The 115343-nt window shown below is 63.2% G+C and carries 96 protein-coding genes, 1 tRNA gene, 2 rRNA genes and 1 pseudogene (2 of these 100 only partly in view); 42 read left to right on the top strand and 58 right to left on the bottom strand.

Translation table 11 applies throughout. The annotated features are described in order from the left end of the window. Positions 1–2374 carry the 3' portion of a TonB-dependent siderophore receptor gene (locus LOY34_RS03690; RefSeq protein ID WP_195885658.1) on the top strand. Its footprint begins 41 nt before the window's first position, so 2374 of the gene's 2415 nt are visible here — the last part of the coding sequence; its start codon lies beyond the left edge, outside the window; the stop codon is at positions 2372–2374. A gap of 93 nt (positions 2375–2467) precedes the next feature. Continuing rightward, positions 2468–2544 (top strand) — tRNA-Met (locus LOY34_RS03685). 66 nt (positions 2545–2610) lie between these two features. On the opposite strand, the gene LOY34_RS03680 is transcribed toward LOY34_RS03685, so the two are convergent. Then, positions 2611–3225, bottom strand: coding sequence for a LysE family translocator (locus LOY34_RS03680; RefSeq protein WP_045195958.1), 615 nt, complete (start codon positions 3223–3225; stop codon positions 2611–2613). A gap of 123 nt (positions 3226–3348) precedes the next feature. Here LOY34_RS03680 and LOY34_RS03675 point away from each other — a divergent pair, with 123 nt between their 5' ends. Beyond that, positions 3349–4227, top strand: coding sequence for a LysR substrate-binding domain-containing protein (locus tag LOY34_RS03675; RefSeq protein ID WP_195885657.1), 879 nt, complete (start codon positions 3349–3351; stop codon positions 4225–4227). On the opposite strand, the gene LOY34_RS03670 is transcribed toward LOY34_RS03675, so the two are convergent. After that, positions 4215–4832 (bottom strand): D-Ala-D-Ala carboxypeptidase family metallohydrolase, encoded by a 618-nt coding sequence (locus tag LOY34_RS03670; RefSeq protein ID WP_045195956.1) that lies wholly within the window; start codon positions 4830–4832, stop codon positions 4215–4217. The genes LOY34_RS03675 and LOY34_RS03670 overlap by 13 nt on opposite strands. Before the next feature lie 88 nt (positions 4833–4920). On the opposite strand from LOY34_RS03670, the gene LOY34_RS03665 reads away from it, so the two are divergent. Beyond that, positions 4921–6060 carry a hypothetical protein gene (locus tag LOY34_RS03665; protein ID WP_258664290.1) on the top strand — a complete coding sequence of 380 codons (1140 nt, stop codon included), beginning with the start codon at positions 4921–4923 and terminating at the stop codon, positions 6058–6060. An 88-nt stretch (positions 6061–6148) separates the two neighbouring features. On the opposite strand, the gene can is transcribed toward LOY34_RS03665, so the two are convergent. Beyond that, positions 6149–6787 carry a carbonate dehydratase gene (can, locus tag LOY34_RS03660; RefSeq protein WP_038614773.1) on the bottom strand — a complete coding sequence of 213 codons (639 nt, stop codon included), beginning with the start codon at positions 6785–6787 and terminating at the stop codon, positions 6149–6151. A 120-nt stretch (positions 6788–6907) separates the two neighbouring features. Here can and LOY34_RS03655 point away from each other — a divergent pair, with 120 nt between their 5' ends. After that, complete coding sequence (locus LOY34_RS03655; RefSeq protein WP_045195953.1) at positions 6908–7231, top strand: hypothetical protein; 324 nt, start codon at positions 6908–6910, stop codon at positions 7229–7231. A 4-nt stretch (positions 7232–7235) separates the two neighbouring features. Here LOY34_RS03655 and rimI read toward each other — a convergent pair whose 3' ends face one another. After that, positions 7236–7688 (bottom strand): ribosomal protein S18-alanine N-acetyltransferase, encoded by a 453-nt coding sequence (gene rimI, locus LOY34_RS03650; protein WP_045195951.1) that lies wholly within the window; start codon positions 7686–7688, stop codon positions 7236–7238. Further along, positions 7681–8475 (bottom strand): hypothetical protein, encoded by a 795-nt coding sequence (locus tag LOY34_RS03645; RefSeq protein ID WP_045195949.1) that lies wholly within the window; start codon positions 8473–8475, stop codon positions 7681–7683. The genes rimI and LOY34_RS03645 overlap by 8 nt, the downstream gene beginning before the upstream one ends. A gap of 180 nt (positions 8476–8655) precedes the next feature. Between LOY34_RS03645 and mksB the strand changes: the two genes are divergently transcribed. Genes mksB through mksF form a run of 3 tightly spaced genes read left to right on the top strand, consistent with a single transcriptional unit; the run spans position 8656 to position 13452 of the window. Beyond that, entirely contained in the window at positions 8656–9933 is a 1278-nt protein-coding gene (gene mksB, locus LOY34_RS03640; RefSeq protein WP_045195947.1) for an Mks condensin complex protein MksB, read from the top strand. Next, positions 9923–10624, top strand: a complete 702-nt coding sequence (gene mksE / locus LOY34_RS03635; RefSeq protein WP_010225708.1) for an Mks condensin complex protein MksE — start codon at positions 9923–9925, stop codon at positions 10622–10624. Before mksB ends, mksE begins: the two co-directional genes overlap by 11 nt. Next, on the top strand, positions 10621–13452 hold the full coding sequence (gene mksF, locus LOY34_RS03630; RefSeq protein ID WP_123564490.1) for an Mks condensin complex protein MksF: 2832 nt from the start codon (positions 10621–10623) through the stop codon (positions 13450–13452). Before mksE ends, mksF begins: the two co-directional genes overlap by 4 nt. Positions 13453–13559: 107 nt before the next feature. Here mksF and LOY34_RS03625 read toward each other — a convergent pair whose 3' ends face one another. From LOY34_RS03625 to rplU, 5 genes are all read right to left on the bottom strand, one after another. Continuing rightward, positions 13560–14003, bottom strand: coding sequence for a CreA family protein (locus LOY34_RS03625; RefSeq protein ID WP_045196576.1), 444 nt, complete (start codon positions 14001–14003; stop codon positions 13560–13562). Between the two features lie 22 nt (positions 14004–14025). Further along, on the bottom strand, positions 14026–15144 hold the full coding sequence (gene proB / locus LOY34_RS03620; RefSeq protein ID WP_045195944.1) for a glutamate 5-kinase: 1119 nt from the start codon (positions 15142–15144) through the stop codon (positions 14026–14028). Positions 15145–15219: 75 nt separating this feature from the next. Next, positions 15220–16443, bottom strand: a complete 1224-nt coding sequence (gene cgtA / locus LOY34_RS03615) for an Obg family GTPase CgtA (protein ID WP_093387895.1) — start codon at positions 16441–16443, stop codon at positions 15220–15222. 192 nt (positions 16444–16635) lie between these two features. Then, a complete protein-coding gene (rpmA, locus tag LOY34_RS03610) occupies positions 16636–16893 on the bottom strand; it encodes a 50S ribosomal protein L27 (protein WP_010225698.1) in 258 nt (85 codons plus the stop codon). Between the two features lie 32 nt (positions 16894–16925). Then, on the bottom strand, positions 16926–17237 hold the full coding sequence (rplU, locus tag LOY34_RS03605; protein ID WP_010225695.1) for a 50S ribosomal protein L21: 312 nt from the start codon (positions 17235–17237) through the stop codon (positions 16926–16928). 252 nt (positions 17238–17489) lie between these two features. Here rplU and LOY34_RS03600 point away from each other — a divergent pair, with 252 nt between their 5' ends. The 3 genes from LOY34_RS03600 to LOY34_RS03590 all read left to right on the top strand — a co-directional run bounded on the left by LOY34_RS03600 (position 17490) and on the right by LOY34_RS03590 (position 19275). Further along, a complete protein-coding gene (locus LOY34_RS03600) occupies positions 17490–18458 on the top strand; it encodes a polyprenyl synthetase family protein (RefSeq protein WP_038997216.1) in 969 nt (322 codons plus the stop codon). A gap of 101 nt (positions 18459–18559) precedes the next feature. After that, the gene (locus LOY34_RS03595; RefSeq protein ID WP_045195941.1) at positions 18560–18901 is read left to right on the top strand and encodes a zinc ribbon domain-containing protein YjdM; all 342 of its coding nucleotides are present in this window, start codon (positions 18560–18562) and stop codon (positions 18899–18901) included. A gap of 125 nt (positions 18902–19026) precedes the next feature. After that, positions 19027–19275, top strand: a complete 249-nt coding sequence (locus LOY34_RS03590; protein WP_038997219.1) for a hypothetical protein — start codon at positions 19027–19029, stop codon at positions 19273–19275. Positions 19276–19379: 104 nt separating this feature from the next. Here LOY34_RS03590 and LOY34_RS03585 read toward each other — a convergent pair whose 3' ends face one another. From LOY34_RS03585 to LOY34_RS03565, 5 genes are all read right to left on the bottom strand, one after another. Beyond that, positions 19380–19997: an FKBP-type peptidyl-prolyl cis-trans isomerase gene (locus tag LOY34_RS03585; protein ID WP_045195939.1), complete on the bottom strand. Its 618-nt coding sequence runs from the start codon at positions 19995–19997 to the stop codon at positions 19380–19382. Between the two features lie 86 nt (positions 19998–20083). Then, on the bottom strand, positions 20084–20389 hold the full coding sequence (locus tag LOY34_RS03580; protein ID WP_045195937.1) for a DUF6482 family protein: 306 nt from the start codon (positions 20387–20389) through the stop codon (positions 20084–20086). A 133-nt stretch (positions 20390–20522) separates the two neighbouring features. After that, the gene (locus LOY34_RS03575) at positions 20523–21011 is read right to left on the bottom strand and encodes a TIGR00645 family protein (RefSeq protein ID WP_010226381.1); all 489 of its coding nucleotides are present in this window, start codon (positions 21009–21011) and stop codon (positions 20523–20525) included. 100 nt (positions 21012–21111) lie between these two features. Continuing rightward, positions 21112–21453: a hypothetical protein gene (locus LOY34_RS03570; RefSeq protein WP_010226382.1), complete on the bottom strand. Its 342-nt coding sequence runs from the start codon at positions 21451–21453 to the stop codon at positions 21112–21114. Positions 21454–21625: 172 nt separating this feature from the next. Beyond that, the gene (locus tag LOY34_RS03565; protein WP_045195935.1) at positions 21626–24064 is read right to left on the bottom strand and encodes a Lon protease family protein; all 2439 of its coding nucleotides are present in this window, start codon (positions 24062–24064) and stop codon (positions 21626–21628) included. Between the two features lie 277 nt (positions 24065–24341). On the opposite strand from LOY34_RS03565, the gene LOY34_RS03560 reads away from it, so the two are divergent. The 3 genes from LOY34_RS03560 (at position 24342) to LOY34_RS03550 (ending at position 27206) form a co-directional block, all read left to right on the top strand. Beyond that, positions 24342–24830, top strand: coding sequence for a DUF3015 domain-containing protein (locus tag LOY34_RS03560; protein ID WP_093387889.1), 489 nt, complete (start codon positions 24342–24344; stop codon positions 24828–24830). Positions 24831–24907: 77 nt separating this feature from the next. Then, positions 24908–26761: a DUF4105 domain-containing protein gene (locus tag LOY34_RS03555; protein WP_195885655.1), complete on the top strand. Its 1854-nt coding sequence runs from the start codon at positions 24908–24910 to the stop codon at positions 26759–26761. An 88-nt stretch (positions 26762–26849) separates the two neighbouring features. Continuing rightward, positions 26850–27206 (top strand): lipoprotein, encoded by a 357-nt coding sequence (locus LOY34_RS03550; protein ID WP_045195929.1) that lies wholly within the window; start codon positions 26850–26852, stop codon positions 27204–27206. A gap of 39 nt (positions 27207–27245) precedes the next feature. Here the strand turns inward: LOY34_RS03550 and gdhA are convergent, their stop codons facing one another. Together gdhA and ettA are read right to left on the bottom strand one after the other, a co-directional pair. Then, positions 27246–28583: an NADP-specific glutamate dehydrogenase gene (gdhA, locus tag LOY34_RS03545; protein WP_045196574.1), complete on the bottom strand. Its 1338-nt coding sequence runs from the start codon at positions 28581–28583 to the stop codon at positions 27246–27248. 232 nt (positions 28584–28815) lie between these two features. Next, positions 28816–30480, bottom strand: coding sequence for an energy-dependent translational throttle protein EttA (gene ettA / locus LOY34_RS03540; RefSeq protein ID WP_045195926.1), 1665 nt, complete (start codon positions 30478–30480; stop codon positions 28816–28818). A gap of 267 nt (positions 30481–30747) precedes the next feature. Here ettA and LOY34_RS03535 point away from each other — a divergent pair, with 267 nt between their 5' ends. Next, complete coding sequence (locus tag LOY34_RS03535) at positions 30748–34578, top strand: EAL domain-containing protein (RefSeq protein WP_195885654.1); 3831 nt, start codon at positions 30748–30750, stop codon at positions 34576–34578. A gap of 196 nt (positions 34579–34774) precedes the next feature. Next, positions 34775–36028, top strand: a complete 1254-nt coding sequence (gene glyA, locus LOY34_RS03530) for a serine hydroxymethyltransferase (protein WP_093387878.1) — start codon at positions 34775–34777, stop codon at positions 36026–36028. A gap of 119 nt (positions 36029–36147) precedes the next feature. Here glyA and yjiA read toward each other — a convergent pair whose 3' ends face one another. From yjiA to LOY34_RS03515, 3 genes are all read right to left on the bottom strand, one after another. Next, the gene (gene yjiA / locus LOY34_RS03525; protein WP_195885653.1) at positions 36148–37104 is read right to left on the bottom strand and encodes a GTPase; all 957 of its coding nucleotides are present in this window, start codon (positions 37102–37104) and stop codon (positions 36148–36150) included. Positions 37105–37194: 90 nt separating this feature from the next. Then, complete coding sequence (locus LOY34_RS03520; protein ID WP_010226397.1) at positions 37195–37392, bottom strand: YbdD/YjiX family protein; 198 nt, start codon at positions 37390–37392, stop codon at positions 37195–37197. An 18-nt stretch (positions 37393–37410) separates the two neighbouring features. Beyond that, complete coding sequence (locus LOY34_RS03515; RefSeq protein ID WP_045195915.1) at positions 37411–39477, bottom strand: carbon starvation CstA family protein; 2067 nt, start codon at positions 39475–39477, stop codon at positions 37411–37413. A 182-nt stretch (positions 39478–39659) separates the two neighbouring features. On the opposite strand from LOY34_RS03515, the gene LOY34_RS03510 reads away from it, so the two are divergent. Together LOY34_RS03510 and LOY34_RS03505 are read left to right on the top strand one after the other, a co-directional pair. Continuing rightward, a complete protein-coding gene (locus LOY34_RS03510; RefSeq protein ID WP_093387872.1) occupies positions 39660–40025 on the top strand; it encodes a PilZ domain-containing protein in 366 nt (121 codons plus the stop codon). A 263-nt stretch (positions 40026–40288) separates the two neighbouring features. Beyond that, the gene (locus tag LOY34_RS03505; RefSeq protein ID WP_195885652.1) at positions 40289–41809 is read left to right on the top strand and encodes a nucleobase:cation symporter-2 family protein; all 1521 of its coding nucleotides are present in this window, start codon (positions 40289–40291) and stop codon (positions 41807–41809) included. Between the two features lie 283 nt (positions 41810–42092). Here LOY34_RS03505 and LOY34_RS03500 read toward each other — a convergent pair whose 3' ends face one another. The 9 genes from LOY34_RS03500 to radA all read right to left on the bottom strand — a co-directional run bounded on the left by LOY34_RS03500 (position 42093) and on the right by radA (position 53864). Beyond that, positions 42093–43439 (bottom strand): TolC family outer membrane protein, encoded by a 1347-nt coding sequence (locus LOY34_RS03500; protein ID WP_195885651.1) that lies wholly within the window; start codon positions 43437–43439, stop codon positions 42093–42095. Between the two features lie 5 nt (positions 43440–43444). Beyond that, positions 43445–44779, bottom strand: a complete 1335-nt coding sequence (locus LOY34_RS03495; protein ID WP_195885650.1) for an HlyD family type I secretion periplasmic adaptor subunit — start codon at positions 44777–44779, stop codon at positions 43445–43447. Between the two features lie 2 nt (positions 44780–44781). Continuing rightward, positions 44782–46557: a type I secretion system permease/ATPase gene (locus tag LOY34_RS03490; RefSeq protein ID WP_258664287.1), complete on the bottom strand. Its 1776-nt coding sequence runs from the start codon at positions 46555–46557 to the stop codon at positions 44782–44784. A gap of 160 nt (positions 46558–46717) precedes the next feature. Further along, positions 46718–47335: a heme acquisition protein HasA gene (locus tag LOY34_RS03485; protein WP_195885648.1), complete on the bottom strand. Its 618-nt coding sequence runs from the start codon at positions 47333–47335 to the stop codon at positions 46718–46720. A gap of 82 nt (positions 47336–47417) precedes the next feature. Continuing rightward, positions 47418–50108 carry a TonB-dependent receptor gene (locus tag LOY34_RS03480; RefSeq protein WP_195885950.1) on the bottom strand — a complete coding sequence of 897 codons (2691 nt, stop codon included), beginning with the start codon at positions 50106–50108 and terminating at the stop codon, positions 47418–47420. Positions 50109–50286: 178 nt separating this feature from the next. Further along, complete coding sequence (locus tag LOY34_RS03475) at positions 50287–50685, bottom strand: hypothetical protein (protein ID WP_258664286.1); 399 nt, start codon at positions 50683–50685, stop codon at positions 50287–50289. Positions 50686–50820: 135 nt separating this feature from the next. Continuing rightward, on the bottom strand, positions 50821–51819 hold the full coding sequence (locus LOY34_RS03470) for a FecR domain-containing protein (RefSeq protein ID WP_230090922.1): 999 nt from the start codon (positions 51817–51819) through the stop codon (positions 50821–50823). A 68-nt stretch (positions 51820–51887) separates the two neighbouring features. Then, positions 51888–52391, bottom strand: coding sequence for an RNA polymerase sigma factor (locus LOY34_RS03465; RefSeq protein WP_045195901.1), 504 nt, complete (start codon positions 52389–52391; stop codon positions 51888–51890). A 105-nt stretch (positions 52392–52496) separates the two neighbouring features. Then, on the bottom strand, positions 52497–53864 hold the full coding sequence (radA, locus tag LOY34_RS03460) for a DNA repair protein RadA (RefSeq protein WP_258664284.1): 1368 nt from the start codon (positions 53862–53864) through the stop codon (positions 52497–52499). A 175-nt stretch (positions 53865–54039) separates the two neighbouring features. On the opposite strand from radA, the gene mscL reads away from it, so the two are divergent. Then, on the top strand, positions 54040–54453 hold the full coding sequence (gene mscL / locus LOY34_RS03455; RefSeq protein WP_093387855.1) for a large-conductance mechanosensitive channel protein MscL: 414 nt from the start codon (positions 54040–54042) through the stop codon (positions 54451–54453). A 48-nt stretch (positions 54454–54501) separates the two neighbouring features. Here mscL and LOY34_RS03450 read toward each other — a convergent pair whose 3' ends face one another. Continuing rightward, entirely contained in the window at positions 54502–55278 is a 777-nt protein-coding gene (locus LOY34_RS03450; protein WP_195885645.1) for a ferredoxin--NADP reductase, read from the bottom strand. 344 nt (positions 55279–55622) lie between these two features. On the opposite strand from LOY34_RS03450, the gene LOY34_RS03445 reads away from it, so the two are divergent. Together LOY34_RS03445 and LOY34_RS03440 are read left to right on the top strand one after the other, a co-directional pair. Beyond that, positions 55623–56327 (top strand): autoinducer binding domain-containing protein, encoded by a 705-nt coding sequence (locus LOY34_RS03445; RefSeq protein ID WP_195885644.1) that lies wholly within the window; start codon positions 55623–55625, stop codon positions 56325–56327. Between the two features lie 94 nt (positions 56328–56421). Beyond that, positions 56422–57546, top strand: coding sequence for a methyltransferase (locus LOY34_RS03440; RefSeq protein WP_195885643.1), 1125 nt, complete (start codon positions 56422–56424; stop codon positions 57544–57546). 120 nt (positions 57547–57666) lie between these two features. Here the strand turns inward: LOY34_RS03440 and LOY34_RS03435 are convergent, their stop codons facing one another. From LOY34_RS03435 to LOY34_RS03425, 3 genes are read right to left on the bottom strand one after another with little or no spacing between them, the layout of a single operon-like run. Next, positions 57667–57822, bottom strand: a complete 156-nt coding sequence (locus LOY34_RS03435; protein ID WP_045195893.1) for a DUF2474 domain-containing protein — start codon at positions 57820–57822, stop codon at positions 57667–57669. A gap of 12 nt (positions 57823–57834) precedes the next feature. Continuing rightward, a complete protein-coding gene (cydB, locus tag LOY34_RS03430; RefSeq protein WP_045195891.1) occupies positions 57835–58842 on the bottom strand; it encodes a cytochrome d ubiquinol oxidase subunit II in 1008 nt (335 codons plus the stop codon). Between the two features lie 3 nt (positions 58843–58845). Next, complete coding sequence (locus LOY34_RS03425) at positions 58846–60285, bottom strand: cytochrome ubiquinol oxidase subunit I (protein WP_045195889.1); 1440 nt, start codon at positions 60283–60285, stop codon at positions 58846–58848. A gap of 361 nt (positions 60286–60646) precedes the next feature. On the opposite strand from LOY34_RS03425, the gene LOY34_RS03420 reads away from it, so the two are divergent. After that, positions 60647–61864, top strand: coding sequence for an MFS transporter (locus LOY34_RS03420; protein ID WP_045195887.1), 1218 nt, complete (start codon positions 60647–60649; stop codon positions 61862–61864). A gap of 32 nt (positions 61865–61896) precedes the next feature. On the opposite strand, the gene LOY34_RS03415 is transcribed toward LOY34_RS03420, so the two are convergent. Then, complete coding sequence (locus LOY34_RS03415) at positions 61897–62445, bottom strand: DJ-1 family glyoxalase III (protein WP_195885642.1); 549 nt, start codon at positions 62443–62445, stop codon at positions 61897–61899. 39 nt (positions 62446–62484) lie between these two features. After that, on the bottom strand, positions 62485–62964 hold the full coding sequence (locus tag LOY34_RS03410; RefSeq protein ID WP_195885641.1) for an N-acetyltransferase: 480 nt from the start codon (positions 62962–62964) through the stop codon (positions 62485–62487). Between the two features lie 208 nt (positions 62965–63172). On the opposite strand from LOY34_RS03410, the gene LOY34_RS03405 reads away from it, so the two are divergent. Beyond that, complete coding sequence (locus LOY34_RS03405) at positions 63173–64468, top strand: NCS2 family permease (protein ID WP_045195880.1); 1296 nt, start codon at positions 63173–63175, stop codon at positions 64466–64468. Beyond that, positions 64465–65550, top strand: a complete 1086-nt coding sequence (gene trmA / locus LOY34_RS03400; RefSeq protein ID WP_195885640.1) for a tRNA (uridine(54)-C5)-methyltransferase TrmA — start codon at positions 64465–64467, stop codon at positions 65548–65550. Before LOY34_RS03405 ends, trmA begins: the two co-directional genes overlap by 4 nt. 41 nt (positions 65551–65591) lie before the next feature. Here trmA and LOY34_RS03395 read toward each other — a convergent pair whose 3' ends face one another. Further along, on the bottom strand, positions 65592–66764 hold the full coding sequence (locus tag LOY34_RS03395; RefSeq protein WP_195885639.1) for an alkaline phosphatase family protein: 1173 nt from the start codon (positions 66762–66764) through the stop codon (positions 65592–65594). Positions 66765–66935: 171 nt separating this feature from the next. Between LOY34_RS03395 and LOY34_RS03390 the strand changes: the two genes are divergently transcribed. Then, positions 66936–67796 (top strand): shikimate dehydrogenase, encoded by an 861-nt coding sequence (locus LOY34_RS03390; RefSeq protein ID WP_408980554.1) that lies wholly within the window; start codon positions 66936–66938, stop codon positions 67794–67796. A 59-nt stretch (positions 67797–67855) separates the two neighbouring features. Here the strand turns inward: LOY34_RS03390 and LOY34_RS03385 are convergent, their stop codons facing one another. Both LOY34_RS03385 and quiC read right to left on the bottom strand, forming a co-directional pair. After that, positions 67856–68524, bottom strand: a complete 669-nt coding sequence (locus LOY34_RS03385) for a TetR/AcrR family transcriptional regulator (protein WP_195885638.1) — start codon at positions 68522–68524, stop codon at positions 67856–67858. Positions 68525–68601: 77 nt separating this feature from the next. After that, positions 68602–70512, bottom strand: a complete 1911-nt coding sequence (quiC, locus tag LOY34_RS03380) for a 3-dehydroshikimate dehydratase QuiC (RefSeq protein ID WP_195885637.1) — start codon at positions 70510–70512, stop codon at positions 68602–68604. A gap of 209 nt (positions 70513–70721) precedes the next feature. Here quiC and LOY34_RS03375 point away from each other — a divergent pair, with 209 nt between their 5' ends. Beyond that, on the top strand, positions 70722–72062 hold the full coding sequence (locus LOY34_RS03375; protein WP_045195868.1) for an MFS transporter: 1341 nt from the start codon (positions 70722–70724) through the stop codon (positions 72060–72062). Here LOY34_RS03375 and LOY34_RS03370 read toward each other — a convergent pair. The 3 genes from LOY34_RS03370 to LOY34_RS03360 form a co-directional block, all read right to left on the bottom strand. Then, a complete protein-coding gene (locus LOY34_RS03370) occupies positions 72059–72937 on the bottom strand; it encodes a DMT family transporter (protein WP_045195866.1) in 879 nt (292 codons plus the stop codon). The genes LOY34_RS03375 and LOY34_RS03370 overlap by 4 nt on opposite strands. A gap of 18 nt (positions 72938–72955) precedes the next feature. Next, positions 72956–73762, bottom strand: a complete 807-nt coding sequence (locus LOY34_RS03365) for a sugar phosphate isomerase/epimerase (protein WP_195885636.1) — start codon at positions 73760–73762, stop codon at positions 72956–72958. 111 nt (positions 73763–73873) lie between these two features. Beyond that, positions 73874–74650: an IclR family transcriptional regulator gene (locus tag LOY34_RS03360; RefSeq protein WP_045195862.1), complete on the bottom strand. Its 777-nt coding sequence runs from the start codon at positions 74648–74650 to the stop codon at positions 73874–73876. A gap of 172 nt (positions 74651–74822) precedes the next feature. Between LOY34_RS03360 and LOY34_RS03355 the strand changes: the two genes are divergently transcribed. Next, positions 74823–76535, top strand: coding sequence for an FAD-dependent oxidoreductase (locus LOY34_RS03355; RefSeq protein ID WP_258664280.1), 1713 nt, complete (start codon positions 74823–74825; stop codon positions 76533–76535). A 107-nt stretch (positions 76536–76642) separates the two neighbouring features. Further along, positions 76643–79393: a beta-eliminating lyase-related protein gene (locus LOY34_RS03350; protein WP_230090921.1), complete on the top strand. Its 2751-nt coding sequence runs from the start codon at positions 76643–76645 to the stop codon at positions 79391–79393. Between the two features lie 55 nt (positions 79394–79448). Here the strand turns inward: LOY34_RS03350 and pcaG are convergent, their stop codons facing one another. Further along, positions 79449–80054, bottom strand: coding sequence for a protocatechuate 3,4-dioxygenase subunit alpha (gene pcaG, locus LOY34_RS03345; protein WP_045195858.1), 606 nt, complete (start codon positions 80052–80054; stop codon positions 79449–79451). Positions 80055–80065: 11 nt separating this feature from the next. Next, entirely contained in the window at positions 80066–80785 is a 720-nt protein-coding gene (gene pcaH, locus LOY34_RS03340) for a protocatechuate 3,4-dioxygenase subunit beta (protein ID WP_045195856.1), read from the bottom strand. A 200-nt stretch (positions 80786–80985) separates the two neighbouring features. Here pcaH and LOY34_RS03335 point away from each other — a divergent pair, with 200 nt between their 5' ends. The 3 genes and pseudogenes from LOY34_RS03335 (at position 80986) to LOY34_RS27425 (ending at position 83988) form a co-directional block, all read left to right on the top strand. Next, complete coding sequence (locus LOY34_RS03335; RefSeq protein ID WP_045195853.1) at positions 80986–81870, top strand: neutral zinc metallopeptidase; 885 nt, start codon at positions 80986–80988, stop codon at positions 81868–81870. A gap of 198 nt (positions 81871–82068) precedes the next feature. Beyond that, positions 82069–83133: pseudogene (locus tag LOY34_RS27430) on the top strand (methyl-accepting chemotaxis protein); the annotation flags it as partial. Further along, complete coding sequence (locus tag LOY34_RS27425) at positions 83125–83988, top strand: methyl-accepting chemotaxis protein (protein ID WP_371128692.1); 864 nt, start codon at positions 83125–83127, stop codon at positions 83986–83988. The pseudogene LOY34_RS27430 and the gene LOY34_RS27425, both read left to right, overlap by 9 nt. Before the next feature lie 69 nt (positions 83989–84057). Here LOY34_RS27425 and ggt read toward each other — a convergent pair whose 3' ends face one another. The 3 genes from ggt to LOY34_RS03315 form a co-directional block, all read right to left on the bottom strand. Further along, positions 84058–85725 carry a gamma-glutamyltransferase gene (gene ggt / locus LOY34_RS03325; protein ID WP_045195849.1) on the bottom strand — a complete coding sequence of 556 codons (1668 nt, stop codon included), beginning with the start codon at positions 85723–85725 and terminating at the stop codon, positions 84058–84060. A 117-nt stretch (positions 85726–85842) separates the two neighbouring features. After that, a complete protein-coding gene (locus LOY34_RS03320) occupies positions 85843–86739 on the bottom strand; it encodes a LysR family transcriptional regulator (RefSeq protein WP_045195847.1) in 897 nt (298 codons plus the stop codon). Positions 86740–86806: 67 nt separating this feature from the next. Continuing rightward, positions 86807–87397 (bottom strand): NAD(P)H-dependent oxidoreductase, encoded by a 591-nt coding sequence (locus LOY34_RS03315; RefSeq protein WP_045195845.1) that lies wholly within the window; start codon positions 87395–87397, stop codon positions 86807–86809. Between the two features lie 191 nt (positions 87398–87588). Here LOY34_RS03315 and LOY34_RS03310 point away from each other — a divergent pair, with 191 nt between their 5' ends. Continuing rightward, positions 87589–87903, top strand: coding sequence for a putative quinol monooxygenase (locus tag LOY34_RS03310; RefSeq protein WP_093387814.1), 315 nt, complete (start codon positions 87589–87591; stop codon positions 87901–87903). Here the strand turns inward: LOY34_RS03310 and LOY34_RS03305 are convergent. Continuing rightward, a complete protein-coding gene (locus LOY34_RS03305) occupies positions 87893–88657 on the bottom strand; it encodes a sulfite exporter TauE/SafE family protein (RefSeq protein WP_195885632.1) in 765 nt (254 codons plus the stop codon). The genes LOY34_RS03310 and LOY34_RS03305 overlap by 11 nt on opposite strands. A gap of 77 nt (positions 88658–88734) precedes the next feature. Here LOY34_RS03305 and LOY34_RS03300 point away from each other — a divergent pair, with 77 nt between their 5' ends. The 7 genes from LOY34_RS03300 to LOY34_RS03270 are packed head-to-tail and all read left to right on the top strand — an operon-like array spanning position 88735 to position 95448. After that, positions 88735–89667: a LysR substrate-binding domain-containing protein gene (locus LOY34_RS03300; protein ID WP_195885631.1), complete on the top strand. Its 933-nt coding sequence runs from the start codon at positions 88735–88737 to the stop codon at positions 89665–89667. 47 nt (positions 89668–89714) lie between these two features. Beyond that, the gene (locus LOY34_RS03295) at positions 89715–90320 is read left to right on the top strand and encodes a CDP-alcohol phosphatidyltransferase family protein (RefSeq protein ID WP_045195837.1); all 606 of its coding nucleotides are present in this window, start codon (positions 89715–89717) and stop codon (positions 90318–90320) included. Between the two features lie 30 nt (positions 90321–90350). Continuing rightward, positions 90351–92105, top strand: a complete 1755-nt coding sequence (locus LOY34_RS03290) for a bifunctional alpha/beta hydrolase/class I SAM-dependent methyltransferase (protein WP_045195835.1) — start codon at positions 90351–90353, stop codon at positions 92103–92105. Continuing rightward, complete coding sequence (locus LOY34_RS03285; protein ID WP_195885630.1) at positions 92105–93424, top strand: phosphatase PAP2/dual specificity phosphatase family protein; 1320 nt, start codon at positions 92105–92107, stop codon at positions 93422–93424. The genes LOY34_RS03290 and LOY34_RS03285 overlap by 1 nt, the downstream gene beginning before the upstream one ends. Further along, positions 93421–93879: a hypothetical protein gene (locus LOY34_RS03280; RefSeq protein WP_123564536.1), complete on the top strand. Its 459-nt coding sequence runs from the start codon at positions 93421–93423 to the stop codon at positions 93877–93879. The genes LOY34_RS03285 and LOY34_RS03280 overlap by 4 nt, the downstream gene beginning before the upstream one ends. Before the next feature lie 11 nt (positions 93880–93890). Continuing rightward, positions 93891–94514: a 1-acyl-sn-glycerol-3-phosphate acyltransferase gene (locus LOY34_RS03275; RefSeq protein WP_045195830.1), complete on the top strand. Its 624-nt coding sequence runs from the start codon at positions 93891–93893 to the stop codon at positions 94512–94514. A 1-nt stretch (position 94515) separates the two neighbouring features. Continuing rightward, complete coding sequence (locus LOY34_RS03270; RefSeq protein WP_045195828.1) at positions 94516–95448, top strand: phosphatidate cytidylyltransferase; 933 nt, start codon at positions 94516–94518, stop codon at positions 95446–95448. Positions 95449–95451: 3 nt separating this feature from the next. Here the strand turns inward: LOY34_RS03270 and LOY34_RS03265 are convergent, their stop codons facing one another. After that, a complete protein-coding gene (locus LOY34_RS03265; RefSeq protein WP_195885629.1) occupies positions 95452–96210 on the bottom strand; it encodes a TSUP family transporter in 759 nt (252 codons plus the stop codon). Positions 96211–96312: 102 nt separating this feature from the next. On the opposite strand from LOY34_RS03265, the gene LOY34_RS03260 reads away from it, so the two are divergent. Continuing rightward, the gene (locus LOY34_RS03260; RefSeq protein WP_195885628.1) at positions 96313–97221 is read left to right on the top strand and encodes a LysR family transcriptional regulator; all 909 of its coding nucleotides are present in this window, start codon (positions 96313–96315) and stop codon (positions 97219–97221) included. Between the two features lie 105 nt (positions 97222–97326). Next, positions 97327–97671: a cupin domain-containing protein gene (locus LOY34_RS03255; RefSeq protein WP_045195824.1), complete on the top strand. Its 345-nt coding sequence runs from the start codon at positions 97327–97329 to the stop codon at positions 97669–97671. 101 nt (positions 97672–97772) lie between these two features. On the opposite strand, the gene mmsB is transcribed toward LOY34_RS03255, so the two are convergent. Continuing rightward, positions 97773–98660 carry a 3-hydroxyisobutyrate dehydrogenase gene (mmsB, locus tag LOY34_RS03250; protein WP_258664275.1) on the bottom strand — a complete coding sequence of 296 codons (888 nt, stop codon included), beginning with the start codon at positions 98658–98660 and terminating at the stop codon, positions 97773–97775. A gap of 10 nt (positions 98661–98670) precedes the next feature. Then, entirely contained in the window at positions 98671–100197 is a 1527-nt protein-coding gene (locus LOY34_RS03245; RefSeq protein ID WP_258664273.1) for a CoA-acylating methylmalonate-semialdehyde dehydrogenase, read from the bottom strand. A 136-nt stretch (positions 100198–100333) separates the two neighbouring features. Here LOY34_RS03245 and LOY34_RS03240 point away from each other — a divergent pair, with 136 nt between their 5' ends. After that, a complete protein-coding gene (locus tag LOY34_RS03240) occupies positions 100334–101281 on the top strand; it encodes a LysR family transcriptional regulator (RefSeq protein WP_045195818.1) in 948 nt (315 codons plus the stop codon). Here LOY34_RS03240 and LOY34_RS03235 read toward each other — a convergent pair whose 3' ends face one another. The 8 genes from LOY34_RS03235 to LOY34_RS03200 form a co-directional block, all read right to left on the bottom strand. Then, positions 101282–101773: an OmpA family protein gene (locus LOY34_RS03235; protein ID WP_371128691.1), complete on the bottom strand. Its 492-nt coding sequence runs from the start codon at positions 101771–101773 to the stop codon at positions 101282–101284. A gap of 12 nt (positions 101774–101785) precedes the next feature. After that, the gene (locus LOY34_RS03230; protein ID WP_045195816.1) at positions 101786–103057 is read right to left on the bottom strand and encodes a diguanylate cyclase domain-containing protein; all 1272 of its coding nucleotides are present in this window, start codon (positions 103055–103057) and stop codon (positions 101786–101788) included. Continuing rightward, positions 103054–103629, bottom strand: coding sequence for a YfiR family protein (locus tag LOY34_RS03225; RefSeq protein WP_045195814.1), 576 nt, complete (start codon positions 103627–103629; stop codon positions 103054–103056). Before LOY34_RS03225 ends, LOY34_RS03230 begins: the two co-directional genes overlap by 4 nt. 113 nt (positions 103630–103742) lie before the next feature. Continuing rightward, on the bottom strand, positions 103743–105824 hold the full coding sequence (gene recD / locus LOY34_RS03220; protein WP_195885626.1) for an exodeoxyribonuclease V subunit alpha: 2082 nt from the start codon (positions 105822–105824) through the stop codon (positions 103743–103745). After that, entirely contained in the window at positions 105821–109510 is a 3690-nt protein-coding gene (gene recB, locus LOY34_RS03215; RefSeq protein ID WP_258664272.1) for an exodeoxyribonuclease V subunit beta, read from the bottom strand. Before recB ends, recD begins: the two co-directional genes overlap by 4 nt. Continuing rightward, positions 109507–112986: an exodeoxyribonuclease V subunit gamma gene (recC, locus tag LOY34_RS03210; RefSeq protein ID WP_195885624.1), complete on the bottom strand. Its 3480-nt coding sequence runs from the start codon at positions 112984–112986 to the stop codon at positions 109507–109509. The genes recB and recC overlap by 4 nt, the downstream gene beginning before the upstream one ends. A gap of 127 nt (positions 112987–113113) precedes the next feature. After that, a 5S ribosomal RNA gene (rrf, locus tag LOY34_RS03205) occupies positions 113114–113229 on the bottom strand. 134 nt (positions 113230–113363) lie between these two features. Then, positions 113364–115343, bottom strand: a 23S ribosomal RNA gene (locus LOY34_RS03200) (it continues 911 nt past the right edge of the window).

The following is a 115343-nucleotide window of genomic DNA, read 5'->3' as shown; positions in this document are numbered from 1 at the left end:
GGCCCGCGCCATCCTTGCCGCCAGCCTGTTTTCCACAACCCTGGGCCTGCCGCTGCAGGCCGCCGAGTCTGCCCAGACCCAGGCCCAGGCGCTGGACTTCAACATTCCCGCGCAAGCCTTGGCCGATGCCCTGGACCAGTTCAGCGCCCAAAGCGGGCTGCAGGTGATCTACGACGCCAACCAGCTGGCCGGGCGCTCGTCGCCGGGGGTCAAGGGCCGCATGAGCCCGACCCAGGCACTGCAGGCCCTGACTGCCGGCAGCAGCGCACGCCTGAGCCAACCCAACGCCAGCAGCTTTGTCATCGATTTACCGATGGAACTGGGCAGCGCCCTGCAACTGGATGCCATGAGCATTTCCGGCAAGGCACCGGGCTCGACCACTGAAGGCACCGGGCTTTACACCACCTACTCGTCCAGCAGCTCGACGCGCTTGAACCTGACACCCCAGGAAACCCCGCAGTCGCTGACCGTCATGACTCGCCAGCGCCTGGATGACCAGCGCCTGACCAATCTCAGCGATGCCCTCGAAGCGACCCCCGGGGTGATCGTCGTGCGCGACGGCCTGGGCGCTGAGACCGACAGCTACTACTCGCGCGGCTTCGTCATCCAGAACTACGAGATCGACGGCGTGCCGACCGTCACGCGGATGGACAACTACACCCAGAGCATGGCGATGTACGACCGCATCGAGATCGTCCGCGGCGCCAGCGGCCTGATCAGCGGCATGGGCAACCCGTCGGCGACCATCAACCTGATCCGCAAGCGTCCGACTGTTGAAGGCCAGGCCAGCGTCACCGGCTCGGCCGGCACCTGGGACCGCTATGGCACCGGCTTCGATGTTTCCGGGCCGCTGACCGAAAGCGGCAATGTGCGCGGCCGCCTGGTCGCCGACTACAAGACTGAAGGCGCCTGGGTCGACCGTTACAAGCTGGAGAGCCAGCTGCTGTATGGCATCACCGAGTTCGACCTGAGCGAAGATACCCTGCTGACCATGGGCTTCAGCTACCAGCGCACCGACGTCGACTCGCCGCTGCGCACCGGCCTGCCAACCCGCTTCAGCACGGGTGAGCGCAGCAATCTCAAGCGCTCGATCAACATGGCTCCGGACTGGTCGTACAACGACCACGAACAGACCAGCTATTTCGCCTCGGTGGAGCAGCAACTGGGCAACGGCTGGAGCGGCAAGATCGAGTACAGCCATTCCGAAAACAAGTTCGACGAAGTGTTCGGCTTTCTCATGGGCGAGCTGCAGCCCGACGGCAGCGGCCTGAGCCAGTTGCCGGTGCGCTTTTCCGGCACCCCGCGCCAGGACAACCTGGACCTGTACCTGACCGGCCCGTTCAGCCTGTTCGGCCGCGAACACGAACTGATCGGCGGCGTCACCCTGTCCAAGTACAACGAAAACGTACCGAGCTGGGGCGGCTGGCGCTACGACTACAACGCAACCCCGGGTGCGTCGGTGGAGAACATCTTCGACTGGGACGGCAAGCAGCCCAAGCCGGACTGGAGCATCAGTGGCAAATCGTCAATGGAAGAAACCCAGTACGCCGCCTACCTCACCTCGCGCCTGCACCTGACCGACGATCTCAACCTGATTCTCGGCAGCCGGGTCATCGACTGGAAGCGTGACACCGAGGACCGCCCGTACGGCGGTGAGAAGACCGAGGTCAACCGTAAAGAGACCGGTGTGTTCATCCCTTATGCCGGGGTGGTCTACGACCTTGATGAAACCTGGGCGCTGTACGCCAGCTACACCAAAATATTCAACCCGCAGGCCTCCTGGGTCACCGACGAGAACAACAAGCCGCTCGACCCGATGCAAGGCGTCGGCTACGAGCTGGGCGTCAAGGGCAGTCATTTTGATGGCAGGCTGAACTCCAGCCTGGCGCTGTTCAAGCTCGAACAGGACAACCTGGCGATCTGGGTGCACGACAACGTCTACGACGCCAAGCAGGACACCACCTCCAAAGGCCTGGAAATGGAGCTCAATGGCGAGCTGGCCGAAGGCTGGCAGGCGTCGGCGGGCTACACCTACACCCTGACCACCGACAACCAGGATGAGCGCATTGCCACCGTGTATCCGCGCCACAGCCTCAAGACCTTCACCAGCTACCGCCTGCCGGGCATGCTCGACAAAGTCACCGTGGGTGGCGGGGTCAACTGGCAAAGCAAGGTCGGCACCGACCTGCACAGCTTCGACCAGGGCAGCTACGCGCTGGTCAACCTGATGGCGCGCTACAACATCAGCGAAAACCTCAGCGCCACGGTCAACCTCAACAACGTCTTCGACCGCGAGTACTACTCGATGGCGTCGTCGTACGGCAACTACGGGGCGCCGCGTAACCTGATGACCACGTTCAAATACGACTTCTGAGCCGGTTTACGGCTAAGCGGTTGATCGCGCGTTAATTTTTTTGAAAAAGAGTGTTGACACAAATCCGTTTCAGGCGAATAATGCGCGCCACTTGGCTACATAGCTCAGTTGGTTAGAGCATAGCATTCATAATGCTGGGGTCCGGGGTTCAAGTCCCTGTGTAGCCACCAAGTACTAAAAAGGGCTTACCGCAAGGTAAGCCCTTTTTTCTTGCCTGCGATTTTTACCCTGCCCGCTTAGCGTACATTGGCGAACACTACCGCCAGCCCCAGGCCGATCAAGGCCACACCAATCACCCGGTCAACCAGACGCTGGCGCTCGAGCATGGCCCGGCGCAACACCACGCTTGAGAAAAACACCGCTACCAGGCTGAACCACAACCAGTGGGCGAGCGACATGAACGCGCCATAGCCGAAGTTGACCGCCAGCGAACTGCCCGGCTGCACCACCTGGGTATAGGCACTGACCACAAAGAGCATGGTCTTGGGGTTCAGGGCGTTGGTCAGAAAGCCCGAACGAAATGCCGCCAGCACGCCGAGCTGACTGGCGCTGGTGCCATCCAGGGAAATCCGCGTAGTGTTGGTCAGCGACTTGTAGCCCAGATAAATCAGGTACCCCGCCCCCAGCACCTTCATCGCCAAAAACAGCGCCGGGCTCTGGCTGATGATCACCGCGATGCCCAGCACCGTGTACAGCACATGCACCTGCACCCCCAGGGCGATGCCCATTGCCGCCGCCAGGCCGGCGCGGCGGCCAAAGGCGTAGCTGCTGCGGGTCACCATGGCAAAGTCGGCGCCCGGGCTGATCACCGCCAGCACGGTAAACAGGGCAACGGCTATGAGTTCATTCACGTAAAGCTCCTCGATCTGCTAGGACAATGCACAGATAGCTCTGCACGCCGCCATTATCGAAAGCTTCGGGTAAGGCCAAAAGCGATTTATAGTGAGGCAAATCCGCTAGTTTTTCTCACAGATATGAAACTGCCTGCGCTGTCCGCCTTTCGCTATTTCGACGTTGCCGCGCAAACCCAGAGCTTTGTGCGCGCCGCCGAGCTGCTCAATGTCACCCACGGTGCGGTGAGCCGACAGGTGCGCCTGCTGGAAGAAACGCTGGGCGTGCAACTGTTCGAGCGGCGCAACCGGGCGATCTTTCTCACCGCCGCCGGCCGCGCCCTGCACGGCACCACGCTGTCGGTGTTCGAGCAACTGGAAGGCGCGGTGTACCGCCTGCAGCAACAGGCGCGGGAGAACGTGCTGGTGCTGTCGTGCGAGCCAACCATCGCCATGCGCTGGCTGATCCCACGGCTGCCGGCCTTTCATGCCGCCCACCCGGACATTCACCTGCACCTGGTGGCGGCTGGCGGGCCGATCGACTTTGCCCGCAGCGGCGTCGACCTGGCCCTGCGCCGCGATGACTTTCGCTGGGACGCCAATCTGTACGCACTGAAGATCTGCGACGAATGGGTTGGCCCGGTGTGCAGTGCCACCCATAACTTTCCCGAACACGGCCTGGCCGGCCAACGCCTGCTGCACAGCGCTTCGCGCCCCAACGCCTGGGCTACCTGGTTGCGTCACAGCGGTGAGTCGGCCAAGGGCAGTAGCCGCGCCGATTACGAGCACTTCTACCTGTGCATTCAGGCGGCGGCAGCCGGGCTGGGCGTGGCCATGGCCTCGCGCCTGATGGTCCAGGATGAAATCGACAGCGGCCAGTTGCAGGCGCCGCGCGGCTTTATCCAGGACCAGTCGGCCTACTACCTGCTCAGCCCCCAGACGCTGCTCGACGACGACAAAAGCCGCTGCTTCGCCGAGTGGGTGATCGGCCAGTCACAGGCCTGCCTCACTCACCTTGACTGAGCCTTGCTGGCGGTAGCCGGCGCACAGAAGGAGGAGCCGGCACTGAAGTCGCCACCCCAGGTGCGGTAGCCCGCCGTGTCGATGTGAATGCGCCCCGACGGGTAACGCCCCAGGCCCATGTTCCAGTCCTTGCCATGGGCCTGCCAGAAGCTGCACAGCGGGTTCGGGTCGGCCCAGGCCGGTAGCAGCAGGTCGACCGCAAAGGCGCGGGTATGGGCGCTGGCCACGGCGCCACCGGCGCAGCGGTTGAGCACCGGGTCGCGGTAGGCCGAAACCACTTCATAGCGCTTGAGCACGCCCTGCTCGCCCAGGGTCTTGAGCAACAGCAGGGTCGAGCGCACCGCCGGCCACTGCGCCGCGGGCGCAAGCGCAAACGGCTCGGCCTTGCACAAACGCCAGTCACTGGCCGAGCGCAGCAATTGGTGGATAGGCACCACGCCATACAGGCGCGCATCCACCAGCATTTCACGAAAGGGCCGGGTCTGATGATCGCCCGCCCACTGAGCAAACAGGTACAGGTCACGCTCGTCAGCCTGCGCCTGCCGGGCAGCGAGCGCTGTCAGTAAAAGTCCTGCACCGATACCAGCCTTGCACCACGTTTTCATCAGCCTGCTCCCCCTTCCCAACCCCCGGGAAATTCCTCCAGTATGGCAACCCTCCCGACTGCGGGGAGGAACTGACAAGGAGTTAAGCATGCACACGACTGCTCCACTGACCTTCGCCCTGGCCGCCATGACCCTGAGCGGCGCCGCCCTGGCAGATGCCCGCATAGACCTGGGCAGCCAGGAACGGGTGACCCGGCTGTTTGCCTACCCCAACAACTGCAACGTCATCTGCTTTCGCAACTGGACCCTTGAGCAAACCGTGGAGCACTACCTGACCCAGAGCGTGCAACGCGACGGTTACGCCGCGGCGAGGGTAAAGGTCAAGCGCGACAACAACTCACTGCATGCCGACATCCAGGGCGTACCGAGCGACTACAGCAAGCCCCTGCAAGCGCTGCTCGACACCGGCGAGCTGGCCTACCAGGGCGCCACCCGGCTCAACCGCGAAGGCAAGTGGGCCTACAACTGGAACCTGTTCCTGCCCCTGGGCATGGCCCTGGAAAAGCGCCGCAGCATCGAGCTGCTGCATTTTCCACCGGACTACTCGCTGACCCAGGCCCAGGACTACCTGCGTTCCAACACCACCGACCGCTGGGCCACGCTGCTGACCTTCAACGGCATTCCTGCCGAGCAGACCCCGGCCTACCAGACCATCGTCGACATCGCCCCGATCGCCGCGCCAGCCAGCGCCGGCAAAGACCTGGAGGGCGTGTATGGCTACTTCAAGGATTATCAGCTGCAGATGGTCAAAGAGATGACCCGAACCGGCAACGGCGCCGCCTTGCCGATGGTTGCCTTCGGCTCGCCGGTGCGCAGCTGGATCGAGCAGCAGTACGGGCCCAGGCTCTATGTACTGGGCCTGGCCAGCATCAGCCCGACGCCTGGGCAAAAGGTGCCGGTGCTGGGCGCCAATCACCCGAGCGCAATCTGGTATGCGGCAGATAAAACCAACTATGGCGGCGACCAGGACAAGGCCGATCAGGCCGGCCTGAAGATGATGGGCCAGGATTTGAGCGCGGCCTGCTGGCAGGCGGGCATGGGCCGCAACCCGGCGGCGGATGCCAAGGCAACGCTGGGGGCCTGTACCCAGAAGTGGCAGGTGACGGCGAAGAAGCAGACCTGCGAGCTGTATTTTCGCAGCATTCGCAACATGACCCCGGAGCAGGCTGGGGCCAAGTGCAATACCGGGGCGGTGACGCGGACGTTGCGAGAGCTCAACAAGTCTTGAAATTGCATCACCTTCATCGCTGGCAAGCCAGCTCCCACAGGGACCGGTTCATACAGATCCCGTGGGAGCTGGCTTGCCAGCGATAGGCTCAGTCCTGCGGACGCAAGCGGTACTGCGGCGGCAACTGGTCGAGGCCGCTGATGGTCGCGTTCAGGCTCTTCCAGCGGCCATCCTTGATGCCATAGATGCAACCATGCACCGACAGGCTCTGGCCACGGTGCCAGGCATTCTGGACGATGGTGGTATGGCCGACATTGGCCACCTGCTGGATCACGTTCAGCTCGCACAGGCGGTCCACCCGCTCTTCCTCGGTCGCAAGCTTGGCCAGCTCCACGCGGTTCTCGTAGTACAGGTCGCGAATCGAACGCAGCCAGCCGTCGATCAGGCCCAATTGGCGATCCTGCATCGAGGCCCGTACCCCGCCGCAACCGTAGTGGCCGGTGACCAGGATATGCTTGACCTTGAGCACGTCCACCGCGTACTGGATCACCGACAGGCAGTTGAGGTCGGTGTGCAGCACCACGTTGGCGACATTGCGATGAACGAACAGATCGCCCGGCAACATGCCGACGATCTCGTTGGCCGGAACCCGGGCGTCCGAGCAGCCGATCCAGAGGAATTCCGGAGTCTGCTGACGCGCGAGCTTGGCGAAGAAATCCGGATCTTCCTGCTTGATCGCATCGGCCCAGCGCGCGTTGTTATCAATCAGTTCTTGTAGATCGTGCATGTTCAAGCCTCATGGTTGGTGCGCATCTTGTGACAGGCGCCGGCCCGTTCAGGTCACGCCTTTGAATCTTCGGCCAACCGTCAGGTCCACCGCATACGCCCACCCGCAGGAGGATCGACCATGAGCCAGGAACACCGCCCGCTGCACGCCCCGCAACCCGCCCCGATCGACACCGACGAAGACCGCATGGGCTCGGTTGAAGAACTGCACTTTGACAAGGATACCCCCAATGTCGATGCCGGTTTCGACCCAACCGACGACGACCTCGAGCCAGAAACCCTGATCCCTGAAGACGGCGCCCGCTCGCCCGGCGAAGCCGGTGCGGATCACCCGGCAGACTGGGATTTGAGCGTAGTCGACGAAGATGACATCGGCGGCGGCAACGGCCTGGATGAAGCGGAACTGGCCCGGCGCGATCCGCTGGACGGCAAGCGCGAACCCTGAGCCGTTACTCGAACAGGGTGCAGGCCATGACCAGGGCGTCTTCGCGACCGCCGGCAACCGGGTAGTAGTCACGCCGGCGGCCGATTTCATTGAAGCCGTAGCGCTCGTACAGGCGGTAGGCCGACTGGTTGCTGGCGCGCACTTCGAGGAAGCACTCGCGACCGTTGCTCTGGTAGGCGCGCCTCATCAGCTCTTCCAGCAGGCGCAGGCCCAGGCCCCTGCCCTGGCTTTCCGGCTTGACGGTAATGTTGAGCAGGTGCGCCTCGTCGATGATCACGTTGATCACGCCGTGGCCGACCTGTTGCTCGCCTTCGAACATCAGCCAGATTTCATAGGACTTGAGCCCGTCGAGGAAAATCCCGCGGGTCCAGGGGTGGCTGAAGGCGGCGTATTCGATCTTCAGTACGGCATCCAGATCCGCCTCGGTCATCCGGCGAAAGCTGATTGTGTCACTCATTGCTTGGTTTCCAGCGCGCCATCAGCCGGCGCATGGCTTGCCAGACGTGCGCCTTGCGCTGCGGCTCGTCCATCAACAGTTCGAGCCCCGGCAAGGCCCAGGCAGCGCCCAGGCCTTCAACCGGCAACTCGCGGTAATAAGCTTCGGCGTCGGCCTCACCGGCAAAGCGCACGGCAGGCAGGCCAATCAGCCACAGGCAGACGCACGGCGCCTCTTCAAGCCGGGCCTGGATAAAGCCCTGGACGAAATCGGTCGCGGCCTGCGGGCCCTGGTCAAGGTTGCCGCGCACCAGCAACGGCCAGCGCACCGGCTCGCCGATGATCTGCGGGCTGTCCGGCAGGCCGGCGGCGCGCAGCATGTCCTTGAGCAGCAGGTAAGACGGGTCGCGGCTCTGGAACGGCTCGCCGGTGGCAAGCTCGACCAGCAGCAGGCAGTTGCCGGCACGCAGCAGTTGCAGGGCAAAGCGTGGCGGTGGTACCGGCGCAGGCCTGGCAACCACGGGCTTTTCGGCTTCGTCCACCGCCTTGGCCGTCACTTTCGGCGTGCTGCCTGGGCGCGGGATCTCGATCTTCGGGCGCTCGCCAGAACGCACCAGCGGCGCGCTCGGCGCAACGCTGGCGGGGGCAGGTGCCTGCTCCTGCGGCTCGAACGCCGGTTCCTCGAGTGCCGCCACCGGCAACAACAGCTGCGGGCGCGACGGCGCGGCGAACGGCAGTTCGGCACGCGGCAGCCAGTGCACCACTTGCATGGCGTTGAGATAAGCGCGGCGGCGGGACTCGATTAACAAGAAGGATCGGCCATCTGTGGATAAGTCAGGGCCGATATTCTAACGTTGTTCGCCGCTCGGCGCCGCTGTTGATCGGCAGAAAACCGCCCGACAGCAGCTTGAAGCGATCAAGGGGGTGAATCGACAGGCGTCTGATGCAGTACAATCGGCGCTTTTATTTGGCAACGAGTCGACCCGCCAATGATCGAACCCAAGCGCGTCCTGCGCGCCCTAGCCGAACACTGGGCCCTGCTCGAGCCGTTGTGCGAGCGCTTCGACGGGGGCACCCTGAGCCTGGCCGAACTGCGCCAGCAACTGGCCACCCAGCAGCTGGAGAGCACGCCCCAGGACATCACCAGCCTGCTCGACGTGTGGATCCGCCTGGATATCCTGGTGCCGGTGGCAAAAAGCCCGAACCGTTTCGAGCTCAACGCCCAGATCCACGACTTCCTCGCTTACCTGCGCCGCGAGCACCGCCTGGGCCTGTGCCTGGAGATCGAAGCCTACCTGCGCCACCTCGAGCGCCTGGCCGGGCACATCCAGGACGCCTTCGAGATTCGCGACGGCAATGACCTGGCGCGCCAGCTGCGCCTGCTCGACATGCGCGTGCGCGACGTACTGAAGAAGCTCGACAACGACGAACAGGCGCTGGTCGCCGTGGCCGAACGCGCCAAGACCAGCGACCGGCAAATCCCCCTGCGCCAGCGTTACGCCGAAGTCCTGGCGACCTGGGACGAATATGTCGAACCGATGATCCAGCTGGTCAACGCCGATGGCGCCTTCGAGCAAGGCGTGCGCAAGGTCGAGACCGTGCTGCTGCGCTTGCTCGGCGAGCAGGCCCGTCTGGGCCATCTGGTCGACGATGACATGCTCCTGCGCACCCACGCGCGCATCCTCGAGATGCAGACCAGCGCCCAGCTGACCCTGCGCCACGCTCGTGAACTGCTGCTGCCGCTGCGTGAAGAAGCGCGCCGGCACAACGCCGTGACCCGCGGCGCCGCCCTGGCCCTGTCGGTAATCCGCCGCAAGGGCCTGGACGCCGTGCCGCAGGCGGCCATGCCGCTGTTCACCCGCCCGCAGAGCACCTTCCTCGGCAGCGCCAGCCAGGTCGAAGCCTACGTCTATGCCCTGGCCCGCTTCGAGCCCAAGCCTGCGCAGTTTCCCAAGGCCCACAAGAGCCACAAGGGCGATGCCCCGCGTGCGCCGCGTACGGTCAAGGAAATGCTCGAGCGCTGCGAAGACGCCCTGCCGCTGCCGGACCTGATGGTCTGGCTGCTCGACCAGGAGCCCGAAGGCGCCACCGACGAGCTGCTGTACTGGTTCTCGCGCCTGTCGCGGGAAAAACGCTTTACCCGCGCGCGCCTCGAGCGCCGCGAATACACCACCCGCGAACACCTGGTCAGCCTGCGTTCCTTCGCTCTGACATCGAGCCGCGAACCATCGCCTGAGCCAACTGCGAGCCCTGCCCATGCATCTTGATCTTTCCGAACTGTCCCAGCTCGCACCGATCTTCCGCGAGCTGTTCAAGGGCTTCCACATCAGCCGCCGCGACCCGGAGCTGTACGCCCAACTGTCGAACTTCCAGGACCAGTACCGCGGCCTGTTCAAGGCCCTGGGCTTTGAACTGGTGTGCGACACCCGCGGCTTCTACTACTTCGTCCCGGACCTGGCCGCCGCCCAGGTCAACAAGACTGCCCAGCGCCTGTCGCTGTTCACCTTCATCCTGGTCGAGCACCTGGCTGACCAGGGCCGCGACCCGATGTCGGTGCTCGACGGCGGCAGCCTGGGCCGCGACGAGCTGCCTTCGCTGCTGGAAAAATACCGCGACCTGTTCATCCAGGCCGAAGTACAGACCCCCGACGAGCTGGAAGAGAAGATCATGCGCCGCATGACCCAGCTCGGCTTTGCCCACGAAGAGAACGGCATCTACCGCTTCCTGCCGCCGATGCACCGTTTCCTCGACGTCTGCCTGTCGGTGCAGCAGGACCGCGACCTGGCTGCCAGCCTGCACAGCGCCCTGCCGCTGCCAACGCCGGTGCTGGTCGAGGAAGAGAGCCCGGAAGAACTCAACCGTACCGACGACCCGCTGGACCTCAGCCCGTTCGAAGAAAGCGAAGAAGACGCCCTGGCCCGAGCCATAGCGCAAGAGCAACAGGAGATTGACGCATGAGCCAGGAACGCTACGGCATTCGCCGCTTCGCACTGCTCAACACCGCCGGCTACAGCCTCGGTCTGTTCCCCCTGGAACACCCGCTGTCGGTCTACGGTGCCAACAACCTGGGCAAGAGTGCCTCGATCAACGCCTTGCAGTTCCCGATCCTGGCACGCATGTCGGACATGAGCTTCGGCAAGTACAGCCTTGAGCAGTCGCGCCGCTTCTACTTTGCCACCGACACCAGCTACATCCTCTGCGAAGTCAACCTGCCCCACGGCCCACACGTGATCGGCGTGGTCGGCCGCGGCCCGGGTGGCGGTTTCGGTCACCAGTTCTTCGCCTATGCCGGCGAACTGGACCTGGCCCACTACCAGAAGAACGACACCTGCCTGCGCCAGAAAGAGCTGTTCAGCAACCTTGAGCGCAACGGCCTCAAAGCCTACGAGCTCAAGCCTGACGAGCTGCGCCGCCTGCTGGTCGGCGGCCACACCTCGATACCGCTGGACCTGACCCTGATCCCGCTGCGCTCCACCAGCGAGCAGAGCCTGAAGACCTTCCGCGCGCTGTTCATCAACCTGCTGCACATGCGCGAGATCACCGCGGCCAAGCTCAAGCAGCTGTTCCTCGACGCCTTCGAGCACAGCCTGCGTTCGGGCAGCGTCGACTACATCGCCGCCTGCGAAGAAGCCTTCCGCGACGTACGGCGCATGGAGCAGGACTACAACTCGCTGGTCGCCGCCGGCCCGCTGGTCGAGGCCCTGGCCAATGGCGTAGCCCAGCGCGACATCCTGCGCGGCAAGCTGCATCGCCTGTCGCCACTGCTCGACTCGCTGCTCGGTACCTGGCAGGACTACGCCAGCGCGCGCAAAGAAGAGCTGGTGATCCAGGCCGAGCACTACAAGAACGAACAGGACAGCCTGCAGAACGACCAGCGTGGCGGCACCCAGGAACTGATGCGCCTGGAGCGCGAGATCACTGGCGTGCAGCGCTGGCTCGGCGAGTTGTCGGTGCTCAAGCATCGCTTCGCCCTGGTCGATGACGTCAAGGTCCTGGAACAGCAACTGCTGGCCGCCAAGGACGCCCACGACGAACTGGCCGGTGCCCTGGCGCAGTCGCGCCAGTTCAGCGCCGAAGACCTCGAAGAGCGTCTGCGCGAGCTGGAAAAACGCCTGAAGTCAGTCAAACAGCAGCTCGACCACGCCGACAACAACAGCTACGCGCGCCTGCGTGAAGAGTTCTCGCAGCAGGACGTCGAGCGCCTGATGCGCCTGTTCAATGGTGCGCTGTTCAGCCTGCCGCTGGGCGAGCGCGGCATCGAGCTGGACGACAGCGATGTCTGGGTCAAATCCCTGGAAGCGGTACTCGACGGCTTCAAGGGCGAGCGCTTCGAGGCCCCGGGTCTGTCCATCGACCTCTCGCACATCGAGCCGCCTGCCCTGCAGGCCCTGGCCGACCGCGCTGCCCTGCGCGACCAGAAGGAACGCCTGGAAAAAGAGCTCAAGCAGCTCAAGACCCAGCAGGCGGTAGCCGCCGACCGCGCCGCGAGCAAGACCCAGACCGAAGCCCTGTACCAACAGGTGCTGGATGCACAAAAGGCCCTGGAAGACTTCCGCCGCAGCGAGACACTGTCCGCCGAGGAAGGCGACAAGCTCGAGCAACTGGCGCAGATGGAAGCGGCCCAGGACGAGCTCAAGCGCTCCAGCGACGCCTTCACCGAACGCGTCCAGCAGCTGTCGGCCAAGCTGCAACTGGTCGGCCGGCAGATCGCCGACATGGAAGCCAAGCAGCGCACGCTCGACGACGCCCTGCGCCGCCGCCAACTGCTGCCGGCCGACCTGCCGTTCGGCACGCCGTTCATGGAACCGGTCGACGACAGCATGGACAACCTGCTGCCACTGCTCAACGACTACCAGGACAGCTGGCAGGGCCTGCTGCGAGTCGATGGCCAGATCGAGGCGCTGTATGCCCAGGTACGCCTCAAGGGCGTGGCCAAGTTCGACAGCGAAGACGACATGGAGCGCCGCCTGCAATTGCTGATCAACGCCTACTCGCACCGTACCGAAGAGGCCCTGACCCTGGGCAAGGCGCGCCGCGCTGCAGTCACCGACATCGCCCGGACCCTGCGCAACATCCGCAGCGACTACGACAGCCTCGAGCACCAGCTGGCGCTGTTCAACCGCGAGATCAACAAGCGCCAGGTCTCCAACCTGCAGAGCTTCCGCATCGTTTTGGCACCCAACAAGGAAGCGCTCAAGCACATCGACCAGATCATCCACAGCGCCGGCCAGTACGAGGAAGGCGAGACCCTGTCGGTGTTCGACCTCAGCGCCAGCGCCGAGCAGGACAACAAGAACGAAGAGGCCAAGGAATACCTGGCGCGCCTGGTCGCGGCCAACCACAACCAGCTGGGCCTCAAGGACCTGTTCGAACTGGCCTTCGAGATCACCAAGGTCGGTGGCCAGCCGGTGATCCACACCGACATCGACGGTGCGGCGTCCAACGGCACCACCATGACCATCAAGGCGCTGACCAACATGTACTTGTTGCTGCACCTGATGGACCGCGACCTGGCCGGTCGCGTGCGCCTGCCGTACTACCTGGACGAAGCCGCCGACATCGACGAACGCAACCAGGCAGCGCTGCTGGAAACCAGCTTGCAGCTGGGCTTCGTACCGATTCTGGCGAGCGTCAAGCCGCAGGTTTCGGCGCATGTCGCCATCGACCTGGAAGGCGGCAGCGGGCCGAACGGCATCTATATCGACGAGGCAGACTGGAAGTACATCAGCCGTCGGGATGTGGAGAAGGCAGTGGTGCGGGTAGAAGAGGAAGAAGCTTCGGCTTGAGGCCTCTCCAGGGGCCTTTCAGGCCCCATCGCCGGCAGGCCGGCTCCCACAGGGATCAGGTTGGTCCTTGTGGGAGCTGGCTTGCCAGCGATGCATTCAACTCGGTTTTACTGAGCCCAAGGCAGGATCGGAATCGCCGTCACCGCATTCTGCGGGCTGCCTTCGATGATCCGGTCGGAGTACACCAGGTAGACCAGGGTATTGCGCTTCTTGTCGAGGAAACGCACCACCTGCATGGTCTTGAACACCAGCGAGGTGCGCTCCTTGAACACCTCGTCACCGTCCTTGAGCTGCTCCTTGAAGCGAATCGGCCCGACCTGACGGCAGGCGATCGACGCTTCGGCGCGGTCTTCAGCCAGGCCCAGGCCACCTTTCAGTCCGCCAGTCTTGGCCCGTGACAGATAGCAGGTCACGCCCTCGACCTTGGGGTCATCAAACGCCTCGACAACGATGCGGTCATTCGGCCCGACGATCTTGAACACCGTCGATACCTGGCCAATCTCCTCGGCCGATGCCATTACCGGCAACGCCAGCAGCGCCGCTGCAATCATCCCTTTGAACACAGGTAGTTCCTCAGACCAGAATCAGGTTGTCGCGGTGCACCAGCTCCGGCTCGGCGATGTAGCCCAGCAGGCCCTCGATCGCGTCAGACGGCTGGCCAATGATTTTCTGTGCTTCCAGGGCGCTGTAGTTGGCCAGGCCGCGGGCGACCTCAAGGCCATCCGGGCCGACGCAAACCACCATCTCGCCACGGCGGAAGCTGCCCTGCACGGTCTTCACACCGACCGGCAGCAGGCTCTTGTTGTCCTTGCGCAAAGCCTTCGCCGCGCCCTCGTCGAGCACCAGGGTGCCGCGAGTCTGCAGGTGCCCGGCCAGCCACTGCTTGCGCGCGGCGAGCATGCCGCGCTCAGGCGACAGCAAGGTGCCCAGGCGCTCGCCCGCCTTGAGGCGGTCGAGCACGCGCTCAAGGCGCCCACCGACGATGATCGTGTGGGCACCGGAACGCGCCGCCAGGCGCGCGGCACGCAGCTTGGTCTGCATGCCGCCACGGCCCAGGGCGCCGCCGGTGCCGCCGGCCACGGCGTCGAGGCTCGGATCGTCGGCACGGGCTTCGTAAATCAGCTGCGCATCAGGGTTGTTGCGCGGGTCGGCGTCGAACATGCCGTCGCGGTCGGTGAGGATCACCAGCAGGTCGGCTTCGACCAGGTTGGCCACCAGCGCCGCCAGGGTGTCGTTGTCGCCGAAGCGGATCTCGTCGGTGACCACGGTGTCGTTTTCGTTGATCACCGGCACCACGCCCAGCTCCACCAGGGTGCGCAGGGTGCTGCGGGCATTGAGGTAACGCTTGCGGTCCGACAGGTCGTCGTGGGTCAGGAGGATCTGCGCGGTATGCCGGCCATGCTCGGCAAAGCTCGACTCCCAGGCCTGCACCAGGCCCATCTGGCCGATCGAGGCCGCCGCCTGCAGCTCGTTCATCGCACTCGGTCGCTTGGCCCAGCCCAATCGGCTCATCCCGGCGGCAACCGCCCCGGACGACACCAGCACCAACTCGACACCTGCCTCATGCAACGCCACCATCTGCTCGACCCAGACACCCATGGCCGCGCGATCCAGGCCCTTGCCATCTGCTGTCAGCAGGGCACTGCCGATTTTCACGACCCAGCGCTGCGCACCCGTCACCTTGCTCCGCATCTTCTTCCAACCTATTCAGATCTTTAGATACCAAAACGCCGCTCCTGAGAGCGGCGTTTAGTGTACTGCAACGAATCAGTCGCGCACGTAAATGATTTCCGGGCCGTCTTCGTCGTCCTCGTCCCAATCATCGTCATCGTCGTCGCCAATGTCGTGCACGCTCTTGACCCCGCTGCGGCGCAGGGCGCGAGCGTCGTCCAGGGCCTGCAACTGGGCACGGGCTTCGTCTTCGATGCGCTGGTCGAGCTCGGTCAGCTCTTCGGCGTAGGCCGGGTCGTTGGCCAGACGGTCGGCGCGGTCTTCGAGGTAGCGCATGATGTCGCGGCTGAGCTGCTCGGTGCCCTGCTTGGAGATGGCCGAGATCACATAGACCGGGCCTTCCCACTGCAGGCGCTCGACCACTTCCTTGACCCGCTCGTCACGCTCGTCGTCCATCAGCATGTCGGTCTTGTTCAGCACCAGCCAGCGATCACGCTCGGCCAGCGACGGGCTGAAGCGGGTCAGCTCGTTGACGATGACTTCGGCGGCGTCGGCGCTGCTGCTTTCATCCAGCGGCGCGAGGTCGACGAGGTGCAGCAGCAGGCGGGTACGCGCCAGGTGCTTGAGGAAGCGGATACCCAGGCCGGCACCGTCGGAGGCGCCTTCGATCAGGCCGGGAATGTCGGCGATGACAAAGCTCTTCCAGCGGTCGACGCTGACCACGCCCAGGTTCGGCACCAGGGTGGTGAACGGGTAGTCGGCGACTTTCGGCTTGGCGGCCGATACCGAGCGGATGAAGGTACTCTTGCCGGCGTTCGGCAGACCCAGCAGGCCGACGTCGGCCAGTACTTTCATTTCCAGTTTCAGGTCACGCTGCTCACCCGGTTTGCCCGGAGTGGTCTGGCGTGGCGCACGGTTGGTACTGGATTTGAAACGGGTGTTGCCCAGGCCGTGCCAGCCGCCCTGGACCACCATCAGCTTCTGGCCTGGCTTGACCAGGTCGCCGATGACTTCCTGGGTGGCCGAGTCGATCACCGTGGTGCCGACCGGCACGCGCAGGATCAGGTCGTCGCCCTTCTTGCCGGTGCAGTCGGTGCTGCCGCCGTTGGAGCCGCGCTGGGCTTCGAAGTGACGGGTGTAACGGTAGTCGACCAGGGTGTTGAGGTTATCGTCGGCAACCATGTATACCGAGCCGCCGTCGCCACCGTCACCGCCGTTGGGACCACCGTTCTCGATGAATTTTTCGCGGCGGAAGCTCATGCAACCGTTACCGCCGTCACCGGCTTTGACCCGGATCGATACTTCGTCAACAAACTTCATAAAAACCGCCTCTCGTCAGCTGGACGAGCTGAGTGACACAAAGACATAAGGCTCTTGCAAAAGTGAGCGCGGCGGCCCCGTCACGACAGTAACAACCCACGCCGGCAGCCCATACAAACAGCTTTGCAAGAGACTCACCCCACAAACGAAAAAGCCCCGTCGCGAGACAGGGCTTTTCCAGCGTTCGCGCGATTACTCGGCGACAACGCTCACGTAACGACGACCGAAGGCGCCTTTAACTTCGAACTTGATCTTACCCGCGATCTTGGCGAACAGGGTGTGATCTTTACCCATGCCAACGCCGTAGCCAGCGTGGAATTGGGTGCCGCGCTGACGCACGATGATGTTGCCAGGGATGATAGCCTGGCCGCCATACATCTTCACGCCAAGGCGTTTGGCTTCTGAGTCGCGACCGTTACGGGTACTACCACCAGCTTTTTTGTGTGCCATGGTTCAAATTCTCCAGAAATGGATTCAGGCGATTAAGCCGAAATACCGGTGATCTTGATTTCGGTGAACCACTGGCGGTGGCCCATACGCTTCATGTGGTGCTTACGGCGGCGGAACTTGATGATGCGCACTTTGTCGTGACGACCTTGGGAGATCACTTCAGCAACAACCTTGGCACCAGCAACGACTGGAGCGCCGATGTTCACGTCGTCGCCATTGGCAACCAACAGAACGCGGTCGAAAGTCACGGATTCGCCAGTGGCGATTTCCAGTTTTTCGATTTTCAGGTATTCACCTTCGGCGACTTTGTACTGCTTGCCACCGGTAACAATTACTGCGTACATGGGTATTTCTCCGATAATCCTGCTCACCCAGCTCTTTATAGGAAGAGTATTGGCTGGCATGGCTGCATAGGGCTGGAACGGCCCAGTGCAATTGCGTAAGGCAGGTGCTGCCCAGGAAGTTCAGGGTGCGCGATTGTACGCAAGCCCCGCTTTGCTTGCAAGTCCCACCCCCGGCCCGCGGGCAGCGCGCCTTGACACGCCGGGACCCGCGACCTAGCATGCCGCGCAACCTTTATGGAGCACCTGTGGCCGATGCAACCCCAAGCTTTCTACCGTGCGGTAGCGGACGACTTCAGCGCCGTTGACGAGATTATCAAGAAACAGCTGACTTCGCGTGTACCGCTGGTATCGAAAATCGGCGACTACATTACCTCGGCCGGCGGCAAGCGCCTGCGCCCGCTGCTGGTGCTGCTGTGCGGCAAGGCCCTGGGCCGCGAAGGCGACGACCTGCGCCTGCTGGCCGCCACCATCGAGTTCCTGCACACCGCCACCCTGCTGCATGACGACGTCGTCGACATGTCCGGCATGCGCCGTGGCCGCTCCACCGCCAACGCCCTGTGGGGCAACGCGCCGAGCGTGCTGGTCGGTGACTTCCTGTACTCGCGCTCGTTCGAGATGATGGTTGAACTGGGCTCGATGCCGGTCATGCAGATCCTCTCCAAGGCCACCCGGGTCATTGCCGAAGGCGAAGTCCTGCAGTTGTCCAAAGTGCGCGACGCCAGCACCACGGAAGAAGTCTACATGGACGTCATCCGCGGCAAGACCGCGATGCTGTTCGAGGCCTCGACCCACAGCGCCGCAGCCCTGGCCCAGGCCACCGAGGAGCAGAGCGAAGCCCTGCGTACCTTCGGCGACCACCTGGGCGTGGCCTTCCAGCTGGTCGACGACCTGCTCGACTACAAGGGCGATGCGCAAACCCTGGGCAAGAACGTCGGTGACGACCTGGCCGAAGGCAAGCCGACCCTGCCGCTGATCTACACCATGCGCGAAGGCACCGCCGAACAGGCTGCGCTGGTCCGCCAGGCCATCCAGAAAGGCGGCATCGAAGACCTCGAGAGCATCCGCGCGGCCGTTGAAGCCTCGGGCTCGCTGGACTACACCGCCAAGCTGGCCCGCGACTACGTGGCCCGCGCCATCGCCTGCCTGGACGTGCTGCCGGCCAGCGAATACCGCGATGCACTGGTCGAACTCAGCGAATTCGCCGTCGCCCGCACGCACTGATCGCCCTGCCCCGGCCCATCGCTCGATGGGCCCGATTAGCCTCTGACGGACAAAACCCTATACAATGTAGGTTTTGTACCTGTACGTCTTGAGGAACCTTAGTGAGCACTTTGCCACCCTGCCCCAAATGCAACTCCGAATACACCTACGAAGACGGCGCCCAGCTGATCTGCCCCGAGTGCGCCCACGAGTGGTCGGCTGCCGGTGAAGCCGAAGCGGCCAGCGACGAAGCGGTGAAAAAGGATGCAGTAGGCAACGTCCTGCAGGACGGCGACACCATCACCGTGATCAAGGACCTCAAGGTCAAGGGCACCTCGCTGGTGGTCAAGGTCGGCACCAAGGTCAAGAACATCCGCCTGTGCGATGGCGACCACGACATCGACTGCAAGATCGACGGCATCGGCCCGATGAAGCTGAAATCGGAATTCGTCCGCAAGGTCTGATTCTTCCGGGTTTCGGGGTCGCGCTGCGGCCTCGACAACCCACCGGCGGGAAAAAACCGCCAATAGGCACTTGCTATTTTGATAATAAGAATTATTCTCATTGAACGCTTTCAAGGAGAATAGCCATGACTTATCTGATAGACGCCTGGCTTGACCGCCCCCATCCTTACCTGCGCATCCTGCACCGGGAAACCGGCGAGGTGTGTGCCGTGCTTGAAGAAGAAGCACTGGACGAACTGCGCGACCAGGGCGACCTGGACCTCAATGGTTTGAATTCAAGTGAGCCGAGTGTGCTCAAGGAGCTGGTGAGGAACCTGTTCCTGTTTTGCTATGCCCGGGCGTTGCGCCCTGGCGGTGGAACCGATTGGAACTGAAACCGCATCGCCGGCAAGGCCGGCTCCCACAATGGACCGATGTGAAGCGAATCCTGTGGGAGCTGGCTTGCCAGCGATGAGGGCCGAAAGGCCCTCTGACGTTCTTAAAGAACGTCCAGCAGCTCGACGTCGAACACCAGCACGCTGTGCGGCGGGATGCTGCCAACGCCCTGAGCGCCGTAAGCCAGCTCGCTCGGCACGTACAGGCGCCATTTGCTGCCGGCGTTCATCAGTTGCAGGGCTTCGGTCCAGCCGGCGATCACGCCGCTGACCGGGAATTCTGCTGGCTGGCCGCGCTCGTAGGAGCTGTCGAACACGGTGCCGTCGATCAGGGTGCCGTGGTAGTGGGTACGCACGCTGTCGTCGCGGCTTGGCTTGGCGCCTTCGCCAGCAGTCAGTACTTCGAACTGCAGGCCCGAAGCCAGGGTGGTGATGCCGTCACGCTTGGCGTTTTCAGCCAGGAAAGCCTTGCCTTCGCCAGCGGCAGCTTCGGCCTTGGCCGCAGCTTCGGCTTGCATGATTTCGCGGATAACCTTGAAGCTGGCCGACAGGTCGGCTTCGCTGACGCGGCTGTCCTGGCCGTTGAAGGCGTCGGTCAGGCCGGCCAGGATGGCGTCCAGGTTCACACCTGGTGGCGGGTTGTCACGCAGTTGGCCACCCAGCTGACGGCCGATGCCGTAGCTGACGCGAGTTTCGTCGGTAGACAGGTTGAGTTCGGACATTTGCTTGCTCCGCTGCAGGGCGCACGACAGCCGCGCCCTTTATGAAAAGGGCGAGCAGCCTAGCACACTGCGCTTGCGCAGATCAGCTACCAGGCCGAACGTCGTGGCATCGGGATTTTCAGGTCGCCATCACCGGCGTCGGCGCCACCGCACATCTCGTCATCCATCGACCAGTGCACCAGGTGCAGCGGCACAGCGGGCAAACCGTCGAGCAGGCGCTGCGCGTCGACCACCGAATGCACTTGCACACGCTTGCCGTGCTTATCAACCAGCGGATGGGCATGGCCTCTTACCCGGGCCTCGATAACGAACTCACCGCCTTCGAGGGCAATCAGGTTGAACTCATCGACATGACCGGCCCTGGCCTCGGTGTTCAGTTGTTGAAGGTTCATTGCGATACCTCGTTACTGGAACTTCGAGTGACCGTTCATTTTTTGTACAGGGGCAGGCAAAGCACAAGGCAAAAACGCAACCGCCCGTCCGTTTTGCAACGGACGGGCGGTATTTGACTGGCACAACGCCTGATCAGTGCTTGGTGACCTTGTCCAGGTAACCCATGGCAAAGGCCGAGACCACGAAGGTCATGTGAATGATCACGTACCACATCAGGTACTGGGGTTCGATGTTGCGCGCGTCCATGAACACCCGCAGCAGGTGGATCGAGGAAATCGCCACGATCGAGGCTGCGACTTTCATCTTCAGCGAAGACGAGTCCATCTTGCCCAGCCAGCTGAGTTTTTCCTTGTCTTCGTCGATATCCAGCTGCGAGACGAAGTTCTCGTAACCGGAAATCATCACCATCACCAGCAGGCCGCCGACCAGGGCCATGTCGATCAGCGACAGCAGCACCAGGATCAGGTCGGCTTCAGCCAGGGCGAAGACGTTGGGCAGGACGTGGAAGATCTCCTGGAAGAACTTCAGTGCCAGCGCCAACAGGCCCAACGACAGACCAAAGTAGATGGGCGCGAGCAGCCAGCGCGAGGCATACATCGCATTTTCGATAATACGTTCCATTGAAAACTCGTCAGGTTGGCAAAAAAGCGAGCGCGAGTATAACAGCCACCCATGACAGAAAAAGCCCGTGGCACGCTGCCACAGGCGCGGCGCAGGCGTCTCAGGTTTCCGGATGGAACTGGAAGTCGCCGACGTGATGCACGCGTTCGCCGTTGATCCGGCGCAGTTGCGCTTGCAGGTGCACGCACCAGATCTGCGGATCGTCAGCCAGTTGGTAACCGTGCAGGGTCAGGCTGTCGACAATGGCGTTGAGCACCGATTCGGCCACGAATGGCCCGTGAAACGGCCCCTGGGCCTTGATCGCAGAGGGCTGCTCGCCAGCCATGCCGGCGGCAAACAGCAGGGTCCACATGCCGTTGTCACCGGCCAATGGGCGGATGCTGCACTCAATGCGGGTCACCAGGCCCAGGCATTGACGGGTGAGGCTGAGGCTGCGCGGCATGGCGGAGGTCCTCGGTAAACCCTTGTTCAGCCTTCAGGTGAAGGCTGTCTCTTCCTGTACCTACCACTGTCCCTGAACTGAAGAATAGAAGAATTCCGCCCATGCGTGGAAAAACCGGCGCCGAATGGTCATGTTCCATTTAGCGCCGTTTTTTTGACTCGTACCACTCAGGTCAGGACGGTTTGACCTGGGCCAGGGCCTGCTCGGCGTGCTCCTTTTCTGCCTCCTTGAGGTCCTCTTCGCTGATCATCTCGGCAATCACCCGCAAGCGCTCGACGACCCGGGCGTTGACGCTGCCTTCCGGGAACTGGCCTTCTTCGTCCGGCTCACCGGCAGGTTCACCGACCAAAAGGCTCAGGGCCTCGTCGGCCTGGCTTACGGCGTAGACGTGGAACATGCCGGCGCGTACCGCCTGCAGCACCCGCTCGTCGAGCATCAGCGTGGCAACGTTGGCACGCGGGATGATCGCGCCCTGCTCGCCAGTCAGGCCACGGGCTTCACAAAGGCGGAAGAAGCCCTCGATCTTCTCGTTGACCCCACCGACCGCCTGCACTTCACCGAACTGGTTGATCGAGCCGGTGATGGCGAAGCACTGCTTGAGCGGGGTTTTCGACAAGGCCGAGATCAGCGTGCAGGCCTCGCCCAGCGAGGCGCTGTCGCCGTCGACATAACCGTAGGACTGCTCCAGGGCGATACTCGCGGAGATCGCCAGGGGGAATTCCTGGGCATAGCGGCTGCCCAGGTAACCGGTGAGGATCATCACCCCCTTGGAGTGGATCGGCTGGCCGAGGTTGACCTCGCGCTCGATGTCGACGATACCGCTGCCGCCGGGGTAGACCGTGGCGGAGATCCGCGCCGGCACCCCGAAGGCTGAATCGCCGACTTCCAGTACGGTCAGGCCGTTGCACTTGCCCACCGCGGCGCCGTCGGTATCGATGAGGATGATGCCGGCCAGCATGTCGTCGAGAATCCGCGCCGACACACGGCCGGTGCGCGTGGCCTTGGCCTTGAGCGCACGTTCGATGTGCCCGGCGTCGGTCATTTCGTCATTGGCCAGGTGGCGGATGAAATCCGCCTCGCTGACCAGCTGGAACAAATCACCAATACGCGCCGACAAACGCCCCTGGTGCTCGGCCAGGCGCGCGCTGTAGGTCGCCAGGCGCGCCACCGCGTCGGCGCTCAGCGGCGCCATGCCCTCCTCGCTGGTGCGGGTCTTGAGCAACTGGGCGAACTGCTCCAGGCTCTCGTCGACCATGGGGATGTCTTCGTCGAAGTCGACCAGCACCCGGAACATCTCCTGGAAGTCCGGATCGTGATCCTGCAGGGCGTAGTACAGCTGGCGCGCACCGATGATCACCACCTTGATGTTCAGCGGGATCATCTGCGGGTTGAGGGTCACGGTGGCCAGGCGGCCGAACTCGCCCAACGGCGATTCCATCTTCAGCTTGCGCGACTGCAGGGCGCGCTTGAGCGCGTCCCAGACAAACGGCTCGCTGAGCATTTTTTCGGCTTCCAGAATCAGGAAGCCGCCGTTGGCCCGGTGCAGGGCCCCCGGGCGCAGTTGCCGATAGGTGGTGTACAACGCGCCCTGGTCGGTGCTGTATTCGATACGGCCGAACAGGTTGTCGTAGGTCGGGTGCGGCTCGAACACCACCGGCGCCCCGCCGCTGGCGTGATGGCCGACCACCAGGCTCGGTGCGTACTGCTCTTCGAGCAGCTTGCGCGCCTGGGCGTCGGTCTTGCTGTCATCAACCAGTTGCTCGACCACGGTGCGCAGCAGGTAGACCTGCATGGCTTGCAGGTAGGCACAGACGGCGGCGTTCTCGGCGTACTTTTCAGACAGCGGCGCCAGCAATGGCTGCAAGGCCAGGGTGATGGTTTCTTCGTTGAGTTGACGCAGCTGGTTGCTCGATTCGCGCTTCCATTGCGGCAGGCTCGCCAGTTCTTCGTTGAGGCGTTCCTCCAGCGCGGCGATATCGTCGTGGAAACGCTCGCGCTCGGCTTCCGGCAGTTGCGCAAATTCCGCTTCGTCCAGCGCCTTGCCGTCGGCCATCGGGGTGAAGGCAACGTTGCTGCTGTCGCGGTACAGGGCCACGTCCTTTTCCAGCGAGGCGCGCTCGATCACATCCAGGGCACGGTCGTATCGCTGGTTGAAGGCGCGGTCGATGGCGCTTTTCTTCTGCTGGTAGGACGGGTGCTCGAACACTGCCGGAAAGGTTGCCAGCAGGTTGTCGATCAGGCCACCGATGTCGCTGATGAACGCCCCGGCGCTGCCCGGTGGCAACTCCAGCGCGCGCGGCTCGCGTGGCTCGTCGTAGTTGTTGACATAGACCCAGTCCGACGGCGTTTGCAGGCGCTTGCCTTCGGCCTTGAGGTAGCGTTTGACGAACGAGAAACGGCCAGTGCCGGGCTCGCCCATGACGAAGACGTTATACCCGGGACGCGGCATGGCGACGCCGAACTGCAAGGCTTCGACTGCACGCTCCTGGCCAAGCACACCGCGAAAAGGCTCCAGATCATTGGTGGTGGAAAAAGCGAACTGTTCAGCGGAAAACGGCCGGGTCAGGGCTTCGGGCGCAAGACGCAGGCTCGCAGCGACAGGATCGGGCATCGGGCTTCCTTACTTCGGCGGGGCGGATGTCAGCATTCTGGCGCCGTGCGCGTGCACGTTGCAAGGCTCATCGCTGCTAATTGTCGCAGGGGCGAAAAGCCGATCTACGTCAATATTTTCAGGCAATCTTTCGCAATAAATCACGGAACCCTTAGATCGTGCCTAAACTCCAAACTGCGCGGCTGGGTAAATAACCGACCCGCCCTGGCAACTGGTCCTACAGATATGCCAGACAACCCTGACCTTTGGTATGTAATTCTAGAAAGAGAACAATGCTATGAAACGGATTCTTCTGGGTACTCTGTTCACCGCGGTCTCCCTCAATGCCATGGCCCAGGCCCCTGGCGGACCGGATTGCGGCTGGGGCAACATGCTGTTCGAGGGCCAACGCGGCACACCGGCCCACTTCCTTGCATCCACCACCAACGGCACCTCCGGCAACGCCACTTTCGGCATGACCTCGGGCACCAACGGCTGCTCGACCAACGCTGCGCTGACCTATGGCGGTAAATCATGGTTCGCCATGAACGGCATGATGAACGAACTCTCCGAAGACATGGCCAAGGGTCAAGGTGAAGCACTGACCACCTATGCCGTGGTGCTCGGTGTCGCACCGGAAGATCGCGCGCACTTCGCCGCGGTTACCCATCAACACTTCCAGGACATCTTCAAGACCGCCGATGTCACGGCTGAAGATGTACACAGCAACACCCTCGCGGTACTGAAAAGCGATCCACGCCTGGCCAAGTACGTCACCCAGGCTTAAGCTCGGCCCACCCGCCCCTTCACCGGGGCGGGTTGTTGTCCACCTCTATCGGCATCATTCAGACTTAGTTGCCCGACATGCTCAAACGCCTTGCCTACCTGGCGCTCTGTGCCTGCGCCCCGCTGCATGCTGCCCCTTCATTCGATGAAGCACGCCTTAAGCAACTGGCGGCCGACCGCTACTGGATCGCCCTCGGCCATTACGAGACGGCCAAGCTGGGCGGCTGGCGCAGCTATGTCGATGACGAACGCTTCTTTCTTGCCCAGGACGGTGCCCATCACCCCGACCAGGAGCTGCGCGCCACCGTCAAGGCGCTGTACGCACCGACGAGCCTGGGCGACAAACATGCCCAGTGCGTGTTCCCGGCACGTACCCGCTGGCTGCGCGAGCAGTTGCAACTGGACGACCTGCCGCGCCCGGACTGCAAGGACTACACCCAGTGGTTCAAGGACGTCTCGCCGCACAGTGCGGTGATGATCTTCCCGGCCGCCTACCTCAACAGCCCCTCGTCGATGTTCGGCCATACCCTGCTACGCATCGACCAGGCCGACGTGCAGAGCAACGAAACCGCCCTGCTCAGCTACGCGATCAACTTCGGCGCCTATATCGAAGGCAGCGACAACAGCATCCTCTATGCCTGGAAGGGCCTGATGGGCGGCTACCCGGGCCTGTTCGCCCTGGTGCCCTACCAAGAGAAACTCTCCGAGTACCGTAGCCTGGAAAACCGCGACCTGTGGGAATACCGGCTGAACCTGACCCCGGAAGAAACCGGGCGCATGGTCGAGCACGTCTGGGAACTCAAGCAGATCCAGTTCGACTACTTCTTCTTCGACGAAAACTGCTCCTACCGCCTGCTCGAGCTGCTGCAGGTGGCGCGCCCGAGCCTGGACCTGACTTCGCAGTTCCCGCTGACCGCGATCCCCACCGACACGGTCAAGGCGGTCAAGCAGGCCGGCCTGGTCGAGCGTATCGACTACCGGCCGTCGCGCGAGCGCGAACTGCTGGAGCGCGCCAAGCCGCTGGAGGCCGAGGAACAGCAACAGGTGCTGGCCGTCAGTGCCGACACCGCGCAACTGCAAAGCCCCGCGTTCACCGCCCTGCCCCGCGAGCGCCAGGCCCTGGTGCAGGACGCCGCCTACCGCCTGGAGCGTTACCGCGCCAACGGCCAGGAGCGCGACCCGGCGCGGACCAAGCGCAGCTTCGAGCTGCTACGGGCAATCAACCGCAACCCGCCGCCGGAGCTTGAGATCGAGCGCCCCGGCTTGCCTGAGGACGGCCACCAGTCACGTACCTGGCAATTGGGCCTGGGCAGCCGCGATGATCGCGCCTACGCCGAATATGGCCTGCGCATGGCCTATCACGACCTCAACGACAACGCCTACGGCTTCCCCCTTGGCGCACAGATCGAGATCCTCCAGCTCAAGCTGCGCCAGTACGAAGGCAACGACTGGCAGGTGCAGCGCCTGGACCTGGCGACCATCCGCTCGCTGACCCCGCGCAACGCCCTGCTGCAACCCTGGTCCTGGCAGGTCGCCGGGGGGCTTGAGCGAGTGCTGGGCAAGCACGGCGACGAGGTGCTGGTCAGCCACGTCAACGGCGGCGCCGGCGCTACCTGGCAGTTGGCCGATGACGTACTGGGCTTTGCCCTGGGCACGGTGCGCGTCGAGCACAACAATGACTTCGCCGGCTTCATTGCGCCGGCTGCAGGCTTCAATACCGGGATGCTGTGGCGCAACCCGCTGGGCAACCTGAGCGTCGAGGCCAAGGCCGACTACTTCACCAATGGCGAGGTGCGCCGTAGCCTGAGTCTGAATCAGCAGTGGGAGCTGTCCCGCGATCTGGGTGTACGTTTGAGTGCCAGCCGCGACTTCAGCAAGCTTGCGTCAGCGCAGAACGAGGTGATGCTGGAGCTCAAGTGGTATCACTATTAGCAAGGCCCCAATACCTTGATCACATCCTTTTGACACGCCGCCGACAATTGCCCGCCTAGACTTTCCCTGGCAAGCGGAGAGTCTGAACATGCGGCGGTACTGGCTGGTAATGGTGGTAATGGGTGTGCTCACAGGTTGCCAGACAACCCATGAGCAATTGATCAATCAAGGTTACCCACCGGCCTATGCCGATGGCTTCCAGGACGGTTGCAGCAGCGGTCGCCAGGCCGCCGGGGTGATGGCCGGGGACTTTCGCAAAGACGTGCCGCGCTACCTGCACAACCGCCAGTACGAGTCCGGCTGGGACGACGGCTTTCGCCAGTGCCACGCCATGCAGGAGAACCAGGACCTGCAGGAGTATCGCGCCCGTCACTGGGATGAGCGCGATGAGCAGTGGCAGGAAGAAAAGGATCGCGACGCCGCGCGCGCCTATCGACACAAATAGGCCGCAAGCACCCGAAGTCGTCGCCGTCGAACCCGAGGCTTAAACCACGCCCTGGGCCAGCATGGCATCGGCAACCTTGACGAAGCCGGCGATGTTGGCGCCTTTGACGTAGTTGATGCGGCCGTTCTCTTCGCCGTAGTGCACGCAGGCATGGTGGATCGACTGCATGATGTTGTGCAGCTTGCTGTCCACTTCACCGGCGGTCCACAGCAGGCGCATGGCGTTCTGCGACATCTCCAGGCCACTGACGGCCACGCCGCCGGCGTTGGAGGCCTTGCCCGGGGCGAAGAGAATGCCGGCCTCGATGAAGATATCCACAGCCTCGAGGGTGGTCGGCATGTTGGCGCCTTCAGCCACGCAGAGGCAGCCGTTGCGCAGCAGGGTGCGGGCGTCTTCGGCGTCCAGTTCGTTCTGCGTCGCGCATGGCAGGGCAATGTCGCAGGCCAGGTTCCAGGGGCGCTGGCCCTTGCGGAACTCCAGGCCGAAACGTTCGGCCAGCTCGCTGATACGGCCGCGCTTGACGTTTTTCAGCTCCATCAGCGCATCCCACTGCTCGTCGCTCATGCCGGCTTCGCAGTACAGGGTGCCTTCGGAGTCGGACAGCGAGATCACCTTGCCGCCCAGGTCCATGACCTTGCGCGCCGCATACTGGGCAACGTTGCCGGAGCCGGAGATGGCCACCCGGCGACCGTCGATGCGCAGGTCCTGGCGCTTGAGCATTTCTTCGGCGAAGTACACGCAGCCGTAGCCGGTGGCTTCCGGGCGGATCAGGCTGCCGCCGTAAGTCATGCCCTTGCCGGTCAGCACCGAGGTGAACTGGTTGGCCAGGCGCTTGTACTGGCCGAACAGGAAGCCGATCTCGCGGGCGCCAACGCCGATATCGCCGGCCGGCACATCGAGGTCGGCACCGATGTGGCGGTACAGCTCGCTCATGAATGCCTGGCAGAAGCGCATGACTTCGGCATCGCTCTTGCCCTTCGGATCGAAGTCCGAGCCGCCCTTGCCGCCGCCCATGGGCAGCGAGGTCAGGGAGTTCTTGAATACCTGTTCGAAGGCCAGGAATTTGAGCACGCCAAGGTTCACCGAGCGGTGGAAGCGCAGGCCGCCCTTGTACGGGCCGATGGCACTGCTCATCTGGATGCGGTAGCCGCGGTTGACCTGGACCTTGCCCTGGTCATCGACCCACGACACACGAAACAGGATCGCCCGCTCAGGCTCGACCATACGCTCGAGGATACCGGCCTGCAGGTAGTGGGGATTGGCTTCGAGGAACGGCCAGAGGCTGCGCAGCACCTCTTCGACCGCCTGATGGAATTCAGGCTGGGCCGGGTCGCGTTGCTTGAGGCGCGCGAGGAAATCTTCGACAGATTCGATCATGTAGACATTCACCAGATGGAGTTGGACTTATGTTTTTTCCTCGACTTTACCAAGAAGCCACGGCACCGCAACAGGGCGCAATGTCGTTTTTATGAAATTAAATGGTGCATTTGTATAAGTGTATACATGTTAAGCCGTATCGCGAGGCAAGCCCGCTCCTACAGGGCCGGGGTAAATTTCGGGCAAAAAAAACGGAGCCCGAAGGCCCCGTTTCAGTGCAAACCCCTGAGGGTCATGCCAGTTTTTTGTGCCGTACGCGGTGAGGCTGGGCAGCCGCTTCGCCCAGGCGTTTCTTGCGATCGGCTTCGTACTCGGTGTAGTTGCCTTCGAAGAACACCGCCTGCGAATCGTCTTCATAGGCCAGGATGTGGGTCGCCACACGGTCCAGGAACCAGCGATCGTGAGAAATCACGATAGCGGCGCCCGGGAAGTCCAGCAGGGCTTCCTCCAGCGAACGCAGGGTTTCGACGTCGAGGTCGTTGGACGGTTCGTCGAGCAGCAGGACGTTGGCGCCCTCTTTCAGGGTCAGGGCCAGGTGCAGACGGCCGCGCTCACCACCGGAGAGGTCCTTGACGAACTTCTGCTGGTCGCCGCCCTTGAAGTTGAAACGGCCAACGTAGGTGCGCGACGGAATCTCGTAGGTGCCGATGCGCAGCTGGTCGGAGCCGTCGGAGATCTGCTGGAACACGGTCTTGTTGCCGTCGAGGTCTTCACGGCTCTGGTCGACGCAGGCCAGTTGCACGGTTTCACCGATCTCGATGCTGCCCGAGTCCGGTTGTTCCTTGCCCATCAGCATGCGGAACAGAGTCGATTTACCGGCACCGTTACCGCCGATCACGCCGACGATCGCGCCTTTTGGCATGGAGAACGACAGGTTGTCGATCAGCACGCGATCGCCATAGCCCTTGCTGACGTTCTTGAACTCGATGACCTTGTCACCCAGGCGCGGACCGGCCGGGATGTAGATCTCGTTGGTCTCGCTGCGCTTCTGGAATTCCTGCGACTGCATTTCTTCGAAGCGTTGCAGACGGGCCTTGGACTTGGACTGACGTGCCTTGGCGCCTTTGCGCACCCACTCCAGTTCTTCCTTCATGGCCTTTTCATGGGCCGACTGCTGCTTGGATTCCTGGGCCAGACGATCGGACTTGGCTTCCAGCCAACCCGAATAGTTGCCTTCGTACGGAATACCGGCGCCGCGGTCGAGCTCGAGGATCCAGCCGGCAACGTTGTCGAGGAAGTACCGGTCGTGGGTAATCGCGACCACGGTGCCCGGGAAGTCGTGAAGGAAGTGTTCCAGCCAGGCGACGGAATCGGCGTCCAGGTGGTTGGTCGGTTCGTCGAGCAGGAGCATGTCGGGGGCCGACAGCAGCAGGCGGCACAGGGCCACACGGCGCTTCTCACCACCGGACAGGTGCTCGACCTTGGCTTCCCACGCTGGCAGGCGCAGGGCGTCGGCGGCCACTTCCAGCTGGCGCTCGAGGTTGTGACCGTCGCTGGCCTGGAGGATGGCTTCGAGTTTGGCCTGTTCGGCGGCCAGCTTGTCGAAGTCGGCATCCGGCTCGGCGTAGGCGGCGTAGACCTCGTCCAGGCGGGCCTGGGCGTCCTTGATCACGCTGACCGCTTCCTCGACCACTTCACGCACGGTCTTGGACGGGTCCAGCTGTGGCTCCTGTGGCAGGTAGCCGATGTTCAGGTCCGGCATCGGACGGGCTTCGCCGTCGAACTCGGTATCGACACCCGCCATGATTTTCAGCAGGGTGGATTTACCCGAGCCGTTGAGGCCGAGCACGCCGATCTTGGCGCCGGGGAAGAAGGACAGCGAAATGTTCTTGAGGATTTCCCGCTTCGGCGGGACAACCTTGCCCAGCCGATGCATGGTATAGACGTATTGAGCCATGGAAAAACCTAGCGTCAGAGACGAAAAAATAGAAACGAAACAGATGAAGGGCGCCGTGGCGCCCAGGAAAGGGCCAAAGCTACCGTAATGCGCCGGGTTGGGCAAACCGCCGACGAACAGGGCTGGCACTTTGCCACGTTTGCGGGCATGCTAGCCGCCCTTCGGGCGTCCGGCTTATAGTGCGCAACCGGAGCCGTCGCCAGGAACGCGGCACTTGCCAACCAGCAGCTCTAAACCTGCCATCCAGCCATACCGCAGGATCAACGTTTGACCAATCTCACTCAGCCGTCATCCCTGCGCAAGCCGGCCACTGCGTCAGGCTCGCCGCTGCGCGGCTCATTGAAAGGCGCGCTGGCCCTGTTGGTGCTGTTGCTGCTAGGCCTGCTGCTGTGGCAGTTGATCGCCCAGTTCCGTCATACCCAGGCTGACCAGTACCAGCACAGCCTGAACGCCAGCGCCGAGCTCGCCGACCACATGAGCCTGAACATGGCGCTCAAGGCCCAGGTGGCGCTCAACCAGATCCAGCCCTACCGCTCATCGCCTGCCCCTGAGCAACTGGCGCAGGTCATCGCGCAACTGCGCCAGCAGCAGCCCAAGCTGCTCAGCGTCGCCTGGATTGGTGCCGATGGCAGCCTGCAGGCCGACAGCCTGAAGGATACACCCGATTACCAGGCACTGGACGAACTGCTGCGGCTCAACCAGGGCCGCGACTTCTATTACAGCAACAGTGCCGACAACCAGCAGGTCTACCTGTTGCTGCGCCAGCCGGGCGAGGCGCCCAGCGGCTACTGGTTCCTGCGCCTGGCCCCGGGGTACTACAGCGACCTGACCAACCACCTGGACCGCCCCAATCACCCGTTGTGGCTGCTGGAAAACAGCCGCACCGGCGAGATCATCAACCGCCACCAGCCGACCCCCGGCAGCGACGAGCCGCTGCAAAGCGTGATGCTGGCGTTCCTCGACAACAGTACCTGGCAACTGCGCGGCCTGTTCGATGCCGGCCTTGCCCGCCAGCAACTGCTGCCGGCGCTGATCGGCAAATGCATGCTCGGGCTGTTCTGCGCGCTGATCCCGCTGCTGGCGCTGATCAACATGCGCCGCCGCCATCGCCTGCTGCAGGAAAGCCGCCGACGCTATCACGACATCTTCGAAGGCACCGGGGTCGCCCTGTGCGTGCTAGATCTCTCGGGCCTGCCCGGCCAGCTCGAGCGCTATCGCCTGCGCAGCCGCCCGGCGCTGGAACAGCGCCTGGCCTTCGACCAGCCATTGCGGCGGATTTTGCTCCAGGAGCTGAAAGTCACCGAGGTCAACCAGGTGGCCTTGCAACTGCTGGGCGTCAACTGTTGCGACAGTGCCTGGCAACGCCTGGTCGAAGGCTCGCAGACCGGCAACGAAGGCATCGGCATCCAGCTCCTCGGGGCGATCCTCGACAACCAGCAGCAGCTGGAGCTGGAAATGCGCCTGCCGGTGCCCGGTGGCGACGACCTGCACCTGTGGCTGATGGTGCGTTTCCCGCAGCAGCGCCGCGATTACCAGGCAGTGATCCTCAGCATCAGCGACATCACCAGCCGCAAGCAGGTCGAGCTGTCGTTGCTCGAGCGCGAAAGCTTCTGGTCGGATGTGGTGCGCACCGTGCCGGACCAGTTGTACGTCCAGGACGTGCATAGCCAGCTGATGATCTTCAGCAACCGCAACCTCGGCCAGACCCTGGGTTACAGCCGCACCGAGCTTGCGCAGATGGGCGACCATTTCTGGGAGGTGCTGCTGCACCCGGACGACGCCCAGCTCTATCACCAGTTGCGCCAGCAGCAACGCGATTCGGGCTACGTCGAGCAACTGCATTGCCAGTTGCGCTTCCGTCACCACGACCAGCGCTGGCTGCGTTTCGACATCCGCGAGCAGGCCCTGACCCGCGACAGCGCAGGTTGCGTGACGCGGATCATCGGCGTCGGCAAGGACGTTACCGAGCAGATCGAGGCCAGCGAGTCTCTGCGCGACAGCGAACAGCGCTACCGCATGCTCGCCGAAAGTATCAGCGACGTGATCTTCTCCACCGACAGCCAGTTGCAACTGAACTACGTCAGCCCGTCGATCCAGGCGGTGCTGGGCTTTGAAGTGGAGTGGATTTTCGAGAACGGCTGGCACTCGACCATCGCCAACCCGGCCCAGCTCACCGGTATCTACAGCCTGGTCGAGCGGGTCAACAAGGCCCTGGGCGACCCCGAACAGATGGAACTGCTGCGCACCCAGTTGCCGACCCAGCTGTTCCTGTTCGATTGCCTGCGCGCCGATGGCCGCAAGATCCCGATCGAGCTGCGCCTGGTGCTGGTCTGGGATGACCAGGAGCGCTTCGAGGGCATCCTTGGCGTGGGCCGCGACATCAGCCAGCAGCGCCGCGCCGAGAAAGACCTGCGCATGGCCGCCACGGTGTTCGAGCACTCGACCTCGGCGATCCTCATTACCGACCCGGCCGGCTACATCGTCCAGGCCAACGAAGCCTTCAGCCGCGTCAGCGGCTATGCCGTGGCCGACGTGCTGGACCAGTTGCCGAGCCTGCTGACCGTCGATGAGCACCAGGATGCACACCTGCGCTACGTGCTCAAACAACTGCACCAGCGCGGCACCTGGGAAGGTGAAGTGTGGCTCAAGCGCCGCAGCGGCGAACATTACCCGGCCTGGGTCGGCATTACCGCGGTGCTCGACGATGAAGGCGACCTGGCCAGCTACGTGTGCTTCTTTACCGACATCAGCGAGCGCAAGGCCAGCGAACAGCGCATCCATCGCCTGGCCTACTACGACGCCCTGACCCACTTGCCCAACCGCACCCTGTTCCAGGACCGCCTGCACACTGCCCTGCAGCAAGCCGAGCGACAAAAGGCCTGGGTGGTGCTGATGTTCCTCGACCTCGACCGCTTCAAGCCGATCAACGACTCCCTCGGCCATGCCGCGGGCGACCGCATGCTCAAGGACATGGCCGAGCGCCTGCTCGACTGCGTCGATGACGACGACACCGTGGCGCGCATGGGCGGCGACGAGTTCACCTTGCTGCTGCAACCGCGCGCCACCCGCGAAATGGCCCTGAACCGGGCCATTCACGTGGCCGAGCAGATCCTTGGCAGCCTGGTGCGACCGTTCGTGCTGGAGAACCGCGAGTTCTTCGTCACCGCCAGTATCGGCATCGCCCTGAGCCCGCAGGACGGCAGCGAACTCAGCCAGTTGATGAAGAACGCCGACACCGCCATGTACCACGCCAAGGAGCGCGGCAAGAACAACTTCCAGTTCTACCAGGCCGACATGAACGCCAGTGCCCTGGAGCGCCTGGAGCTGGAAAGCGACCTGCGCCATGCCCTGGAGCAGAACGAATTCATCCTCTATTACCAGCCGCAGTTCAGCGGCGACGGCAAGCGCCTGACCGGTGCCGAGGCGTTGCTGCGCTGGCGTCATCCGCGGCGCGGGCTGGTACCGCCGGGGGATTTCATCCCGGTGATCGAGGAGCTGGGCCTGGTGGTCGATGTCGGCGACTGGGTACTCAAGGAAGCCAGCCGCCAGCTCAAGGCCTGGCACCAGGCCAAGGTGCGGGTGCCGAAGGTGTCGGTGAACATTTCGGCGCGGCAATTCTCCGACGGCCAGCTGGGCGAACGCATCGCCACCATCCTCAAGGAAACCGGCCTGCCGCCGGCATGCCTGGAGCTGGAGCTGACCGAAAGTATCCTGATGCGCGAGGTCAACGAGGCCATGGTGATCCTCGACAGCCTGAAGAACCTCGGCCTGAGCATCGCCGTCGACGACTTCGGCACCGGCTATTCGTCGCTCAACTACCTCAAGCAGTTCCCCATCGACGTGCTGAAGATCGACCGCACCTTCGTCGACGGTCTGCCTGAGGGCGAGCAGGATGCACAGATCGCCCGGGCGATCATCGCCATGGCCCACAGCCTGAACCTGGCGGTGATCGCCGAGGGCGTCGAGACCCACGAACAGCTGGAGTTCCTCCGTGAACACGGCTGTGACGAAGTGCAGGGCTACCTGTTCGGGCGACCGATGCCGGCGCATCAGTTCGAGGCGCAGTTCAGCAACGAAACCCTGTTCATGTTCGAATAGGCAGAAAGCTGCAAGCCTTAAGCTACAAGCGGCAAGTTAGAAGCGTTACGCGTCCGGCCTTTGACTTGCCGCTTGAAGCTTGCAGCTTGTCGCTCATGAGCCCCACTTGTCTGCGACATGATGCCCTTTCATATGCCAGACAAAAGCTGATGAGGTAGAATGCCCGCCTATTTCAGCACGATCCTTGAGGACCGCCATGTTCAGCCGTGATTTGACCATTGCCAAGTACGACGCCGATCTCTTTGCCGCCATGGAGCAAGAAGCTCAGCGCCAGGAAGAACATATCGAGCTGATCGCCTCGGAAAACTACACAAGCCCCGCTGTCATGGAAGCCCAGGGCTCGGTGCTGACCAACAAGTACGCCGAAGGCTACCCGGGCAAGCGCTACTACGGCGGTTGCGAATACGTCGACGTGGTCGAGCAACTGGCCATCGACCGTGCCAAGGAGCTGTTCGGCGCCGATTACGCCAACGTCCAGCCGCACGCTGGCTCGCAAGCCAACAGCGCCGTCTACCTGGCCCTGCTGTCGGCCGGCGACACCATCCTGGGCATGAGCCTGGCCCACGGCGGTCACCTGACCCACGGCGCCAACGTCAGCTCCTCGGGCAAGCTGTACAACGCCATCCAGTACGGCATCGACGCCAACGGCCTGATCGACTACGACGAAGTCGAGCGCCTGGCGGTCGAGCACAAGCCGAAAATGATCGTTGCCGGTTTCTCGGCCTACTCGCAGATCCTCGACTTCCCACGCTTCCGTGAAATCGCCGACAAGGTCGGTGCCTACCTGTTCGTCGACATGGCCCACGTTGCCGGCCTGGTCGCTGCAGGCGTGTACCCGAACCCGGTGCCATTCGCCGACGTGGTCACCACCACTACCCACAAGACCCTGCGCGGTCCACGTGGCGGCCTGATCCTCGCGCGTGCCAACGCCGAGATCGAGAAGAAGCTCAACTCCGCAGTATTCCCGGGCGCCCAGGGCGGCCCGCTGGAGCACGTGATCGCCGCCAAGGCCATCTGCTTCAAAGAAGCGCTGCAGCCTGAGTTCAAGACCTACCAGCAACAAGTGGTGAAGAACGCCCAGGCCATGGCCGGTGTGTTCATCGAGCGCGGTTTTGACGTGGTCTCCGGCGGTACCCAGAACCACCTGTTCCTGCTGTCGCTGATCAAGCAGGAAATCTCCGGTAAAGACGCCGACGCCGCCCTGGGTCGCGCCTTCATCACCGTCAACAAGAACTCGGTACCGAACGACCCACGTTCGCCGTTCGTCACCTCCGGCCTGCGCTTCGGCACCCCGGCTGTGACCACTCGTGGCTTCAAAGAGGCCGAGTGTAAAGAACTGGCAGGCTGGATCTGCGACATCCTCGCCGACCTGAACAACGAAGCGGTGATCGACGCCGTTCGCGAGAAGGTCAAGGCCATCTGCGCCAAGCTGCCGGTATACGGCAACTAAGCTCAGTTGTGATGTGAAAAAGCCCGGCTCTAGAGCCGGGCTTTTTTGTACCTGTAGGAGCGGGCTTGCCCCGCGATGCAATAGTGATCGCACCATCGCATCGCGGGGCAAGCCCGCCCCTACAAAGTCAAAGCCTCAAACCCTTCGCGAATCTTCGCCTCTGGCAAATCGTCGGCAATGAACACCATCACACTCTCGCGCACTTCCCCCTCTGCCCACTCGGTATCCCAATCAAAGCCATAAAGCTTGAGCACCCCCTGGAACACCAGGCGCCGATCTTCGCCGGCAATGTTCAGCACGCCTTTGTAGCGAAGCAGTTGCTTGCCGTGCTCTTCAAGCAACTGGTTCATGAACTCGCTGAGGCGGTCGATATCCAGCGGCAGGTCGGTGCGCAGGACCATGCTGGAGATCCGGTCGACACTCGGCGCCGCTACTACCGGGCGCACGTTCAGACTGGCATTGAGGTTGAAACCCCGCACATCGAGCAACTCGGCCAGATCGATCTTGCCGTGTTCCACCACCCGGATCGGCGCACGGCGGTTGATCCGCCCCAGGCGCTCGCTCAGGGCCTGGAAGCTGGCGGCGTCGACCAGATCGGTCTTGCTCACCAGCAGGCGGTCGGCAAAACCGACCTGGGCCTGGGCAATGGCCTGGGTCAGGTGCTGATCGGCGTGCGCGGCATCCACCAGGGTGATGATGCCGTCGAGGATGTAGCGCTCGCGCAGCTCTTCATCGATGAAGAAGGTTTGCGCCACCGGCGCCGGGTCGGCCAGGCCCGTGCATTCGATCACCAGCCGGTCGAAGGCGATCTCGCCGCTGTCCAGGCGCTCGAGCAGCAGGAACAGCGCCTTGGTCAGGTCGGTGTGGATACTGCAGCACACGCAGCCGTTGGCCAGGGTCATGACCTGCACCGGCTCATCGCCGAGCAACTGGGTATCGATGCCGGCATCGCTGAATTCGTTTTCGATCACGGCGATCTTCAGGCCGTGCTCGGCCTTGAGCAGGTGGCGCAGCAAGGTGGTCTTGCCGGCGCCGAGAAAGCCGCTGAGCACGGTAACGGGAATGGGAGCTAACAAAGCGGATACTCCTGAACGCTGAAAATGACTGTGGGAGCCCGGCGCGAACCGGGCTCCCACAGCTTTGTCACTGGCCTTGCATGCCGCTTTTCAACAGCACTTTGGCCCACCCTTGCCGCCGTAACGTGCCTCCTGGCGTTCGCGGAAGAACTCCTCGTAGGTCATCACCGGCTTGTCCGGGTGCTTGGTCTGCATATGCTCGACGTAGTTGTCGTAGTCGGGCATGCCGACCATCAGGCGGGCTGCCTGCCCCAGGTACTTACCCAGTCGACCGAGATCGTTGAACATCACTGCATTCCTCTTGGGTTACGCATCCGGCAGGGCCTGGAACGGGGACTCTTTGTCAGTCCGCTCTTTTTTGCCCAGGGCAGCGATGCCGACCTTGAGGGCGAAGAACAGAATGCTGAAGACCACGAACAGGAACAGGCCGGTCAGGGCCGCGTTGGTGTAGGCGTTGAAGATCACGTGCTGCATCTGCCCGATGTCCTTGGCCGGGGCCAGCACCTGGCCGGCGTCGAGCGCGGCGCTGTACTTGTTGGCCAGGGCCAGGAAGCCAACCGCCGGGTTCGGGTCGAACAGCTTGATGAAGCCGGCGGTGGTGGTGCAGATCAGCAGCCATACCGCAGGCAGCAAGGTGACCCAGATGTAGCGCTGGCGCTTCATTTTGATCAGCACCACCGTGCCGAGCATCAGGGCGATACCGGCGAGCATCTGGTTGGAGATGCCGAACAGCGGCCACAAGGTGTTGATACCACCTAGCGGATCGATCACGCCCTGGTACAGCAGGTAACCCCAGAGCGCCACGCAACCGGCGGTGGCGAGCAGGTTGGCGCCCCACGATTCGGTGCGTTTGAGCGCAGGCACGAAGCTGCCCAGCAGGTCCTGGAGCATGAAGCGCCCGGCACGGGTACCGGCGTCCACCGCTGTGAGGATGAACAGCGCCTCGAACAGGATCGCGAAGTGGTACCAGAAGGCCATGGTGTTTTCACCCGGCAGCACCTGGTGAAGGATCTGCGCGATACCCACTGCCAGGGTCGGCGCACCGCCGGCACGGGCCAGGATGGTGTGCTCGCCGATGTCCTTGGCGACCGCTTCGAGGGCATCAGGGGTGATGGCAAAGCCCCAGCTGCTGACGGTTTGCGCTACCGAGACGACATCAGAGCCGACCACCGCGGCCGGGCTGTTCATGGCGAAGTACACGCCTGGCTCGATCACCGAAGCGGCAACCATGGCCATGATCGCCACGAACGACTCCATGAGCATGCCGCCGTAGCCGATGTAGCGGGCGTTGACTTCGTTATCCAGCAGCTTGGGCGTGGTCCCCGAGGAAATCAGCGCATGGAAGCCCGATACCGCGCCGCAGGCAATGGTGATGAACAGGAACGGGAACAGGGTGCCCTTCCACACCGGGCCGGTACCGTCGGTGAACTGGGTCAGCGCCGGCATTTTAAGCTCCGGGGCGATGATCAGGATACCGATGGCCAGGCCAACGATGGTGCCGATCTTGAGGAAGGTCGACAGGTAGTCACGCGGCGCCAGCACCAGCCAGACCGGCAGCACGGCGGCGACGAAACCGTAGCCCACCAGCATCCAGGTGATCTGCACGCCGGTAAAGGTGAACGCCGGGCCCCAGACCGGGTCGGCGGCAACCTGGCCCCCCAGCCAGATCGACAGCAACAGCAGCACCACGCCGATCAGCGAGATCTCGCCGATATGGCCCGGGCGGATGTAGCGCATGTAGATGCCCATGAACATCGCGATCGGGATGGTCGCCATCACCGTGAACATGCCCCACGGGCTCTCGGCCAGGGCCTTGACCACGATCAGCGCCAGCACCGCGAGGATGATGATCATGATCAGGAAGCAGCCGAATAGGGCGATGGTGCCCGGGATACGGCCCATTTCTTCACGGACCATGTCACCCAGCGAGCGGCCGTTGCGGCGGGTGGAGAGGAACAGGATCATGAAGTCCTGTACCGCACCGGCCAGCACCACCCCGGCAATTAGCCAGAGCGTACCGGGCAGGTAACCCATCTGCGCCGCCAGCACAGGACCGACCAACGGGCCGGCGCCGGCAATCGCGGCGAAGTGGTGGCCGAAAAGAATGTGTTTGTTGGTCGGCACGTAGTCCAGACCGTCGTTGTTGACCACCGCCGGGGTGGCCCGACGCGGGTCCAGCTGCATCACCTTGGTGGCGATGAACAGGCTGTAGTAGCGGTAGGCGACCAGGTAGATGGCCACCGAGGCGACGACGATCCACAAGGCGTTGATGGCCTCGCCACGACGCAGGGCAACCACACCCAGCGCACAGGCTCCTATGACTGCCAGCGCCAGCCACGGAATGTGGCGTAGCAGGCTATTATTGTTGTTCATGGTTTGCTTCCAGCTAGTGGATAAAAGACAGCCTTTCGAGTCTAGCGATACTGGCAGGAAAGGCCAGCCCCCACGTTGGTCTAGAGCCTTCCAGCGTGGTTGAACAAATCTCGTTATGCGCCCTTGCGCGGGCCTTGGCAAGTGCTGAGCTATAGTCAGGAAGAACCCCGGAGTGCCTGAACATGAGCGACCACCTAGAACGTCGACGTTTCAAACGCATTGCCTTCGACGCCCCCACCGAACTGGTGCAAGGCGAACACCGTTGGCAGGTCAGCCTGCTGGACATCTCCCTCAAGGGCATATTGATCGAATACCCCGAACCCTGGGACGCCGACCTCGAAGAGCTGTTCGATGCGGTGATTCACCTGGGTGAAGGCGCGCAGGTCGAGATGCAGGTGCAACTGCGCCATATCGATGAACAGCAGCTCGGCTTTATCTGCCTGCATATCGACCTGCCTTCGCTGGAGCATCTGTGCCGCCTGATCGAGCTTAATCTGGCCGATCGCACCGAACTGGAGCGCGAGTTCCACCAACTGATCGAAGTTTAGAAACTCTTAGCTTCCTACCTACCTTCCTCCAAATACCTTTCTTGTCCGTTTGGACAGCTTTATAGCCAGCCCCACGGTGCCCGCACGAGGCCCTGTGGCGCTGGCCTGTGGCTCTTGGAACAGAATCTGCATCCAGCCCTGAAGCCAAACCATGGGTAGGACTGTTCCTACGCAAATCTAAAAATTGTATACAATTGTTCTGGCATTACCGTGTAGGACTTGTCTACAGTAGCGCCACAACAATAAAACTGAGAACTTGCCCCATGAATACGTCCTCCCCTAGCACGTCTTCAGCCCAGCGTCCCGAAGACGAGAACCTGGGCCTTGGCGCCAACCTGGCTTATGGCCTGCAGCATGTCCTGACCATGTACGGCGGTATCGTCGCCGTGCCGTTGATCCTCGGCCAGGCGGCCGGCCTGGGCCCTGCCGACATCGGCCTGCTGATCGCCGCCTCGCTGTTTGCCGGTGGCCTCGCCACCCTGCTGCAAACCCTCGGCCTGCCGTGGTTCGGTTGCCAGCTGCCGCTGGTGCAGGGCGTGTCGTTCGCCGGTGTGGCGACCATGGGCGCAATTCTCAGCAGTGAAGGTGGCGGTGGCTTGCCCGGGGTACTGGGCGCGGTCATGGCGGCGTCGCTGATCGGCTTTCTGATTACCCCGGTGTTCTCGCGGATTACCAAGTTCTTCCCGCCGCTGGTGACCGGCATCGTCATCACCACCATCGGCCTGACCCTGATGCCAGTGGCCGCGCGCTGGGTCATGGGCGGCAACAGCAAGGCCCCGGATTTCGGCAGCATGGCTAACATCGGCCTGGCCGGGCTGACCTTCGTCATCGTCCTGGTGCTGAGCAAGCTGGGCAGCGCGACCATCTCGCGGCTGTCGATCCTCCTGGCCATGGTCATCGGTACCCTGATTGCCTGGTCACTGGGCATGGCTGATTTTAGCAAGGTCCTCGACGGCCCGCTGGTGGCGATGCCGACGCCGTTCCACTTCGGCATGCCGACCTTCCACATCGCCGCCATCCTGTCGATGTGCATCGTGATCATGGTGACCCTGGTGGAAACCTCGGCGGACATCCTCGCAGTCGGTGAAATCATCGACACCAAGGTCGACTCCAAACGCCTGGGCAACGGCCTGCGCGCCGACATGGCCTCGAGCATCCTGGCGCCGATCTTCGGCTCCTTCACCCAGAGCGCCTTCGCCCAGAACGTCGGCCTGGTGGCCGTGACCGGGGTCAAGAGCCGCTACGTGGTGGCCACCGGCGGGGTGATCCTGGTAGTGCTCGGCCTGCTGCCGATCATGGGCCGGGTGATTGCCGCAGTGCCGACCTCGGTACTCGGTGGCGCCGGCATCGTGCTGTTCGGCACCGTTGCCGCCAGCGGTATCCGCACCCTGTCCAAGGTCAGCTACAAGAACAACGTCAACCTGATCATCGTCGCCGCCTCCCTGGGCTTTGGCATGATCCCGATCGCTGCGCCGAACTTCTACGCGCAGTTCCCCAACTGGTTCGAGACCATCTTCCACTCCGGCATCAGCTCGGCAGCGATCATGGCTATCGTCCTCAACCTGGTGTTCAACCACTTCACCACCGGCAACTCCGACCAGCAGTCGGTGTTCGCTGCCGCCTACGAACGCACCATCCACTACTCGGACATCTCCGCCCTGCGCGATGGTGACTACTTCGAAGATGGCAAGCTGTTCAACGCCGAGGGCAAGGAAGTGCCGGTGATGAGCGAGGGCGAGCATGGAGAACCGCCGGCGCGACGAGAGACGGTTTCGGAACACTGAATGAGTTAGCGGTTGAATCTTCGGGGCCGGTGCACATGCACCGGCCTTTTCTATCGAGTCGCTAGTGTTGCGCCGATGACAGCTGCTGGGTGTTCCAGTTCGCGGTGTTTGAAAGTCGGCATGTCAAATTATCTCTAGAGCGCTTCCACAGCAAGTCAAAACATAGCACATGAAAGCCCCGTTTTTATTGGACATACCAACAAAGCAGCTAAGCAATTATGTCAAAACCTGGCGAACGACAAGTCAAACGCCTGATTGCTGCAAGTCAAACGGCAAGCTGATCTCAGCGTCCCGCCAGACCCTGCGAGCGACTCTTAAAATAGCCATTCAATTGCTGCAAATCCTGCGGCTCCAGCACCCCGGCCAGATAACGTAACTGCAGCCAGGCGCGCAGGTAGTCGTAGCGCGCCTGGGCCAGGTCGCGGCGGGCGCTGTAGAGCTGCTGCTCGGCATCGAGCACGTCGAGGTTGACCCGCTCACCGCCGGCCACACTTCTGCGCGTAGCGCTAATCAAGCCGCGGGCGGATTTGACTGCCAGTTCATAGGCACGGATCTTCGCCGTGCTGCTGGCGCAGAGATTGAATTGCTTGCGCAGCTGGTTGACGGTATCGGCGATCTGCCCGTCGAGGCTGAAACGCGCACTGTCACGCTCGGCAGCTGCCTGGCGGGTCGCGGCCGACACCCCGCCGCCGGCGAACAGCGGCAGGCTGATCTGGATGCCGATGCTGTCGGTGTCATAGCGCTGGTCGTAGCTGCTTTCCGAGCTTGAGCTGGATTTGCCGCTGCTGGCGTAGGCGCTCAACGTTGGCAGGTGACCGGCGCGCTGGCGCTCGACGGCGTAGTCGGCGGCAACCAGGGCGTGTCGTTGGGAGGCCAGCTCGGCGTTGTGGGCAACCGCCAGGTCGCGCCAGCTTTCAAAACCCAGGGGCTGCAAAGGTTGAACGCGAAATTCGCCACTCAAGGGCGCCAGGTCGGCGACTTCCAGCGGTTCGCCGATGATCGCCTGCAGGCTCCGCAAGGCCGCATCGAGGTTGTCGCTGGCTTCGATTTCCTGGGCCTGGGCCAGCTCGTAACGGGCCTGGGTTTCCAGCAGGTCGGTGCGGGTGCCCTCGCCGCCCTTGAGCAGGCGCCGGTTCAATTGCAGTTGCTCGGCATAAGCGCGCCGCTGGGCCTGGGCCAGGGCGATCTGTTCGTTTGCGAACAGTGCTTCGCTGTAGGCGGCGAACACCCGCACCGCCAGTTCCTGGCTGCGGCTGCGAAAGCGCTCGTCGGCCAACAGCGCCTTGGCCACGCCCTGGCGGTACTCGGCCCAGGCGCCATAGTCGAACAGCGGCTGTTGCAAGGTCAGGGTCGAGGAATAGCTGCGGTAGTCACGCTGGCTGGTGACGTTGCCGCGGGCGTTGGTCTGGGTCACTTCGGAGTCGTTGCGGGCATTGTTGTAGCGGTAGGACAGGTTCGGCAGCAGCGCCGCGCGGCCAATGGCGCGGCTCTCAAGGCCGGCATCGCGTTCGGCGATGGCGGCATGGAAGACCGGATCGTTACGCACCGCCAGGGCATAGGCATCGCCCAGGTCGACGGCGGCGGCCGAAAGGCTGGCACCCAGCAACAGCAGGCAGCACATCGCACGCATCGACATCATTCCTCCGCCAGGGCGACATGCACCCGGTCGGTCAACGGCTTGAACAGGTAGTTGAGCATCGAGCGCTCGCCGGTACGCACGAAGGCTTGCACCGGCATGCCGGGGCGAATGTCCTGGCCGGCCAGTTGCTGCAAGCCGGCATCGCTGACCTTGGCGCGCACCTGGTAATAGGGCTGCTGGGTTTGCTCATCGACCAGGCGATCGGCCGAGACCAGGGTCAGCTCGCCTTCCACCCGCGGAGTCTTGCTCTGGTTGAAGGCGACGAACATGATTTCCACCGGCAGGCCCGGATGCAGGCGATCGACCAGCTCCACTGGCGCGCGGGCATCGATCAGCAAGGGCGCGTCCCTCGGGACGATCTCCATCAGTTGCTGACCACGGGCAATCACCCCGCCATTGGTGAACACGCTCAGGCCCACCACCGTGCCGCTGGCCGGTGCGCGCAGCTGGGTGTTGGCCAGTTCGAAGGCGGCGCTGCGCAGGCGGTTGCCGAGGTCTTCAGCACTGGACTGCATGTCGCTCAGCTGCTGGCCGACTTCGCGCTGGTATTCCTGCTGACGTTGGGCCATGCGCAGTTTCAGCTCCAGGACCTGGCGGCGGCTGCGGCCGATATTGCCCAGGTCTTCGGAAATCGCGCCGTTGATCTGCGCGTACAGGCGTTCGCTGTCGAGCAGGCGGTTGCGCGGGATATAGCCGTCACGGGCCAGTTCGCGCAGGCCCTGCAATTGCTCGGCAAGCGCGGCGCGTTGTTCCTGCTTGTGGCTCATCGAGCCCTGCACGCCAGCCAGCATGGCCTCGGCGCCGGCGATGTTTTCGCGCAGGCCGGCCAGTTCCATGTCCAGCGACTGGCGGCGGCTGCTGCGCAACTGGCGTTGCAGTTCCAGGGCGGTGGCGACCCATGGCTCGCTGACCAGTGCCTGCAACTCGGCCGGGAAAGTGATGCTTTCCAAGCCGTCACGCTCTGCTTGCAGGCGCGCCTCGCTGGCCCGGGCGTTGACGTATTGCACCCGCAACGAATCATGCTGGGCCTGGGCCTGGGTGGCGTCCATCTGCACCAGCACCTGGCCGGCGCTGACGCTGTCGCCATCGTGCACCAGCAGGCGTTCGATAGTGCCGCCGGTGGGATGCTGCACCGCCTGGCGGCTGCCGGCGACCACCACGTTGCCCGCCACCGGCACGCCTTTGTCCAGCGGCGCCAGCGCTGCCCAGAGGATGAAACCGCCAAAGCCGCCGATCACCAGCCAGCGGCCCAGGCGGCTGTGACGGCGGGCATCGAGGCTCAGCAGGTTGTCGGGAATGGCTTGAGCGTGAAGCGACTGAGGGGCGGTCATGATCAGGATCTCGGGGTGCCATAGCTCATGCTGACGCTGGCCGCGCTGCGCAGCGCCGGAGTCGGAGCAGGCGTGGGAATGCCGGCTGGTTTGTGGCTGCGCTGCAAATCCTGCAGCACCCGCGCGGTCGGGCCGAAGGCCTGCATCTGGCTGTTCTGCAGCACCAGCAGCTTGTCTACTGCGGCCAGCAGGCTGGATTTGTGGGTAATCAGGATCAGCGTGCGCTGTTGCGCCTTGACCTGGCGGATCGCCTCGAGCAAGGCGCGTTCGCCGAAGTCATCGAGGTTGGAGTTGGGTTCATCGAGCACGATCAGTGCGGGTAGGCCGTAAAGCGCCCGGGCCAGGCCGATGCGCTGGCGCTGGCCACCGGAGAGCCCCGCCCCGCCTTCACCAAGCTGGGTGTCATAGCCATTGGGCAGTTTCAGGATCAGCTCGTGGACACCGGCCAGTTGCGCAGCAGCCACCACCTGGTGTGAATCGACTTCACCCAAGCGGGCGATGTTCTCGGCAATGCTGCCGGCGAACAACTGCACGTCCTGGGGCAGGTAACCGATGTGCGCGCCGAGCAGGCCCTTGTCCCATTGCTGTAGCTCGGCGCCATCCAGACGCACCTTGCCGGCAGCCGGAGTCGCCGCGCCAACCAGCAAGCGCGCCAGGGTCGACTTGCCAGAGCCCGACGCACCAATGATGCCCAGGCTGTCGCCGGCCGCCAGTTCGAAGCCGAGGTTGGCCAGGCACGGCTTGCGCGTGCCCGGCTGCAGGGCGCTGAGTTGCTCCACCAGCAAGCGCCCGCTGGGTGCCGGCAACGGCATGCCGAGCGCACGCGGCGGTTGCTCGCTGAGCAAGCTGTGCAAGCGCTCATAGGCCTGGCGGGCCGAACCCCACTGGCGCCACACGGCAATCAATTGGTCGATTGGCGCCAGCACCCGGGCCATAAGGATCGAGCCTGCGATCATCATCCCCGGGGTAATCAGTTGCTCGATCGCCAGCCACGCGCCCAGGCCCAGCACCAGCGATTGCAGGGTCAGGCGCAGGCTCTTGGACACCGCAGTCACTGCCGCCGTGCGCTCGCTGCCCAGGTTCTGGCGCAGGAGAAAACCATGGTGCAAGCTGGCCCAGCGCTGGCGCACCGCCGCCAGCATGCCCATGGCTTCCATCACTTCGGCATTGCGCAGGTTGGCGCCAGCCTGTTGCCCGGCCTGCTGCACCAACTGCCCGGCTTCGGCGAACGGCGCCTGAGTCAGGCGCTCGTTGACCCAGGCGAGGATCGTCAACAGCACCGCGCCCACCAGCGCCATCAAGCCCAGCCATGGGCTGAACAGAAACATCACCAACAGGTACACCGGGAACCACGGCGCATCGAAAAAGGCGAACAGCGCCTGGCCGGTGGCGAACTGGCGCAAGGTGGTCAGGTCGCTCAGCACCTGGTTCGCCGCGCCCTTGTGGCCGGCCAGGCTGGCTTGGTAAGCGGCCTCGAACACCCGCGGGTTCAAGCGCATATCCATTTGCGTGCCAAGGCGGATCACCACCAGGCTGCGTACCCATTCCAGCAGGCCCATGAAGGCGAACAAGCCCAGCACCATCAGGCTGAGCATCAGCAGGGTCATCTCGTTGCCCGAGGACAGCACCCGGTCGTAGACCTGCAGCATGTACAGCGCCGGCGCCAGCATCAGCAGGTTGATCACCGCAGTGAACAGGCCGATGTTGGCAAAGCCGGCGCGGCAGGCCTTAAGCGCCTGCAACACTTCGTTGCCAGGGCGGGAGCGGGTGGCTTTCATGAACGTCCTCAACAGGGCAAGCCTGCGGGCGATTGACCTCGCCGGCGCAGGCTCGCAGAATTCGCACCACCGCCACCTGGGCCCGGCAAAGACGCAGGCGGCGGGGTAAGCAAGCAGCGAATGGAGGAGTGATCTTCCATTCGCTTTTTTTTACCTGGGGTCAGGCGGCCAGGGCGAAGTCGTCAGCCAGGGCCTGGATACCCACGACATCGGCCGAGGCCACGCTCAGCGGGCCGGCAGCCAACGCAGCACTGACCACGTCGAAGCTGTCGTCGGTAGACACGCCGTAACCGGCCAGCAGGTTGTCCAGCACGCCTTCCAGGGCCGAGGTGTTGCCCTGCATCAGGCCGTAGATCACGCTCTGTACTTCGTTGCCGGCACGACCGGCGCCCAGCGCGGCGTCCAGGTCCAGGCCGTTGAAGCTGACCACGTAGTTGCTCAGGGTGAAGTCGCTACCGCTACCGCCGCCCAGCACCTGGCCCAGGGAAACGTTGTCCAGTTCGCCCCACAGGTAGTGGTTGAGGTTGTCACCGGCTGGCAGGCCGCGGTCGAACACATAGTGCAGACCATTGGCAGTGTTGCTGTCGGCGATGAATGCGTAGTCGGAGCCCTGGCTACCATGGGTAGCGTACTGGTCGCCGCTCAGGCTGCCGTTGCTGAAGCCGCCGGTATTGCTTTGTCCATGACCTGCAGTGACGAAGCCCGAAGTCCAGAACGCCAGGTAGTCATCGATCGACGAGCTGGAGAAGGCGGCATCGTAAGTAACGGAAAGAGTCATAACGGTTCCTCGTTGCATTGCATGATTGCGAAGGCGTATTCCCTGCCTTCGTGTCGCCCGACATGGGCAAACCCGGTGTGGATCAGAATTTGTATTCGAGCATTGCGCTCAAGGTCCGGCCGCGGGCCAGCGACAGGTTGTCGGTGTCGCCCATGGCCACGAAGTAGGCTTCGTCGGTGGCGTTCTCCAGCGACAGCGCGAGGTTCAGGCTCGGCGTCATCCAGTAGCTGGCGTACAGGTCGTAGACCTTGTATTTGGGCCACTGCGCCTGGTCGATCAGGCGGTAGCCGTGGTCGTTGAGGTTCTCACCATTGCCCTTGCTGTAACGCAGGCGGGCGCCGACATCGAGGGTGCGGTCCAGAAAGCGCATGCCCACCGTCAGCGAGCCGCGATCTGCCGGCATGTAGCTGGCGTTGCCCATGATGTGACCGCAGCTGACTGTCTGATCGAGGTCGGCAGCGTCCTCGGCCCGCGAAACGCGCACTGGCAACATGATCACGCGGCTGCCGACCCGCACCGGGCGCAGCACCGTCCCGGCGCTGACCAGGCGCTGCCCTCCGCCCATGTACAACTGCTTGGAGCAGAAATCGTTGCTGCCAATCATGTGGGTATAACTGAGCTGGCTGTAGTAACGCCCGGCGTCGTAGTCGAGGCTGTATTCGACCCCGCGAAAACGCGTCTGCTCCAGGTTGTTCTGATAGGCCGAGCGCCCGAGTGAAGTCCCCAGTGCAGAGGCGCCGGGCACATCGGCGTTGACATCCATGAACGAGAAATTGTCGATGCGGGTGTCGAAATAGGCGACCTTGGCGCCAAAGCGATCACCTTCCTGCAGCAGCGATTCCTTGAACAGGTTCACCCCCAGTTCCCAGTTGTGCGACTCCTCGGGCTTGAGGAAGGGGTTGGGATAGAGCATCTCGCTACCGCCACCATGGGGACGGCCGCTCATGAATACTTCAGTCACTGACGGCGGACGCCAGCCACGTCCCCAGCGGGTGTAGACCTGCATCCAGTCGACACCGGGCTTCAGCGCAATGCCGAAGGTGGGCGAGAAACGGCCCTGCTCCTGTTCTTCGTCAAAGATCAGGTGAGTCTGCACGCGCTGAAGGTTTTCACCCGTGACACCCCTTGGGTACATCCAGGTGGTGATGCCGGTTTCGCCGGTGAGGCGGTAACGGTCGTAGCGCAATCCGGCATCGACCGTCAGCCAGTCGCCATGCTCGTACTGCACATCGCCGAACAGGCTGGCCATGATGCGCTTGCCTTCAGGCGTGGCCCCCTGAACATAAGGTAAAGCCTGTTCGTTGAGTGCCGGGACCCGATCGGTTTTCGGTTTGAAGCGATCCTGGAAGAGTTCGGTGCCGTAGTTAAAGGTGAGCTTGTCGGCGTCCCCCAAATAGAAGCGCGAAGTATTTTCCAGTTGCAGACCCCAGGTATCGGTCTGAAAACGATCGTCATACGCCTCGACGCGGTTGTTGCTGCTGGCCGAGGCGTCATTACCGGCGTTCCAGCGATCCTGGCGGGTCGAAACGAAATACAGCTTGGCTTTCAGATCGACCAGGTCGTTGTCCGGGCTGTAGCTGTAGTCGAGCGAGGCGTTGCGGGCGTTGAAATCACTGCTGCCGGTGCGCTTGTAATAGAACTGCCGAGTCTGATTGTCGTAATAGGTCCAGGCGTCTTTGCTGTCCGTGTCGGTTTCCATGTAGTTGAGCTGCAGGCGCTGGTCGTTGGGCAGGTTCAGGCCCAGCTTGAGCAGTTGCGAGCGCGTGACGCTACCGGTCTCGCCGACCTCGGAGTGCAGCCAGTCCTTCCAGGCTTCGGGGTAGCTGGTCTTGCCGCGGATCTGGGTGCCGAGGTTGTCAGCGTTGTTGGTGCCGGCGCGGTAATCACCGAAGTGCCGCTCACTGACGCCCAGCAGTACATCGCCTAGCTCATTGCCGAAGGCAAACAATGCGCTGCCATTGAAGTTTGTGCCATTGCCCAGCTCACCGATGCCGTTGCCGGCGCGCAGGCGGCCACCGTACTCCTTGTCGGGGCCGAGAAAATCACGGGCCTGGACCGTGTTGAAGCTGGCAATACCGCCAATAACACCAGCACCGCCCATGCCCGCCTGGGTACCTTTTTCGATCTCGATGGAGCTGATGAACTCCGGGTCGATGAACATCACCCCGTTGCGCTGCTGATGGCCGTTGACGTTGAAGTTCTGGCGCATGCCGTCGATGTTCATATTGACCCGACCATAGTCCTGCACGCCGCGGATGTTCACCGACAGCCCGGGGTCGCGTTGGTTGACCGCGGTGTAGACGCCGGCGGTTTCTTCGAGCATGTCAGCGGCGTGGCGCGGTGGGCGCTTGTCGATCTGCTCGCGGGTGATGACGCTGACCGAACGCGGCGTCTGGTAGACCCAGTCGGCATCGCTGTTGGAGTCGACATGGGTGGTACCCAGCTCGAGGGTCTGGCCATCATCACTGACCCGCTCCAGGCCGACCCGGTCAGTGCCGCTGAAGCGATAGCGCACGGGCGAACCGCGCAACAACAGGCCTAGCCCTTGCTGGGCCGAGTGCTCGCCGCGCAAACCCTCACTGCGCAGGCCAGCCAGTTTGCGGCTGTCGAAAAACACCTGGACCCCAGCCTGTTCGGCGAAGGCCAGCACGGCGCTGTCCAGCGCCTGGGCGGGAATGTCAAAGCGGATCAGGGCAGTAGTTTGGCTCGGGTGAGCGGGCTCGGCGGCCTGCACGCTACCGATCCCCATCGGCAAGGTCCAGGCCGCCAGCATCAGGCTGCTGGCAAGGGCTACCCGACCGAACGGCCGGGTGCGTCGTTGTTGTTGATTGCTCACGTCTGTTGCTCGCTGTGTTGGCGTTTTCTAGTAATGAAAATCAATCTCAACAAACAGACGTGCAACGCGGGAAAAGTCAGTAACGAAAATTCAAAAGAATTTCAGGGTGCTTGTTTCAGACGCCGCAGGTGAGCGCCGACAGCCCTTGTTGGCGGGCCTTGTCGCTGGTTTCGATGATCGATGCGGTGACCGCGACCTCATCACCACTGGCCGACATGTCACCGTCTTCGGCCACGCGGTAGCCCAGTTGGCGAAACAGCGAACGCACCTGCTCGGGCGGCGCATCAAAGTAGATCCCGTGCCATTCATAGCCGATGAACACCGCTGTGACCTTGATGCCGTGGAAGGGCAGATCGACCGGGTAGCTCACCTCCTCTTCCTGCGCCTCGGCAGGCAACGCCTGACGTTTGGCGATGGCCTTGTCGTAGTACGGCTCAAGCTTTGCGCCGAACTCGCACGTAGCGGGATCGAATTGCACCAGGTCGTCGGCCGCCAGCACGTGAGTGCTGGACACTCCGAGCAGCAAGGCGCCACAGATGGATGAAGCAACACACGCGAGAAAACCACTGGCCATATCCCTGCCTTGAGATCGTCGTCAAAACGCCAGTTTCGTGGAAAACAGCGCGACCGACAATCGCCGGCGCAGCGATCAATAGATCAGCGTCAGCCCGGGCAGGTCGAGGCGGCTGGCCTTGAGCTCTTCAGTCAGCATGGCCAGCGCGGCATCGAGGTTATCCAGGCGAAACATGCCGCTGACCTCACGCCGGGCCAGGGCCTGGTCGCTGATCAGCACATGACCGCTGCGATAGCGATTGAGCTGTGCGGCCACCTCGGCCAGCGGTTCGCGCTCGAACACCAGCACGCCGCGCTGCCAGGCGCTGGCGCGACGCACGTCCTGCTCAGGCCATGGGCGAATGCCATGGGCGGCGTCGTAGCGCAGGCTTTGGCCTTCCTTGAGCACCTGCTCGGAACTGCCCGCTGGCGGGCTGGCCTGCAAGGTCACGGCAACACTGTGTTCGAGCATGCCGACCCAGGTGCCGCCGTCAGGCTCGGGGCCCACCACGAAACGCGTGCCCAGGGCGCGACTGCTGCCCCCTGCCCGCTCGACCACAAAGGGCCGTTGTTCAGCGCCAGAAACCGCTGCAACGGTGAACACTGCTTCACCGGCCAACAGGCGCACGCGGCGCTCACTGTCGTTATAGGCCAGCTCGATGCCACTCTGGCTGTCGAGGTCGACCTGGCTGCCATCGGGCAGCGTCACCTGGCGCACCTCACCCTTGGCCGTGGCGTAGTCGGCGCGCAATGCCAGCGCCAAGTTCGGCGCCTGCTCCACGCCCACTACCGCCAGCACCAGCAGCGCCGCCGTACTCAGCGCCCAGCGCAGGCGTGAACGGCGCCGACGCCCGGCCAGTGGCCGAGCCAGCGCCGGGGCTGCCATTGGCGCGGACTGGTGCATGCGCCCAAGACGGCCGAGATCAGCCCAGGTTGCCTGGGCAAAATCCAGCGCCTGGGCATGGCGCGGATCACAGGCTAGCCAGCGCGCCAGCGCCTGCGTCTGTTCGGGGTTCAACGGGCCGGCGCAGCGCAACACCGCCCACTCGGCGGCCTGCTCGCGAATGGCTTGCTCTGGCGAGTTCTGGCTGGTCACACGGTTCTCTCGAATTCTGGTTATGTGAGTGCTGACGTCTGAAGGCGCATTTCCCAGTAAACCGTTCGTCATCCTGGTTCCTGAAGACACTGCATCACATAGGCCAGGGCCTTGGCCAGATGCTTCTGTACCGAGCTGTCGGAAATATCCAGCGCCCGCGCCACCTCGGCGTGGGTCATGCCCTCAAGGCGGTTCAGACGAAACACTTCCTGGGTGCGTGGCGGCAAGTCGGCCAGGGCCCGGCGCAGGCGGCGCATGTGCTGCTCGGTGGCGGCGTTTTCGTCCAGGCCCGGGCTGTCCTCGACGATGGTTTCCAGTGCTTCGTGGGGCACCGAATCGGTCTTTCGCCGTTGCTGCTGGCGAACATGATCGATCATCAGGTTGTGCGCGGTGCGATACAGGTAGGCCGGGGTGTTGTCGATTCGTTCGCGGCCCTGTTGCTCGGCCAGGCGCAGGAAACTTTCCTGCACCAGGTCGGCAGCCAGCTGCGGGTCACGCACCTTGCGCGTCAGCAACCCCTGCAAGGTTTTCGCGTGCTTGAGGAACAGCCGCTTCAAGTCGGACTCCGCCACGCGAACTCCCTGTGGATGGCCGGAAAGAAGGCGGTATGCTACTCGTTAGTGAGAATCAGTTGCAACTTCACCCCAGCACGCCTTGCACGTGCCGGGATGCGAAGATTACTCGAACAGCGCGTCCAGCGCCTGTTCAAGGCGGGTCACGGCAATCACCTGCAGCCCAGGCGGCGCTTCCTTCGGGGCGTTGCCCTTGGGCACAATGGCGCGCTTGAAGCCATGCTTGGCCGCTTCCTTCAAACGCTCCTGGCCGCTCGGCACCGGGCGCACTTCGCCAGACAAGCCAACCTCGCCAAACACCAGCAGGCCGTTGTCCAGCGCGCGGTTGCGCAGGCTGGACATGATCGCCGCCATCAGCGCCAGGTCGGAGGCCGTCTCCAGCACCTTGACCCCGCCGACCACGTTGAGGAACACGTCCTGGTCATGGGTAGGGATGCCGCCATGGCGATGCAGCACCGCCAGCAGCATGGCCAGGCGGTTCTGGTCCAGGCCCAGGGTGACCCGCCGCGGGTTGGACAGGTGGCTGTCATCGACCAGGGCCTGAACCTCCACCAGCATCGGCCGGGTACCTTCCCAGGTGGCCATGACCACGCTGCCCGGTACTTCTTCCTGGGCACGCGTAAGAAAGATCGCCGAGGGGTTGGAGACTTCCTTCAGGCCACGGTCGGTCATGCCGAACACGCCCAGCTCGTTGACCGCGCCAAAACGGTTTTTCACCGCGCGCAGCAAACGCAAGCGGCCGTCGGATTCGCCCTCGAAATACAGCACGGTATCGACCATGTGCTCGAGCACCCGTGGCCCGGCCAGCGCGCCTTCCTTGGTCACGTGACCGACGAGGAAGATCGCCGTGCCGCTCTGCTTGGCATAACGCACCAGCAAGGCTGCGCTTTCGCGCACCTGGGAAACACCGCCAGGCGCCGACTGCAACTGCTCGGTGAAGATGGTCTGGATCGAGTCGATGACCATCACCTTGGGCTTCTCCAGCCGGGCGGTGGCGATGATGGTCTCGATACAGGTTTCGGTCATCACCCGCAGCTTGTCCTGGGGCAGGCCCAGGCGCCGGGCGCGCATCGCCACCTGCTGCTGGGACTCTTCGCCGGTGACGTACAGCGCCGGCATGCGCGTAGCGATGTTGCACAGGGTCTGCAGGAGGATGGTCGACTTGCCGATGCCCGGATCACCACCGATCAGCACCACCGAACCGTCGACCAGGCCGCCGCCGAGTACCCGGTCGAGTTCGGCACTGGCGGTAGTAAAGCGCGGGATTTCCTCGACACTGACTTCGGCCAGGGTCTTGATCTGCGCCTGCTGCCCGGCCCAGCCGGTGCGCCCGCTCGGTGCGGCGGCCGCGCCACTCTCTAGCACGGTCTCGACCAGGGTGTTCCAGGCACCGCATTCAGCGCATTGCCCGGCCCATTTCGGAAAGGTCGCGCCGCACTCGGTGCAGCCGTACATGCGCTTGGCCTTGGCCATGGGGACGGTCCTCTGGAAAAAGGCACCATCATAGCCGACCTCGGACGCCCCGGCGGGCAGAGAAAACGACAAAACTATTCGGTATAACCGCAGTCTGTTGCAGCAGCGCGGAGCATGAAGCGCATAGCTGAATTACACTGCGTTTACCCAACTCATCTGTTACAAGGAATAAACCATGGGCGTGCTCAATGAATTCAAGGCCTTCGCGGTCAAAGGGAATGTCGTCGATATGGCCGTCGGTATCATTATCGGCGCCGCCTTTGGCAAAATCGTTTCATCTTTTGTAGGTGACGTGATCATGCCACCGATCGGTTTGCTGATCGGCGGCGTCGATTTCAGCGACCTGGCGGTCACCCTCAAGGCCGCCGAAGGCGACATACCGGCGGTGGTGATGGCCTATGGCAAATTCATCCAGACCATCCTCGACTTCATCATCGTCGCCTTCGCGATTTTCATGGGCGTCAAGGTCATCAACCGCCTGAAACGCGAAGAAGCCGCCGCGCCGACCCTGCCGCCGGTGCCGACCAAAGAAGAAGAGCTGCTCACCGAAATTCGCGACCTGCTCAAGTCGCAGAATCGGCAACCCTGAACCCAGGGCTAAAAAAACGGCGCCTGCGGGCGCCGTTTTTGTTGGCGCTTACCAGTAGGTCTCGACCGCGACCTGACCGGGGCGGCGGCTGAGGCTGAGGTTCATGTCGCGCTGCTTGAGCACTTTGCGGGTGTCGTCGATCATCTGCGGGTTGCCACAGAGCATTACCCGCGAATGTTCCGGAGTCAGCGCCAGGCCCGCCGCGCGTTCAAGTTCGCCGTTCTCGATCAGGGTGGTAATGCGCTGGTTCAGCGCTCCCGGATGCCGCTCGCGGGTGACGATCGGGATGAACTGCAACTTGCCGGCGTACTCGGCCAGGTAGTCGCGCTGCTCCAGGCCGGCGATCAAATCCAGGTAGGCCAGCTCGCGGGCCTCACGCACCGAATAAACCAGTTTGATCGACTCGAATCGCTCCCACACTTCGAAGTCCTGGAGGATCGACAGAAATGGCGCGATACCGGTGCCGGTCGCCAGCAGCCAGAGGTCGCGGCCATCAACGAAGCGGTCGAGGGTCAGGTAACCGAAGGCCTGGCGATCGATCAACAGGCTGTCGCCGGCGCCCAGGCGGCTCAGCTCACTGGTGAATTCGCCGCCCGGCACTACGATGGAAAAGAAATCCAGATGCTCGTCGAACGGTGAGGACACCATCGAATAGGCGCGCCAGACCACACTACCGTCTGCCTTGGTCACCCCAAGACGGGCGAACTGCCCGGCACGAAAACGAAAGCCCTGGTCGCGGCTGGTCCGCAGGCTGAACAGGCTGGGGGTCAGCGGCTGGACGTCGAGCAGCGTCTGGCGGGTGAACTTTTCAGCACTGGCTGTCATGGCTTGCTCCAAAAAACAGATGCCCCAGTGTCGCGCAAACGTCGTGGGATAAACACCGTTGGTTTGTAGTGGCATCAACCGCGGACGCGGTAACAGCCGCACAAGCGACGCCGAAGGGAGAAAAACCCCTTGTCACAACACTTCAACAGCGACAGGAGAAAATCACTGCACGATACCGGTAATAGCCCAATGATTTCGAACTGATATCAAGAAGATCGCTAAAGAACAGGCCTGCCAAAATGTTCACATTTCTATAGCCAAAAAACCCAACAAAACCGTGGGACATTTCCTACACTACTTTGCACCCTGCCAGATCTTGGATCCACCCCCTTGAGATCTCCCCCATGCCGCACTGGAAAGAACAGCAACTCGAGCAGTTGCTAGCCGAAACCGATGAACAACGGATGTTTGACCTGGCGGTTTCCCTGGCCCAGCAACTGGACATGGAGTACCTGTGTTTCGGCATGCGCGTGCAGATCGCCACTTTCGCGCCGCAAATGCGATTCTTCAACAACTATCCCGACGCCTGGAACGAACGCTACCAACGTTGCAACTACGTGGACATCGATCCCACCGTCGCCCATTGCCACCACTCCCTGATGCCGTTGCTGTGGTGCGATGATGTGTTCCGAGAGACACCGGAATTTCGCGAAGAGGCAAAATCCTTCGGCTTGCGCCACGGCTGGAGCCAGTCGGCCCACGACATGCGTCACAACGAAAGCATCCTCAGCATCGCCCGCAGCCAGGGCGCAATCAACCTAGACGAACTCTATGACAAGGCCGGCCAGACCATCTGGCTGTGCAACCTGCTGCACACGCTGATGATTGACCGCCAACCCGGGCAAGCAACCCCGGCGTACAACCTTTCGGAGCGGGAAACCGAAGTGCTCAAATGGTCGGCCGCCGGCAAGACCGCCGCCGACATCGCCTGCATCCTTTCGCTGTCACAGAGCACGGTGAACTTTCACATCCGCAGCATCATCAACAAAACCAACGCCAGCAACAAAGCCGGCGCAATCGCCATTGCGGCGATGCGTGGCCTGATCTGAGCCAACGCCCCCGTACCTTCGCAAAGCACGGTAGAATCACGGCCCTGTAGAGCGCGCCGCGCGCACGCACATCAATGCCCCAGAGCCTTACACCATGCCCCTGCTGACCAGCCCCTTCGCCGAACTCGACCTGCTTCGCCAGCCCGAACAAGCCAACGATCCCCTGCAAGCCTTCGATGCTGCCGACGAGTATCTGCTGGAGCACCTGGCCGCGCAGGCACCTGCCGCCGATACCCGGGTACTGGTGCTCAACGACAGCTTCGGCGCCCTGGCCATCAGCCTGGCGCCGCATGTCTCGGTGCTCAGCAGCGGCGATTCGCACCTGGCGCACCTGGCCCTGGAAAAGAACCTGGTGCGCAACGGGCTGGCCTTCGACGCGGTGCCCTTCGTGGCGGCCAGCAATACCTGGCAAGGCCCGTTCGACCGGGTACTGGTACGCGTGCCAAAGACTCTTGCCCTGCTCGAAGAGCAACTGATTCGCCTGCAAGGCCAACTGGCGCCCGGTGCCCAGGTTGTTGCCGGGGCCATGATCAAGCACCTGCCACGGGCTGCTGGCGATTTGCTGGAGAAATACATCGGCCCGGTGCAGGCATCGCTAGCGCAGAAAAAGGCCCGGCTGCTGATTGCCACCTTCGAGGCCAAGCCGGCGTTCGTTTCGCCCTACCCGACCCGCTACCAACTCGACGCACCACCCCTGGTGCTGCTCAACCACGCCAACGTGTTCTGCCGCGAAGGCCTGGACATCGGCACCCGGGCGTTCCTGCCGCACCTGCCCAAGGACCTCGGCGATGCACGTGTCGCGGACCTCGGTTGCGGCAATGGCGTGCTGGCCATCGCCAGCGCCCTGGCCAACCCGCAGGCGCAGTACACCCTGGTCGACGAGTCATACATGGCCGTGCAGTCGGCACTGGAAAACTGGCAGGCGGCGTTGGGCCCGCGTGAAGTCACGGTGCGCGCCGACGACGGCCTGGCCGGGCAGCCAGCGCAGTCGCTGGATGTGGTGCTGTGCAATCCGCCGTTCCATCAACAGCAGGTAGTCGGTGACTTCCTCGCCTGGCGGATGTTCCAGCAAGCGCGCGAGGCGCTGGTGGTCGGTGGTGCGCTGTATATCGTCGGCAATCGTCACCTGGGTTATCACAGCAAGCTGGCGCGCTTGTTCCGTGGGGTCGAGCAGGTGGCGGCGACGCCCAAGTTCGTGGTGCTCAAGGCGCGTAAATAGGCCAGTACCGCGTCGCCTGAATCACGGGTCAAGCCGCCCCCACAGGGCAAAAAAAACCCTCCGCAGCTGACGCTGCGAAGGGCTGTAAATCCGCCGCGAGGCGGGATGGGAAATATCGTACTAGTGCGTGCTCAATCCAGCCGCACTCATGAACAGGCGCATCAGCCAGGCGACCAGGGCCAGGCTCACCACGCTGCCGACCCAGATCGCTACCAACCAGCCCAGGCGCTGCCAGAGCGGTTTCTTCTCTTCGTCCATCGTGCCTTTGCCAGTCATTGCCATGCTCCCCTAGTGGTAGCCATCTTCGTGGGTCACCTTGCCGCGGAACACGTAATAGCTCCAGAAGGTGTAACCGAGGATGAACGGGATGATGAACAAGGTCCCGACCAGCATGAAGCCCTGGCTTTGCGGCGGCGCGGCAGCGTCCCAGATCGAGATCGACGGCGGGATGATGTTCGGCCACAAGCTGATGCCCAGGCCGCTGTAGCCGAGGAAGATCAGCACCAGGGTGAGCAGGAACGGGGTGTAGTGTGCGTTGCGCGCCACCGCCCGGAGCAAACCGTAAAGGGTTACCAGGACCAGGATCGGGACCGGCAGGAACCAGAACAGGTTGGGCAGGCTGAACCAGCGCTCGGCAATGTCCGGGTGGGCCAGCGGCGTCCAGATACTGACGATGCCGGTCACCGCCAGCAGCACCAGGGCCAGCGGCCGCGCCAGGTCGTGCATCTGCAGTTGCAGCTTGCCTTCGGTCTTCATGATCAGCCAGGTGCAGCCGAGCAAGGCGTAGGCCACGATCAGGCCCAGGCCGCAGAACAGGCTGAACGGGGTCAGCCAGTCGAGGCTGCCGCCAGCGTAGCTGCGATCGACCACCTCAAAGCCTTCGATGAAGGCGCCCAGGGCCACGCCCTGGAAGAAGGTAGCCGCCAGCGAGCCGCCGATGAAGGCCTTGTCCCACAGGTGACGCTTGGCTGCAGTGGCCTTGAAGCGGAACTCGAAGGCCACGCCGCGAAAGATCAGCCCGATCAGCATCAGCATCAACGGCAGGTACAGCGCTGAAAGCACCACGGCGTAGGCCAGCGGGAAGGCGCCGAACAGCGCCGCGCCACCGAGCACCAGCCAGGTTTCGTTACCGTCCCAGACCGGGGCGACAGTGTTCATCATCACATCGCGGTCCTGCTCGCCCTTGACGAACGGGAAGAGGATGCCGATGCCAAGGTCAAAGCCGTCCATGACCACATACATCATGATGCCGAAGATGATGATGATGGCCCAGATAAGCGGAAGATCAACACCCATGATTCAGTTCCCCTTGTTCAGGCTGGCGTGCTCGCCATTGTCATGATCGTCATCGGCGGCAGACAGCGGCCGTGCCGGGGTGCGTTGCTGGCCGGGGCCACCGGGGTTGGTCTCGTCGCCTTCACCGGTTTTCGGCCCTTTGCGCACCAGGCGCATCATGTAGCCAAGGCCGGTACCGAACAGCGCGAAGTAGACCACCACGAACATCACCAGGGTCAGGCCGAGCTGGCCGTAGCTGTGGTTCGAGGCGCCATCGGCGGTGCGCATCAGGCCATAGACCACCCAGGGCTGGCGGCCGATCTCGGTGGTGAACCAGCCGGCGAGGATCGCGATCAGGCCGGAGGGGCCCATCCACAAGGTCAGGTACAGGAACGGCCGCGAGCTGTAGAGTTTGTCGCTCTTGCGCAGCCACAGGCTCCAGAGGCCGACGAAGATCATCAGCATGCCAAGGCCGACCATGACCCGGAACGACCAGAAGACGATGGTCGAGTTAGGCCGGTCTTCTTTCGGAAACTCCTTCATCGCCGGCACTTGCTTGTCCAGGCTGTGGGTCAGGATCAGGCTGCCCAGCGCCGGGATTTCCACCTTGAAGCGGGTGGTCTCGGCTTCCATGTCGGGGATACCGAAGAGGATCAGCGGGGTCGGTTCGCCTGGCTTGTTTTCCCAGTGGCCTTCGATAGCAGCGATTTTCACCGGCTGGTGCTTGAGGGTATTGAGGCCGTGGAAGTCGCCGATCACCGCTTGTACCGGGGCGACGATCAGGGCCATCCACATGGCCATCGAAAGCATCTTGCGAATCGCCGGGTTATCGCGGCCGCGCAGCAAGTGCCAGGCGGCCGAGGCGCCGACGAAGAACGCTGTAGCAACAAAGGCGGCAGTCGCCATGTGCGCCAGGCGGTAAGGGAACGACGGGTTGAAGATCACCGCGAACCAGTCCACCGGCACGACTACGCCGTTGACGATTTCGTAGCCCTGGGGGGTCTGCATCCAGCTGTTGGAGGCGAGGATCCAGAAGGTCGAGATCAAAGTGCCGATGGCCACCATGACCGTGGCGAAAAAGTGCAGCCCACGGCCGACGCGGTTCCAGCCAAAGAGCATGACGCCAAGGAAACCGGCTTCAAGGAAGAAGGCGGTGAGAACTTCGTAAGTGAGCAGCGGCCCGGTGACGGAGCCAGCGAAATCGGAGAACTTGCTCCAGTTGGTGCCGAACTGGTAGGCCATGACCAGGCCGGAGACCACCCCCATGCCGAAGTTGACGGCAAAGATTTTCGACCAGAAATGGTAAAGGTCACGGTAGACGCTGTTGTTGCTCTTCAGCCACAGCCCTTCGAGAACAGCCAGGTAGCTCGCCAGGCCAATGGTGATGGCCGGGAACAGGATGTGAAAGGACACGGTAAACGCGAACTGAATTCGGGCGAGATCTAGAGCCTCTAATCCGAACATAGTGCTTCCTCTGTCAGGTAATCCGGCGTCAGGCGGTGGCCTTGGCGCCAACTGCCCCCACGGTAGTTGAGTGCGGCAAGTTGGAATTGTTCTGTAAACATCACATCGCAGGGAATTCGGCCGTCTGGCCATGCCGTTGCAAATGAAACAATTGATCCAGATCAACGGATGCCTGAAAGGATAGTCCTGAACGGGCTGTGCGCTTGTGTGGTTGATTGCCGCGTGACCGGTTGTCTCACCCCCTTTACCGCGCCCCAAAACAGTGCGCTTACCGCACACAGGTGCCATTCCTCGCAACCTGTTGTTACAAAGTGGTGATAACCTGCAGCGTCGATCCCTGCGCCGAGGCTCTGTTTCGCCGATGTCAGACCCCGTTTTGCTGCTGCGTCATCACCGTCCCTTCCTGGCCTTCTGGCTGGCCCGGGTATTTACCGCCAGCGGCTTTCAGATGCTTACCGTGGCGATCGGCTGGCACCTCTACCAATTGACCGGCAATGTCCTCGACCTGGGCCTGGTGGGCCTGGTGGAATTCGCCCCGCGGGTGCTGTTCATGCTGCACACCGGACACGTCGCCGACCGCTATGACCGGCGCCGGGTCGCCGCCCTGTGCCAGAGTGCCCAGGCCATGATCGCCCTGGTGCTGGTGGTCGCCAGCAGCACCCACAGCGTCAGCCGCGAACTGATCTTCCTGCTGGCGTTCTTGCTCGGTAGCGCACGCTCCTTTGAAATGCCGGCGACCCAGGCGCTGCTGCCCAATGTGGTGCCCTCCGAGCTGTTTCCACGTGCCGTGGCTGCTTCTGCCTCGGCGATGCAGGCGGCGACCATCGTCGCGCCGGCGGTGGGCGGTTTTCTCTATGCCTTTGGCAGCGTCTGGGTGTACGGGCCGACGGTAGCGTTGTACCTGATTGCCTGCGTGTTGACCCTGGGCCTGGTGTCGCGCCAGCAACCAGGCAACCAGGGCCGCGCCAGCCTCGAATCGTTGATGGCCGGCATTCGCTTTATCCGCAGCCGCCCGGACATCCTCGGGGCGATCTCCCTGGACCTGTTCGCCGTGCTGCTGGGCGGCGCCACCGCGCTGTTGCCGGTGTTTGCCAAGGACATCCTGCTGACCGGCCCCTGGGGCCTGGGCCTGCTGCGCTCGGCGCCGGCGGTGGGTGCCCTGCTGATGTCGCTGTGGCTGGCGCGCTTTCCGGTGGAGCGCAAGGTCGGGCGGGTGATGTTTACCGCTGTCGGCGTGTTCGGGGTGGCGACCATTGCCTTTGGCCTGTCCACTTCGTTCTGGTTTTCCCTCGCCGTGCTGGCGGTGCTGGGCGCCGCCGACATGATCAGCATGGTAATACGCGGTGCCTTCGTGCAGCTGGAAACACCGGATGAAATGCGCGGCCGGGTCAGCGCGGTGAACGGGCTGTTCATCGGCGCCTCGAACCAGCTTGGCGAGTTCGAGTCAGGAGTGACTGCGCACTGGTTCGGCACGGTACCGGCGGTAGTGCTGGGCGGGGTCGGCACGCTGCTGGTGACCGGGGTGTGGATCAAGCTGTTTCCGACCCTGGCTGGGCGCGATCATATGCATAAGCAGTGAGGGCCTGTGGGAGCGGGCTTGCCCCGCGATAGTCACACCCGCAGCTCAGCCGCCACCCGCTTGCGCAGCACCCTGCCCGCCAGTTGCTCGACCAACACCAAGGCAAATTCCAGCGCCGCCGCCGACCCCTGGGCGGTGATGCAATTACCGTCCACCACCACCGGCTGATCGACAAAGCTGCACCCGGACAACCCCTGGCTGACAGCCGGATCACAGGTCATGCGTCGCTGGCGCAACACACCATAGGCCTGCAGCGCCAACGGCGCTTCGCCGATCGCGGCAAAAAACTTGCCGGCCCTGGCCTGATCCTTGACCTGCTGCGCCAGTGGTTGGTGCGCGGCCATGTGCTGTGCGCCTTTTTCGCCCCCGGGCAAGACCATCAGGTCGAACGGCTGGGCCAGCAGGTCGACCAGCATGCCGTCGGCGGTCAAGCGCGTGCCGCGGGCACAGGTGAGCATCCGCCGGCCTTCGATACTGGCCACCACCACTTCGATCTCGGCGCGGCGCAGCACGTCGATCAGGGTCACGCTCTGCAGGTCATCCACGCCTTCGGCGACTACGATCAGGGCTCTTTGGGTCATCAACTGCTCTCCGCCGGGGTATCCCACAAGCTTAGTCGCTCACAGCAACAGGGTCAGTTGACGCTCGTGGCCCTGGCGTGCGCGGTAGCCGTCGCCGCTGTCGACCCAGCCGCTGGCCAGGTACAGCGCCAGGGCGGCGTGGTTGTCCCGGTCTACAGAAAGCTGCAGGCAACGCACCTCGGGCCACGCCTCGCGCACCCGGCCCGGCAACGCCTGCATGAAAAATCGCCCCAGGCCCTGGCCCTGCAAGCGCTGATCGACTTGCAAGGCATTGATCGTCGCCGCATCGGCCCGGGCCCAGGGCGCCAGGAACACCCCGCGCTGAAGCAGCAAGAAGGCCCGCGGCAGGTTGTCCAGCAGCAGCGCCACGCCACGCCGGTCGGGGCTGTCGCCACTTTGCAGGGTGTACAAGGCGCTAGCCATATCGCCGGCAAAGCGCAGTTGCTCAGGCCGCACCTGGATGTCGAGCAGGTGCTCGCGCTGGGCCGGGTCAAGGTCGCGGTAGTCGGTCAGGTGCACAGCATGGTCAACTCGGGATGGGGGGAACGGCGCAGAACCTGCAGATATCTGCAGTGTATCGCGACATTAATTACCGCTGCCCGAGCATGCTGGTATGATGCGCGGCTTTTTTCCGACCCAGGGAAAAACCACAGTCTCCCGGTACAGTCTGTGCTTTGCTAACTGGGTCGATACATTCACGGCGCCGGGAGCGCCACGGGGAGCAGGCATGCTGGAAAGGCTGTTTCAACTAAAAGCACACGACACCAATGTCCGCACCGAGATTCTCGCGGGCGTGACCACCTTCCTGGCCATGGCCTACATCCTGTTCGTCAACCCGAGCATTCTCGGCGAGACCGGCATGGACAAGGGCGCGCTGTTCGTCGCCACCTGCCTGGCAGCGGCCATCGGCTCGACCACCATGGGCCTGATCGCCAACTACCCGATCGCCCTGGCACCGGGCATGGGCCTGAACGCCTTCTTCACCTACACCGTGGTCCTGCACATGGGCCACACCTGGCAGGTGGCATTGGGCGCGGTGTTCATCTCGGCGGTGTGCTTCTTCCTGCTGTCGATCTTTCGCATCCGCGAATGGATCGTCAACAGCATCCCGTTGCCGCTGCGTTCGGCAATTGCCGCCGGTATTGGCCTGTTCCTGGCGCTGATCGCCCTGCATAACGCCGGCATCGTCGTCGATAACCAGGCCACTCTGGTGGGCCTCGGTGACCTCAAGAAACCGGCGCCGATCCTCGCCACCCTGGGCTTCTTCCTGATCGTCGCGCTGGAGGCCATGAAGGTCCGCGGCGCGGTGCTGATCGGCATCCTGGCGGTGACCGTGGCCTCGATCGCCCTGGGCGTGACTCCATTCAACGGCGTGGTGTCGATGCCGCCGTCGCTGGCGCCGACCTTCCTGCAGCTGGACATCAAGGGCGCGCTGGACGTCGGCCTGATCAGCGTGATTTTCGCCTTCCTGTTCGTCGACCTGTTCGACAACTCCGGCACCCTGATCGGCGTCGCCAAGCGCGCCGGCCTGATGCGCAAGGACGGCCACATGCCGAAAATGGGCCGGGCACTGATCGCCGACAGCACCGCGGCGATGGCCGGTTCCCTGCTGGGCACCTCGACCACCACCAGCTACATCGAATCCGCAGCCGGCGTCAGCGCCGGTGGCCGCACCGGCCTGACCGCCATCGTGGTAGCCATTCTGTTCCTGCTGGCGCTGTTCTTCGCACCGCTGGCCGGCAGCGTGCCAGCCTTCGCCACGGCACCGGCGCTGTTGTTCGTCGCCGTGTTGATGGCTTCGGGCCTGGCTGAAATAAACTGGGACGACATTACCGAAGCCGCGCCGGTGGTGGTCACTGCCCTGGCCATGCCGCTGACCTACTCGATCGCCAACGGCATCGCCTTCGGATTCATTGCCTGGACCGCGATCAAGCTGCTTTCCGGCCGCGCCCGTGACCTCAACGCGGCACTGGTGATCCTCTCGGTCCTGTTCGTCATCAAACTGGGCTGGTTCAACGCATGAGTGCTGTCTTCGACCCTACGACCTACACCCAGCAGCTCGACGCCAAGGTCGCGCGCCTGCGCGAGCTGCTGGCGCCGTTCGCGGCGCCCGAGCCTGCGGTATTCGACTCGCCGCGCGAGCACTATCGCCTGCGCGCCGAGTTCCGCCTGTGGCGCGAAAACGAGCAGCGCTTCTACGCGATGTTCGCCCCGGGCGAGAAACACACGCCGATCCTGATCGAAGACTTCCCGATTGCCAGTCTGCAAATCAACGACCTGATGCCACGGCTCAAGGCCGCCTGGCAAGCCAGCTCGGCGTTGAGCTTCAAGCTGTTCCAGGTGGAGTTCCTCACCACCCTGGCAGGCGATGCAATGATCACCCTGTGCTATCACCGTCCGCTGGACGAGCACTGGGAGCGTGCCGCGCAGCAACTGGCCAGCGACCTGGGCGTGAGCATCATCGGCCGCTCCAAGGGCAAGCGCGTGGTGATCGGCCGCGATTACGCGGTCGAAGAGTTGCAGATTGCCGGGCGTACCTTCCGCTACCGCCAGCCTGAAGGCGCCTTCACCCAGCCCAACGGCGCGGTCAACCAGAAGATGCTCAACTGGGCCTATGAAGCCCTGGGCGAGCGCCAGGACGATCTGCTCGAGCTGTACTGCGGCAACGGCAACTTCACCCTGCCGCTGGCCACCCGGGTGCGCAAGGTACTGGCCACCGAGATCAGCAAGACCTCGGTCAATGCCGCCCTGCACAACCTCGACGACAACGCTGTGGATAACGTGCGCCTGGTGCGTCTGTCGGCTGAAGAGCTGACCGAAGCGCTGAACGAAGTGCGTCCGTTCCGCCGCCTCGAAGGCATTGACCTCAAGAGCTACCAGTTCGCCAGTGTGTTCGTCGACCCGCCGCGCGCCGGCATGGACCCGGATACCTGCGAGCTGACCCGGCGCTTCGACAACATCCTGTACATCTCCTGCAACCCGCAAACCCTGGCGGCCAACATCGCCCAGTTGCACGACACCCATCGCATCGAGCGCTGTGCGTTGTTTGACCAGTTCCCGTATACCCATCACATGGAGAGCGGGGTGTTGCTGGTTCGCCGTTGAAGCTATCGCGGGTCAAGCCCGCTCCTGCAGGAGCGGGCCCTTCAGCCGAGCCCCGAACACATCAACAACGGCACCAGCTGATCCTCATCGGTCAACGCCCCATGGTGCCCGCGCCATTGGCTGGCGTGCTTTTCCACCTCGCTGCGAATGATCCCGCCCGCCCCGCGCGGGACCACGATCAGATCGCCAATCCGCGCCTCCGCCTGGCTTAGCAGTACATCGCCGAACAGCCCCTTGGCAATCGCCTGGGCCTTGCTCAACACGTGATAGCCCTCCCCCAGACGATTCTGCCAGCGCTCGTGCACGCGGTCCTGCTGGTGCGCGTGGGTGTACAGGTAGCGCGCGCGAATATCCCCGGCCATCGCCCGCACGCCCTCCTGCAGCGCCGGGTCCAGATCAAAGTCGCGCACCTGTTCACTGTCCAGCGCCAGCATGCCGTGGTCGGCAATCACCATCAGCCGCGCCTGCTCAGGCAAGGATTGGGCGATGGCCCGGGCCAGCTGGTCGGCAATCTGCAGTTGCTTAAGCCAGCCCTCGGAGCCTGGGCCGAACAGGTGCCCGGCAAAATCCAGGTCGCCGAAATAGGCGAAGCAGAACGCCGGCCCCGGCACGGCCAGGGCGGCATTGACCAACTGCGGATAGGCATCATAGGCCGGCGCAGGGAGGATCTTGCCGGCCCTGTAAATCGCCCGGGTGAAGTCGGAACTGGCATAGCGCCCGAGCATCACCGTGCTGATGGCGATACCCTGGGCCGCGGCCTGGCCCCAGGCATCGGCGGGCACGATAAAAGTCTCCGGCGGCGGCGCGCCACTGGCCTGCGCCTCGACCTGCAAGGGCGAGGTGGTCCAGGTCAGCGGTGACAGTTCAGTGTGTTCATCCAGGGCAAAACCACAGCCGACGATACCGTGGGCGCCGCTGCCCAGCCCGCAAGCCACCGAGGCCAGGCTGGTCGCCGTGGTGGCTGGAAAGCCTACCTTGAAGTGGCTGTCCGGCTGCATCAGCGAGGCAAGAAACGGCGCATGCCGGGCGTGGGCCTGCAGCAGGTTCCAGCCCAGGCCGTCGATCAGCAGCAGGCAGGTGCTGCGCGAATGGTCGAGGCGAAAGGCATTGCGAAAACCGTGACCACCCAGGGCCGCGAAAATCGACTGGGTGAGGTTGGCCAGGCCCGGCCAGGTTTCACCCAGCGACTGCAGGTCGTTGATCGGCGTTGCCATGTTGCCCTCCGTGGTCAGGTGCAAAGCAACAGGTGTAGCACAGGCTGTGCGATCAGCGCACAGAAAACACCCCTGCGGCCTTGCGCCCGATTGACCAAATTAACCATTCGGTACATTTTTAAGCGAAGGCACTCCCGCTTCATCACCAAGAATAACAACGGAGTTTTCAACATGGCTTTGGCCTCTTCTTCCGGCATTCTTGCCGGCCTTATCGGCGCGGGCATCCAGGCTTCGCGCACCCCGGCGCTGCACGAGCACGAAGGCGCCGCGCAAGGCCTGAACTACCTGTACCGGCTGATCGACCTGGACCAGCTCAAGCTCGACAGCAGCGCCCTCGAAGAGCTGCTGACCGCGGCCGAGCACATGGGCTTCACCGGCCTGAACATCACCTTCCCGTGCAAGCAGGCGATCCTGCCGCTGCTCAACGAACTGTCACCGCAAGCGCGCGGTATCGGCGCGGTGAACACCGTGGTATTCAAGGACGGCAAACGCATCGGCCACAACACCGACTGCCTGGGTTTTGCCGAGGGCTTTCGCCGTGGCCTGAGCGACGCGCCGCGCCGCCAGGTGGTGCAGATGGGCGCCGGTGGCGCCGGCGCTGCGGTAGCCCACGCGCTGCTGGAAGAAGCGGTCGGGCAACTGAGCGTGTTCGATGTCGAACCGGCCCGTGCCCAGGCCCTTGTGGACAACCTCAACCAGCACTTTGCCGGCAGCCGCGCCAGGGTCGGTCATGACCTGCAAAGCGCCATGGCCAGCGCCGACGGCCTGGTCAACACCACGCCCATGGGCATGGCCAAGCTGCCGGGCATGCCGGTGCCCAAGGCGCTGCTACGGGCGGATCTGTGGGTGGCGGAGATTGTTTACTTTCCGCTGCAAACCGAACTGCTGCGCCAAGCCCGGGCCCTGGGCTGCCGCACCCTGAGCGGGGCGAACATGGCGGTGTTCCAGGCGGTGAAGGCGTTTGAACTGTTCAGCGGGGTGAAGCCTGATGCGGCGCGGATGATCGAGCACTTCAACAGTCTGGGTGACTGAAAAGCATCGCGGGGCAAGCCCGCTCCTACGGTAGGAACGGGCTTGCCCCGCGAAAATACTCAGGCCTGCAAAAATCTAAGCACCGACTCGCAAATCATCTGCCGATGCCGGTCCTTGACCGCCTGGTCCTCGAAGTCCACCTGGAAGATCTCGCCAAAGGTGTGCCGGTTCGACACCCGGTAGAAGCAGAACGAGCTGATCAGCAGGTGCACATCCAGCGCCTCCAGCCCCTGGCGGAATACCCCCTCGCCAGCGCCGCGCTTGAGCACTTCATCCAGCGCCGTGAGTACGGTCTTGTTCATCGAGCGAATCGCCGCCGAGCGCTTCACGTACTCGCCGTGGTGCATGTTCTCGTTGCAGACGATGCGCACGAAATCGACGTTGCGATCATGGTGATCGAAGGTGAATTCCACCAGCCGGCGGATGCCCAGGCGCGGCTCGAGTTCGGCCAGGTGCAGGTTGCTTTCAGTGCTGCGAATATCGCCGTAGAGCTTCTCCAGCACTTCTACGTACAACTGCTCCTTGCTGTTGAAGTAGTAGTAGATCATGCGCTTGGAGGTTTGCGTGCGCTCGGCGATCGCATCGACCCGGGCGCCGGCCAGCCCCTGCTGGACGAACTCGCTGATCGCCGCCTGGAGAATGTTCTCGCGGGTCTTTTCCGGATTGTTCTTGCGGCCCTTGCGCGGCGCTTGTTCGGGGGCTGCGCAGAGTGCTGGGGTAGTCGTCATACGGGACTCATGGCCATCGGTTAACCCGGCAATTATGAGCCCCGGGTGCTGAGTAAGGAAGCCTCGGTGCCTGCGCCCTACAACTTGGCCTGGGCCGGCGCGCCGGCGCGGGCCTTGGCCATGGCGGCCAGGCGCACGGCGACGTTGGCCGCGCCATAGCCGCTGTAGCCGTTACGCCGTTGCAGCACCTCGAAGAAGAAGCGCTCCTCAAACGGCTCGGTGTACACATGAAACAGCTCACCGCCCTGGGCATCGCGGTCGTAGAGCACGTTGTAGTAAGCCAGTTCGCTGAGGAACTCGTCGTCGAAATCAAAGCGTGCGGCAAGGTCGTCGTAGTAGTTGAGCGGAATGTCGAGCAAAGCCACCCCCGACTCCTTGGCCTGTTTGACCGCAGTAAAAATGTCCTCGCAGTCAAAGGCAATGTGGTGAACGCCGGAACCGCGGTAGTGCGACAAGGCATGGGCAATCGCCGTATTACGGTTTTCCGAAATATTCAGCGGCAGGCGGATCGAGCTGCAACGGCTGCGCAAGGCGCGACTCTTGACCAGACCATAAGGGTCGGGCAACACCACTTCGTCGTCGGCAGTAAAGTCCAGCACGCTCTTGTAGAACAGCACCCAGCTGTCCAGGCCGTCGGCCGGCAAGGCCAGGGCTATATGGTCGATGCGGGTCAGGCCCAGGCTGCTGCCCGCTTGTGGCTGCAGGCTGAAGTCGGTGTCATAGATAGTCCGGCCCTGGGCATCCTGGTCGACCAGGTAGATCAAGCTGCCGTCCGGCGCACGCACCGCCGCCAGCTCGCGCTCGTTGGGGCCGACCAGGCCGCGATAGGGCTGGCCATGGTAGGCCACGGCACGGGCCAGGGCCTGGGCGCTGTCCTTGACCCGGATCGCCGTGGCGCACAGCGACGGGCCATGACTCTCAAAGAAGTTATGGGCGAAGGAATAAGGCTCGGCGTTGAGGATCAGGTTGATGTCGCCCTGGCGCAGCAGGCTGACATTCTTCGAACGGTGCACGCCGGCGCGGGTAAAGCCCAGGCGCTCCAGCCAGTTGCCGAGCTTGGCCCCCAGGGCGTCGTCGACGGCGAACTCGAGAAACTCGACGCCATCGTAGGCGCTGGCAGGTGGTGGGGCGAACAGCAGGTCGTCGCTGGCCGGCGCTACGCGGTCTTGCTCAAGGCGCTGGCGGGTCTTTTCTTCCAGGTACAACAGCGAGCGCAGGCCATCGGCGGCATTGGCCCGAGGCGGCGCGGCGCGAAAGCCATCGTTGAAGATCTCCAGCGACAGCGGGCCGCTGTAACCGCTGGCCAGGATCGGCGCGAGAAAACCCGCCAGGTCAAACTCGCCCTGCCCCGGAAAGCAGCGAAAGTGCCGGCTCCACTCCAGCACGTCCATGGCCAGGAGCGGCGCGTCGGCCATCTGCACGAAAAAAATCTTGTCCCCCGGCACCTGGGCGATAGCCCGTGGGTCGCCCTTGAGCGACAAGGTGTGGAAGCTGTCGAGGATCATCCCCAGGCTTGCGTGGTCAGCCGTTTTGACGATGTCCCAGACCTGCTCCCAGGTGTTCACGTGGCGGCCCCAGGCCAGGGCTTCGTAGCCGATGCGCAGGCCACGGGCCCCAGCGCGCTCGGCCAGCAGGCGCAGGTCGTCGATCAGCACCTGGCGCTCACCCACGGAATCGGCGGCGACATTGCTGCACACCAGCACCAGATCGGTGCCCAGTTCCTGCATCAAATCGAATTTGCGTTCCGCGCGTTCCAGGTTGCGCGCCAGGCGATCGCGGCGGCAGCCCTCGAAATCGCGAAACGGCTGGAACAGGGTAATCGCCAGGCCCAGATCGGCGCAGCGCTGGCGAATTTCGCGCGGGCTGCCGGCGTAGTACAGCAGGTCATTCTCGAAGATCTCGACCCCATCGAAGCCCGCGGCGGCGATGGCTTCGAGTTTTTCTGGCAAAGTACCGCTCAAGGATACGGTGGCGATCGAACGCTGCATTATTCTGGCTCCGATGGGCAGGCAAAAACCGGTGGAGGAATTATTGGTGTTGAGCAAATTTTGCTCAATGCAAAAGGTACGAACTAGTTAGTTTTGTGTTCGATTATCGCCCAATATAGCGTTCAGTCAATTGACCCTTTTTTGACCACAGGCGCACCATTTCGACACCAAGGCTTGACCCATAAACATAAAAATACGGGTAACCCGCGATGATCCACTCTCAATCCACCCGCATGGCCCAGCCCCTGGGTACTACTGCGCACGCCGGCATCGGCGACAAGCTGCGTGGCGCCATGGCCGTCGGCAAGACCCGCTGGGTCATGCTCGCGCTGGTGTTCTTCGCCACCACCTTGAACTACATCGACCGCGCCGCCCTCGGGGTGATGCAGCCGATTCTGGCCAAGGAGATGAGCTGGACGGCGATGGACTACGCCAACATCAACTTCTGGTTCCAGGTCGGTTACGCCATCGGCTTCGTGCTGCAAGGCCGGCTGATCGACCGGGTCGGCGTCAAGCGCGTGTTCTTCTGCGCCGTGCTGCTCTGGAGCCTGGCTACCGGCGCCCATGGCCTGGCCACCTCGGCGGTGGGCTTCATGGTCTGCCGGTTCATTCTCGGCCTGACCGAAGCGGCCAACTACCCCGCCTGCGTCAAGACCACCCGCTTATGGTTCCCGGCCGGTGAACGCGCCGTGGCCACCGGCATTTTCAACGCCGGCACCAACGTCGGCGCCATGTTCACGCCGATGCTGTTGCCGTTGATCCTCACCGTCTGGGGCTGGCAAGCGGCGTTCATCGGCATGGGCGCCCTGGGCCTGGTCTGGGTAGTGTTCTGGGGCCTGAAATACTTCAACCCGGAAGATCACCCGAGCGTCAGCAAAGAAGAACTGGCCTACGTGCAAAGCGAAGTGGAACCGGAACAAGCCCGCGTGCCGTTCTCACGAATCCTGCGCATGCGCGGCACCTGGGCCTTCGCCCTGGCTTACTCGATGACCGCGCCGGTGTTCTGGTTCTACCTGTACTGGCTGCCACCGTTCCTCAACCAGCAATACAGCCTGGGCATCAGCGTCACGCAGATGGGCATCCCGCTGATCGTCATCTACCTGAGTGCAGATTTCGGCAGTGTCGGCGGTGGCATTCTTTCGTCGTTCCTGATCGGCCGTGGCATGGCTCCGGTCAAGGCGCGGCTGCTGTCGATGCTGTTGTTCGCCACCACCATCATCGGCGTAATCTTCGCCGCCGGCGCCAGCAGCCTGTGGGTCGCGGTGCTGGCGATTTCCCTGGCCATCGCCGCGCACCAGGCCTGGACCGCCAACATCTGGAGCCTGGTCATGGACTACACGCCCAAGCACATGATGAGCACGGTGTTCGGTTTCGGCGGCATGTGCGCGGCCATCGGCGGCATGTTCATGACCCAGCTGGTCGGCTACATCCTGACCACCACCAACAACAATTACACCCTGCTGTTCACCATGATCCCGGCCATGTACTTCATCGCCCTGACCTGGATGTACTTCATGGCCCCGCGCAAGGTGCCGAAGGTCGAGGCCTAACGCCGCCGTTGCAACCAGGCGGCGCCCAGGCCGCTGAGGCAGATCAAGGCAATCCCCACCAGCCCGGCCATGTCCGGGCTGTGTCCGAACAACACCAGGCCGAGAACACCGGCGAACACGATCTGACAGTAACTGAACGGCGCCAGCATGGCTGGTGGCGCATGCCGGAACGCCTGGGTCAGGAACAGGTGCGCGGTCATCCCGCAGGTGCCCAGGGCCACGGCCATCAGGCCATGGATGAAGCTTGGGGTCTGCCAGAACATCGGCACCACGGCGCTCATCACCAAGGTGTTGAGCAGGCCGGTGAAGAAGTTGCTGGTGGTCGGGCTGTCGGTGCCGCTGAGCTTGCGCGTCAGCAACTGGTAGAAGCAGAAGCACAAGGCCGAGCCAAATGGCAGCAACACCGCCGGGGTAAACAAGGCCCCGCCCGGATGGATGATCACCGTCACCCCGACAAAACTCACCAGCACCGCCACCCATTGCCCGCGCGTGACCTTCTCGCCCAGCAGCGGCAGCGACAGCGCCGTGACCAGCAACGGCGCGAGGAAGTTGACCGCCGTCGCCTCGGCCAGCGGTATGTACTGCAGGGCGGTGGTGAACAACAGGCTGGTGCCCAGCAGGCACAGCGCGCGCAAGGTCTGCAGCCCCGGTCGCCGGGTGCGCAACACGCGCAGGCCCGACTGCGGCAGGAAGATCACCATCATCAGCAGGGTGTGCACCAGGTAGCGCGCCCACACCACCCAGAGAATCGGATAGAACCCCGCCAGGTACTTCGACAAGGCGTCGTGGCTGGCGAACAGAAAGGTCGCCAGCACCACCAGGGCAATGCCCTTGAGCGGTTGGCTGACAGCGTCGAGCGCAGTAGGACGGGGCATCGATAAAAGCTCGCAGGTTCAGAGTTGACGGAGCAACTGACAGGTCTTGTCCAGGGCCATCTGTGCCCGTTGCAAGGCGCTCAGGCCCTGGTCGCGAACGGGAATTTCCAGGCTCAGCGCAATGTTCTGCGGCAGGCTACGCAACAAGCCGGGCAAATCGCAATTGCCATCGCCGGGAAACCGCCGCTCGTTGCGCGCCTGACGCAAGATCTCGGCCATATCGTGCGGACGCGGCCCGGCCACGTCGCACAACTGTGCATAGCGTAGCCGCGAGGCCGGCACCTGGCGCAACTCATCCAGCGACGAGCCGGAGCGGTCAAAGTGAAAGGCATCGACCAGCACCCCGCCATTGTCGCGCCCGGCCTGCTCGACGATGCGCCAGGCCTGGGTGAGGTTCTTGGCGTCGGTCCAGGGCATGAACTCCAGGTGCGGATGCAGGCCGTAATCTGCGGCCAGGTCGCAGAGGGCCGCAAAATTGTCGCTCTGGCGTTGCTCGTCAGGATCGTTACCGGCCACCAGCAGCTCGCTGGCGCCGAACTCGGCGCCGACGGCCAGCAGGGCTTCGAAGTCGGCCACGCAGGTCTCGGGCTTGAGCCGCAAAATCTCCACATCAAGCACCTGGATGCCGGTATCGCGCAGGCGCGCGGCGGTCTGCCGGCGCAGGCCGGCGTCGGCCACCAGCGGGAAGTGATGCTCCTCGGCCGTGGCCGGCTCCAGGCGCAGGCCGACATGGCTGTAGCCTGCGCGGGCAGCAACCTCGACCATGTCGACAGGCGACAGCTCGAGTACCGTCAAGGCGGCAAGGGACATCACGCGTTGGCTCATTGTTGTTTTCTCGGCGAATTGAATTTGGAAATATTTAGAACTTAGTTCCAATTTCAATGCAAGCGAAAAAACGGATCGCGAGTGCAGGAGCGGGCTTGACCCGTGATGCTTCTAGACAAACAACTCAGAAGCAGGACTTGCCGCCGACAACTCCGCCACCGCCGCCAGCAACACCGGCGCCAGCTCGTGCATGCGTGCCTCGCTCATCCGCGCACTGGGCCCGGCAACGCTGAGCACGCCAACCGCATGGCCATCCAGCGGGTGCCGCACCACCGCCGCCAGCGCCGACATCCCCACTGCCGAACTCTCCACCACCCAGGCATAGCCATGCTCGCGGGCAACGCGCAGGCGTTCGAGCAGCTCGGCATTGGACTTCGGTGCGTTGGGGCCGAACTGCGCCGGGTCGGCGATGCCTTGGCGCTCCACCAGCAACAAGGCCTGGGCATCGCTCAGGCTCGACAGCCACGCATGCCCGGAGGCGGTGTAGAACAACGGCGCATCACGGCCCATGTCCGGGTCGTAGCGCAAGCCGGAGCGGGCGCCCTGGGCCTTGGCGATCCAGGTCTGGCGTTCGCCGTCGATCACCCCCAGGCGCACCAGCTCGCCGGTCTGCTGGGCCAGTTGATCAAGAATCGGCTGGACGATATCGGCGCCACTGCTGGCCAGATAGCGAAAACCCATGGCCACCAGGCGGGTGCTCAGGTGATAGCGACTGCTCTCGGCGTTCTGGCGCACATAGCCCAGGCGCATCAGCTCGGCGAGCATGCGATGGGTGGCGCTCTTGGGGATGTCCAGCTCTTCGGCCAGGGTCTGCAGGGGCAGCCCGCGCGGGTCGCTGGTGAGGCGTTCGAGAAGGCTGAACGCACGTTCGATCTGACTGCCGGCCATGGTCATGGTCCCTGAAATTTGTGCCGATTCTAAAGAGCCCCGGCGAAAGCGCAAATCACTGTCCGATCTTCGCCCACTTTGTCGTGGCACGCCTTGGCTGGGCGACAGATCAAACCATAAAATATGGAATACAGTTCCAAAATATAACAAAACTGCCTGGAGGATACTGCTCATGCCCGTCGATACCCCGCTGGTCGAATGCGATGTACTGGTCATCGGCTCCGGCGCCGCCGGGCTGGCCGCCGCCGTGACCGCCGCCTGGCATGGCCAGAAGGTCATCGTGGTCGAAAAGGACCCGGTGTTCGGCGGCGCCACGGCCTGGTCCGGTGGCTGGATGTGGGTACCGTGCAACCCGCTGGCGCAGCGCGCCGGGATCATCGAGCAGCGCTCGCAGCCGCGCACTTACCTGGAGCATGAACTGGGCGAACGTTTCGATGGGCCGATGATCGATGCGTTTCTCGACGCGGCGCCCAACATGGTGTCGTTCTTCGAGCGCCATACCGCCCTGCAATTTGCCGACGGCAATGGCATCGCCGACATTCACGGTAATACCCCTGGCGCCGGCACCGGCGGGCGTTCGGTAATTGCCGCCCCCTACGATGGCCGCCAGCTGGGCAAAAAGCTGCTCAAGCGCCTGCGCAAAACCATGCGCGAAACCTCGTTCATGGGCATGCCGATCATGGCCGGCAAGGACCTCGGCGCCTTCCTCAGCCTCACCCGTTCCTGGCGCTCGCTGCTGCATGTGAGCAAGCGTTTGAGCCGCCACCTGCTCGATCTGGCAACCCGCGGCCGGGCCCTGCAACTGGTCAACGGCGTAGCCCTGGTCGCGCGGCTGGCCAAGTCGGCTGAAGACCTTGGCGTGTTGCTCTGGGAATCGGCAGCGGCTCGGCAGTTGCTCCGCGAGCATGGCCGGGTCAGCGGTGCGCTGATTGAAACCGCGCGCGGGCCGATCCACATAAATGCGCGCAAGGCCGTGGTGCTGGCCGCCGGCGGCTTTGCCAACGACATCGAACGCCGCAAGGCGCTGTTCCCGCGCACACGCACCGGCCACGAACACCTGGCGCTGCCGCCGCTGGGCGCCAATGGTGACGGCCTGCGCCTGGGCGAAAGCGTTGGCGGCCAGGTGGTTGACGACCTGCACAGCCCGGTGGCCTGGGCGCCGGTATCGCGGGTGCCTTACAAGGACGGCAGCAGCGGGCATTTCCCGCACATCATCGAACGGGCCAAGCCCGGCATCATCGGCGTGCTCGCCGACGGCAAGCGCTTCGTCAACGAGGCCGACGGCTACTACGACTATGTCAGCGCCATGGTCGCCAAGGCGCCGGGGGACAAGGTCGAATCGTGGCTGATCTGCAGCCATGCCTTCCAGCGCCGTTATGGCCTGGGCATTTCACGGCCGTTTCCGTTGCCGCTGCAGCCGTTGATCAAATCCGGCTACCTGAAGACCGGCGACAGTATCGAAGCCCTGGCGCGGGCCTGCGGCATTGACCCTCAAGGCCTGGTGGCAACGGTCGCCGAGTACAACCGGCATGCCCGCAACGGCGAAGACCCGCACTTCGGCCGCGGCTCCACCCCTTACAACCGCAAACAGGGCGATGCCCTGCACGGACCAAATCCGTGCGTGGCGCCGATCGAGAACGGGCCGTTCTATGCGGTAAAGGTCGAACCGGGCTGTTTCGGCACCTTCGCCGGGCTCAGGACCAACACCCACGCGCAGGTGCTGGATGAAAAGCGTGAGGTGATTGCCGGGTTGTATGCGGTGGGCACCGACATGGCCAGCATCATGGGCGGGCACTATCCGGCGGGCGGGATCAACCTGGGGCCGGCGGCGACGTTCGGCTATATCGCCGGGCGGCATATTGCCGGGGTGACAGACTACGAGTAAGGCGTACCTTGCAGCATTGCATCACAGGGAAAGCAGACAGGCTGCTCACGATTATCCGCCACGCGAATACTTCACGGCTCCGGCGACCGTTCAAAAGGAATTGAACCGTGAACAACCTGACCCTGCCCGATGGCGACGCAAAGCCAATCGATCAACTGTTTTCCTGTACCACTGCCCGCGTTGACTTGTGGCGTGAACTCAACGCCCTGTGTCGCCGCTGGCGCAACTGCAAAGATCAGCCCGCTAGCGCGAAGGTCCAGCAGCAATGCCTTGCCCAACTCGAGCAGCTTGCGCAATTGGAGGCTTACCAGGCCTACCCGGGCCCTCGCCTGCTGGCCCTGCTGGTCGAACGCGTAGCAGCGGGCAATGGCATCGGAGCCCTGCATCTGGCTCAGCGCATCAGCAGTTCGCTGCTCGACCGCAGTTACAAGCAAGACGCAAACGACTGGGAGGCCAGCGAAGACCTGCCCGACGCACCCGCGCCCCGTAGTTTCACCGCTGCGTCCGCACATCGTCCGTATTTCGAAACACTGATTGTCAGCCCCGCGCCAATCTCGACATGGCCGCAGCACCTTCAGGCCATTCGCCAGTTGCGCCGCCACCAGGACCCCTTCATCTACGAGCCCGTCATGACCGGCTCCTTTGAGGATGCGTTGCTCGCGGTGATACTCAACGTCAACCTGCAAGCGGTGGTGATCTACGAAGGTTTCGCTTTTACATCGAGCTGTCGCGCCGCCTGGGTGCGTGAGCTGCTGGCGCCACACCTGGGCAACAGCCCGGACGGCGAAGACTCCACGAACCTGGCCTTGCCACTGGCCCGAGCAATCAAGTCCATCAGGCCGGAGCTCGATATCCTGCTGCTCAGCGATCGTCAGGTTGAGCGAATTGCCGGTGATGAAAACTACGCGTTCATCAGCCGGGTGTTCTACGAAGTCGAGGAGCCGCTGGAGATCCACCTGAGCCTGCTGCAAGGCGTTGCAAAACGCTATGAAACGCCGTTTTTCAACAACCTGAAACACTATGCTCAACGTCCTATCGGCACCTTCCATGCGCTGCCCATTGCCCGCGGAAAATCGATATTCAAGTCGAACTGGATCCGCGACATGGGCGAATTCTATGGCATCAACCTGTTTCTGGCCGAAAGCTCCGCCACCACGGGCGGGCTCGACAGCCTGCTAGAGCCCACCGGCAACATCAAAAAGGCCCAGGACCGGGCAGCCCATGCGTTCGGCGCACAGCAGGCGTTTTTCGTCACCAATGGCACCTCGACCTCGAACAAGATCGTTGAACAAGCCCTGCTTGCGCCCGGTGACATTGTGATTGTCGATCGTAACTGCCACAAGTCACACCACTACGCCATGGTGCTGACCGGCGCCTATCCGCTGTATGTCGAAGCCTACCCGCTGCCCCGATACTCGATGTACGGCGCAGTGCCACTGAGCGCTATCAAGCAAGCGCTACTCGACCTGAAAAAAGAAGGAAAACTGCATCGGGTCAAACTGCTGGTGTTGACCAACTGCACCTTCGATGGGCACGTCTACAACACCTTCCGGGTCATGGAAGAATGCCTGGCAATCAAACCGGACCTGGCCTTTCTCTGGGATGAAGCCTGGTTCGGTTTTGCACGCTTTTCACCCCTGCTGCGTCGTCGAACCGGCATGGGCGCCGCCACACAACTCAAGCAGGCGCTCAGTTGCCCGCAGTACCGGTACGCCTTCGAATGCCAGCGCGAACGGCTGCAAGCGCTTGCTGGCGATGACCCTGCGCTGCTGCAGGAGCACCTGCTGATGGACCCGGACACCACCCGCGTGCGCGTCTACCAGACCAACTCCACCCATAAGTCTATGTCGGCGCTGCGCCAGGGCTCGATGATCCTGGTCGACGATCAGGACTTCCATCACGTCGAAGCATCGTTCCGCGAGGCGGTATTTACCCACACGTCCACCTCCCCCAATCAGCAAATCATTGCGTCCCTGGATGTTGCCCGCCGGCAAATGGAGCTGGAAGGCTATGAACTGGTGATGTCGGCAACCCAGTTGGCCTTCGACATCCGTCGGGAGGTCGGCCGCCACCCGCTGATATCCAAGTATTTCAAGATACTCACGATCGAGGACCTGGTGCCAACGGTCTATCGGGCTTCAGGGCTGCAGGATTACCTGGCCAAGGGCACTGCGTGGTCCACCGTCGTCGATGCCCTGAACACCGATGAAGTCGCCCTGGACCCTACCCGCCTGACGCTGGTCTGTGGCCATGCAGGCTTTGACGGCACCACGTTCAAGAATTTGCTGACCAACCGCTACGATGTTCAGTTGAACAAAACCTCTCGCAACAGCGTGCTGCTGCAAACCAACATCAACAACACTCGCAGTGACGTGGCACACCTGATCCGGGTGCTGGTACGTATCAGCCGCGAACTGGAGGATCGCCTGGGCACCAGTGACGACAACCTGCGTGAAGCCTTTAATGCACGCGTCACGTCACTTATGGAAGATGTGCCGGACCTGCCCGACTTCAGCCATTTCTACCCCGCTTTTCGTGAGTCGGCGAACAGCAGTACGGCAGAAGGAGACATTCGCAGTGCTTACTACAAAGCCTATGACAGTGCAGCGTGCGAGCATATTCGCCTGTTCGACAAAACCATCGACGAACGCCTGGAAAACGGCCCGCCGTTGATTTCAGCAAACTTCGTGATCCCTTATCCGCCGGGGTTTCCGATCCTGGTACCAGGCCAGGTAATCACTGCTGAAACGCTCTCGTTCATGCGCAAGCTCGACGTGAAAGAGATTCATGGCTACAACGCCGATGAAGGCTTGAAACTGCTGAAGTCCGAATCCATTGGCGTTACGACACCACGCTGATCCGAACAAAAAGCCCGCCAATGGCGGGCTTTGCTCATGCCACTCGCTTCGACATTCAAAAATCGAAGAACACCGTCTCGCCTTCACCCTGAATGCGGATATCAAAGCGATACGCCAGCTTGCCGTCCACTTCACAGCGGGTCGCCACCAAGGTCTCGCGGCGCTGCGGCTGCTCGATCAGGTTGAGCACCGGGCACTGGGCATTGGCCTGGGCTTCGTCATCGAAGTACAGGCGCGTCTGCAGGTGGATATTGATACCCCGGGCAAACAGGCTGACGTTGATGTGCGGCGCCATCGGCACGCCGGCGGCGTTCTTGGCCACGCCCGGCTTGATGGTGTGCAGGGTCCACTCACCGGCATCGAAGGTGGTGGCGGTACGGCCAAAGCTGTTGAAGGGTTTTTCCAGGTTGAAATCGCCCTGGTAATTGCCGTTGTGGTCGGCCTGCCAGAACTCCAGGAACGAGTCGCGCACCAGATGGCCGTTGCCGTCATAGACGTTGCCGAACACCAGGATGTGTTCGCCCGGCGCGTCGGCTTGCGCCATGCAGTTCCAGATTTCCTGGTCGCGGGTCGGGTTGCCGGCGGCCTCCAGGGCCAGGCCGATATGCACGTAGGGGCCGGCGGTCTGCGAAGGGGTTTCCGGCAGCAGTTCGATAGGCATGGGGCGCCTCCTCAGCAGTTTTCGAAGTGGGTCTTGCGCTGTCCGCGCAACACGATGTCAAAGCGATAGGCCAGGCAATCCATGGGGTTGGCATTGCTCATGTCCAGCCGGGCGATCAGGCTCTGCACCGCGTCAGGGTTGGCAATCGACTTGACGATCGGGCACATCGGGATCAACGGATCGCCTTCGAAATACAGCTGGGTGATCAGCCGCGTGGCAATCGACGGACCGCTGATCGACACATGGATATGCGCCGGGCGCCAGTCATTGGGGCCATTGCGCCATGGGTACGGGCCTGGCTTGATGGTGCGGAAGCTGTAATAACCTTCACTGTCGGTCAGCGCACGGCCGACACCGCCGAAGTTGGGGTCCAGCGGCGCCAGGTAGCGGTCGTTCTTGTGCCGGTAGCGGCCACCGGCGTTGGCCTGCCAGATCTCTACCAGGGTGTGCGGGATTGGTTTGCCGTGCTGGTCGCAGACGCGCCCGGCAAGGACGATGCGCTCACCGATCGGCAGGCCGCCGTTATTGAAGTTGAGCAGCAGGTCATGATCGTTAGGGCCGAATTTCAGGTGGGAGAAATCCGGACCGGTGCTTTCGCTGATCGACTGCGGGATGCTCACCAGGGCCTGGCGCGGCGAGCGCGCGACGGAGGTCTTGTAATCTGGGGTCAAGGCTTTCGGGTGCCAGTTGCGATCACGGATAGCGAAGCGACTGTTGTCTTGTGCAGACATGCCGTTCTCCTGTCTTGGAATTATTGGAGGGCCTGGGCGTGGCAGGCGAGCTTGCAGTTTCCGGTATGCAGGGTCCGGCGAATACTGAAAAGAACAGCGCCATTCATAACCAAATGGTTATGTATAAATCAGGAATCTGACAGAGCCCCGCGCCGTGAACTAATCTTTGTCCTCATGTTTCCAAGCTCCGGAGAGCACTCATGCAATGGCGAAAAGGCAGGCGTAGCGACAATGTGGTCGATGCCCGTGGCGAGGGCGGTGGCGGCATGCGCTTCGGCGGTGGCAAGGGCCTGAGCATCGGCGCGATCCTGTTGATTGTCGGGATTGGCTGGATCACCGGCCAGGACCCGCTGCAGATCCTCGGCCAGCTGGCCGGGCAGATGGGCCAGCAACAGACCGCGCCAGTGACCACCGGCACCGGCAAGGCACCACCGGCCAATGACGAGCAGGCGGAATTCGTAAGGTCGGTGCTGGGCGACACCGAAGACACCTGGAAGGCCATCTTTGCCCAGGCCGGCCGCCAGTATAAAGACCCCAACCTGATCCTCTTCAGCGGCCAGATCAACTCAGCCTGCGGCTTTGCCTCTTCGGCAGTCGGGCCGTTCTATTGCCCGGCCGACCAGAAGGTCTACCTGGACATGAGCTTTTTCCGTGAAATGGAACAGCGCTTCTCGGCCGCCGGCGATTTTGCCCAGGCTTACGTGATCGCCCACGAAGTCGGCCACCATGTGCAAACCCTGCTGGGCGTTTCGGCCAAGATCCAGGCCGCACGCCAGCGCGGTGAGCGCATGGAAGGCGACAACGGTTTGCTGGTACGCCAGGAACTGCAGGCCGACTGCCTGGCCGGGGTCTGGGCCTACCAGGCGCAAAAACGCCTGAACTGGCTGGAACCGGGCGATATCGAAGAAGCCCTGAACGCCGCCAACGCCATCGGTGACGACCGCCTGCAGCAGCAGGGCCAGGGCCGCGTAGTACCGGACTCGTTCACCCACGGCACCTCGCAACAGCGCCAGCGCTGGTTCAAGACCGGCTTCGCCAAGGGCGATATCAACCAGTGCGACACCTTCGGCGCACGCTCGCTCTGAGCCATTTTGCGGCCGCCTGAAGCCTCGGGCTGGCCGCAGAAATCCCCTGTTACCTACCGCTGATCATTTTTGCTGAAAAAGCGTTTCAGCTCCGGCGCAAGCCGCCGATAAACCCTGCTCAGAACATCGGCTGGCCATCAATAACAACAACCTTCCACCGATTCGGATCAAGAAGCACAACGTTCCTGGAGGGATTGCATGAATAGCTGGTTTGCCAACATCAGCGTCAACCTGAAACTCGGCCTGGGCTTTGGCCTGGTGCTGTTGCTGACCGGCCTGCTGGCCCTGACCGGCTGGAATAGCCTGGGCAGCCTGATCGATCGCAGCAACTGGATGAGCGACATTACCCAGCTCAACAGTGACCTGACCAACCTGCGCATCACCCGCCTGCAGTACATGCTGACCAATGGCGACGACGCCGCGGCCGGCAACGTCCAGGTCAAGCTCAATGCCTTCAGCGAGCAGCAGCAAAAACTGCTCAAGAGCTTCAAGAGCCCGGAGAACATCAAGCTGCTCCAGGAGCTGGGCCAGACCATCAGCGCATACCAGGTGTCGATCAACAAGATGCGCGCCGGTTACAAGACCAGCCTGGCCGCACGCGACTCGATGAACCAGGCCGCAGCCCGCGCTATCGAACTGATCGAAGCGATCAACCGCGACGTGCTAGCCCTGCCCGAGGGTGACGCCAGCCGCCTGGAGCAGTTCCGCACCATCACCCAGGCCAAGGAGCAACTGCTGCTGGTTCGCCTGGCCGTGCGCAGCTACATCGCCGACATCAGCAGCGAGACCGAGCAACTGGCCCTGCGTCAGCTCGATACCGCCCTGGCCGAAATCGCCGGCCTGAACCGCCAGATGCCAGGCGAAGCGACGCGCATCAAGCAGTTTGAATCCGCAGTGATGGCCTACCGTGACGCTGTACGCCAGTTCCGCGACGCCACTGCCGATATCGCCGTAGCGCGTCAGGAAATGACCGTTCAAGGCGCCGATATCGTCAAGACCAGCGACGCCCTGTACCAGATCCAGCTGGACCGCCGCGACAGCGAGAGCACCCAGGCCCGCTCCCTGCAGCTGACGGCCACCTTGCTGGCACTGCTGGTCGGCATCCTGGCTGCGGTAATCATCACCCGTCAGATCACTCGCCCGTTGCGTGAAACCCTGGCCGTGGTCGAGAAGATCGCCGCCGGCGACCTGACCCACAACATGCGCGTCACCCGCCGTGACGAACTGGGCGTGTTGCAGCAAGGCATCCAGCGCATGGGCTCGACCCTGCGTGACCTGATCACCGGCATCCGCGACGGCGTCACGCAGATCGCCAGCGCTGCCGAAGAACTCTCGGCTGTTACCGAAGAGACCAGCGCCGGGGTCAACAGCCAGAAAGTTGAAACCGACCAGGTCGCCACCGCCATGCACGAAATGGCCGCCACCGTGCAGGAAGTTGCGCGCAATGCCGAGCATGCTTCCGAGGCTGCCACCGAAGCCGATGGTCAGGCCCGTGCCGGTGACCAGGTTGTCGCCGAAGCGATCAGCCAGATCGAACGCCTGGCCGAAGAGGTGCACCGCTCCACCGAGGCCATGGGCCTGCTGCAACAGGAAAGCCAGAAGATCGGCAGCGTCATGGACGTGATCAAGTCGGTGGCCGAGCAAACCAACCTGCTGGCACTCAACGCGGCCATCGAAGCGGCCCGCGCCGGTGAAGCAGGGCGTGGTTTTGCCGTGGTCGCCGACGAAGTTCGCGGCCTGGCCCAGCGTACGCAGAAGTCCACCGAAGAGATCGAAGAGCTGGTCGCCGGCCTGCAGAGCGGTACCCAACAGGTGGCCAACGTCATGCTCGGCAGCCGCAACCTCACCGACAGCAGCGTCGAGCTGACCCGCAAGGCCGGTGCTTCGCTGGAAAGCATCACGCGTACGGTGTCGAACATTCAGTCGATGAACCAGCAGATTGCGGCGGCGGCGGAGCAACAGAGCGCAGTGGCCGAACAGATCAGCCGCAGCATTCTCAATGTTCGCGATGTGTCCGAGCAGACCGCCGCGGCCAGTGACGAGACCGCGGCGTCGAGTGTTGAACTGGCGCGGCTGGGCAACCAGTTGCAGACCATGGTCAGCCACTTCCGCGTTTAAACGCATCGCGGGTCAAGCCCGCTCCTACAGGTTTGTAGGAGCGGGCTTGACCCGCGATCAACTCAACACCTATTTAACGATCTGCCCCACACCCCGCCCACGCGGATCGGAAGCGGTTTCCAGCGCCGTGCCATTAACCCGGATCGCCTGGATGTCGCCCATCTCCCAACCCTGATCTTCCAGGGTGTAGCCCATCGTCTTCAGCTCTTCAGCAACCTTGCCGTTAAGCGGTGCAAAAGCATCGAAATAAATCGTGTCCTTGGGCAGCAACTGGTGATGCACGCGCTGCGCAGCCACGGCTTTTTCCAGCGGCAGGTTGTAGTCATAGAGGTTGTTCAACACCTGGAAGATCGAGGTAAAAATCCGCGAACCACCGGGGGTACCCAGTACCAGGGTGACATTGCCATCGCGGGTCACCAGGCTCGGGCTCATCGACGACAGCATGCGCTTGCCCGGCTCGATCGCGTTGGCGTCGCCACCGACCACCCCAAAGGCGTTGGCCACGCCCGGCTTGGAGCTGAAGTCGTCCATTTCGTCGTTGAGCAAAAAGCCCGCGCCCTTGACCACCACACCGCTGCCGTAGTCCCAGTTCAGGGTGTAGGTGTTGCTGACCGCATTACCGTCCTTGTCGACGATGGAGAAGTGCGTGGTCTGGTGTGGTTCAAGGCCCGGACGGACTTTCTCGGTGTCCGAGATGGCCGTCGGGTTGACCTCCTGGGCGCGCTTGGCGATGTAGTCCTTGGCGATCAGTTGCTCGACCGGCACCTTGGAGAACGCCGGGTCGCCAAGGTAGTCGGCGCGGTCGGCGAACACGCGTTTTTCGATCTCGGCCAGCAGGTGGATGTAGCGCGCCGAGTTCAGCTCGACGCCCTTGAAGTCGGCGGCGCGCGCTTCCTTGATGCCCAGCAGCTGGGCCAGGGCGATGCCGCCCGAACTTGGCAGCGGCGCGGTATAGACCGTGTTGCCGCGCCAGTCGATCTTCATTGGCTCGCGCCAGACGGCTTTGTAGTCCTTGAGGTCGTCCTTGCTGATCAGGCCCTTGTCGGCCTGCATCTGCGCCACCAGCAGGTCGGCGGTCTTGCCCTGGTAGAACTCGCTGACACCCTTGTCGGCAATGCGCTCCAGGGTTTGCGCCAGCTCCGGCTGCTTGAAAGTCTCGCCGACTTTCATGCTGCCGAAATAGTCGTTGAAGTTGGTGCTGTCCTTGAACAGGCCCAGGGCGTCTTCGCGGTACTGGTACTGTTTGGAGGCGACCTTGAAGCCGTTCTTGGCATAACCGACCGCCGGGGTCAGCAGTTCGGCCCACGGCAGCTTGCCGAATTTCTGATGCGCCTCCCACAGCCCCATTACCGTACCGGGCACGCCGGCAGCGCGGGAACCGACCAGGCTGAGGTTCTCGATGATCTCGCCCTTGTCGTCCAGGTACATGTTGCGGCTGGCGGCCTTCGGCGCGGTTTCGCGGTAGTCGAGGAAGTAGGCCTTGCCGTCGACATACAGGGTCATGAAACCACCACCACCGATGTTGCCCGCCTCGGGGTAGGTGACCGCCAGGGTGAAGGCGGTGGCCACGGCCGCATCCACCGCGTTGCCGCCTTTTTTCAGGATATCGGCGGCGACCTGTGCACCATATTGATCGGGTGCCGCAACTGCACCGCCCTCCAGGGTAACCGCGTAAGCCGCATTACTGGCGAGGATCGCGGCGCCGAGGGCCAGGGATCGGAACATCACAACGCGCATGAGAGCTTCCTTAGTGTTGTTTTCGTTGAACAGCCATTAAGGCTGATGTCAGACGAGTTATCAAACACCGTAGGAGTTTTCGCCGCGCATAGGCAGAAGCTGTCGCAGATGGACGCTTCAGCAGGCGTAGATCGCCAGCTTGTTCTGAATGAAATCGAGAAAGCACTGGATGCGTAGCGCCAGCTGGGTGTTGCGGTAGTACACCGCATTGATCGGCTGGCGATAGCCGCTGTTGTGCTCGGCCAGGAGCACCTGCAGGCGCCCGCTGCGGATGTCTTCATGGGTCATGAAGTGCGACAGGCAGACGATGCCCTCACCGGCCAAGGCCAGTTCGCGCAGGGTTTCACCGCTGGAGGCCGACAGCGCCGGGCGGATCAGCAGGCGGTCGCCTTCGGCATGGCGCAGCGGCCAGTGGTTGAGGGTTTCGGTCTGGGTAAAGCCAAGCAGCGCGTGGCCTTGCAGGTCTTCAACCCGCTCGGGCGTGCCATGCCGGGCCAGGTACTCGGGGCTGGCCAGCAGGTTCAACGGGCTGCAACCGAGGGCGCGGGCATGCAGGCTGGAGTCGGCCAGCTCGCCGATGCGAATGGCGACGTCGGTGCTCTGCTCGATCAGGTCGATGATCAGGTCGCTGGTGTTGAGCTCCAGTTGGATCTGCGGGTACAGCGCGCGAAACTCACCAACCCAGGGCACGATGGCGTGGAGCATGAACGGCAGCGCGGCGTTGATGCGCAAGCGCCCGGACGGCGTCTGGTGGTGCACCGACAGGTGCTCTTCGAGCTCGTCCATCTGCTGCAGGATCGACTTGGCCCGCTCGAAGAAAAACCGCCCTTCTTCGGTCAGGTCCATGCGCCGGGTGGTGCGGTTGATCAGGGTGGTGCCGAGCTTGGTTTCCAGGCGCGACAGGGTGCGGCTGATCGCCGACGGCGTCTGCCCGCCCTGCTCGGCGGCCGCGGAAATCGAGCCGCACTCGATCACCGAGACGAACACCTGCAATTCATCGGACCTGGCTTTCACGGCTGTACCCCGGGGTTGGCAACAGCCGTGATAGATAGCCGCTTGGCGCGGCTTGCGCAAGGCTTCATCAGGCCTGGGTCTGGAAAACCTCGGCCAGGTGCTGCTCGTAGGCGGCCACAGCGGCCTCGACGTTGGGGCGCTTCATCACATCCACCGCAAGGTAAGTCGGCAGGCCGCTCATGCCGAGGAACTGGTTGGCCTTGTGGAACGGGAAGTACACCGCGTCCACGCCCTTGCCTTCGAAGAAGTCGGCCGGGTCGTCAAACGCCTGCTGCGGTGCGTTCCAGGTCAGCGACAGCATGTACTGTTTGCCCTGGATCAGGCCACCGCTGCCGTACTTTTGCGACGCATCGGAACGGGTACGGCCGTCGTTGGCGTAGAGGCTGCCATGGCCAGCAGTGAAGACTTCGTCCAGGTACTGCTTGACGGTCCAGGGGGCGCCCATCCACCAGCCGGGCATCTGATAGATGATGACGTCGGCCCAGAGAAATTTCTGCACTTCTTCGGCGTTGTCGTAGCCGCCATCGATGTAGGTGGTTTTCACATCGAACCCTGCGCGGTCCAGGAAGGCCAGCGCGGCTTCGTGCAGGGTTTCGTTCAGGCGGCCATCGGAGTGGGCGAACTTCTTGCCACCGTTGAGCAACAGGACTTTTTTCATGGGGTGCCTCATCTATGTTCGATCAGGGGCAAAGAAGCCTGTGACCGAGTGAATTTGATGGCGGCAGATTAGAGGCAGGCCTCGCGGGGAAACAGCCGTGCCGGGGCAAAATACATTTGCCTAAAAAGCACGAATCAAACGCTTATTGTTGCCATAGAATCGTTTCACTTCTTCCATTCAGAGGCATCTCCATGAGCGAGCAGTACGGTTTCATCCTCAAAGCCAAGACCCGACCGCAAATGTCCGAAGCCTTCGAAACGCTGTTTCGCGCCTACGTCGAGCCCAGCCGCCAGGAGCCGGGCTGCATCGAATACCACATGCTGCGCGACCAGCAGGACCCAAGCCTGTTTGTGTTCTACGAGATCTGGGCCAGCAAGGCCGCGCTGGATGTGCATTCGGCCCTGCCGCACATGGCGGCGTTCTTCGAAAAACGCATGGACTACCTGGAGCGCGACTTCGATATTCAGCTGATCGAAATGCTCAGCCCCTCCTCGGCTAGCCGTTGAGCAACAGGTGGGTGCCGAGCAGCGCCAGGCCGATAAAGAAGCAGCGCTTGAACAGCACCGCACTAATGCGCTGACGCAGCCACTGGCCGCCAAGCATGCCCAGCAGCGCCGGCGCCAGCACCAGCATTGACGCGCCCAGGGCCTGGGCGCCGAGCGCATCCTGGCCGGCCAGGCCGATTGCCAGGGCCAGGGTCGAGACGCTGAATGACAGGCCCAGGGCCTGGACCATTTCCTCGCGACTCAGGCCCAGGCTTTGCAGATAAGGCACTGCGGGAATCACAAAGACTCCGGTGGCCGCCGTGATCACCCCGGTGATCAGCCCGCAAAACGGTCCGATCCAGGACTCATGCGCAGGCGCAAGCCTCATCCCGCGGCCGCACAGGCCGTACAACGCATACACCAGCAACGCCCCTCCCAAGGCATGTGCCGCCCAGGCGCCACTGTTAATGCCCAGCCAGGCGCTACCAAGCAAGGTGCCGATAAAGATCAGCGCCAGCATCGGCCACAGCCGTTTCAGCAAGGCGCGCAGGTGCCCGCCAAAGGCCAGTTGCCAGAGGTTGGTCAGGGTCGAAGGCACAATCAGCAAGGCCGCTGCCTGCGCCGGAGACATAGCCATACCGAGCAGGCCCATGGCGATAGTCGGCAGGCCAAGGCCGATCACACCCTTGACCGCACCGGCCAGCACGAAGGTGACAATGACCAGCAGCGACAGCGCTGGACCGATATCCTGATAGAAGCCAAAGAAGGTAGTCATGGCACTATCCTGCACCCTGCCACCCAGGCTGAAAATCTGCCATATACTCAGTCAGACTATTGCCCAGGAAGAGGCTGATGCATTTCGACCTGATTGACCTGCGCCTGTTCCAGCACACCCTGGAGTGCGGCAACATCACCGCCGGCGCCCAGCGCAGCCACCTGTCGCTGCCCGCCGCCAGCGCACGCATCCGCGCCATGGAAAGTTCGCTGGGTACGCCGCTGCTTGAACGCAACCGTCGCGGGGTGCAGGCCACGCCTGCCGGGCAGGCGCTGCTGCAGCATGCGCGGCTGATCGCCCAGCAGGTCGAGCGCCTGCAGTTCGACCTCGGGCAATACGCCCAGGGCCTGCAGGGCCAGGTGCGGCTGTTGTGCAATACCGCAGCGCTGACCGAATACCTGCCGGAATTGCTCGCCGGGTTTCTCCGGCAATACCCGGCCATCGATATCGACATCCACGAACTGCCGAGCCTGCGCATCGTCCAGGCCATCACCCAGGGCGTGGCCGATATCGGCATCATCTCCAGCGCGGTGGCCAGCGAACACCTGCAAACCCTGGCGTTTCGCGACGACCCGCTGATGCTGATCATGCCGCCCGCCCACCCGCTGGCCGCCAACCCCAACCTGCGCTTTGCCGACACCCTCGGCCACGGCTACGTTGGCCTGCAGGCCGACAGCGCCCTGGCCCTGCACCTTGAAGAACAAGCCCTGCATCTGGGCCGGCGCCTGCAGGTGCGGGTGCGCGCCGAAGGGTTTGACGGGGTGATCCGCATGGTCGCCCACGGCGCTGGCCTGGGCATCGTGCCAATGGCCGCAGTGCAGCGCTGGCAGGGGCTATTGCCGTTGCACAGCCTGGCGCTGAGCGAGCCCTGGGCAAAACGCCAGCTGCGCCTGTGCAGCCGGGATTTTGCCAGCCTGCCCGGGCATGCCCAGGCTTTGATCGACTGCCTGAGTGCCAGCGCTATTGCTCCGGCAGGGGCAATCCACCGACAATCGCCCCCGCGGACCTAGCTGTTGCTGCACTGATCGCCAACCGAGTCGTAAAAGGGAGTTTCACCGTGCCGTCGATCTACCAGCTCAAACCCCGCTTCCAGGCGCTGTTGCGCCCGACGGTCGAGCGCCTGTACCAACGCGGCGTCACTGCCAACCAGGTAACCCTGAGCGCCGCCGTGGTTTCCGTTCTGCTCGGCCTGTTGCTGGCCTGGCTGCCACACCTCACCTGGCTGTTCGCCCTGGTGCCGGTATGGATGCTGCTGCGCATGGCCCTCAATGCCATCGACGGCATGCTCGCCCGCGAATTCGGCCAGCAATCGAAGCTCGGCGCCTACTACAACGAACTCTGCGACCTGGTCGCCGACAGCGCCCTGTACCTGCCCTTCGCGCTGCTGCCGGGGGTGTCGTCGGCGCTGGTGGTGATCGTCGTGCTGGCGGCGCTGATCAGCGAATACGCCGGGGTCATGGGCCCGTTGGTCGGCGCTGAACGCCGCTACGACGGCCCGATGGGCAAAAGCGACCGGGCCTTTGCCTTCGGCGTGCTCGGCGCCGGCGTTGCCAGCGGCCTGTTGCCGGCCAGCTGGCTCAATGGCGTGCTGCTGGTGATCTTGCTGCTCTCGCTCTATACCCTCTACAACCGGGTCAGCCGCGGTCTGGCGCAAACCCGCTGAAGCTCTTTGTGCCAGATAAGGATATTTGCCATGCGCAACGCGCAATCGCTGCACTTCACCACCCACGACGGCGTCGAACTGCATTACCGCCACTGGCCCGCCGAGGTCGCTGACGACCAGCCGCGGCGTGCCGTGGTGCTGTTCCACCGCGGCCACGAACACGGCGGGCGCATGGCCCATCTGGCCGATGAGCTGCAACTGCCCGACCACGACTTCTTCGCCTGGGACGCCCGTGGCCACGGCCAGTCGCCCGGCGCCCGTGGCGACAGCCCAAGCTTTGCCTGCAGCGTGCGCGACGTGCAGACCTTCATCGAGCACATCGCCCGCGAGCACGGCATCGCCGAAGAGGATATGGCGGTGCTGGCGCAAAGCGTCGGCGCCGTACTGATCGCCACCTGGGCCCACGACTACGCGCCCAAGGTACGCTGCCTGGTACTGGCCTCGCCGGCCTTCAAGGTCAAGCTCTACGTGCCTTTCGCCCGCCCGGGGCTGAAGCTGATGCGCGCCTGGCGCGGCAACTTCTTCGTCAACAGCTACGTCAAGCCGCGCCTGCTCAGCCACGACCCCGAGCGCATCGCCTCGTACGAAAGCGACCCGCTGATCAGCCGGCCGATTTCGGTGACCATGCTGCTTGGCCTGTATGAAGCCGCCGACCGCGTGGTGGCCGATGCCCAGGCGATTCAGGTGCCGACCCAGCTGTTGATTTCCGGCGCCGATTTCGTGGTCAAGCGCAAACCCCAGGAGCAGTTCTTCGAACGCCTGGGCAGCGTGCACAAAGAGAAACACATCCTCCCCGGATTCTTCCACGACACCCTTGGCGAGCGTGACCGCAGCCATGCCCTGGCGCGGATCCGGCGGTTTATCGAGCACTGCTTCAGCCTGGCGCCGCAGCGCCCTTCGCTGCTCGCTGCCGACCAACTGGGCGCCAGCTGCGCCGAAGCCGAAAGCCTGGCCGCGCCGCTGCCGCGCAACTCGCCGGCCGATCTTTACTGGCGCGCCACCCGCGCCGGCCTGCGGCTGGGCAAGGGTTTGTCGGACGGGGTCAAGCTGGGCTTTGACACCGGCTTCGACTCGGGCAGCACGCTGGACTACATCTACCGCAACCAGCCCACCGGCAAGGGCGCGATCGGGCGCATGATCGACCAGAACTACCTCAACGCCATCGGCTGGCGCGGCATCCGCCAGCGCAAACTGCATGTCGAAGAGCTGCTGCGCCTGGCCATCGAACGCCTGCGCGAACAGGGCAAGCCGGTGGATATCGTCGATATCGCTGCCGGCCATGGCCGCTACATCCTCGAAGCGTTGCAGGGCCTGGAACGCAAGCCGGAGTCGATCCTGCTGCGCGACTACAGCGAGCTCAATGTCCAGCAGGGCAGCGCGCTGATCGCCGAAAAGGGCCTGGCCGACATTGCCCGCTTCGTCCAGGGTGATGCCTTCGATGCCCAGAGCCTGGCCAGCCTCGATCCACGCCCGACCCTGGCGGTGGTTTCGGGCCTGTATGAGCTGTTCGCCAGCAACCAGATGGTTGGCGACTCCCTGAGCGGCCTGGCCCAGGCGGTGGAGCCCGGTGGTTACCTGGTGTACACCGGCCAGCCCTGGCACCCGCAGCTGGAGATGATCGCCCGCGCCCTGACCAGCCACCGCGCCGGCCAGGCCTGGGTGATGCGCCGGCGCAGCCAGGTGGAAATGGACCAACTGGTCGAGGCGGCCGGCTTTCGCAAGGTCTGCCAGCGTATTGATGAGTGGGGCATCTTCAGCGTCAGCCTGGCCCAGCGGGTCGTTTGATGAGCACGGCACGCGAGCCAGGCTTGATCAAGCGCGGGGTGCTCTGGCTGCTGTTGCTGGGGCCGTTGTTCTTTCTCAGCTACGGCCTGACCAACACCTACACCGCCGGGCGCAGCGACGTCGGCAGCCTGGTGTTCGCCTGGGAAGGCCATATCCCGCTGTGGCCCTGGACCATCATCCCCTACTGGTCGATCGACCTGCTTTACGGGCTGTCGTTCCTGTTGCCGCTAAGTCGCCTGGAGATGGACCGCCACGCCCTGCGCCTGCTCAGTGCGCAAGTCATCTGCATCCTCGGGTTTCTGCTCTGGCCGTTGCGTTTTACCGTCGAGCGGCCCGCGCTGGATGGCCTGTTCGGCTGGCTGTTCGATGTGCTGATGGGCTTTGACAAACCCTTCAACCAGGCGCCATCACTGCACATCGCCTTGCTGGTGATCATCTGGGCGATGTTTGCCCGGCATATCCACGCCAGGCTGCCGCGCTTGCTGGTGCATGGCTGGATGGCGTTGATCGGCGTGTCGGTGCTGACCACCTGGCAACACCACTTTATCGACCTGCCCAGCGGCGCGCTGGTGGGGGTGCTGTGTTGCTGGCTGTGGCCGGTTGCGGGTCAGCCGGTACTGCGCCCTATGCAACTTGCCCGTGATCCGCAGCGCTGGCGCCTGGCCTTGCGTTACTTCGCCGGCGCCGCCCTGCTGGGTGGTCTGGCGTTGTACCTTGCAGGCGTTGCCCTGTGGTTGTTGTGGCCGGCGGTGGCGCTGCTGGTGGTGGCACTCAACTACGCGCAACTGGGCGCCGAAGGTTTTCAGAAAGCCGCCGACGGCCAGCTGTCGTACGCCACGCGCTGGCTGCTGGCGCCCTACCTGATCGGCGCCTGGCTCAATTCGCGCTGGTGGACCCGGCGACATCCGCAAGCGGATGAAGTTTGCGACGGCGTGTACCTGGGGCGGATTCCGGGCACGGGGCAAGCGGCGCAGTTCGCCGCCATCGTCGACCTGTGCGCCGAACTACCCGCCTCGGTTGCCCCGGGCCAGGCTTATCGTGCGCTGCCCAGCCTCGACCTGGTGGTGCCCACGGCCGAGCGCTGCCGGGAAGCGGCGGCGGCCATCGAACAGCTGCGTGCCCAGGGCCCGGTGCTGGTCTGTTGCGCGCTCGGTTATTCGCGAAGCGCCAGCGCCGTAGCCGCCTGGCTGGTGCTCAGCGGCCGTTGCGCCGATGCCGGGCAAGCGCAACAGCGCATCAGCCAAGCTCGCCCTGGGGTGGTCCTGCACCCGCAGCACCTGCGGGTAATCGAACGCCTGCAAACGGAGCCTTGCCTGTGAGCGATGAAATCCACCTGGCCGTGGTTGCCAGCCTGCTCAAGCGCGGCCGCCAGGTCGAGCGCCTGGCCGACGGCATCAGCCTGCTGGCGGTGCTGCTTGGCCTGGCGGCGCTGCTGATCGGCTCGCCTGCCCCGGGATACTGCGCAGTACTGAGCGGCCTGTTGTTGCTGGCAGGCTTGCTGCAAAAGTTCTTTGCCATGCGCGTCGCGCTGGACGCCGACCTGTTTGCGCACCTGGCCACGCGCAGCGATCAGCTTGGGCAACACACCCAGGCGCTAGACCAGTCGTTGTTCAGCCTGGGCCTGAAAGCCAACCCGGCCGATAACCGCGACTGGCAGGCACGCGGCCTGGCGGCGCTGGGCCTGCTGCGCAAACAACTGCTGTGCTTTGCCGTACAGGCCGTACTGGCGCTGGTCGGCATTTTGCTTTTGCCCTTGCTTCATTTCGCCGGATAAGGACCTTGCCCATGCTTGCTGCCCTCACCGCCTTTGCCATCACCTCGGTCGCCCGCCTGATCACCGGCGCCCGCGCCTTGTGGCTGGGCTGCACGCCGCAACCGGTGCAACGGCTGTACTACGCCAACCACAGCAGCCACGGCGACTTCGTGCTGATCTGGGCCTCGCTGCCCCAGCCGCTGCGCCAGCACACGCGGCCGGTGGCCGGTGCCGATTACTGGCAAAAACCCGGTGTCCGCCAGTTCCTGATCAAGCGGGTGTTCAATGGCGTGCTGATCGATCGCCAGCACAACGACGCCCAAAGCAATCCCCTACAACCTATCCAGGATGCGCTGGCCCAGGGCGATTCGCTGATCTTCTTCCCCGAAGGCACGCGCAACCTCAGCGACGAACCGTTGCTGGCGTTCAAGAGCGGCCTGTTCCACCTGGCCAGCGCCCACCCGCAGGTCGAGGTGATCCCGGTGTGGATCGCCAACCTCAACCGGGTCATGCCCAAGGGCCGCGCCCTGCCGCTGCCCTTGCTGTGCACCCTGAGCTTTGGTGAGCCGCTGCACCTGCAAGCGGACGAAAGCAAGCACGCGTTTCTCGACCGGGCCCGCCAGGCCCTGTTGGCCCTGGCCCCGAAGGAATCCTGAGATGGACAACAACACCCTTTCGCTGTTCGCCGGCATCGGCGGCCTGCTGCTGCTCGCCAGCCTGATCGGCCGCCTGCTCAAATGGCGCGCCGGCCCCGCGCCCCACGCGGTGATCGACAACCTCAACGCGCGGATCAACGCCTGGTGGGTGATGGTCCTGGTCATCGGCCTGGCGTTTCTGTTCGGCAAGCTGGGCGTGATCCTGCTGTTCTATTGCGTGTCGTTCTACGCCTTGCGTGAATTCCTCACCCTGACACCCACCCGGCGCAGCGACTACCCGGCACTGGTCGCGGCCTTTTACGTCGCCCTGCCGGTGCAGTACCTGTTGATCGCCATGGACTGGTACGGGCTGTTCAGCATTTTCATCCCGGTCTACCTGTTCCTGCTGCTGCCGATTCTCGCCAGCTTCGGCGGCGACACCACGCGTTTTCTCGAGCGTGCCTCGAAGGTGCAGTGGGGCTTGATGATCGCGGTCTACTGCCTGTCTTCGGTACCGGCCTTGATGACCCTGGACATCCCCGGATACGAAGGCCGCAACCTGCTGCTGATCGCCTGGCTGATCCTCGTGGTGCAGATCTCCGATGTGCTGCAGTACGTCTGCGGCAAGCTGTTCGGCAAGCACAAGGTGGCGCCGAAGCTGTCGCCGTCAAAGACCGTCGAAGGCCTGGTTGGCGGCGTGGCCCTGGCCACCCTGATTGGCGCCACCCTGTGCTGGATCACGCCGTTCAGCTTCTGGCAGGCGGCGCTGATGGCCTTGACCGTCAACCTCATGGGCTTTGCCGGCGGCCTGGTGATGTCGGCGATCAAGCGCGATCGCGGCGTCAAGGACTGGGGCCACATGATCGAAGGCCACGGCGGCATGCTCGACCGCATGGACTCGGTATGCTTCGCCGCGCCGGTGTTCTTCCACTTCGTGCGTTACTGGTGGGCGTAAGCGTTATACCAACAGATCGTAGGACAGCTTGCCGATCAGTATCAGCAGCAACACCAGGAACAGCGCGCGCACGAAGGGTACGCCCTTGCGCACTGCCAGCCAGGTGCCAGTCAGCGCGCCAAGGATGTTGAAGGCGGCCATGGGAATGGCGATCAGGTAGAGCACGTTGCCGGTGGGAATGAAGAACATCAGTGCGGCGACGTTGGTGGCGATGTTCACCAGTTTCGCCGACGCCGAGGCATGCAGGAAGTCGAAGGCGAAGCAGCGAATGAACAGGAAGATCAGAAAGCTGCCGGTGCCCGGTCCGAACAGGCCATCGTAAAAACCGATGGCGCCGCCGATGATGATCGCCAGCATTTTTTCGCGGGTGCCGATGCGCATCGGTTTGTGCAGGGCACCGAAGTCCTTTTTCCAGAAGGTGTAGATCGCCATCAGCACGATCAACACCAGTACCGCCGGGCGCATCAGCCCTTGCGGCACCAGCGATACCGTGGCGGCGCCGACGAAGGCCATGGCAAAGGCCGCACAGGCCGCCGGAACCACCAGCCCCCAGTCGATCACCACCTTGCGCACGAACGAGCGGGCGGCAAACGCCGTGCCGCAGGCCGAGGCAACCTTGTTGGTGCCCAGCAAGGCAGCCGGGGGCGATGCTGGCAGCACGTTGAACAGCGCCGGAATCTGGATCAGCCCGCCACCACCGACTGCCGCATCGATCAGCCCGGCGGCAAAGGCAAACACGCAAAGCACAACGATATCGACCATGGGTTTCAGGCTCTGGCAGTCAAAGAAGGGCGCGCCAAGGTTAACCAACGGCCGGGTTTTGTGTTGCAATGCCATATTGCAAAAACTGCAACGAGGTAGTGCATGGCCCTGGATATGCTCGCGGAGCTGGAAGCCTTCGCAATGGTTGCCCGCAAGCGCAGCTTCGTCGCTGCGGCACGCGCTCTGGGGCGCTCGCCCAGTGCTGTAACCCGCGCTGTGCAGGCCCTTGAGGAAAACGCCGGGGCCAAGCTGTTCAACCGCTCGGCCAATGCCGTGAGCCTTACCGAGGCCGGCGAGCGCCTGCTGCCCTATGCCGACAAAATGCTTGATCTGCAACGCGAGGCCGATGAGGAGCTGGCCGGGCTCAGCGGCCTGGCCTCCGGCTGGGTGCGGTTCTGCGCCCCCGAATCACTGGCGCCGGTATTGCCTGGCCTGATTGCGCGATATGGCGAACGCTACCCGCAGGTGAACGTCGATGTGATCTTCAGCGACGAGCCGATCGACCCGGCCAAGAGCAAACTGGACTTCGCCATTCGTGGCGCCTTTGCCCAGGACAGCGAACTGATCGGTTATCCGCTGTGGCGCTACTCGCGCTCCCTGTATGCCAGCCCTGCCTACCTGCAAAAACACGGCATGCCCGCCTCAATCGAGGCGCTGGAAGCACACGCGCTGATCCTGCATACCGCGCCGCGGATCCTCAAGGAATGGCAGTTTCGCAGCGCCGACCAGGCCGTCAGCCTGCGGGTGCATCCGAGGTTTCGCTTCAGCTCCGGAATCGCGGTATTCCAGGCCGCCCTGGCCGGCGTCGGCATCGCCCGCCTGGCCGACTGGCTGGCCGAACCCGAGGTGCAGGCCGGGCGCTTGCGGCGGGTTTGTGCCGAGTACCGGCTGACCGCCAGCAACGGCGACAGCCCACAAATGCACGCGGTGTACCCGGCCGGCAGCTTGCCGCAGCGAGTCAAGGCGCTGCTGGAAGTGATCCGCGGTTTTGGTGACAGCCTCGAGCGCTAATCGAAGGTTTGCGCTCCCAGACAGCCAAAGGTCGAGACCAGACATCTGCCCGGCGCCGATCGCGCCTATGGTGATGGACCTTTGAGTCATCCTCTGGAGCCTGGAATGTCCGATTTCATCACCGTGCTGCGCGAGACCTGCCCTACCCCCGTGCTGGATGCGACCAAGTGGCAACGCATCGGCGGCGACCCGCACACCGTCAACCTCAACGCCTATGTGTCGGCCGATGGCAGCAAGATCATGGGCACCTGGATCTGTACGCCGGGCAAGTTCCAGGTCCATTACGAGAAGTGGGAGTATTGCCACTTTCTCGACGGCTACTGCGTGATCACCCCGGAAGGTGAGCAGCCAGTACATTTGAAGGCCGGTGACGTGTTCGTCATCGAACCTGGGATGAAAGGCACCTGGGAGGTGGTGGAGACAGTGCGCAAGTACTTCGTTTTTGCCTGACCGTTGGGGCTGCCTTGGCAGCCCATCGCTGGCAAGGCCAGCTCCCACAGGGTTAGGTGTGCGCAGTACCTGTGGGAGCCAGCCTTGCTGGCGATGCTCTTTTACTCGGGCTTGCGATAGCCTTCGACAATCGCCGAGAAATCCTTGCCACCCTCGCCGCGCAGGCTCATGGCCTGATACAACTGCTGGGCCACTGCGCCGAGAATCACCGGCTGGTGCGCCTGACGCGCGGCTTCTGTCGCCAGGCCCAGGTCCTTGAGCATCAGCTCGGCACCAAAGCCACCGGTATAGCCGCGCGATGCCGGGGCCGTGTCGATGATGCCCGGCCACGGGTTGTAAGTGTCCGAACTCCAGCAACGGCCGGTCGAGCTGTTGATGATCCCGGCCAGGACTTTGGTGTCGATCCCCAACGCGTTGCCCAACGCCATGGCTTCGGACACGCCGATCATCGAGATACCCAGTAGCAGGTTGTTGCAGATCTTGGCGATCTGCCCGGTGCCGACTTCGCCGCAGTGGACGATGTTGCGGCCCATCTGCGCCAGCACCGGTTGCAAGGTGGCGAACAGCGTGTCGCTGGCGCCGACCATGAAGGTCAGGGTGCCGGCTGCGGCACCGCCGGTACCACCGGACACCGGCGCATCGGCAAGGTCAACGCCCTGTTTGGCCGCTGCGGCTGCTACGTCACGGGCGGTCTGCGGGTCGATGGTGCTGCAGTCGACCACCGGGGTCCCGGCCTTTACCCCGGCCAGCACGCCATCTTCATTGAGGTACACGCCGCGCACATGGTCGGCGGCCGGCAGCATGGTGATCACCAGTTCGCTCTGCTGCGCGGCATCGCGCGGCGAGCTGCTGATCTGCCCGCCGAGCTCGGCAAGCTCTGCCAGCACGGTCTTGTTCAGGTCGAACAGGTTCAGCTGATGCCCGGCCTTGATCAGGTTGCGGGCCATGGGCGCGCCCATGTTGCCAAGGCCGATGAATGCAATACGCATGATGAGCTCCTTAGCGCAGGCTGATGGTGGTGTTCACGCCATCGTTGACGCTGTCATCATCAAACCAGCGGCTGGTGACGGTCTTGGTCTGAGTGTAGAACTGCACCACTTGTTTGCCGTACGGGCCCAGATCGCCGAGCTTGGAGCCGCGCGAGCCGGTGAAGCTGAAGAACGGTACCGGCACCGGGATCGGGATGTTGATGCCGACCTGGCCGACGTCGATCTCGTTCTGAAACTTGCGCGCCGCCGCGCCGCTCTGGGTGAACAGGCCGGTGCCGTTGCCGAAGGGGTTGCGGTTGACCAGGGCGATGGCTTCGTCGAGGGTGTCGACTTCCAGCACCACCAGCACCGGGCCGAAGATTTCCTGGGTGTAGATCTGCATGTCGGTGGTCACCCCGGAGAACAGGGTAGGGCCGACGAAGTTGCCCTGCTCGTAGCCCGGCACGCTGACCTCGCGGCCGTCGAGCTCGAGCGTGGCGCCTTCCTTGATACCGCTTTCGATCAGGCCCAGCACTCGCTCCTTGGCGCGCTTGGAAATCAGCGGGCCGACATCGGTGCCCGGCTCGCTGCCAGCGTTGACCTTGAGTTTGCAAGCCAGCTCCTTGAGCTCCGGCAGCCACTCGCGGGCCTTGCCCACCAGCACCGCCACCGAGGTGGCCATGCAGCGCTGGCCGGCCGCGCCGAAACCGGCACCAACCAGGGCATTGAGGGTTTGCGTGCGATTGGCGTCCGGCAGCACCACGGCGTGGTTCTTGGCGCCCATCATCGATTGCACGCGCTTGCCGTGCTGCCCCGCCAGGTTATAGACGTGGGTGCCAACCTCGGTGGAGCCAACGAAAGAGATCGCCTTGATATCGGAATGGGTGCACAGCGCATCGACCACCTGCTTGCCACCATGGACGACGTTGAGCACGCCGGCCGGCACACCGGCTTCGACCGCCAGCTCCACCAGCAGCATGGTCGACAGCGGGTCCTGTTCGGACGGTTTGAGCACGAAGGTGTTGCCGCAGACGATGGCCATCGGGAACATCCACAGCGGGATCATCGCCGGGAAGTTGAACGGGGTGATACCGGCGCAGACGCCGATCGGCTGGCGCAGGGTGTAGGTGTCGACGCCACTGGCAACGTTTTCGGCGAACTCGCCCATCTGCAAGGTGCCGATGCTGCAGGCATGCTCGACCACTTCCAGGCCGCGGAAGATATCGCCTTCGGCGTCGGCAATGGTCTTACCCTGTTCAGCGCTGAGGACTACGGCGATGCGCTTGGAGTGTTCGCGGATCAGCGCCTGCAGCTTGAGCATGATGCGCATGCGCGCGCCGATCGGGGTGTCGCGCCAGGTCTTGAACGCACGCTGGCCGGCGGCGATGGCGGCGTCGACTTCTTCGGCGGTGGCGAAGGGGACGCGGGCCAGCACTTGCTGGGTGGCCGGGTTGACCACGTCGCGCCATTCGCTGGTTTTCGATTCGACCCATTGGCCGTCGATCAGCAGCTTGACCTGCTCGACCTTGGTCTGGCCGGGAGTAAGGGATGCGTTCATGTGCGTTCTCCTGAAATTGTTGTTAGGGAGAGATCGACGCCACCGGGTCAGCCACGGCGGGCGCTTGGGTCCAGGGCTTTTTTGGAGTATAGATGTGCAAACATCTAATAAGAACGCACATAAAAGCCGGACCAACATGCAAAAAAACATCACCTCCCTGGGGTCGCTGAACTGGGATGACCTGAAGTTTTTCCTTGAAGTGGCGCGTACCCGCAAGGCCAGCAGCGCGGCCAAACGCCTGGGCGTCGACTACACCACGGTGTCGCGGCGGATCAGTTCGCTGGAAGTGGCGCTGGGCACTCTGTTGTTCGAAAAGTCGCGGACCAACGGCTTTGTCCTCACCGCCGAAGGCCAGCGCCTGCTCAGCTATGCCGAATCCATCGAAAGCACCCTGCACATGGCTTGCGAGCAGGTTTCCGGCTCCGGCGTGGCGTTGTCGGGGCATGTACGCATGGGCTGCACCGAAGGATTTGGCAGCTTCTTCGTCACCCCGCAACTGAGCCATTTCGTTGATGCCTACCCGGCGATCTCGGTGGACATCCTGCCGCTGCCGCACTTCATCAGCCTGTCCAAGCGCGAGGCCGACATCGTCATCGCCCTCGAGCGCCCGGAACACGGGCCCTACGTGTGCTGTAAGCTGTGCGATTACCGCCTGCGCCTGTACGCCACCCAGGAATATCTGGACAGCCACGAGCCGATCACCCGCAGCAGCGACCTGGCCCGCCATCAGTTCATCAGTTATGTCGACGACCTGGCCTTCAGTTCCGAGCTCCTGTACCTGGCCAACCTGATTCCGGCCGCCAGCGCCAACCTGCGCAGTACCAGCGTGATCGCCCAGTATGTAGCGGCGCAGCAGGGCCGTGGCCTGGCGATCCTGCCGTGTTTTCTGGCCGCACAAGACCCGCGCCTGGTGGCGATTCTGCCGGAGGAGGTAGAGATTACCCGGCAGTTCTGGATGTACTGCCGGGAGGATTTGAGGAAGTTGAAGCGGATCACCCTGTTGTGGGATTACATCCGCGATGTCACCGAGCGCAACACCCCGCTGCTAATGGGCGAGTCGCGCGCGATGAGCTTTGCCGACTGATCAGTCGGAGGCGACCACGATCGACACCCGGCGGTTTTCCAGGCGTCCGGCGCGGGTGTCGTTGCTGGCCACCGGCTCGCTGCTGCCCAGGCCACGGGTTTCGACGTTTTCCGGGCGCATGCCGACGCCAACCAGCACATTGGCCACGCTCTGCGCACGGCGCTTGGACAGTTGTTCGTTGTAGGCCGCGCGGCCCGAGGCATCGGTATGGCCGTCGACCCGCACGCGCTGGATGTTCACCGACAGCAGCGACTTGCCGATGCGCTCGACAATCGTCCGGCTCTGGGCGTTGAGGGTGTCGACATCGCTACCGAACAGCACTTTGCTCGACAGGCCGAACTCCCAGCCTTCATCGGTGAGCTGAAAGCCCTCCTGCTTGAGCAGGGCAATCTGTTCGGCGGTCAACCCTTTGGGTGGCACGCTCTGGCAGCCGCCCAGGGCGAACAACGCCAGGGCCAGGCAGATAAAATGAAAACGTAGTCGTTGGCTCAAGTGAATCACGGTTCAGCTCCTGTTTTTTACATGATGAGCAGAGCGCTCCGGCTCTGCCATTTGCCCCTGGCCACGCAAGTTGCGCTTGGCCTGATACATCGCCGCATCAGCGGCATTGAGGAGGTCGGAAGGATTACCGCCGTCGTCGGGAAAATAGGCAATACCGATGCTCAGCGACGTGACGATGATCTGCCCTTCGCTCAGGCGGATTGGCAGTTTCATGCTGGCGGCAATCTTCTCGGCGATGCGCCGGGCGTCTTCGTGCGCGTGCAGTGGCGCCAGCAGCACGGCGAATTCGTCACCGCCCAGGCGAGCCACCAGATCATTTTCACGAAGCTGCGCACGCACCCGGGTGGCCACGCTGATCAGCACTTCATCGCCAGCGGCGTGGCCAAAGTTGTCGTTGACCTCCTTGAAGTTGTCGCTGTCGAGAAACAGCAAGGCCAGGTGTTCATTGTGCTTTTGCGCATTGCGCAGAGTGCGGCTCAGGCGGCCTTCGAAAAACGCCCGGTTCGGCAAGCCGGTGAGGCTGTCGTGGCTGGCCTGGTGGGCCAGGCTTTCGTTCTCGCTCTGCAGGTGGCTCTGCCACGACTCCAGCTCGTCAAGCAAGGCGTTGAAGTCGTTGCCCAGCTCGTTGAGCTCGGCGATCTGCGCCGGTGGCACGCGGCGGTCGAAACTGCGCTCGCGGCGCGCGGCGTGGGCGACATTGGCCAGGCTGCGCAGCGGCCCGACGATGTCGCCGAACATTCGCCGCGACAGGTACAGCGCACTGAAAGCGCTGAGCGCCGTGCACAACAGGATCCCGGCCAGGCCGCTGAGCAGGAAGCGCACCAGGCTGCCGCCCTGCCCCACCAGTTCGATACGCCCGACCTGCTGGCCCTGGTGCAGCACCGGCAGAATGATCGGCTCTTCCAGCAGGCTGCGGGCGATCAGTTGCTCGGTCTGCGCCAGCAGGCCGCTGTCATTGCGCTGCCAGCGCGCCAGCAGCTCGCCATTGTCGTCGAACACCTTGACGTCGGCGACTTCTTCCGTGGTGGCAATCAACGCCAGCGCTTCGTTGGCCGCACCGGCGTCGTTGAATACCACTGCCGCTTCCACGGTGTAATTGATCGAACGGGCAATCAGGTGCAGGTTGTGATTGGCGTAAACGCGCAAGGCCAGCACGCCGAGCAGGGTCAGCGAGACCCCGGCAAGGCCGACGGCAAGCAGCGCCACGCTCAGGTGGCGGCGACCAAGCACGGCACGCAGGGTCGGGCGCTCGCGCCCCTTGCCAAAGCCGATCATGGTTGCGCCGCCCGCCGCCGCGAGAGCTGCAGCACGCTGGGGTGGATGCGCACGCCGCTGCGCGCCACCGAGTCGAGGTTGACGTCGAACGCTACCTGGCGATCGCCGACCCGCAGGCAGAACAGGCTGCCGACCGTGCACGGGTCATCGGCCTCGCTCATGCTCAGCACCGGATGACCGCTCAACGCCGTGAACAACCGGCTACGTTCGTCCTGGCTGAGCTTGCCGATATAGATCGCATCGCACTCATTGGCGATGCGCGGGTCGCTGGCCAGCAAGCGGCGCACCAGCACCGGGCGACCGGTGGCCTGGGTGGTGCCTTTGACCAGATCGTCGGCATATTCGGTCGGGCCGATCAGGCACAGGCGCAGTTGTGCCGGCTCAACCGGCCAGCGTGCGTAACTGAGGATACCCAGCACAACCTGGGTGACTGCCTTGGCTCGCTGCTCGGCCAGGTTCGACGTGACCTCAGCCTCGGCACCGGCCTGCGCGGCGAACAGCAACAGCATCGCGGCCAGCAGCGAACGCGTCAGGCTCGTCACACGTCCCGATGTCGGGGCGGCCACATTCATGAGGGAAATCTCTTAAAACCACGCAGGATGATGCCGCAACGATAGCACAGAGGCCGATTTTCCAGCGAGGGAGCACCTCCCCGGCGATCCGGTAATAGGCCGAATCGCCGTGCTTAAACCTGCTCCAGCATCAGCCCCGAGATACGTTTGACCTTGCGCCGCACCGCGTCTTCAAACACGCCCTGGCGCGGCTCGATCAAACTAAAGCAGGTCTTGGCCCGGGTGATACCGGTGTAGATCAACTCCTTGGTCAAAACCGGGTTCAGGGCGTCTGGAAGCACCAGCGCGGTGTGGGTGAACTCCGAGCCCTGGGACTTGTGCACGGTCATGGCGAACACGGTTTCGACTTCATTGAGCCGGCTCGGCAAGACGAAACGCACGCCGCCGTGCCCGTCGTTGCGGGCAAAAGCCACGCGCAGTACCTGTTGCCCCTCATGCTGCTCATCGGGCAGGCGCAGGGCGATGCCGATATCACCGTTCATCAAACCCAGGCTGTAGTCGTTGCGGGTCATCAGTACCGGGCGGCCTTCATACCAGGGCTGCTCACTGTCGATCAGCCCCGCCGCGCCGAGCACCCGGCTGACCCGCTGGTTCAGGCCTTCGACACCCCAGGCCCCCTTGCGCACGGCACACAGCAACTGAAAGGTCTCGAAGCCCTGCAACACCTGCATGGCCCAGGTTTCCCAGCGTGGATCATCCACCGGCGTACCAGGTTGCGGGCGCTGCTGGCGAAGGGTCTGCAGGTAGCTGCGATAACCCTGGGGGCCATCACTGCCACGGCCCAGGCCTTCGAGCAGCAAGCGATCGAAGTTGCGGTCCTGCTCACCGCGCAGGGTCAGGGCAAACACATCGTCCTGTTTCTGGTTGAGCAGGGCCCGGGCCTGATCGGCCTCCTGGCGGTTGACCAGGCGTGCCAGCTGGCCAATGCCGCTGCCTTCGCCAAAGCGCCGCGAGTAGCGCAGCATCACCACTTGCTGCGCCAGCGGATACTGCCCGGCGCTGCCCGGCAGCAGTTCGCTGCCCGCCAGGGTTTCACCACTGACCTGCTCCAGCCAGGCCTGGGTCTCGGGGCTGTAGCGCCCGGCCTCGGCATCGCGGCACAGGTCACCGAGTACCGCGCCGGCTTCCACCGAAGCAAGCTGGTCCTTGTCGCCCAGCAGCACCAGGCGCGCATGGGGCGGCAAGGCGCCAAGCAGGTTGGCCATCATCTCCAGGTCGATCATCGAGGCTTCGTCGACCACCAGCACATCCAGCGGCAGCGGGTTGCCGGCATGGTGCCGGAAATGTCGTGAGCCCGGGCGGCTGCCGAGCAGACGGTGAACAGTGGAGACGTCGGTGGGAATGTTGTCTCGGACCTCGGCAGCCACCGCCAGGCGCTCGACCTGCTGGCCGATGGACTCGGTCAGACGCGCGGCGGCCTTGCCGGTGGGTGCCGCCAGGCGAATGCGCAGCGGTCGCCCCGCCTCCACCGCAGGCGCCTGCAACAGGGCCAGCAAACGCACCACCGTGGTGGTTTTACCGGTACCCGGGCCGCCGGTAATGATGCTGAAGGCGCTGCGGGTGGCCAGGGCACAGGCCAGCTTTTGCCAGTCCACCTGAGCGCCAGGAACGCCACCCTCGAACAGTTGCGCCAGCCGCGCCGAGAGGTCCGCCGGGGTTGGCTCTACCTGCTGCAGGCGCTCGCGCAAGGCGTTGTCGATACGCCGCTCGTAGGCCCAGTAACGGCGCAGGTACAGGCGCTGGCCATTGAGCACCAGCGGGCGGGCGCTGTCTTCACTGTTGTTGCCATGGGCCACCAACCGGCTGCGGCCCAGTTGCTGCAGCCAGGTGTCGAGGGTCAGGCGCTCGAGCAGTTGCGAGGGCAACAGCAATGGCCCGGCCAGGGCGTCCCCCTCCGGCGGCAGCGACAGGGCAAAATCCGGCTCGGCCAAAGTTTCACCCAGGTCGAGGCAGACATGCCCGTGGCCCAGCTGATGACTGGCCAGGGCCGCCGCCAGCAGCACCAAGGGCTCGCCGCCAGGGTCGCGCTCACCGAGGAAACTCACAAAGGCCCGGTCCAGGGCACGCAACCAGCCCCGCTCGACCCAGCGATCAAGCAAGGCCAGCAGGTCTGCGCCCTTGCTCAGCGGCTGCAGGGCCGCCAGGTGGCCGGCATCCAGCGGCGTCGGCAACAGGTCGTCGAGGCTACGGCTCATGGGGCGTCTCCGAAAAACAGGTCGTGTTGCTGCGGGGCGCTGACGCCGCGGAACAGCGCATCGAGCTGCTCGATCAGCTCACGCGGTGGCTTGACGAAATACAGGCCGCGAGAAGCCGAATCGACGCCACGCAGGAAGATGAACAGTGCCCCGCCGACATGCAGGTCGTAGTCATAACCCGGCAGCCGCGCGCGCAACTGGCGATGCAGGGCCAGCAGGTAGAGCACGTATTGCAGGTCATAGCGGTGGCTGAGGATCGCGCCTTCCATGGCCAGTTCGCTGTAGGCCAGGTCATCAGGCCCCAGCCAGTTGGATTTGTAGTCCGCCACGTAATAACGGCCGTCGTGCTCGAAGGCCAGGTCGATAAAACCCTTGAACATGCCATTGAGCAGCGCCGGTTGCGCAGCCAGGCGCGCGACGCCCTGATGGGTGTATTCGCACACCAGTTGGTCGAGCCGGCCGACATCGACCTTGTGGCTGGCGAACCAGAACTCCATTTCGATCTGGTACTGGCTTAGCTGGCTCAAGGACAACGGTGAGCTATCAGGTGCCAGGGCCATGGGCTGTGCGAGCAGTTGCTGCAACCACTGGCTGAGGGTCGGGATCCAGCCGGTCCAGTCGCGGCGGTTGCAGCGCTGGCCGACGGTGCGGGTCAATTGCTCGGGGTCGGCGCTGACCTGGGCGAACCCTTCGTGCCCGGCCCACTCAAGCAAGCCGTGGAGGAAGGTGCCGGGGTTTGGCCCGCGCGGGAAGCGGTGAATGTCGCCACTACCGGGCATCACTTCACGCAGCTGCTGCGCGTCAGGCCGCTCGTCATCGAGCAGTTGTTGCGCCTGAGAGCTGTCGGCTGCCAGGGTCATGGCCTCTTCGCCGATGCGCAAAGCACTGTAGGAGGCGATCCACCAGTTCTCCGCAGCCCGGCGTTTGGGCTGGCGTGCAGGCAGCAGTTCGGCCTGGTTGCGCGGGGCGCTGTAGGCCTGTTCATCCGGCGCTGGCAATTCGATGCTGGCGATGGCCGGGCAGCCGGACTGCAAGGCCTGCAGCCAATCACCCAGTTGGGTCGAAGCCGCCAGGGGCGTGCCGCCACCCAACAGGTAACCCAGGGCCGAGCGATGCAGGGTCGAGGCCTTGCCGGTGCCACGCTTGAGGTCGGCAACACCGAGCCAGCAAGCATGCTGGGCGCGGGTCAAGGCCACGTACAGCAGGCGCAGGTCTTCGGCCAGGCGCTCGTCGTCAGCCAGGGCGATCTGTTCGGCATCCGGGGTCAGGGTCAGGTGCGCCTGGCCTTCGCCGTCGTGCCAGGCCAGGGGCAAGCGCGAGCCATCGACCGGCTTGCTGGTGCAGATGAAGGGCAGGAACACCAGGGGGTATTCCAGGCCTTTGGATTTGTGGATGGTTACCACCTTGACCAGTTGTTCGTCGCTTTCCAGGCGCAGGATCTGCTCTTCGCCAGCCTGACCCGAGCTGGCCAGGTGCTCGCCCAGGTGGCGAATCAACGCCTGCTCGCCATCCAGCTCGGTGGCCGCCTGTTGCAGCAGTTCGGCCAGGTGCAGCAGGTTGGTCAGCACCCGCTCGCCATCACTGCGGGCCATCAACACTTGAGGCAAGTCGAAATCGTGCAGTAGGCGCCGCAGCATCGGCAGCACACCCTGGCTACGCCAGATCAGCCGGTACTGGCGAAACTGCATGACCCAGCGCTCCCATACCCGCTCATCCTGGTTCAATTGCGCCAGGGCGCTGAGCGGCAGGTTGAGGGTGATGCTGGCAAGTGCCGCCTTGAGCAGGCGCTCGGCATCCGGCTCGGCGCAGGCCTTGAGCCAGGCCAGCAAGTCATGGGCCTCCTGGGCGGCGAATACCGAATCCTTGTCGGAGAGGTACACACTGCGCACATCGCGAGCCGCCAGTTCGCCGCGAATCAGCTGCGCCTCACGGCCATCGCGCACCAGGATGGCGATATCCGAAGGCAGGCAGCCACGCAGCGACTGATCGGCTTGCATGAAACCGCTGCGCCCCTGCTGTCCGCCATTGAGCAAGGCGACGATCTGGCTGGCACAGCTGGCAGCCTGCTGCTGCCGGTAAACGGCGCCGGAAACCGGTTCTTCACTGCTCAGTTGCCAGAGGTTGAGTGCTGGCACCGGCACGCCATCGACCTGCAATTGCTCGCTGCGGCCCTTGGCCTTGACCTCGAGAAACGGCACCGGGTTGTCATTGCCGTCACGGAACAAGAAGGCGCCACGGCCCGACTCACGCACTTCAGCCTGCATGAACACATGGTTGACCGCCGTGACCATGGCCTGGCTGGAGCGGTAGTTGGTATCCAGGCTGTGCAGGCGCCCGGCCGTGGCCCGGCGTGCCCCCAGGTAAGTGAAGATGTCGGCGCCGCGGAAGGCATAGATCGCCTGCTTGGGGTCGCCGATCAGGAACAGGCCGGTGTCGCGGACGTTCTCTTCAATCCGGTAGATGCGCTGGAAGATCCGGTACTGCACCGGGTCGGTGTCCTGGAATTCGTCGATCAGCGCCACCGGGAACTGCTCGCGAATCAGCCCGGCCAGGCGCTCGCCGGCGTCACCGTGCAGCGCATGGTCGAGGCGCAGGAGCATGTCGTCGAAGCCCATTTCGGCGCGGCGGCGCTTTTCCTGCTCGAAGCGGGCGCCGACCCAGGCCGCAGCGTGCTCAAGCAGACAGGCATCAGGCGTGGGCAGGCCCTGAAGCTGGTCACGCAGCGCCTCCATCGCCTGCAATGCCGGGTGCGCTGGCGGTTCGCCCTTCCAGGCTTCGGCCATGCCGGCGCGGGTAAAGCGGCTGAAGCCGGTGCCCAGGTCCAGCTCCAGTGCCTGGTGGTCTTCGGCCCAGGCCTTGAGCTTCTCGCACCAGGGCTCGAAATAGCGTGCCTGAATCTTGCGCCCATCGACCTGCTTGGCGGCCAGGCCGTCCCGGCAGATCTGCAGCAACTCGTCGGACCATTGCGCCCAGGGTGCCTTGAGCGCTTGCAGCAACTCGGTACGCTGCTGCAGCACCGCCTCGATCAGGGCCTGGGGCTCTTCTTCGTCGCTCTCGATGCGCTGGCGGCCGAACAGCGCGCGCACCCGTGGCAACAATGCTTCGGGGCTGACCCAATGGGCCCGCACCCAGGCCAGCGCATCGCCCTGCATGCTGTAGCAGAAGCGCCGCCAGTAATCACGCATGACCTGGCCGAGCAGGTCGCTGTGGTCGGTTTCCAGGGTCTGGGTAAACAGGCTGCCGCTGTCGAAAGCGTGCTCGCGCAGCATGCGTTGGCACCAACTGTGGATGGTCGACACCGCGGCTTCGTCCATCCATTGCGCGGCCACGTCCAGGCGATTGGCGCACGCTGCCCACAGCGACGGCTCATAGTCATCGCGCAGTTGCTCAAGCAAAGGGTCGGCTTCACTCAACTCGCCACGGAAATAGCGCGCAGCTTCTGCCAGGCGAGTACGAATGCGTTCGCGCAACTCCTTGGTGGCAGCGTCGGTAAAGGTCACGACAAGAATCTGCGGCGGCAACAGCTCGCGGCCAAAGCCCTGCTCGCCGCCATGGCCGAGCACCAGGCGCAGGTACAGCGCCGAGATAGTGAAAGTCTTGCCGGTACCGGCGCTGGCTTCGATAAGCTGGCTGCCGTGCAGGGGAAAGGTCAGGGCCAGGGGGGCAGGGGCAACTCCAAGGCTCATCGAGCACTCTCCTCTTTGCCCAGCGTCTGCCAGGGCGCTTCGAACATGGGGCGGTACAGGGCCTCGCACCAGCCTTCGAATTCTTCACTGGCACTGAGTGCCGCAAAATCGCTGAACTGCCGGGCCAGCGCGGTGCTTTCGCTGCGCTCGCCAAAGCTGTTCTGGCCATCGCCGTCGTAGGCCTTGGCCGCTGCGGCCAGGGCTTTGTCGGCATCGCTCTGGGCTAGCCAGGCAAAGGCCGTTTTCACCGCCACCGGCAGCGGTGCGTTCATGCCCGTTTGCCGGGCCAGTAACAGGTCGCCCAGCAGTTCAGCGGCACGGGCTTGTTCGAGCGGCGCCAACAATAGCGTAACGTCGGTGGCGACCACGGCGCTGTGCAGCTTCAGGTCCACCGCACAGGCGGCCAGGTGCATGACCCAGGTTGGCGTCAGCCGGTGCCACTTGAGGGTGCGGCCACTGCTGATGCCATTGGGCAAGGTGGTGATGCTTAGCAAGGACTCGTCTTCGCGCTGGTAGACCCGGCCCAACCAGCCTTCAAGCTTGAGCTGGCGATACTCGAAGCGGATCGGCACGGCGTTATCCACAGGCAACGGCCACTGCTGCAGCAGCTGTTGATAACGCTGCAGCAGGTCGGGCAACGGCTCGATCAGTTCGGCCTGCAGGCATTCACCGAAACCTGCCAGCGGCAGCAGCCCGTAGCCCTGCAGGCGCCTGGCCTGGGTGGTCAACGCCCGCTCGCTGTCTTGCGGGTCGGCCAGGGCTGCTGCCAGCAGGCTTTCACTCAGGCTGTAGCGCTGCAGGGCATCGAGCACGAATGGCTCTTCATCGGCCAGAGGCGCTTCCACCGACTCGAAGAACACCTTCAAACGCTGGCTGAAGAAGTGCCGTACCGGATGGCGGAGGAAGTCTTGCAGCAAGGTCAGGGTCAGCGGTTCATCGCTGCTGTAAGCCGGCAGCTCATCCTCAGGCTTGAGCTGTTGTTCGCCAGGCAGATGCAGGGAGCGCCACTCACGGGCATAGCTGAACAGGTTGCTACCCTTGTGAAAGTAGCGGGCGCTGAACGGCTGCAACGGATGCTCCACGGTCAGCGCATGCAACAACTGCTCACCGGCGTTGAGCTTGCCGCCCACCTCGGCACCGGCCAGGCGCCAACCTGCCGCCAGATGATCACGCAACTGGCCGATCAGCACCGAGGCCGGGCGTTCGCTGTTGTCGCGAATGCTGCGCCCGACCCAACTGACGTACAACTGATCACGGGCCGACAGCAGCGCCTCGAGCAACAGGTAGCGATCGTCCTCGCGCCGCGAGCGATCACCTGGACGGTAGTCACTGCCCATCAGGTCGAAGTCCAGCGGCGGCTGCGCACGCGGATAGTCGCCATCGTTCATACCCAGCAGGCAGACCACCTTGAACGGGATCGCGCGCATGGGCATCAAGGTGCAGAAGTTCACCGAACCTGCGAGAAAGCGCTGGGACAGCCGACCCTGGTCGAGCCCGGCCAACCAGGCTTCACGGACCACGGTGAGCGGCAGCAAGTCTTGCAGGCCGACCGACTCACAGGTCTGCAACCAGGTTTCGCGCAGGGTCTGCAGTTGCACCAGCAGGTAGTCGTCATGCTCGGTTTCGGCGAGGAAGAACACTTGCAGCAAGGCATGCAGGCGCTCGCCCCACTCGGCAGCCGTCGCCGCCTGGGAGAGCTGCTCGTGGGCAATTTCCAGGGCATCGAGCAGGGCCACCAACGGGCCGATCAAGGCGGCATCCAGGCCGCCAATCTCATCGAACGGCTCGATCCCGTCGCAGCCTTCGCCGACACCGACGGCGTAACCCAGCAGCATGCGTCGCAAGCCGAATCGCCAGCTGTTCTGTTCAAGGTCCGCCGGCAAACCGAGACCGGCGCGTTGCTCGGCGTTCAGCCCCCAGCGAATGCCCGCGCCTTCGATCCAACGGTGCAAGGTCGGCAGGTCGCTTTCCTTGATCGCGAAGCGCGCGCGCAAGGCCGGCACATCGAGCAGATCGAGGATCTCGCTGACGGCGAAACGGCTGTCGGGCAACTTCAGCAGGTGCTCCAGGGCGATCAGCAACGGGTCGCGGCCACGCTGGCCCTGGTCGGTCAGGGTGAAGGGGATGAAACGCGGGTCGTTGCGGTCGAGCTGGCCGAACACGGCGCGGATGTGCGGCGCGTAGGTGTTGATGTCCGGGAGCATGACGATGATGTCGCGGGGGCGCAGCGCCGCATCGGCGCTGAAGCGGGCGAGCAACTGGTCGTGGAGGATTTCCACTTCGCGTTGCGGGCTGTGGCCGATATGAAAACGCACCGAGCGATCTTTGCCGGGGTCGACGTCAGGCCACAGCGCGCGGGTTTCGGCCAGCGGGCGCAACTCGAGAATGTCGTCCTGCAACTGGTTGAGCAGGGTCTTGGGCTCGCTTTCGCTGAACAGGTCGATACGCCCGTCGCTGAAGGCTGCGCGGTAACTGCCAGGGTCGTCGTAGCTGTCGAGCAGGTTGATGTAGTCGCGGCCCTGCTTGCCCCAGGCAGCCAGCAAGGGATGAGCGTGCTGGTGCAGGGTTTCGGCGTCGATCAGGCTGGGCATGCCCTGCTTGCGTTGCTGGCGCTTGTACTGATGGCGCAGCAGGTCCTTGTCGGCGACGATGTCGGCCCAATGGTGACGGCAGGGGTTGTGCACGCAGAGCAGCACCTGGCTGAAACGCGCCAGGCCGGCGAGGGCTTCCAGCGCCTGGGCAGGCAACGACGAAATACCAAAAACGATAACCCGGGACGGCAGGCCAGCGGGCGCCTGCTCCAGGTTGTTGATCCGTTCGATGAAGCGCTGGTGCACACCGGCGCGGCTCTGGGCCATGCCCTCTTCGCCGACATCCAGCAACAAGGCGCGCCACAGCTCGGCCTGCCAGCAGTTGGCGGGCGGCAGCGGCTTGGATTCGCCACGGGCGGTATTGAGCACATGACGGCCAGCGGCCCAGTCCTTGAGCCAGTCGGCGCGATACACCTGGTACTGGTCGAACAGGTCGGCCAGGCGCTCGGCCAGCTGGTAGCGCTTGCGCAGGTCGCTGTCGTCGGTGAGAAAGCGCTGCAAGGGCTCGAAGTGCGGCTTGTCGATGACCTCTGGTAGCAGGCGCATCAAGCGCCAGGTCAGCGGCGCCTTGTCGAGCAGCGACACCTCGGGGATTTCTTCGCGGCCCAGCACCTTGCGGTACAGCTGCCACATGAAACTGCCGGGCAGCTGCACCTCGACCGCCGCAGCGATGCCGCAGCCGCCCTGGTCGTCATCCTCAGGATCTTCGGCCAGGGCCAGCTTCAACCACTGGGCGATGCCGTTGCTCTGCACCAGGGCGATTTCGTTTTCCAGCGGTGCCAGCGGGTAACGCCGCATCCAGCTCACCACCAGGCTGCGCAGTTCATCCAGGCGGTTGCCGTGAACCACCATGAAACCTGGTAGGAGTGGGTTTGTGTGCGGCATTGGGCATCCTTGAGGCTGTGCGGGCAGAGGGAAACCTTATCATGCTCGGCGAGCCTGACTGTGTTGTGCAACAGCCAGAAAGACAAAACCCCTACCTGCATATGCAGATAGGGGTTTCGGAATTTAATCTTGACGATGACCTACTCTCACATGGGGAAACCCCACACTACCATCGGCGATGCATCGTTTCACTGCTGAGTTCGGGATGGGATCAGGTGGTTCCAATGCTCTATGGTCGTCAAGAAATTCTGTTGCCAGAAGGTCTTGTTAGACACTCCAGCGAATCGGGTATGTGATGTTTGTGAGTTACAAATCTTCGGCTGTGCAGTCTTCACAACACCGCAATCTGGCTTTCGCTCAAATTGCTTGGGTGTTATATGGTCAAGCCTCACGGGCAATTAGTATTGGTTAGCTCAACGCCTCACAGCGCTTACACACCCAACCTATCAACGTCGTAGTCTTCGACGGCCCTTCAGGGAGCTCAAGGCTCCAGTGAGATCTCATCTTGAGGCAAGTTTCCCGCTTAGATGCTTTCAGCGGTTATCTCTTCCGAACATAGCTACCCGGCAATGCCACTGGCGTGACAACCGGAACACCAGAGGTTCGTCCACTCCGGTCCTCTCGTACTAGGAGCAGCCCCTCTCAAATCTCAAACGTCCACGGCAGATAGGGACCGAACTGTCTCACGACGTTCTAAACCCAGCTCGCGTACCACTTTAAATGGCGAACAGCCATACCCTTGGGACCGGCTTCAGCCCCAGGATGTGATGAGCCGACATCGAGGTGCCAAACACCGCCGTCGATATGAACTCTTGGGCGGTATCAGCCTGTTATCCCCGGAGTACCTTTTATCCGTTGAGCGATGGCCCTTCCATACAGAACCACCGGATCACTAAGACCTACTTTCGTACCTGCTCGACGTGTCTGTCTCGCAGTCAAGCGCGCTTTTGCCTTTATACTCTACGACCGATTTCCGACCGGTCTGAGCGCACCTTCGTACTCCTCCGTTACTCTTTAGGAGGAGACCGCCCCAGTCAAACTACCCACCATACACTGTCCTCGATCCGGATAACGGACCTGAGTTAGAACCTCAAAGTTGCCAGGGTGGTATTTCAAGGATGGCTCCACGCGAACTGGCGTCCACGCTTCAAAGCCTCCCACCTATCCTACACAAGCAAATTCAAAGTCCAGTGCAAAGCTATAGTAAAGGTTCACGGGGTCTTTCCGTCTAGCCGCGGATACACTGCATCTTCACAGCGATTTCAATTTCACTGAGTCTCGGGTGGAGACAGCGCCGCCATCGTTACGCCATTCGTGCAGGTCGGAACTTACCCGACAAGGAATTTCGCTACCTTAGGACCGTTATAGTTACGGCCGCCGTTTACCGGGGCTTCGATCAAGAGCTTCGCGTTAGCTAACCCCATCAATTAACCTTCCGGCACCGGGCAGGCGTCACACCCTATACGTCCACTTTCGTGTTTGCAGAGTGCTGTGTTTTTAATAAACAGTCGCAGCGGCCTGGTATCTTCGACCGGCATGGGCTTACGGAGCAAGTCCTTCACCCTCACCGGCGCACCTTCTCCCGAAGTTACGGTGCCATTTTGCCTAGTTCCTTCACCCGAGTTCTCTCAAGCGCCTTGGTATTCTCTACCCAACCACCTGTGTCGGTTTGGGGTACGGTTCCTGGTTATCTGAAGCTTAGAAGCTTTTCTTGGAAGCATGGCATCAACCACTTCGTCGCCTAATGGCAACTCGTCATCAGCTCTCGGCCTTAAGATCCCGGATTTACCTAAGATCTCAGCCTACCACCTTAAACTTGGACAACCAACGCCAAGCTGGCCTAGCCTTCTCCGTCCCTCCATCGCAATAACCAGAAGTACAGGAATATTAACCTGTTTTCCATCGACTACGCTTTTCAGCCTCGCCTTAGGGACCGACTAACCCTGCGTCGATTAACGTTGCGCAGGAAACCTTGGTCTTTCGGCGTGGGAGTTTTTCACTCCCATTGTCGTTACTCATGTCAGCATTCGCACTTCTGATACCTCCAGCAAGCTTCTCAACTCACCTTCACAGGCTTACAGAACGCTCCTCTACCGCATCACCTAAGTGATACCCGTAGCTTCGGTGTATGGTTTGAGCCCCGTTACATCTTCCGCGCAGGCCGACTCGACTAGTGAGCTATTACGCTTTCTTTAAAGGGTGGCTGCTTCTAAGCCAACCTCCTAGCTGTCTAAGCCTTCCCACATCGTTTCCCACTTAACCATAACTTTGGGACCTTAGCTGACGGTCTGGGTTGTTTCCCTTTTCACGACGGACGTTAGCACCCGCCGTGTGTCTCCCATGCTCGGCACTTGTAG

Source organism: Pseudomonas sp. B21-009 (genome assembly GCF_024749345.1).
Classification (GTDB): Bacteria; Pseudomonadota; Gammaproteobacteria; order Pseudomonadales; family Pseudomonadaceae; genus Aquipseudomonas.
The sequence above is the reverse complement of the archived record's forward strand: the minus strand, read 5'-3'. Positions and strand labels throughout refer to the sequence as shown.

Excerpts from the sequence above, each read along its gene's own strand:
- LOY34_RS03675 (WP_195885657.1), top strand. The coding sequence starts at position 3,349 with ATGAAACTGCCTGCGCTGTCCGCCTTTCGCTATTTCGACGTTGCCGCG.
- LOY34_RS03670 (WP_045195956.1), bottom strand. The coding sequence starts at position 4,832 with ATGAAAACGTGGTGCAAGGCTGGTATCGGTGCAGGACTTTTACTGACA.
- LOY34_RS03665 (WP_258664290.1), top strand. The coding sequence starts at position 4,921 with ATGCACACGACTGCTCCACTGACCTTCGCCCTGGCCGCCATGACCCTG.
- can (WP_038614773.1), bottom strand. The coding sequence starts at position 6,787 with ATGCACGATCTACAAGAACTGATTGATAACAACGCGCGCTGGGCCGAT.
- LOY34_RS03655 (WP_045195953.1), top strand. The coding sequence starts at position 6,908 with ATGAGCCAGGAACACCGCCCGCTGCACGCCCCGCAACCCGCCCCGATC.
- rimI (WP_045195951.1), bottom strand. The coding sequence starts at position 7,688 with ATGAGTGACACAATCAGCTTTCGCCGGATGACCGAGGCGGATCTGGAT.
- mksB (WP_045195947.1), top strand. The coding sequence starts at position 8,656 with ATGATCGAACCCAAGCGCGTCCTGCGCGCCCTAGCCGAACACTGGGCC.
- mksE (WP_010225708.1), top strand. The coding sequence starts at position 9,923 with ATGCATCTTGATCTTTCCGAACTGTCCCAGCTCGCACCGATCTTCCGC.
- mksF (WP_123564490.1), top strand. The coding sequence starts at position 10,621 with ATGAGCCAGGAACGCTACGGCATTCGCCGCTTCGCACTGCTCAACACC.
- LOY34_RS03625 (WP_045196576.1), bottom strand. The coding sequence starts at position 14,003 with ATGATTGCAGCGGCGCTGCTGGCGTTGCCGGTAATGGCATCGGCCGAG.
- proB (WP_045195944.1), bottom strand. The coding sequence starts at position 15,144 with ATGCGGAGCAAGGTGACGGGTGCGCAGCGCTGGGTCGTGAAAATCGGC.
- cgtA (WP_093387895.1), bottom strand. The coding sequence starts at position 16,443 with ATGAAGTTTGTTGACGAAGTATCGATCCGGGTCAAAGCCGGTGACGGC.
- rpmA (WP_010225698.1), bottom strand. The coding sequence starts at position 16,893 with ATGGCACACAAAAAAGCTGGTGGTAGTACCCGTAACGGTCGCGACTCA.
- rplU (WP_010225695.1), bottom strand. The coding sequence starts at position 17,237 with ATGTACGCAGTAATTGTTACCGGTGGCAAGCAGTACAAAGTCGCCGAA.
- LOY34_RS03600 (WP_038997216.1), top strand. The coding sequence starts at position 17,490 with ATGCAACCCCAAGCTTTCTACCGTGCGGTAGCGGACGACTTCAGCGCC.
- LOY34_RS03590 (WP_038997219.1), top strand. The coding sequence starts at position 19,027 with ATGACTTATCTGATAGACGCCTGGCTTGACCGCCCCCATCCTTACCTG.
- LOY34_RS03585 (WP_045195939.1), bottom strand. The coding sequence starts at position 19,997 with ATGTCCGAACTCAACCTGTCTACCGACGAAACTCGCGTCAGCTACGGC.
- LOY34_RS03580 (WP_045195937.1), bottom strand. The coding sequence starts at position 20,389 with ATGAACCTTCAACAACTGAACACCGAGGCCAGGGCCGGTCATGTCGAT.
- LOY34_RS03575 (WP_010226381.1), bottom strand. The coding sequence starts at position 21,011 with ATGGAACGTATTATCGAAAATGCGATGTATGCCTCGCGCTGGCTGCTC.
- LOY34_RS03570 (WP_010226382.1), bottom strand. The coding sequence starts at position 21,453 with ATGCCGCGCAGCCTCAGCCTCACCCGTCAATGCCTGGGCCTGGTGACC.
- LOY34_RS03565 (WP_045195935.1), bottom strand. The coding sequence starts at position 24,064 with ATGCCCGATCCTGTCGCTGCGAGCCTGCGTCTTGCGCCCGAAGCCCTG.
- LOY34_RS03560 (WP_093387889.1), top strand. The coding sequence starts at position 24,342 with ATGAAACGGATTCTTCTGGGTACTCTGTTCACCGCGGTCTCCCTCAAT.
- LOY34_RS03555 (WP_195885655.1), top strand. The coding sequence starts at position 24,908 with ATGCTCAAACGCCTTGCCTACCTGGCGCTCTGTGCCTGCGCCCCGCTG.
- LOY34_RS03550 (WP_045195929.1), top strand. The coding sequence starts at position 26,850 with ATGCGGCGGTACTGGCTGGTAATGGTGGTAATGGGTGTGCTCACAGGT.
- gdhA (WP_045196574.1), bottom strand. The coding sequence starts at position 28,583 with ATGATCGAATCTGTCGAAGATTTCCTCGCGCGCCTCAAGCAACGCGAC.
- ettA (WP_045195926.1), bottom strand. The coding sequence starts at position 30,480 with ATGGCTCAATACGTCTATACCATGCATCGGCTGGGCAAGGTTGTCCCG.
- glyA (WP_093387878.1), top strand. The coding sequence starts at position 34,775 with ATGTTCAGCCGTGATTTGACCATTGCCAAGTACGACGCCGATCTCTTT.
- LOY34_RS03520 (WP_010226397.1), bottom strand. The coding sequence starts at position 37,392 with ATGTTCAACGATCTCGGTCGACTGGGTAAGTACCTGGGGCAGGCAGCC.
- LOY34_RS03515 (WP_045195915.1), bottom strand. The coding sequence starts at position 39,477 with ATGAACAACAATAATAGCCTGCTACGCCACATTCCGTGGCTGGCGCTG.
- LOY34_RS03510 (WP_093387872.1), top strand. The coding sequence starts at position 39,660 with ATGAGCGACCACCTAGAACGTCGACGTTTCAAACGCATTGCCTTCGAC.
- LOY34_RS03505 (WP_195885652.1), top strand. The coding sequence starts at position 40,289 with ATGAATACGTCCTCCCCTAGCACGTCTTCAGCCCAGCGTCCCGAAGAC.
- LOY34_RS03500 (WP_195885651.1), bottom strand. The coding sequence starts at position 43,439 with ATGCGTGCGATGTGCTGCCTGCTGTTGCTGGGTGCCAGCCTTTCGGCC.
- LOY34_RS03495 (WP_195885650.1), bottom strand. The coding sequence starts at position 44,779 with ATGACCGCCCCTCAGTCGCTTCACGCTCAAGCCATTCCCGACAACCTG.
- LOY34_RS03490 (WP_258664287.1), bottom strand. The coding sequence starts at position 46,557 with ATGAAAGCCACCCGCTCCCGCCCTGGCAACGAAGTGTTGCAGGCGCTT.
- LOY34_RS03485 (WP_195885648.1), bottom strand. The coding sequence starts at position 47,335 with ATGACTCTTTCCGTTACTTACGATGCCGCCTTCTCCAGCTCGTCGATC.
- LOY34_RS03480 (WP_195885950.1), bottom strand. The coding sequence starts at position 50,108 with ATGCTGGCGGCCTGGACCTTGCCGATGGGGATCGGTAGCGTGCAGGCC.
- radA (WP_258664284.1), bottom strand. The coding sequence starts at position 53,864 with ATGGCCAAGGCCAAGCGCATGTACGGCTGCACCGAGTGCGGCGCGACC.
- mscL (WP_093387855.1), top strand. The coding sequence starts at position 54,040 with ATGGGCGTGCTCAATGAATTCAAGGCCTTCGCGGTCAAAGGGAATGTC.
- LOY34_RS03450 (WP_195885645.1), bottom strand. The coding sequence starts at position 55,278 with ATGACAGCCAGTGCTGAAAAGTTCACCCGCCAGACGCTGCTCGACGTC.
- LOY34_RS03445 (WP_195885644.1), top strand. The coding sequence starts at position 55,623 with ATGCCGCACTGGAAAGAACAGCAACTCGAGCAGTTGCTAGCCGAAACC.
- LOY34_RS03440 (WP_195885643.1), top strand. The coding sequence starts at position 56,422 with ATGCCCCTGCTGACCAGCCCCTTCGCCGAACTCGACCTGCTTCGCCAG.
- LOY34_RS03435 (WP_045195893.1), bottom strand. The coding sequence starts at position 57,822 with ATGACTGGCAAAGGCACGATGGACGAAGAGAAGAAACCGCTCTGGCAG.
- cydB (WP_045195891.1), bottom strand. The coding sequence starts at position 58,842 with ATGGGTGTTGATCTTCCGCTTATCTGGGCCATCATCATCATCTTCGGC.
- LOY34_RS03425 (WP_045195889.1), bottom strand. The coding sequence starts at position 60,285 with ATGTTCGGATTAGAGGCTCTAGATCTCGCCCGAATTCAGTTCGCGTTT.
- LOY34_RS03420 (WP_045195887.1), top strand. The coding sequence starts at position 60,647 with ATGTCAGACCCCGTTTTGCTGCTGCGTCATCACCGTCCCTTCCTGGCC.
- LOY34_RS03415 (WP_195885642.1), bottom strand. The coding sequence starts at position 62,445 with ATGACCCAAAGAGCCCTGATCGTAGTCGCCGAAGGCGTGGATGACCTG.
- LOY34_RS03405 (WP_045195880.1), top strand. The coding sequence starts at position 63,173 with ATGCTGGAAAGGCTGTTTCAACTAAAAGCACACGACACCAATGTCCGC.
- trmA (WP_195885640.1), top strand. The coding sequence starts at position 64,465 with ATGAGTGCTGTCTTCGACCCTACGACCTACACCCAGCAGCTCGACGCC.
- LOY34_RS03395 (WP_195885639.1), bottom strand. The coding sequence starts at position 66,764 with ATGGCAACGCCGATCAACGACCTGCAGTCGCTGGGTGAAACCTGGCCG.
- LOY34_RS03390 (WP_408980554.1), top strand. The coding sequence starts at position 66,936 with ATGGCTTTGGCCTCTTCTTCCGGCATTCTTGCCGGCCTTATCGGCGCG.
- LOY34_RS03385 (WP_195885638.1), bottom strand. The coding sequence starts at position 68,524 with ATGACGACTACCCCAGCACTCTGCGCAGCCCCCGAACAAGCGCCGCGC.
- quiC (WP_195885637.1), bottom strand. The coding sequence starts at position 70,512 with ATGCAGCGTTCGATCGCCACCGTATCCTTGAGCGGTACTTTGCCAGAA.
- LOY34_RS03375 (WP_045195868.1), top strand. The coding sequence starts at position 70,722 with ATGATCCACTCTCAATCCACCCGCATGGCCCAGCCCCTGGGTACTACT.
- LOY34_RS03370 (WP_045195866.1), bottom strand. The coding sequence starts at position 72,937 with ATGCCCCGTCCTACTGCGCTCGACGCTGTCAGCCAACCGCTCAAGGGC.
- LOY34_RS03365 (WP_195885636.1), bottom strand. The coding sequence starts at position 73,762 with ATGAGCCAACGCGTGATGTCCCTTGCCGCCTTGACGGTACTCGAGCTG.
- LOY34_RS03360 (WP_045195862.1), bottom strand. The coding sequence starts at position 74,650 with ATGGCCGGCAGTCAGATCGAACGTGCGTTCAGCCTTCTCGAACGCCTC.
- LOY34_RS03355 (WP_258664280.1), top strand. The coding sequence starts at position 74,823 with ATGCCCGTCGATACCCCGCTGGTCGAATGCGATGTACTGGTCATCGGC.
- pcaG (WP_045195858.1), bottom strand. The coding sequence starts at position 80,054 with ATGCCTATCGAACTGCTGCCGGAAACCCCTTCGCAGACCGCCGGCCCC.
- pcaH (WP_045195856.1), bottom strand. The coding sequence starts at position 80,785 with ATGTCTGCACAAGACAACAGTCGCTTCGCTATCCGTGATCGCAACTGG.
- LOY34_RS03335 (WP_045195853.1), top strand. The coding sequence starts at position 80,986 with ATGCAATGGCGAAAAGGCAGGCGTAGCGACAATGTGGTCGATGCCCGT.
- LOY34_RS27425 (WP_371128692.1), top strand. The coding sequence starts at position 83,125 with ATGGGCTCGACCCTGCGTGACCTGATCACCGGCATCCGCGACGGCGTC.
- ggt (WP_045195849.1), bottom strand. The coding sequence starts at position 85,725 with ATGCGCGTTGTGATGTTCCGATCCCTGGCCCTCGGCGCCGCGATCCTC.
- LOY34_RS03315 (WP_045195845.1), bottom strand. The coding sequence starts at position 87,397 with ATGAAAAAAGTCCTGTTGCTCAACGGTGGCAAGAAGTTCGCCCACTCC.
- LOY34_RS03310 (WP_093387814.1), top strand. The coding sequence starts at position 87,589 with ATGAGCGAGCAGTACGGTTTCATCCTCAAAGCCAAGACCCGACCGCAA.
- LOY34_RS03305 (WP_195885632.1), bottom strand. The coding sequence starts at position 88,657 with ATGACTACCTTCTTTGGCTTCTATCAGGATATCGGTCCAGCGCTGTCG.
- LOY34_RS03300 (WP_195885631.1), top strand. The coding sequence starts at position 88,735 with ATGCATTTCGACCTGATTGACCTGCGCCTGTTCCAGCACACCCTGGAG.
- LOY34_RS03290 (WP_045195835.1), top strand. The coding sequence starts at position 90,351 with ATGCGCAACGCGCAATCGCTGCACTTCACCACCCACGACGGCGTCGAA.
- LOY34_RS03285 (WP_195885630.1), top strand. The coding sequence starts at position 92,105 with ATGAGCACGGCACGCGAGCCAGGCTTGATCAAGCGCGGGGTGCTCTGG.
- LOY34_RS03275 (WP_045195830.1), top strand. The coding sequence starts at position 93,891 with ATGCTTGCTGCCCTCACCGCCTTTGCCATCACCTCGGTCGCCCGCCTG.
- LOY34_RS03270 (WP_045195828.1), top strand. The coding sequence starts at position 94,516 with ATGGACAACAACACCCTTTCGCTGTTCGCCGGCATCGGCGGCCTGCTG.
- LOY34_RS03265 (WP_195885629.1), bottom strand. The coding sequence starts at position 96,210 with ATGGTCGATATCGTTGTGCTTTGCGTGTTTGCCTTTGCCGCCGGGCTG.
- LOY34_RS03260 (WP_195885628.1), top strand. The coding sequence starts at position 96,313 with ATGGCCCTGGATATGCTCGCGGAGCTGGAAGCCTTCGCAATGGTTGCC.
- LOY34_RS03255 (WP_045195824.1), top strand. The coding sequence starts at position 97,327 with ATGTCCGATTTCATCACCGTGCTGCGCGAGACCTGCCCTACCCCCGTG.
- mmsB (WP_258664275.1), bottom strand. The coding sequence starts at position 98,660 with ATGCGTATTGCATTCATCGGCCTTGGCAACATGGGCGCGCCCATGGCC.
- LOY34_RS03245 (WP_258664273.1), bottom strand. The coding sequence starts at position 100,197 with ATGAACGCATCCCTTACTCCCGGCCAGACCAAGGTCGAGCAGGTCAAG.
- LOY34_RS03240 (WP_045195818.1), top strand. The coding sequence starts at position 100,334 with ATGCAAAAAAACATCACCTCCCTGGGGTCGCTGAACTGGGATGACCTG.
- LOY34_RS03230 (WP_045195816.1), bottom strand. The coding sequence starts at position 103,057 with ATGATCGGCTTTGGCAAGGGGCGCGAGCGCCCGACCCTGCGTGCCGTG.
- LOY34_RS03225 (WP_045195814.1), bottom strand. The coding sequence starts at position 103,629 with ATGAATGTGGCCGCCCCGACATCGGGACGTGTGACGAGCCTGACGCGT.
- recD (WP_195885626.1), bottom strand. The coding sequence starts at position 105,824 with ATGAGCCGTAGCCTCGACGACCTGTTGCCGACGCCGCTGGATGCCGGC.
- recB (WP_258664272.1), bottom strand. The coding sequence starts at position 109,510 with ATGAGCCTTGGAGTTGCCCCTGCCCCCCTGGCCCTGACCTTTCCCCTG.
- recC (WP_195885624.1), bottom strand. The coding sequence starts at position 112,986 with ATGCCGCACACAAACCCACTCCTACCAGGTTTCATGGTGGTTCACGGC.